Raw genomic sequence first — 114817 nt, 5'->3', positions numbered from 1 at the left:
ATCTTTGGTGGTGGCGGTTCCCGTGATCCGCAACCGGCCCAAAGCGCGCCGGCGTCTTCCGGTGGCGGCTGGCGCGAACCGGCGCGGCCAGGGTTCAGCCAGCCTGCGCCGCAGCAGAACTATCAACAACCTGCTCCAGCCGCTCCGGTGGGCAGCGGTTTTCTTGGCGGCGCGATGAAGACCGCCGCCGGCGTGGCCGGTGGTGTGTTGCTGGCCGAAGGCATCAGCAGCCTGTTCCATCACAACCAGCAACCGCAGGTGGTGGAGGAAATCATCGAGCAACCGGCACCGGCCAGTGATCAAGGCGGCTGGGGCAATGACGACCAGAAATACGCCGGCAATGACAGCTGGGGTGGCAACAATTCGGACAGCTTTGCCGACAGCGATTATTCCGACGACTCTTCCTCCTTTGGCGACGATGATTCCTTCGTCTGACTCACCTTGGCCCGGGGCGAGTGTCGCCCCGGTCTGATTTTTCCCGGAAACCTTCTCGCGGCTGGCATACTGGCACCCTTTCCGGGCCCTGGCGCCTGGCTGTCATGAGGAAGTACGGTGAAAAAAATTGCAGTGTTCGCCGATGTGCAAAACCTCTATTACACCGTCCGCCAGGCCTATGGTTGTCACTTCAACTACGCCGCGCTGTGGGCTGACATCAGCTCGCGCGGGCAGATCGTCGAGGCATACGCTTATGCCATCGACCGTGGTGACAGCAAACAGCAACAGTTCCAGCAGATCCTGCGCAACCTGGGTTTCACGGTGAAACTCAAACCCTACATCCAGCGCAGCGACGGCTCGGCCAAGGGCGACTGGGACGTGGGCATCACCCTCGACATCATGGACGCCGCCGACCACGTCGACGAAATCGTCCTGGCCTCCGGTGACGGTGATTTCGACATGCTGCTTGACCGGGTTATCCACAAGCATGGCGTCGAAGCCGTGGCCTACGGCGTGCCGGGGCTGACGGCCAACTCACTGATCCGCGCCGCCAGCCGTTATGTGCCGATCGAAGGCGCGTTGCTGCTTAAATAGATTCTTTCACGGAGTTGGAACAGGTTTGGAACGTATAGCGGTCATCGACTTTGAAACCACCGGCATCACCCCGAGCAGCCACTGCCGGGCCACGGAAATCGCGGTGGTCATCCTTGAGCGTGGCCAGATCGTGGACCGCTATCAGAGCCTGATGAAAACCGGCGTGCATGTGCCCGCTTTCATCGAACAACTCACCGGCATCAGCAACGCCATGCTGCGCAGCGCGCCGCCGGCCGAGCGGGTAATGAACGAGGTCAACGAGTTCGTCGGCACCACGCCGCTGATGGCGCACAACGCCGCGTTCGACCAGAAGTTCTGGGACTACGAGCTGAGCCTGATCCGCCGCACCCGCCTGCAGAAATTCGCCTGCTCCCTGCTGCTTGCCCGCCGCCTCATGCCGGCTGCGCCCAACCACAAGCTCGGCACCCTCAACGCCTACGCCCAACTGCCCCACACCGGCCAGGCTCACCGAGCGCTGGCGGATGCGGAAATGGCGGCCAACCTCACGGCCCACCTGGCCCAGGAACTGCGGCGTACCCACGGCTTGCGTGAACTGTCCCACGACCTGCTGTGCACCTTGCAGAAAGTGCCAGCGGCGAAGATCAATGAGCATCTGAAGAAACATCGCGGGTTCTAAACCCGCCGCAGTCCCAAAACAACCGAAGATCCAATGGTGGGAGCGGGCTTGCTCGCGAAAGCGGAGTGTCAGTCAGCACCTGTATTGACTGATCCACCGCTTTCGCGAGCAAGCCCGCTCCCTCATTAGCTAGGCGGCGGTCATCGAGGGGCAGTCTTTGCGCAGATCAGCGAAAAGGTCATTCAGCTATTCGTCGACATCATCGGCTTCATCGACCGCAGCCAAGTGACAGAGCAAACGGATTTCATCCATGACTTCAAGATCATTGATGACGATTTGACCTGCTTCGTCATGCAGATCAAGTGGCAGTTCAAGCTGCAAGCCACTCAGGCAGATTGGGATGACATCACCACGATCAGGCAGATTATCGATTGGATTGTTGAACGCTCAAATGTGCATTGATGCAACTTACGTCATCGCAGGCAAGCCTGCTCCCACAGTTGGAATGCATTTCAAAGGGGGGAGCCGGGCTTGCCCGCGATGGCGGTGGGTCAGCCACCACTCTTCCCGATCCCCTCCAACTGCCCCAACGGCACCCGCCGCTCTATCGCGCTCGACAAAATGATCGAGGTCTTGCTGAAGCCGAATTTCGCTACGCGATTGATCAAGTTCTCCAACTCCGGCATAGACCCCACTGCCGCCTGCATGATCACGCACGGATCACCCGTCACCCGATGGCACTCGGTCAACTCAGGGATCTGCGCCAGGGCGTCGTAGGTCTTTTGGCTGCCATGGTTAGTCAGCCGCAGTTCCATCACGCATTGAATCGGCAAACCGACTTTGGACAGGTCCACCTTGGCCTGATACCCGGTGATCACGCCACTGGCCTCCAGCTTCGCCACGCGTTCGGCCACGGCAGGGGCAGAGAGGTTCACCGTGCGGGCCAATTGCGCGTAGGAAGCGCGGCCGTCTTCGAGCAGGGCGCTGAGGAGCAGGCGGTCGTATTTGTCCATGATAAGGCTCCGGTTGCGCGTGACTTTCGAAAGCACGGTTTATAGCCTTCACAACCATGCTTTGAAAAGTGTATTGGCGTTTTAAACAGGTTTTGTAACTTATGTTTAGCGACCTGCCTTTTTAGAATAAGCCTCCCATCTCCTGCCATAGAGCCGCCCAATGCCTGGCCCACGTCGCTTTCCCTTACCGTTGATCGCCGCCTTTTTTGCGTTGTATGTGATTTGGGGGTCTACCTACCTGGTGATTCGCATCGGTGTGGAGTACTGGCCGCCGTTGTTGCTGGCGGGGATTCGGTTCTGCACGGCGGGGGCATTGATGTACGGCTTCCTGCGCTGGCGCGGGGTGCCGGCACCGACTTGGCCGCAGTGGAAGGCGGCCGGGATGATCGGTCTTTTGTTGCTCACCGTGGGCAATGGTGGGGTCAGTGTGGCGGAACACATGGGTGTATCGTCCGGCGTGGCGGCGTTGGCCGTGGCGACCGTGCCGTTGTTCACCTTGCTATGTGGGTATTTCTGGGGCGCGCGTAACACCCGTCTGGAATGGGCTGGGGTGATCCTGGGGATCATCGGCATTGCCATGCTCAACATGGGCAGTACGTTGCAATCGAGCCCGATGGGGGCTGTGTTGCTGTTGGTGGCGGCGGCATCCTGGGCGTTTGGTTCGGTGTGGAGCCGACAGTTGCCGTTGCCCCAAGGCGCCATGGCCAGTGCTGCGGAAATGCTGGTCGCCGGTGTGGCGTTGCTGATGGTTAGCGCGCTGTCCGGTGAACGCCTGCAGGCTGTGCCACCGCTGGAAGGCTGGCTGGCCCTGGCGTATCTGACCGTGTTCGGCTCGATCATTGCCTTCAATGCCTACATGTACCTGCTCAAGCATGTCCGCCCGGCGGCCGCGACCAGCTATGCCTATGTGAACCCGGCGGTGGCGGTGTTGCTGGGGATTGTGTTCGTGGGCGAGACCATTGGTCTGGAAGAAGCCCTGGCCATGTTGGTGATTATCAGCGCCGTGCTGTTGATCAGCCTGCCCCAGTGGCGCAAGCCGAAGCCGGAAATAAGGTAAACTGCCGCGCATTACGCCCTTGCGCTGAATTTTTCCTACGGTATCTACATGACTTTCGCCACCCTTGGCCTGATCGAACCCTTGCTGCGCGCCCTTGAGACGCTTGGCTACCAGACCCCGACGCCGGTGCAGGCGCAAGCCATTCCGGCGGTGCTGGCCGGTCGCGACCTGATGGCCGCGGCCCAGACCGGCACCGGCAAGACCGCCGGTTTCGCCGTGCCGTTGTTGCAACTGTTGACGATGGAAGGGCCGAAAGTCGCCGCGAACTCGGCCCGTGCGCTGATCCTGTGCCCGACCCGCGAGCTCGCCGAACAGGTGCACGCCAGCGTCGCCGAATACGCGCAAAACCTGCCGCTGACCACTTACGCGGTGTACGGCGGCGTGAGCATCAACCCGCAGATGATGAAGTTGCGCAAAGGTGTCGACATCCTGGTCGCCACCCCTGGCCGCCTGATTGACCTGTTCCGCCAGAACGCGCTGAAACTCAACCAGCTGCAAACCCTGGTGCTGGACGAAGCCGACCGCATGCTCGACCTGGGCTTCTCCGAAGAGCTGGCGAACATCTACCGCATGCTGCCGAAAAAGCGCCAGACGCTGCTGTTCTCCGCGACCTTCTCCGATGACATCCGCCTGCTGGCCGGGCAGATGCTCAACGATCCGCTGAGCATCGAAGTCAGCCCGCGCAACGTCGCTGCCAACACGGTCAAGCAGTGGGTCGTGCCGGTGGACAAGAAGCGCAAGCCGGAGCTGTTTGTGCACCTGATGCGCAAAGGTCGCTGGAAGCAGGTGCTGGTGTTCGCCAAGACCCGTAACGGTGTGGATGCGCTGGTGGATAAGTTGCAGGGCCTGGGCATCAATGCCGACGGCATCCATGGCGACAAGCCTCAGGCTACCCGCCAACGCGCACTGGACCGCTTCAAGTCCAGTGAAGTGCAGATCCTGGTAGCCACCGATGTGGCGGCCCGTGGCCTGGATATCGAAGACCTGCCGCTGGTGGTCAACTTCGACCTGCCGATCGTGGCCGAGGACTACATCCACCGTATCGGCCGTACCGGCCGTGCGGGCAACACCGGTGAGGCGATTTCCCTGGTGTGTGCCGATGAAGTGAACATGCTGTCGGCCATCGAGATGCTGACCCGTCAGACCCTGACCCGTCACATGGAACAGGATTTCGAACCGGAGCACCGCGTGCCGGACACCGATGCCAGCGGGCAGGTGGTGAAGAAGCCGAAAAAACCGAAGAAACCTAAAAGCTCTGGTGGCGGCGGTAAGCGCAACCTGGGCAAGTGGGTGGACAGCGGGGAAGTGGCGCCGGCAGAGCCGTCGATCAAACCGGTGCGCAAGGTGCCTGTTTTTAACACTGGGCCGCGCAAGAAGAAGTGATTTTTCGGCGTTGCTGATGGCCCCATCGCGAGCAAGCCCGCTCCCACATTTTGAATGTATTCACAGATCAAAAATGTGGGAGCGGGCTTGCTTGCGAAAGCGACTTTGAATTCACCACCAGTCTCAGCGCTTAAGCCACTCCAACATGCCGCGCCCAGCCGCCCGTCCGCTGGCAAAGCATCCTGTGAGTAGATAGCCCCCCGTCGGCGCTTCCCAGTCGAGCATCTCCCCTGCACAAAACACCCCCGGCAACGGTTTGAGCATCAACCGCTCATCCAACGCCTCAAACGGCACGCCGCCGGCTGTGCTGATCGCCTCATCCATTGGCCGGGTCTTCACCAGGGTCAACGGCAGCGCCTTGATATCCACCGCCAATTGCGCCGGATCGTTGAAGTGGTCAGCCGGTGCCAACTCGCGCAGCAGTGCCGCTTTCACCCCGTCCAGCCCCAACTGACTGTGCAAATGCTTGCTCATCGAGCGTGAGCCACGTGGTTTGGCCAGCGCGGCCTGAACCTTGTCCAGCGGCTTGCTCGGCAACAGGTCGATATGCACGGTGGCCGAGCCGTCGCGGTTGATCACTTCCCGGATCGGCGCCGACAACGCGTAGATCAAGCTGCCTTCGATACCCATTGCCGTGACCACACATTCGCCCAGGCGAGGCTTGTCATCTCCCAGCCCGATGGCGACGTTTTTCAACGGCGCGCCAGCGAATTTACTGACCATCAGTTCGCTCCAGGCCGACACCTCGAAACCGCAATTGCTGGGTTGCAGCGGGGCGTAGGGTACGCCTTTGTCCTCCAGCAACTTGAGCCAGGCACCGTCAGAGCCCAGCCGCGACCAGCTGCCGCCGCCAAGGGCCAGCAGCACGGCGTCGCTGTGGACAGTTTTTTCGCCGTCAGGGCTGTGGATAAGTAAGTCGCCCTCGGCATTCCAGCCCACCCAGCGATGGCGGGTGTGGATAACCACGCCCTGGTCGCGCAGGCGCTTGAGCCAGGCACGCAGCAGCGGTGCAGCTTTCATGTCGGTAGGAAACACCCGGCCCGAGGTGCCGACAAAGGTCTCGATCCCCAAGCCGTGGATCCATTCGCACAACGCCTCGGCCCCAAATGCGCGCAGCAAGGGCGCCATGTGTGGCGCACGTTCGGCGTAGCGCGACAGAAACGCCGGGTACGCCTCGGAATGCGTGATGTTCATGCCGCCCACGCCGGCCAGCAGGAACTTGCGCCCCACGGACGGCATGCCGTCGTACAGGTCCACCCGCACGCCCGCCTGGCTCAGGACTTCGGCGGCCATCAGCCCGGCAGGGCCGCCGCCGATAATGGCAACATGAGGAGGAGGGGTCTGAGGCATGGGTCGGGCTACGGTCGCTGAATAGGCCGAGCATTCTACCCGAGGACGGCACAACTGCCTGATCAAAAAATGTACAACTTCCTACAGGCCAGACTGCTTCTGGCTTTCAGGTGCTTACGCTCAAGTTATCCACAGGTGGTTCCACAGGCATTGTGGGTAACGCCCACGGTTCAATGACAACCTGATGACGTCCACACCCGTTGCGCACTGTGGTGCAGGATGCCGTGGCGGCGGGCGAGGGCCGGGCGGTCCTTGCTGTAGCCGCCACCGATCACGCCCATGACCGGAATGTCGCGGCCCAGGCAGTGGCGCATCACGCTTTCATCGCGGGCGGCGACGCCTTCGTCTGTCAGCTTGAGGTAACCGAGGGCGTCGTCCTTGTGTACATCAACGCCGGCGTCGTATAGCACCAGATCGGGTTGGTAGAGCGGCAGCAGGTAGTTGAGGGCGTCATCCACCACCTTGAGGTAGTCGGCGTCGCCCATGCCCATGGGCAGTGGAATGTCCCAGTCACTCTGGGCTTTGCGCGCCGGGAAGTTCTTTTCACAGTGCAGCGACACGGTGATGGCGTCCGGCGTGTCGTGGAGGATGCGCGCGGTGCCGTCGCCCTGGTGCACGTCGCAATCGAAGATCAGCACACGATTGACCCGGCCGCTGGCCAGCAGGTAATGGCTGATCACCGCCAGGTCATTGAAGATGCAGAAACCTGCCGGGTAATCGTAGTGGGCATGGTGGGTGCCGCCGGCCAGGTGGCAGGCCAGGCCGTGCTCAAGGGCTTGCTCCGCCGCGAGAATCGAGCCGCGGACTGCACGTACGGTACGGCGGGCGAGGGCTTCGTTCCAAGGCAAGCCGAGGCGGCGCTGGTCTTCGCGTGACAGCTCGCCGCCCATGTAGCGTTCGATATACCCAGCGTCATGGGCCAGGGCCAGAATATCCGGTGGGCACAACTGCGGGCGCAGCAGTTGGCTGTCCTCGGTCAGGCCGCTGTCCACCAGGTGGTCGCGCAGCAGGCGGAACTTGTCCATGGGGAACCGGTGGTCCGCCGGGAACTCGGGACTGTAGTCATCGTGGTAGATCAATGGCAAAGGCATGGGATTTTCTGACGGGAACCTGCGACGGATCTTAACAGCGCTGTACACTCACGCACATGGCAAGGGAGGGGACCCATGGAGCCGATACTGGAATTGGAAAGTGCACGCCTGGTGCTGCGCCAATGGCGCGACGCTGACTTGCCGGAGTTTGCGCGCATGTGCGCCGACCCGCAGGTGATGCGTTATTTCCCGGCCACACTGAGCCATCTAGAAAGCGCCGCGTTGATCGGCCGCATTCGTGGGCACTTCGCCGAATACGGCTTTGGCCTGTGGGCGTTGCAGCGCAAGGACACCGGTGAGTTCATCGGCCTCACCGGGTTGCTGAATGTCAGCTTTGAGGCGGACTTTGCCCCGGCGGTGGAGATCGGATGGCGCCTGGCTCGCGAACACTGGGGCCTGGGTTATGCCAGCGAGGCCGCGTGGACCGCGTTGCGCTGTGGATTTGATCGCTTGAGCCTGGACGAGATTGTCGCCTTCACCACGCAAGCCAATCTGCCATCACAAAAAGTCATGCAGGCCATCGGTATGCATTACGATCCGCAGGCAGATTTTGAACACCCCAAGGTCGCAGCCGATGACCCGCTGCGCCATCATGTTTTGTATCGCATCACCCGCGCCCAATGGTTGGACACGCTGCATGGATAGGCAGCCCGGAATGCCCCATAGATTTTAGGAGTTGCTCTATGAGCCAAGTATTGGAAGATCTGGTGGACTTGCTGACCCTGGAACCGATCGAGGAAAACCTCTTTCGCGGCCGCAGCCAGGACCTGGGTTTTCGCCAACTGTTCGGCGGCCAGGTGCTCGGCCAGTCGCTGTCGGCCGCCAGCCAGACCGTAGAAGAAGCGCGGCACGTGCATTCCCTGCATGGTTATTTCCTGCGTCCCGGCGATGCAGCGTTGCCGGTGGTGTATTCGGTGGACCGTGTGCGTGATGGCGGCAGTTTCAGCACGCGCCGCGTGACCGCGATCCAGAAGGGCCACCCGATCTTCACCTGCACCACCTCGTTCCAGTACGACGAACAAGGCTTCGATCACCAGACCACCATGCCGGTGGTGGTGGGGCCGGAAAACCTGCCGTCGGAGCTGGAACTGACCCAGCAACGTGCGCACCTGATCCCCGAGCACATGCGCGACAAGCTGCTGTGCCCCAAGCCGATCGAAGTGCGCCCGGTCACCGAAAAAGACCCGTTCAACCCGCAGCCGTCCGACCCGGTCAAATACGTGTGGTTCCGTGCCGACGGCGCCCTGGCTGATGCGCCGGCGCTGCACAAATACCTGCTGGCCTATGCCTCGGACTTTGGCCTGCTGACCACCTCCTTGCTGCCCCATGGCAAGACGGTGTGGCAGAAAGATATGCAGGTCGCCAGCCTCGACCACGCGCTGTGGTTCCACGCCGACCTGCGCGCCGACGACTGGTTGCTGTACGCCATGGACAGCCCATGGGCCGGCAATTCCCGTGGGTTCTCCCGTGGCAGCGTGTACAACCGCGCAGGGCAACTGGTGGCCTCGGTGACCCAGGAAGGCCTGATCCGCCATCGCAAGGATTGGGCATGAGCCTGTCGGACGTAAAGCACTGGGTGTTCGATATGGACGGCACCCTCACGGTGGCCGTGCATGACTTTGCGGCCATTCGCGTGGCCCTGGAGATCCCACCCGAGGACGACATCCTCACACACTTGGCGGCATTGCCCGCGGATGTCGCGGCGGCCAAGCATGCCTGGTTGCTGGCGCATGAGCGTGAGTTGGCATTGGGTTCAGTCGCGGCCGAAGGCGCGGTTGAGTTGGTGCGCGAGCTGGCTGGACGCGGTTACCGTTTGGGCATCCTGACCCGTAATGCGCGGGAGTTGGCGCATGTCACGCTGGAGGCGATTGGCCTGGCGGACTGCTTTGCCATTGAGGACGTGCTGGGGCGTGACGATGCGCAACCGAAGCCCGATCCGGATGGCTTGCTGAAACTGGCAGCTGCTTGGGAGGTGGCGCCGAGCAAAATGGTGATGGTCGGTGATTACCGCTTCGACCTGGATTGTGGCCGGGCGGCGGGAACGCGGACGGTGTTGGTTAACCTGCCGGAAAACCCCTGGCCGGAGTTGGCGGATTGGCATGCCGAGGATTGCGCGGTGCTGCGCGGGATGATCTAGCCCAGACAATAGCGCTCCCACATGTTGATTGGGCTTCTTCAGGGGGATTATTGGAAGAGTACTTTCTGGCCCTCCGGTGACGTAAACATCCCATCGCCGTTATGCCCCACCCCCGGCACTTCCACCAACGTGTGGCTCAACTGCGGATGCCGTTGCTTGAGGTAGTCAAAATAGTTGTGCCCACGAATCAGGCGATACGCGCCCTGGGTTTCAGCGGCGCAGCTTTTGTCCAGTGCCGGGTGGTTCGGGTCGGTGTCTTGCTGGCCCAGCAGGTAGGTGATGTTGCGTGACACATAGGCGTGCTCAAGCTGCTCGGCGCTATGGCCCTTGGCGTAGGCCGGCAGGTGTTGCAGGCCATATTTCCAGTCGTTGAAGCCTGGGCAACTGGCCGTGTCGAACTGCACCGGGCGCTGTGCGGTGAAGTAGGCGTAGGACGACGGGTTGGCCACCACATAACGCAGGCGGATGCCTTCGGTTCGCAAGGTTGGGTGATCGTGGCCGGTGAGGGCGAAACGCTGCACCACCTGGCCGCCGCCGGAGTGACCGGCCACCACGATTTCCTTGAGCGCCGGGAATAGCGTGCGGTTGCCCAGGTGCTTGATGATCTGATCGAGGGCACCGTAGGCGCTGATTTGCCCTGGCGCGGTGGAGGGGGCGCCGGCCATCCAGTCATTGCCCTTCCAACGCAGCACCTGGTTGTCCAGGTGGTTGCGCTTTACGTCGGACGCATTGAGAAACTGCGGCGCAATCACCAGTGTGTTGGCGGCTTGGCCCGCATGCGCAGCGGCGTCTTCAGCGCTTTGCAGGTAAGTCTGCGCATTGCGCAGGCGGCCATGCACGATGACCAAGGCGCGGGTGACCTGGGGCAGCGGTTTGCGCCAGTCCTGGCTTAATCCGAGACTGAGGTCGCCGGCCTCCAGGTGAAAACGATCGGGACTGACTTCTTTTACGCCATGTTCGGCGGCCAAGGCGGAACAGGTGACTAACAAACCCAGCAGCAACCCCAATCGTTTATTCATCTAGAGACTCTTGGCGGTAAACGTGTCGCATTGAGTGATCTGGCCCTGGGCGAAGCCGGTCTTGAACCAGCGAACCCGCTGTGCCGAGGTGCCATGGGTAAACGAGTCCGGCACGACGCGCCCTTGACCCTGTTGCTGCAAACGGTCATCGCCGATGGCGTTGGCTGCATTCAGTGCTTCTTCAATATCGCCAGGCTCCAGCCAGTTCAGACGCTTTTGCGCACGGTTGGCCCACACGCCGGCGAAGCAATCGGCTTGCAGTTCCTGGCGGACCAGCAACCCGCCGTCGCCCTGCATCTGCCGGCCCTGCTGGCGCGCCGCCTGGATCTTCGACGAGATACCCAGCAGCGTCTGCACGTGGTGCCCGACTTCGTGGGCGATCACGTAGGCTTGGGCAAAGTCGCCGGCGGCCTGGAAGCGCTGCGACATTTCCCGGAAGAAATCCAGGTCCAGGTACACCTGCTGGTCAGCCGGGCAATAAAACGGACCGCTGGCCGAGGTGGCGCCACCGCAGGCGGAATTCACCCGGCCGCGGAACAGAATCAGTTTCGGGTTCTTATAGGCCAACCCGTTTTCCTTGAACACCTGGCCCCAGGTGTCTTCGGTATCGCCCAGTACCGCACGGACAAAATCCGCTTGCTCATCGTTGGCCGGCGGCGCCTGGCGTGACTGCGTGCTTACCGACGGCGCCTGTTCCATCTGGCCAGTCAGTTGGCCGAGGATCTGCAACGGGTCCTGGCCGGTCATCCAGCCGATGCCGACGATCAGCACAATGGCCGTGAGGCTCAGGCCTTTGCCGCCACCAAAGCGCATGCCACCACCACCGCCGCCACTGTCATCGCGGGCATCCACCACGTTGTCACTGCGTCGGCCTTTTTTCCATAGCATTGGGGCAATCCTCTCGATGAACCCTGTGTAGGCGCGAGCAAGCTCGCGCCTACAGTAATAGTGATAGTGACTGAGTATGGACCTTAATTTCGGCAGTAACCTTCGCCGGTATCCACCACCAGGCAATCCTTTTTATCCGCCAGCCATTTCATCCCGGTGGCAGCACCGTCGCCGGCGCGCAGCAGTTGCGGGCCATCCGGACGGGTGAAGGCGATGCCGCCTTCGGCCGCTTCCCCCTTGAACGTGCCCGAGTCATCGGCGTCGAGGCCGTATTGCATGGTCAGGATGTAATGACCGCGACCGATACTCTCGTCCTTGGCGATGGTCAGGTGGAGGCCTTCGACGCCGATCCATTTGCCGACCCATTTATCGGTGGGTGGGGTTTGCGGTACCAGGGTGGCTTGCACGGAAGCGGGCGCAGGTTTGGGCGCTTCCTGGGTTTCCTGCTTGCAGGCGGTGAGCAGGGCAAGGGCGGAAAGAGCAAAGAGGATTTTCTTCATAGCAGCAAGGCCTTGGTTAAAAAATGTGCAACTGGAAGGACGATGTGCAGCGTTGGACTCGAAACCCGTGATTTAGTGCGCTGTTCGCACGGTGTTTGGTTATGCTCTTGGGGCAGGCTCCAGCCCGGCTGCTAGATTACTGGGTTGAGCCCGATCGCGCGCCACACAAGAGAATCCGATGACCGTCAGTACCCCTTTATCCGGCGTCAACCATCCCTTCAAGGGCATTTTGCTGATCGTCCTGGCGACGTTTCTGTTTTCCAGCCACGACGCCCTGTCCAAATACCTGGCCGGGTTCTACCCGATCGTGATGGTGGTGTGGGCGCGTTACCTGGTGCACACCTTGTTGATGGCCGGGATTTTCCTGCCGCAATCGGGCTTGCGCGTGCTGCGCAGCAAGCGTCCGGGGATGCAGGTAGTACGGGCGCTCTGCCTGTTGGGCACCAGCCTGTTTTTCACGACGGCGCTGCACTACATCCCACTGGCGGAAGCCACGGCGGTGAACTTTCTCGCGCCGATCCTGGTGACGGCGCTCTCGGTGCCGTTGCTTGGTGAACACGTGACCCGAGGGCAATGGCTGGCGGTGATCTGTGGGTTTGTCGGCGTGCTGATCATCATCCACCCCGGCGGTGAATTGTTCACCCCCGCGGTGTTGCTGCCGCTGTGTTCGGCGCTGTTCTTCTGCTTCTACCAACTGCTCACGCGCATCCTCAGCCAGTACGACACACCCACCACCAGCAACTTCTTTGCCGGCCTGTGCAATACCCTGGTGATGAGTGCAATGGTGCCGTTTTTCTGGCAGGTTCCGACGCTGTGGCATGGCGCGTTGATGCTGGCGCTGGGCACTTGCGGCATGACCGCGCACTTGATGCTGACCCAGGCGTTCCGCTTTGCGGCGCCGGCCTTGCTGGCGCCGTTCGGCTATTGCCAGATCGTGTTCGCGGGGTTGTTGGGCTGGCTGGTGTTCAACCATACCCCCGATGTGACCACAGTGGTCGGCATCGGGGTGATCTGCATGAGCGGGCTGGCCGCTGCCTGGCAGCAGCGGCGCCGATAGCTCAGACGTTAGCTCAGACGTCGACGGTAGGAATCTTGCGCGGCGCCATGAAGTACATCCAGGTCAGCGCAATGAAGTACATCGCCGGGATCAACGTGAACAACACCGTGTAGTTGTTGTTGGTCACGGTGAGGATATGGCCGACGATCTGGGTCATGAACATGCCGCCGATGGCCGCGCACATGCCGCCGAAACCGAACACCGTGCTCATCATGTGCTTGGGCGTGTAGTCCATCACCAGGCTCCAGATGTTCGCGGTCCAGGCCTGATGCGCGCCGATCGCCAGGGAGATGGCAAACACCGCGACCCACAGTTGGCTGGAACCGGCCGCCATGATCACGCCGACGATGCAGCACGCAAACAGCAGCATCGACAGCAGCCGCGCCTTGATCGAGTTCATGCCGCGACCGATCAGGAACGACGACAGAATCCCTCCGCCCACGCTGCCGAAGTCCGCTGTCAGGTAGATGATGATCAGCGGGATACCCATTTGGGTCACGTTGATGCCCAGGTTGTATTGCTGATTCAGGAACGGCGGCAGCCAGTACAGGTAGAACCAGAACACTGGGGCGGTCATCGAGTAGGCGAGGGCGAAGGCCCAGGTGCCGCGCATGCGCAGGATGCGGGTGAACGGCACGCGCGGTTGTTCCGGTTCGGCTTCCTGCAGCACGTAGTCCAATTCGGATTGTTTGACGCTGGGATGGTCTTCCGGGTTGAAGTACTTCAGGCCCCAGAACACCAACCAGATCCCGCCGAGTGCCGACATGCACAGGAACGCTGCCTGCCAGCCCCATACATGCAGGATCAACGGCAGCAGCATTGGCGTCATCATCGCGCCGACGTTGGTGCCGGCGTTGAAGATACCGGTGGCCACCGCACGCTCACCGGCCGGGAACCACAAGCGCGTGGTCTTGACGCACGCCGGGTAGTTGGCGGCCTCGGTCAACCCGAGGATAAAGCGGCACACCATGAAGCCAACGGCTGAGGTGGCCAGGCCGTGGGCGCCGGTGGCCAGGCTCCACAGCAACACGGCGCAGAAGAACACACGTTTGACACCCACCCGGTCGATCAGGCGGCCCTGCAGCACAAAACCGATGGCGTAGCCGACCTGGAACCAGAAGTTGATGTTGGCGTAATCCATCGCCGTCCAGCTCATCTCTTTGGCGAGGATCGGCTGCATGACGCCCAGCGCGGCGCGGTCGATGTAGTTGAGGGTGGTGGCGAAAAACACCAGGGCCAACATGCCCCAGCGCGTTTTACCCACGGCCAGGGCGCCGCGGATCTTGTCGCCGATGCCGGCGTGCGGGGTGCCGTGGCGCGCGGCCAGGGCGGAGTTTTGCAGAGGCATGAGGTCGTACCCGTTTTTTTGAAATTTTTATGGTGTGTTCTGGGTCTTGTTACTGAATCGATGGTGCGCAGCGGCTAAAAAATCGTCAATTCGCCAAAGGGGCATAGTGTTCGATAATCGCACCAAAAACTAACCGGTTCGTACATTTTAATTGCTGTGAACAGTTTAGCGGCCAATAATTTGCCGTAAATAAGACCAGCCTCAAACGCCGGGAGTCGCCCATGCAACGCTCTATTGCCACCGTTTCCTTGAGCGGAACCCTGCCGGAAAAACTCGAAGCCATCGCGGCCGCCGGGTTCGACGGTGTAGAAATCTTCGAAAACGATCTGTTGTATTACGACGGCAGCCCCCGCGAAGTTAGGCAGATGTGCGCCGATCTGGGCATCGCCATCACCTTGTTCCAGCCGTTCCGCGACTTTGAAGGCTGCCGCCGTGACCGCCTGGCACGCAACCTGGAACGCGCCGAACGCAAATTCGACTTGATGCAGGAACTGGGCACCGACCTGGTGCTGGTGTGCAGCAATGCCTCGGCCGACTGCGTGGGTGACGAGCGTATCTTGCTCGATGACCTGAGCCTGCTCGCCGAACACGCTGGCCGTCGTGGCCTGCGCATTGGCTATGAAGCGTTGGCCTGGGGCAAGCATGTGAATACCTGGCAACAGGTGTGGAACCTGGTGCGTCAGGTTGATCACCCCAACCTCGGCGTATTGCTCGACAGCTTCCACACCCTCTCCCTTAAAGGCGACCCAAGTGCTATCGCCGAGATTCCCGGCGACAAGATTTTCTTCGTGCAAATGGCCGACGCGCCAATCCTGGCCATGGACGTGCTGGAGTGGAGCCGACATTTCCGCTGCTTCCCCGGCCAAGGTGAGTTCGACCTGGCAGGGTTCCTCGCGCCGATCATCAAGAGCGGTTACACCGGGCCGCTGTCCCTGGAAATTTTCAACGACGGCTTCCGCGCCGCGCCGACCCGTGCGAATGCGGCGGATGGCTTGCGCTCCTTGCTGTACCTGGAAGAGAAAACCCGCGAACGCCTGCAGCAGGAGGCTCCTGCACAACCGCTCGATATCCTGTTCGACACCCCGGCGGCCAGTGAATACGACGGCATCGAGTTCCTCGAATTTGCCGTGGACGAAAGCCTCGGCGCCAAGCTCACCTACTGGCTGGAACGCCTGGGTTTCGTCAAGGCCGGGCAGCATCGCTCCAAGAGCGTGAGCCTGTTGCGCCAGGGCGATATCAACCTGATCCTCAATTGCGAGCCCTATTCGTTTGCCCACAACTTTTTTGAGGCCCACGGGCCGTCGTTGTGCGCCACCGCGATTCGGGTCAAGGACAGCGCCAAGGCCCTGGAGCGCGCGATGGCTTACAAAGGCCAGCCGTATCGCGGCCTGGTCGGGCCTAACGAGCTGGAACTGGCGGCGGTGCGCGCGCCGGATGGCAGCCTGATTTACCTGGTGGATCCGAGCGAAGGCGGGTTGTACGACACCGACTTCAACCTGCAGCCCGCCGCATCATCCAGCGGCGGCTTGCTGCGCATCGACCACATGGCCATGGCTTTGCCGGCCGACAGCCTCGACAGTTGGGTGCTGTTCTACAAGAGCCTGCTGGACTTTGAAGCCGACGACGAAGTGGTGCTGCCCGACCCGTATGGTTTGGTGAAAAGCCGTGCGCTGCGTAGCCGTTGCAGCTCGATCCGCCTGCCGCTGAACATCTCCGAAAACCGCAACACTGCGATTTCCCATGCGCTGTCGAGCTATCGCGGCTCGGGCGTGCACCACATTGCCTTCGACTGCGCGGATATTTTCGCCGAAGTGCGCCGCGCCAAAGAGGCGGGTGTGCCGCTGCTGGATATCCCGCTCAACTACTATGACGACCTGGCGGCGCGTTTCGATTTCGACGACGAGTTCCTCAGCGAGTTGGCGTACTACAACGTGTTGTACGACCGCGACGCTCAGGGGGGCGAGTTGTTTCATGTGTACACCGAACCCTTTGAAGGGCGGTTTTTCTTCGAGATCATCCAGCGCAAGAACGGCTATGCCGGCTATGGCGCGGCCAATGTGGCGGTGCGCCTGGCCGCGATGGCCAAATCCCGCAGCGGCGCGGTACGCCAGGCGCGTTTATAACGCTGGGTCAGGTGCTTTCTTTCAGGCAGCATCGCGGCCCATAATCACGGCCTGCATAACACTGGCCGTGAGCGCACCATGACCACCGAGGCACCCCGCAAGAGTCGTAAGAACAATCCGGAAAAGACCCGCGAAAACATACTCCAGGAAGCCATCGTCGAGTTTGTCCAGCAGGGCCTTTCCGGCGCTCGGGTGGACGCGATCGCCGAGCGCATCCACACCTCCAAGCGCATGATCTATTACTACTTCGGCAGCAAGGAGCAGCTGTACGTCGAGGTGCTGGAGAAGCTCTACGGCGACATTCGCACGACCGAAACCCGCATGAACCTCACCGCGCTGGAACCCCGTGAGGCGATCCGGCGGCTGGTGGAATTCACCTTTGATCACCACGACCAGAACGTGGATTTCGTGCGCATTGTCAGCATCGAAAATATCCACAATGCCGAGTACGTGAAGCGTTCGGATTCGATCAAGGCGATGAACAGCAACATCCTGGAAGCGCTGGGTGCGACGTTGCGCCGTGGGGCTGAGCTGGGGTTGTTTCGCGAGGGACTGGAGCCGCTGGACGTGCACCTGCTGATCAACTCGTTCAGCTTTTACCGCGTGTCCAACCGCCATACGTTCAGTGAGATCTTTCAGATCGAGCTGTCGGATGAGGCGGTTAAACAGCGGCATCGGGACATGATTTGTGATTCAGTGATGCGTTACTTGCAGGCCTGAGTACGCACGGCGGAGTGCAGTCCCTGTGGGAGCGGGCTTGCTCGCGAATACGGTGGGTCAGTCAACTGATTCGTGACTGAAACACCGCATTCGCGAGCAAGCCCGCTCCCACCTTTGGGTTCGGTTTCTCCTGTCAGGTATTCATGCTTTGGAAGTGCGCCAGCATCCGCTGCGCATCCGGCACTTCCCCACTGAATAACTCAAACGCCTTCACCGCCTGAAACACCGCCATGTTGCCGCCATCCAGCGTACGGCAACCCAAGGCACGGGCATCACGCAGCAGTTCGGTTTCCAATGGGAAATACACGATTTCCGCCACCCACAATTCTGTGCGTAGCAAGGTGGCCGGAACCGGTGTGCCCGGCAACTTGGCCATGCCCATCGGTGTGGTGTTCACCAGGCCATCGGCCTCGGCCATGGCATTTTCCAGTTGGCTGCCCACTTGAGCGCGACCCGTGCCGAAACGCTGCGCGAGGTTATCCACAAGGTCGCGGGCGCGGCTGATGTCCACGTCGAAAATACTCAACTGCTGCACACCTTCGGCCAGCAGCGCATGCGCCACCGCCGCGCCCGCACCGCCGGCGCCCATCTGCACCACGCGCTGGCGTGCCACATCCTTCAAGTTGCGCCGAAAGCCTTCGGCAAACCCCAGGCAGTCGGTGTTGTGACCGATGCGCTTGCCGTCCTTGAACACCACGGTGTTGACCGCGCCAATGCCGCGAGCCTCGTCAGACAGTTCATCGAGCAACGGCAGGATGGCCTGCTTGCACGGGTAGGTAATGTTCAGGCCGGTGAAGTGCATCAACTCGGCCGCGTCCAGCAGGTGGGGCAGGGCGTTGGTGTCCAGGTGCAGCGGCTCAAGGTCTATCAGGCGATACAGGTAGCGCAGGCCCCGGGCATCACCTTCCTGTTCGTGCAGGGCGGGTGTGCGGGAGGCCTGGATGCCGGCGCCGATCAGGCCGGCGAGAATGCGCGGTTTCATCGGGCCGACCCTTTTAACAGCTGGCTGAAGTGTTCAAGTGCCAGGTGGTAGCCATGGCTACCGAAGCCTGCGAGGACGGCCTTGGCGATGGGCGACACAAACGAGTGATGCCGGAACGCTTCGCGGGCATGCACGTTGGACAGATGCACTTCGATCACCGGCACTTCGCTGGCGACCAGCGCGTCACGAATCGCCACCGAGGTGTGGGTCCAGGCGGCCGGGTTGATCACGATACCGGCGCAGCGGGCGCGGGCGCCGTGGATCCAGTCGAGCAGTTCGCCTTCGTGGTTGGTCTGGCGAAATTCGATTTTCAGCCCGAGCTGTTCGGCACTGCGGCCACACAGCGCGGCGACATCGGCCAGGGTTTCATGGCCGTAGGTGGCGGGCTCGCGGGTACCGAGCAGGTTGAGGTTGGGGCCGTTGAGCACCAGCACGATAGGCGGCATTAGGGGGTCTCCACAGTTATTGTTCGTTGTGGAGGTAAAATGTACCGGATGGTTAATTTGGTCAATCGGTGGCGGTGGATGTGTTCGATTATCGAACTGTTAATCAGGCCTTTCATACGGGCGGATCAGATTAGATATCAATTGAAAATCATTCTCGACAACGCTTAAGATGCCCGCCTGTTTCCTTAACATTCCAGGGAGTCGGTTTGTCGGACGTGGATCTCAAAGGCCTGTTTCTCAAGCATGCCGATACCCTGCGCGGGTATCTGGCGCGCAAGGTACGGGACCCGCAGTTGGCCGCAGACCTGGTACAGGAGAGTTTCCTGCGCCTGGCGGAAAAGCCGGCCGGCGAGCGCATCGACAACTCCCAGGGCTATCTCTATCGGACGGCGAGCAATCTGCTGATCGACCATATTCGTCAGGAAGCGCGGCGCAAGACAGACGCCGTGCCCCATGAGGCGCTGGCCGAGATTGAAGATGAAGTGGCCGGGTTGGAGGCTCAGGCAATGGCGCAGCAACAGCGACAGGCATTGAAGCAGGCACTGGCGGAGTTGCCGGAACGCACCCAGCAGATTTTCCGCCTCAACCGTATCGAAGGCATGACCCACGCCCAGGTCGCCCGGCACTTGGACATCTCTGACAGCTCCGTACAAAAGCACCTGGCCAAGGCGTTGGCTTACGTGATGCAGCGCTTGCAGGACGGCGAGGTGGCGCCATCCGACGAATGAATTACCGAAAAACGCCAGGTCAGTCGTCACAGCGTTACATAATGAAAAATTCGAGATTCACACGTGAATAGCCAGGGTCCGCAACAGCACAGCATTACCGAGGCGGCCGCCGAGTGGGCGGTGCGCTTGCACGCCGGTGCCCTGACCGACCAGGAACAGGCCGAGCTGCAGCATTGGATCGCCTGCGACAGCCGCCATGAAGCGGCATTGCGCTTTGCCGAACAAACGTGGGCGGCGTTGGGCGACGTGTACAAGGAAGAACCGGTGCACCGTCAACGTCCGTCGGCGGCGGCCCTGCCTGCGCGGCGCTCCAAACGGCGAAGGCCGTGGCAACGTGTGGCGGCCATTGCATTGGTCGTGGTGGTGGCCGGCGTCGGCTGGGTGCGTGGGCCGGACGTGTTGCTGCGTATGCAAGCCGACTACATGACCGAAAAAGGCGAGGTGCGCACCGTCCACCTGGCCGATGGCAGCAAGGTGGAATTGGACTCCGGCAGTGCCATCCGCCTGGACTACGACGGTGTGCAGCGCCGTATCAGCCTGCTCCAGGGCTCGGCGATCTTTGATGTGGCGCCGATGGTGGGCGAGGAAACCCGGCCGTTCGTGGTGCAGAGCGCCGGGGGCAGACCCGGGCGCTGGGCACGCGGTTTGTGGTGGAACGCGAAGGCGATAGCCAGGCGTGGGTCGGCGTGCTCGAACACAGTGTCGAGGTTTCCCTGCAGGCCATCCCGAAAAAGGGCCCGGCCGACCGGGTGCTCAAGGACGGCCTGGCCGCGCGCTACAACCTCCAGGAAGGCATCGTGCCCCTGGAACAGCTCGATGTAGAACGCGCCACCAGTTGGCGACGCGGTGTGCTGATCTTTGATCGCCAGCCCTTGACCAAAGTCATCGAGCAACTCAACCGTTACCGCCCCGGACGCGTGGTGCTCACCGATTCGGCACTGGGCGATCGCGAAGTCAGTGGCGTGTTTCGACTCGACATGCTCGACACCGCCCTCGGTACCCTCACCCAGGAACTGCAAGTGCAACGCTTGGACCTGGCAGGCCTCAGCCTGATCTATTGACCCTCCTACAGGTTTGTTTGCCTGCAGAAAAAAACTTTCGAAAAAGTCTTACTGACTTCCTGCGCGTCGCACGTCTTGCTAGGTGAGAAGCATTCGCATAAACAAAAAACGCTTAGCGCAGGGAACCTCAGAAATGTCAGCACTCAACAAGGGGTGTATCACCGTTAGCCGGTTAGCCCTGGCCATCCACGTGGGGCTGTTCGCTGCGGCGGCCCCGGTGTACGCCGCGCAACCTGCGGTGAAGGCTGCGCAACCTGCCGTGCTGATGCTTGATATCCCTGCGCAGTCCCTGGGCAGCGCCGTACTGGCGTTTGCCGATCAGGCCGGCCTGCAAGTGTTGTTCGACAGCCAGCGGCTCGCAGGTTTGCAGAGTACGACGGTGAACGGTCAGTACAGCGTGCAGGAAGGGTTGGCGCGGTTGCTGGGCAATGCACCGGTGGAGTATCGCTTCAACGGCGAGCGTCAAGTCACCCTGACCCGCGTCGAGCAGAGTGGCGCTGCGCTGGCGTTGGCCACCACCACGATCACCGGCCTGCACCCCAACGACTGGGTGTATTCAACGCCACGTTCGGTGAGTGTGGTCGGGCGCGAGCAACTGGATCGCAACCCACCGCGGCATGCCGCTGAAATGCTGGAGGAGGCGCCGGGCGTCTACTCGGCGGTCAGCCAGCAAGACCCTGGCTTGTCGGTGAATATTCGCGGCATCCAGGACTACGGCCGGGTCAACATGTCAGTGGACGGCATGCGTCAGAACTATCAACAAAGCGGCCACCAGCAACGCAATGGCACGTTGTATGTCGACTCGGAGTTGCTGTCTGAGGTGGTGATAGAGAAGGGCGCCACCTCCACGATGGGCGGCGCTGGGGTGATCGGCGGGGTGGCGAATTTTCGCACCGTGGAAGCTGCCGATCTGCTCAAGGACGGCAAGGAAATCGGCGGACGCATCCGCGTGACCACTGGGCTGGGCGGGCGCAGCAACGGTACGCACTTTATCGGCAGCTCGGCGTTTGCCGTGGGCACCGACGTTTGGGACATGCTGCTGGCCGCCAGTGAGCGTCACCTCGGCGATTACAACCCTGGCACCAAAGGCAGTATCGGCGATCTGCGCACCGGCACGTCCTTCCTGCCGAACAGTCAGGAACGGATCAAGAACACCACCGTCGCCTATTCGGGTTCGGTGATGCGCTCCCGCCTGCTCAAGCTCGGTATCAACTTGCCCGTGGACCAGCGTTTGCAACTGAGCTACCTGACGACCGCAGTCGGCTACGACGACGTGAACATGATGAGCGCCGAAAAAGCCCAGTTATGGGAGAAGCTCGGCAGCAGCGATGTCACGGCGCAGAACGTCGCATTGGACTACAGCTACACGCCGGACAATCCGCTGATCGATTTCAAGGCCAAGCTCTATTACGTCGATACCCGCAACGATCAATCCACGCTGACCCGTGGCAGCAGCAAGGGTTACGAGGTCACGTACCAGACCAACACCTATGGTTTCCAGGCACAGAACATGTCGACCTTTGCCTTGAGTGAACTGTCCGTGATCAAGGCCAACTATGGCCTGGAGTTTTTCTACGACAAGGTCCGCCCGGACTCGAACCAGATGGTCGCCAGCGATTCAGCGGTGACGGCCTCGGCGGCAGAGAGCGTCACGCCCAAAGGTGATCGGGCGATGGGCAGCCTGTTCACGCGCCTGGATTACGACTATGACAATTGGCTGAACCTCAACGCTGGGTTGCGCTACGACCGCTATCGGCTGCGGGGCGAGACGGGCTTGAACACCCGGACGTTTATTATTGGCACTACCCGTCAAGTCGGCTTGCCCATGACTTATGACGTGGATCGGGAAGAGGGGCATTTCTCGCCGACCTTCGGCCTGTCGATCAAGCCAGGCGTGGATTGGTTGCAACTCTTCGCCACCTACGGCAAGGGCTGGCGCCCGCCGGCCGTCACCGAAACCCTGGTGAGCGGCAGGCCCCATGGCGGGGGCTCGGAGTCGATTTTCCCCAACCCGTTTTTGAAGCCGGAGACGTCCACCGCCTGGGAGGTGGGCTTCAATGTGCTGAAGGAAGACCTGTTGTTCGCCGATGATCGCGCGGGCATGAAGGTGTCGTATTTCAACACCCGCGTGGATGACTTCTCCTATATGGCGCTGGGCGTGCAGCCGCCCGGTTATGGCATCGCCAATATCGGCAATGCGGCGTATGTGAACAACCTGGAGACCACGCGTTTTCGCGGCCTCGAGTACCAACTGGATTACGACGCCGGCTTTGCCTATGGCCAGTTCAATTACACGCGGATGCTCGGCAGCAACAGGTTCTGCAGCAAGACCGCGTGGCTGGGGGGTGTCACCAAGATCCAGAAAGGGCCGGGTAGCCGGGCGCCAGTCACGGCGATGGTGCCGGACGACGTGGCCAATGCGGGGCAGGGCTGCAGTGCAATCCTGGGCTCCTCCGAGCACATGCCGATGGACCGTGGCACCGCGACGCTGGGGGCACGCTTCTTCGAGCGAAAACTGGACGTAGGCGTTCGCGCCCGCTACAGCGGCGGTTACTACGTAAAAGGTGGCGTCGGCGTGACCACTTCGCAGACCGGCGTTTATCCGGCCGACTGGAAGCCCTACACGGTCTATGACCTTTACAGCAGCTACCGCGCCACTGACCAGCTGACCCTGCGCCTGGCCATGGAAAACGTCACCGACCGTGCCTATCTGGTGCCGCTGGGCGACGTGTTGGCCTTTACCCTGGGGCGTGGGCGCACGTTGCAGGGCACTGTCGAATATCAATTCTGACCGATTTTGCCCAGTGACGGGCAAAACCACAGCAGGCACTGGCCTGCTGTGGAGTTACCACCCCATGACTTGGAGTTTTGCATGAGCATTTCTATTTCATACAGCACGACCTACGCCGCTAGCACCGTTGCCGAGTACCTGAGCGACTGGTCGGCTTACTTTGGTGACCTGAACCACCGTGAAGGTTCGGTCAAAGAGGGTTCGAACACCGGTGGTTTCAATCCTGGCCCGTTCGACGGCACCCAATACGGTGTGTCGAGCACTGTCAGCAACGCAGCAGTGGTCGCTAACGGTGACCTGCATTACACCTTGTTCAATCCGCCGTCGCACACCTTGTGGGGTTCGATCGACTCCCTGGACCTGGGCACTGTCCTGACGGGCGGCGCTGCCGGCGGTAGCTACGCCCTCGGCGAGCAGGAAGTCAGCTTCGCCAACCTGGGCCTGTCGAGCCTGCAGTCCGAAGGCCGTGACGGCCAGGTACACAAAATCGTGTACGGCCTGATGAGCGGCGACAGCTCGGCACTGGCTTCGGCGATCGACTCCCTGCTCAAGGACATCGATCCAAACCTGTCGATCAACTCGACGTTCGACCAACTGGCTGCCGCCGGTGTGGCCCATGTGGACTCGGCTTCGGTCGCGGCTTCCGACGTGGCGCTCGTGGGCGTGCAAGACGTGCCTCAGGACTTCGCCCTGGCCGCCTGACGCGAAGAAAAAAGCGAATGGAAGATCGCTCTCCCATTCGCCGCATTACACCGCCGTCGCCCAAGCCTTCTACTTCTTCAGCGACGGCGGTGCCGAATTCTGCGCAGCGCCGTTTTACCTGTCAACGCGGCGCTGCCCGCTCAACCCCATGAGAATCCCCAGATGCGCCACGCCGGCAACGAAACCCTGGCCGCCCTCAAGGCCTATAAAAGTGGCTTCTTCAACATCGGCCTGTTCTCGGCGGTGATTAACCTGCTGATGCTCGCGCCGGCGCTGTACATGCTGCAGGTGTACGACCGGGTGCTGGCCTCGGGCAACCAGATGACCCTGTTGATGCTGACGCTGATGATCCTCGGCCTGTTCGGCCTGATGGGCGCGTTGGAATGGGTGCGCAGCCAGGTGGTGATTCGACTCGGTACGCAGATGGACATGCGCTTGAACCAGCGGGTGTACGACGCCGCGTTCGAAGCGCAACTCAAGGGCGGCACCCAGGCGGCGGGCCAGGCGCTGCATGACCTGACCACGCTGCGCCAGTTCGCCACCGGCCAGGCGTTGTTCGCGTTCTTCGATGCGCCGTGGTTTCCGGTGTACCTGCTGGTGATTTTCCTGTTCCATCCCTGGCTGGGTCTGCTGGCCCTGGTCGGGGCGGTGTTGTTGATCGTGCTGGCGTGGGTCAACCATCACGTCAGCCAGGCGCCCATGGCCCTGGCCAGCCAACTGTCCATCAACGCCAGCCAGCAAGCCACGGCCAACCTGCGCAATGCCGACACCATCGAAGCCATGGGCATGCTTGCCACCTTGCGTGCCCGATGGTTCGGTCAGCATCAGGCGTTTTTGGCGCAGCAGAACCTGGCCAGTGAAAAGACGGCGACCGTCACCGCTTGGTCCAAGGGTGTGCGCTTGGCGTTGCAATCCCTGGTACTGGGCCTGGGCGCCTTGCTGGCAGTGCAGGGCGATATCACGCCCGGGATGATGATTGCCGGTTCGATCCTGATGGGCCGTGTGCTGAGCCCTATCGACCAATTGATCGGCGTGTGGAAACAATGGGGCTCGGCACGCCTGGCCTTCGATCGGTTGTCGCAGATGCTGGAGGCTAATCCCGCGCGCCCTGAGCGCATGACGCTGCCGGTGCCCAAAGGCCAACTGAGCGTCGAACAGATCAGCGCCTGTGCCCCTGGCAGCCGTCGGCCGGCGTTGGCTAATCTGGGCTTCAACCTGGCAGCAGGCGAAGTCCTGGGCGTGATCGGGCCGTCTGGCTGCGGCAAGTCCACCCTGGCTCGGATACTGGTGGGCGCCTGGGGCCCCCTGGCCGGCAAGGTGCGGCTGGACGGTGCCGACTTGGCGCTGTGGGACAAACAGCAGTTGGGCCCGCACATCGGTTACCTGCCGCAAGACATCCAGTTGTTCGCCGGCAGCATCGCGCAGAACATCGCGCGCTTTGCTGAAGTCGACGCCGACAAAGTCTTTGCTGCCGCGCAACTGGCCGGCGTACATGAGCTGATCCTGCAACTGCCCCAGGGCTACGACACGCACTTGGGGGAGGGCGGCGCCGGGCTGTCCGGCGGCCAGAAACAACGCGTCGCCCTGGCCCGTGCGCTGTACGGCTTGCCTGCGCTGATCGTGCTGGATGAGCCCAATGCCAATCTTGATGAAGTTGGTGAACACGCCCTGCTCCGGGCCATCGCCCAGCTCAAGCAGCAGCGTCGTACGATCATCCTGATCACCCACAAACCCAACGTGCTAAGCCTGACGGACCAGCTGCTGATCCTCAAGGACGGCCAGATGCAAGCCTTCGGGCCGACGGCGCGCGTGCTGGAGGCACGGCAGAAACCGGCAGCGGCCAAGCCGGTATCGACCATGAGCATGAGCTACCGCCTCGGTGAAGGAAAACAGGCATGAACCAGAGCAAACCCGTGTTGGTCAGCGAAGCGCCTAACAACGTCCTGGCGCTGGATGACAAACAGTACTCACGCCTGGGCTGGTTGTTGGTGCTCGGTGGTTTTGCCGGGTTCCTTGGTTGGGCCGCGCTGGCGCCGTTGGACAAGGGCGTGGCGGTGCCGGGTAAGGTCATGGTCTCGGGTCATCGCAAGACCGTGCAGCATCCTGCCGGTGGCATCGTCGAGCGTATCGACGTGCGCGACGGTGACGTGGTCAGCGCCGGCCAGGTGTTACTGCGCTTGAAGGAAACCCCGTTGCGCGCGCAGATGCAGTCCCTGCGCAGCCAGTACCTGGCGTCCCTGGCCAGCGAAGCGCGCTTGAGTGCGGAAAGTGAAGGGTTGTCGGCGATCCGTTTCGGCCCTGAGTTGCTCAACGACCCGGAGGCAGCGGGCACGCTGAGCCTGCAACGGCAGCTGTTCAATAGCCGCGCCCAGGCATTGGCCACCGAGCAACAAGGCCTGCGCGAAACCATCGCCGGGGCCGAGGCGCAACTGCGGGGCACGCGGGATTCGCAAGCGAGCAAAGTCCAGCAACGCGCCGCGTTGAATGAGCAGTTGCAGGGCCTGCGCGAGCTGGCGCGTGAGGGCTACATCCCACGCAATCGCCTGCTCGACAGCGAACGGTTGTACTCACAAATAGACGGCGCCATCGCCGAGGACTACGGCCGCATCGGCCAACTGCAACGCCAGGTGATGGAACTGCGTCTGCGCATCCGACAGCTCGGCGAAGACTTTCAGAAGGACCTGCGTGGCCAGTTGGCCGAGACCCGCACCCGCAGCGACGACCTGCGTAATCGCCTGGCGTCGGCCGAGTTCGAACTGGCTAACAGCCTGGTGCGCGCCCCCGCATCTGGCGTGGTGGTGGGATTGGATGTGTACACCGAAGGCGGCGTGATCAAGCCCGGCCAGGCGTTGATGGACATCGTGCCCCAGGGCGAACCCTTGCTGGTGGAGGCGCGGGTGCCGGTGCAGATGGTCGACAAGGTGCATCCCGGCCTGCCGGTGGAACTGATGTTTTCGGCGTTCAACCAATCCACCACACCACGGGTGGCCGGCGAGGTGACGTTGGTGTCGGCGGACCGCCAGGTCGATGAACGCTCCGACGAGCCGTATTACACGCTGCGTGCCCAAGTCAGCGCGGCCGGCATGCAGCAACTGGACGGTGTGCAGATCCGTCCGGGCATGCCAGTGGAAACCTTCGTCAAGACTGGCGAGCGCTCGATGCTCAACTACCTGTTTAAACCTTTGATGGATCGCACCCATATGGCCCTGGTGGAAGAATGAAGGCGCTGTTGTTTACCGTGTGTTTTGGTTGTTCCTCGGCGGTGCAGGCCTTGGGTTTGCTGGATGCCTACGACTTGGCCCTACGCAATGATCCGACATTTCAGGCCGCTATCCAGGAGCGTGAAGGCGGTGAAGAAAACCGCGCGATCGGCCGTGCGGCGTTACTACCGAATTTGTCGTGGAGCTATAACAACTCGCGCAACGCATCCGAAGTGACGGCGGGTGATGTGACCAGTGAGCGTGATTACCGCAGCTATGCGTCGACCCTGACCTTGCAGCAACCGCTGCTGGATTACGAAGCCTACGCGCGTTTTCGCCAGGGCACCGCCCAGGCGCTCATGGCCGACGAGCGCTTTCGCGGCAAGAGCCAGGAGCTGGCGGTGCGGGTGCTCAACGCTTACAGCCAGGCGTTGCTGGCCCAGGAACGCATCGAGCTGAGCCGCGCTCAGAAGCGCGCGTATGCCGAGCGCTTGCAACTCAATGATCGCCTCTTAAAAGGTGGTGAAGGCACACGCACCGATGTGCTGGAAACCCAGGCGCGCTTGAGCTTGGCCCTGGCTGAAGAACTCGAATCCCAGGACGCTCAGGACAGCGCATTGCGTGAGCTGGAATCCATCATTGGCCAACCGCTGCAGATCGAAGAGCTGGCGCCGCTGACGCGTCAATTCGAGATACCGCCCTTGGAGCCCAATCGTTTCGAAACCTGGCGCGAGATGGCCATGGCCAACAACCCGGAACTTAAATCCCAGCACCATGCCCTGGATGTGGCGTCCTATGAAGTGGAGCGCAAACGCGCTGGACACCTGCCCAAGGTCAGCCTGTATGCCACCAGCCGCCAGACCAACTCCGACTCGGAAAGCAGCTACAACCAGAAGTACGACACCAATACCGTCGGCATTCAGGTCAGCCTGCCGCTGTTTGCCGGCGGCGGCGTATCGGCGTCCACCCGCCAGGCGGCGAACCAGCTGTCCCAGGCCCAATACGAGCTTGACGCGCAAACCTCGGCCACCCTGGTGGAGTTGCGCAAACAGTTCAACCTCAACACCAGCGGCGCGGCGAAAGTGCGTGCCTATGAGATGGCGGTCAGCTCCGCCACAGCGTTGGTCGCTGCGACGAAAAAGAGTGTGGCCGGCGGTGAACGAGTCAACCTCGACGTGCTCGACGCCGAGCAACAACTCTTCACCGCCCGTCGCGATTTGGCGAACGCGCGGCATGCCTATTTGTTGGCGAGGATTCAGTTGAAGTATTACGCGGGGTTGCTGAGCGAGCAGGACTTGCGGGCATTGGCGGGGTATTTCCAGCCCTCGGCGTAAGTGGTTATAACCCGGCATTCGCCGGGCTTTAGCCGCCGCCCGCGCCAATGGCAAGAAGGGCGGACGGCCGAGCAAGAAGGCACCGGAGGCGTTTGAGTTACCGCCGAGTCAATAACACCCCGGACTCCATATGGTGCGTCCACGGGAACTGGTCAAACATCGCGCATTGGGTAATCTTGTGCGTGTCATGCAGTTGCGCAATGTTCGCCGCCAGCGTCTCCGGGTTGCAGGAGATGTACAGGATGTTATCGAAGCGCCGGGTCAGCTCGCAGGTGTCCGGGTCCATACCTGCGCGAGGCGGGTCGACGAAGACGCTGCCGAATTCGTAGCTTTTCAGGTCGATGCCGTGCAAGCGGCGGAACGGGCGCACTTCATTCAGTGCCTCGGTGAGTTCTTCGGCGGAGAGGCGCACCAGGGTGACGTTATCCACCGCGTTTTCATCGAGGTTGCTCAGGGCCGCATTCACCGAGGTCTTGCTGATTTCGGTGGCCAGCACTTTGCGTACACGCGTAGCCAGGGGCAGGGTGAAGTTGCCGTTGCCGCAATACAGCTCCAGCAAGTCATCCGGACGATCACCCAAGGCTTCATAGGCCCAGTTGAGCATCTTCTGGTTCACCGTGCCGTTGGGCTGAGTGAAGGCGCCTTCGGGTTGGCGGTAGCTGAACGTGCGGCCGCCGACGTCGAGTTTCTCCACCACGTAGTCGTGGCCGATCACATCGCGCTTGCCCTTGGAGCGGCCGATGATGCTGACATTCAAGTCGGCCGCCAGTTGGCGTGCGGCGGTGTGCCAGTGCTCATCCAGCGGGCGGTGATAACACAGGGTGATCATCGCGTCGCCGGCCAGGGTGGTCAGGAACTCCACCTGGAACAGCTTGTGGCTCAGGGCGGCGCTGGCTTGCCAGGCGGCCTTGAGTTGCGGCATCAACTGGTTGATGCGTGTGCTTGCGATGGGGAACGCTTCGATCAGGATCGGCGTGCGCTTGTCGTCCTGGGAGAACATCGCGTAGTGGCGCTCACCGCCCTCGCGCCACAGGCGGAACTCGGCGCGCAGGCGGAAGTTCTGCAGCGGCGAGTCGAAGACCTGCGGTTCTGGCGCGTCGAACGGAGCCAGCAGGTCACGTAAGCGCGTGACCTTGTCTTGCAGTTGAGCGGTGTAGCGTGCGGCGTCAAAAGTCATGCGTTGAACCAGCCCAGCTTGATCACAAACAGAATCGACAGAATCACCAGCGCGGGGTTCAGCTCACGGTAGCGGCCCGAAAGCAGCTTGATGGCGGTCCAGGCGATGAAACCGAAGGCGATGCCGTTGGCAATGGAGTAGGTGAAAGGCATCGCCAGGGCAGTGATGACCACCGGCGCTGCAACTGTGATGTCGTCCCAGTCGATTTCGGCCAGGCCCTGGGTCATCAGCACCGCCACAAACAGCAGTGCCGGCGCAGTGGCGAAGGCCGGTACGCTGGCGGCCAGTGGCGAGAAGAACAACGCCAGCAGGAACAAAATCGCGACCACGATGGCGGTCAAACCGGTACGGCCACCGGCGCTCACGCCAGCCGCTGATTCAATGTAGCTGGTGGTGGTCGATGTGCCCAGCAGCGAGCCGGCCATGGCGGCAGTACTGTCGGCAATCAACGCACGACCCATTTTCGGCATGTGGCCGTCCTTGCCCATCAGGCCGGCACGCTTGGCCACGCCGATCAGGGTGCCGGAGTTGTCGAACAGGTCGACGAACAGGAAGGCGAAGATCACGCTGACCAGGCCGATATCCAGCGCGCCTTTGATGTCCAGCTGCAGAAAGGTCGGAGCCAGGGACGGTGGCATCGAGGTCACGCCGCCGAAGGCGGTGACGCCAAGCAGGATCGACACGATGGTCACCGCCAGGATACCGATCAGCACCGCGCCGCGCACGGCCAGGGCTTCCAGTGCAACGATCAGCACGAAACCGAGGGTGGCGAGGATCGGCGCGGGTTGTTTCAAGTCGCCCATGCCGACCATGGTGGCCGGGTTGCTGACCACGATGCCGGCGTTATGCAGGGCGATCAACGCCAGGAACAGACCGATACCGGCGGCAATCGCCGAGCGCAGCGGCAGGGGGATGGCGTTGATGATCCATTCACGAATACGGAAGATCGACAGCAGAAAGAACAGCACCGCCGAGATAAACACCGCACCCAGCGCAACCTGCCAGGTATGGCCCATGTGCAGGACGACGGTGTAGGTAAAGAAGGCGTTGAGGCCCATGCCCGGCGCGAGGGCGATCGGGTAGTTGGCGATCAGGCCCATCACGGTCGAACCGATGGCCGCCGCCAGGCAGGTCGCGACAAACACCGCGCCCTTGTCCATGCCGGTCTCGCCGAGGATGCTCGGGTTCACGAACAGGATGTAGGCCATGGCCAGGAATGTCGTGATGCCCGCGAGAATCTCGGTGCGCACGTTGGTGTTGTGTGCCTTGAGTTGAAACAGCTTTTCCAGCATGCCTGCTCCCTGTGACGCTCTGTGGCGTCGTGATTTGTTGACCTCTAAGTCAAAGCACAAACTGCGCCAAGCGCCTGTGGTTTCAGAGAGGATCGGAAAAAGCGGCGCATCATACCAGCAGCCGAGGCCTTGAGGCATACTGCGCCGACGTTTAAACGAAGGTCACTTGCAGCATGAAAATCGCCAGCCCGTGGAGTCTAGCCCTGATCCCCTGTCTCAGCCTGTTGCTCGGCGCAGCACCGGCGTGGGGCGCGGCTGCACCGCCCTTGAGCGAGGTGCGCGTGTTCAAGGTCGAATCGGCGGCTTGCACCGAAACCATTCCCGAGCGCGCGCAGAGTACGCAGATGTGCACGCACCGCGGTCCCACCAAGGTTTCTGTGATGGAAGTCGGCTTGGGCAATAACCCCATGGGCCGCTTCGATGGTGCCGAATTGAATGGGCAGCGCACGCCGGTCTGCCAGGTCGGCAACATCAGCGAAGTGTGCAACGGCGCAGGCACGCTGATGGGCTACATCTATGTGTTTGACCTGAATGTCGAGGCCCAGGGCTGGTTCCAGTACAGCAATTCCTCGATCAACCCCCCGCAAAACACCCTGACCACGCAACTCAATATCCGCTGATCAATCAGCTTGAACGCTCAATACCCCGGGAAGTCGTACCCCTGAGACGGCGATTTTCCTGAACGCCGCGGATGTAGACCAACCCGTGAGGTGTTTATGAGCGCGACCCCTAATGGCGCGGCGGCCCAACCGTTCGTCAGCCACTCCATACGCCTGAGCCTCAACGGCCAGGAACGCCAGCTGGATGTGTTGCCCTGGACCACGCTGCTCGACCTGTTGCGCGAGCAACTCGATCTGGTCGGCAGTAAAAAAGGCTGCGACCACGGCCAATGCGGTGCCTGCACAGTGTTGCGCGACGGCAAGCGAATCAATGCCTGCCTGACCCTGGCGGTGATGTGCGATGGCGCCGAGCTGACCACCATCGAAGGTCTGGCCAACGGCGACCAGTTGCACCCGATGCAGCAGGCGTTCATCAAGCACGACGCCTTCCAGTGCGGTTACTGCACCCCCGGCCAGATCTGTTCCGCCGTGGGCCTGGCCAATGAAGGCCGTGCCCACGACACCGCGCAAATCCAAGAACTGATGAGCGGCAACCTGTGCCGCTGCGGTGCCTACAACAATATTCGCGATGCCATCGTGGACGTTGTGGGAGGTGAGCAGTGAACCCCTTCCATTACAGCAAACCCGTCGATGTACAGGAGGCCGTGCACCTGAGCACGGGCGCCTCGCGCTTTATCGCCGGTGGCACCAACCTGCTGGACCTGATGAAAGAAAACATCAGCCGCCCCGAGCACCTCATCGATATCACCGGCCTGCCGTTGCGTGACATTCAGGAGACGAGCGACGGAGGGCTGTTGATCGGCGCCCTGGTGAGCAATGCCGACCTGGCCTGGCACCCGCTGATCGAACAGCGCTACCCACTGCTGTCGCAGGCCATCCTTGCCGGCGCCTCGCCGCAATTGCGCAACATGGCCAGTACCGGCGGCAACCTGTTGCAGCGCACCCGTTGCTACTACTTCTATGACGCCACCGTGCCCTGCAACAAGCGCGAGCCTGGCACCGGCTGCCCGGCGCGAACGGGCTTGAACCGCATCCACGCGATCCTCGGCGCCAGTGAGCAGTGCGTCGCCACCCATCCTTCCGATATGTGCGTCGCCTTGGCGGCGCTGGAGGCGCGGGTGCATGTCGAAGGGCGCGGCGGTGCGCGGATCATCGAGTTTGCCGATTTCCATCGCCTGCCCGGTGATGCGCCGCAACGGGACAACCAGCTGGCCGACGATGAGCTGATCACCGCCATCGAGCTGCCCGCCGACAACCTGGCGCGCCATAGCAACTATTTGAAAATCCGCGACCGTGCGTCTTATGCCTTTGCCCTGGTGTCGGTTGCCGCAGCGCTTGAACTGGACGGTGACACTATCGTCGATGCGCGTCTGGCCCTTGGCGGCGTGGCCCACAAACCCTGGCGTGATCGCGCCGTGGAAGCCGCGCTGATCGGCCAGGTCGTCAGCCGCGAAACCTTCAGCCACGCCGCCGACGCTCTGCTGCAAGACGCAGAACCGCTGGAACACAACGGCTTCAAGATCAAGCTGGCACGCCGGGGGATTATTCGCGCCCTGAGTGATGCAGCAGTCGCAGGAGAACGCCCATGACCGCTATCGGCAAACCCTTGGACCGGGTTGACGGTCTGCTCAAGGTCACTGGCCAGGCGCGCTACGCCGGTGAGTTTCCCGAGGACGGCTTGCTGCATGGCAGCGTGGTGTCCAGTACCGTCGCCAAGGGCCGTGTGCTGCGCATCGATGCTTCCAAAGCGCTGGCCCTGCCGGGCGTGGTGGACGTGATCCATCACCTCAATCGCCCCAAAATCGCCAGCTACGACGATGCTTTCCAGGACGCCGACGCCGCCGACGGCTCGCCGTTTCGGCCGCTCTACAACGACCGCGTGCTGTACAGCGGCCAGCCCCTGGCCCTGGTTATCGCCGACAACCTTGAGCTGGCGCGGCATGCCGGTTCATTGGTGCAGGTCGAGTACGAGACCGAAGCCTTCGAAACCGACTTGCTGGCCATGCAGGACCAGGCCCACGCCTCGCCGCAGACCCCGCCCACGCCGCGTGGCAACTTCCAGGCCGAATGGACCGGCGCCGCCGTCAGCCTGGACGTGCACTACAGCACGCCTATCGAACACCATAATCCGATGGAGCCCCACGCCAGCACCGTGCTGTATCAGCCGGACGGCACCCTGCATATCCATGACAAGACCCAAGGCCCGCAGAACTGCCAGGCCTATGTGCAAGAAGTCTTCGGCCTGGATAAAAGCCAGGTGCGTATCTTCGCCGCGTTTGTCGGCGGTGCGTTTGGTTCCGGCCTGCGTCCGCAGTACCAATTGCCGCTTGCAGTGATGGCCTCTTTGGCACTCAAGCGTTCGGTGCGGGTCACGCTGACGCGTCAGCAGATGTTCACGTTCGGTTACCGCCCGCGCACCTTGCAGCGCCTGCAACTGGGCGCCGCCGCCAATGGGCGCCTGCTGGCGCTGGGGCACACCGCAATCGGCCAGACCTCGCGCTTCGAAGACTTCAGCGAACACGTCGTGGAATGGAGCGGCATGCTCTACCACTGCGACAACGTGCAACTGACCTACAAACTGGTGCCCCTGGACGTGTTCACGCCGCTGGACATGCGCGCACCTGGCGCCGCCCTCGGCGTGATCGGCCTGGAATGCGCCATGGATGAACTGGCCAGCGCCTTAGGGTTGGACCCGGTGCAACTGCGGCTGATCAATTACGCCGAGCGTAACCAGAACGAAGACAAACCCTGGTCCAGCAAAGCCCTGCGCGAATGTTACAGCGAAGGCGCCGAGCGTTTTGGCTGGAACCAGCGCAACCCGGAGCCGCGCAGCATGCGCGACGGTCGCCAGTTGATCGGCTGGGGCATGGCCGGCGGGGTATGGGAAGCCATGCAGATGAAGGCCAGTGCCAAGGCGCGAATCGACGCGCAGGGCAAGCTGACCGTCAGCAGCGCCACCACTGATATCGGCACCGGGACTTACACGGTGATGACCCAGATCGCGGCGCAGGCCAGCGGTGTGGCGGTCGAAGACGTGACGTTTGTGTTGGGGGATTCATCATTGCCCACCGCGCCGTTGCAGGGCGGGTCGTTTACCGTGTCCTCCGTCGGCACCGCTGTGCAGCAAGCCTGCGAAGCGTTGACCGGCAAACTGTTGAGCATTGCCCGGCAGACGTATCCGGTGTTCAAGGATGCCGAGTCCGTGCGCTTCGAAGATGGCCATCTGCATACCGGGGACGTGAGTGTGTCGCTGGCACAGTTGGTCAAGGACAGCGGCGAAGACGCGCTGCAAGTGCAGGTCGACAGTGAGCCCGACAAGAAACGCGAGGGCTACAGCACCGCCACCCACTCGGCGGTCTTCGTCGAGGTGCAGGTGGATGAAGACCTGGGCACCATCAAGGTGCGTCGGGTGGTGAGCGCGATTGCTGCCGGGCGGGTGGTCAACCCTAAGATGGCCCGCAGTCAGATCCTGGGGGGGGTGGTGTGGGGCATTGGCATGGCGCTGCATGAAGAAACCCAGATCGACCATCAGCTGGGGCGCTACATGAACCACAGTCTGGCGGAGTACCACATTCCGGTAAACGCCGATATCGGCGACATTGACGTGGTGTTTGTCGAAGAGCACGACGAGATCGTCAATGCCCTGGGGTCCAAGGGCGTCGGGGAAATCGGTATCGTCGGGGTGGCGGCGGCGGTGGCCAATGCGATTTATCACGCCACCGGCAAGCGGGTGCGGGAGTTCCCCATTACCCTGGACAAGGTGCTCTAGCCCCAATCTTCAACCCACCGAAGATCCAAAATGTGGGAGCGGGCTTGCTCGCGAATACGGCGGGGCAGTCACCTGATGGGCTGGCTGATTCACCGCATTCGCGAGCAAGCCCGCGCCCACACTTAGTGCATTCCAGCATCAGGGGAGGTGGCGGGGCTTAAACCTTGGCGTCTTCCACTGGCACATGCATCCGATCCCGGTTGGCCAACGTCGGGAACAACTTGATCCAGACCCCGGTCACGACCAGCGTACCGATCCCGCCCATGACCACGGCGGGCACGGTGCCGAACCAGTGGGCGGTAATGCCGGACTCAAACTCGCCCAACTGATTGGACGCACCGATAAACAGGCCGTTGACGGCACTGACCCGCCCGCGCATTTCATCCGGCGTTTCCAACTGCACGAAGGAGGCGCGGATCACCATGCTGATCATGTCCGCCGCGCCCAGCACCACCAGCACCGCCAGGGAGAACCAGAACGAGGTGGACAGCCCGAACGCAATGGTCGCCACACCGAACACGCCGACGGCGGTAAACATCACACGGCCCACGTGGCGGTCCACCGAAAACCGCGCCAGCCACAGCGACATCAACAACGCCCCCACTGCCGGCGCCGAACGCAGCAGGCCCAGGCCCCAGGCACCCGTCAGCAGGATGTCTTTGGCGAATACCGGCAGCAACGCGGTGGCACCCCCCAGCAGCACGGCGAACAGGTCGAGGGAGATGGCACCGAGAATGTCCGGGCGGCTGCGGATGAAGCGGATGCCGGCGAGCAGAGAATCCAGGGTGGCCTTGCCTTTGTTGAGTGGCGTCTGGCGCGCGGGCAGGTTGAGGGTCAGCACGCAGGCGATAAGGTACAGCGCCACCGTTGGACCATAGACCCAGACGCTGCCAAACGCGTAAAGCAAACCGCCGAGGGCTGGGGCGACGATGGTTGCCAACTGCTGGGCCGACTGCGACGAGGCCACGGCTCGCGGAAACAAGGTGCTGGGGACGATGCTCGGCAGCATCGCCTGAGTGGTCGGCATTTCAAACGAACGTGCGGCGCCAAGCAGGAAGGCGAGGATAAAAATCATCTCGCGGGTCACGTTGCCGGTCAGCCCGCCGATGGCCAGGCTCAGGGCAATCAGCGCCTGCACGGTCTGGCAGATGGCGGCGACCTTGCGCCGTTCATAACGATCGGCCACATGCCCGGTGTGCAACATGAAGAGTACGCGCGGCACAAACTCCACCAGGCCGACCAACCCCAGGTCCAGCACATTGCCGGTCAGTTGGTAGAGGTTCCAGCCGATGGCCACGGTGAGCATCTGGAAACCGCTGGCGGTAAAGATGCGCGCCAGCCAGAAGGCAATGAAAGGGCGGTGATGACGCAACAGCAACGCGGGTTCACTAGGCATCGGGAGTTCAGGTCAGAGCCGGAGGGAGCGCCGAGATTATCACTAAGTTGTAACAGATAGTTGCAACAACTGAGCTGAGGCAGTCTGTCACGCGGCAAAAGACCACGCCGTCCTACATCGAAAATGGGACTACTCTTTTAGCAATGCTTGATCCAGATCAATGTCCGCCCGGGCATCGACCTGGCGGCCGCAAGGCCAGATTCCCGACGGGGTGGGTTAAAAAAAGAAACGAATTGAAATTCGCCAGACTCCATATCCGTGGGGGCAGTGGGTGCAGGCTCCCGCCAGCAGCCGGTATTACCTGACAGAGGAAGACTTATGTTCGGTTTGGAGGCGCTAGATCTCGCCCGAATTCAATTTGCGTTCACCATCTCTTTCCACATCCTGTTCCCGGCGATCACCATCGGCCTGGCCAGTTACCTTGCGGTGCTGGAAGGCTTGTGGCTCAAGACCCACAACGACACCTACCGTGACCTCTATCATTTCTGGTCGAAGATCTTTGCCGTCAACTTCGGTATGGGTGTGGTCTCCGGTTTGGTCATGGCCTACCAGTTCGGCACCAACTGGAGCCGCTTCTCGGACTTCGCGGGCGCCGTCACCGGGCCGCTCCTGACCTACGAAGTGCTCACGGCCTTCTTCCTCGAAGCCGGTTTCCTTGGCGTGATGCTGTTCGGCTGGAACAAGGTCGGGCGCAACCTGCACTTCTTCTCCACCGTAATGGTGGCCGTCGGCACGTTGATTTCCACGTTCTGGATCCTCTCGTCCAATAGCTGGATGCAGACGCCTCAGGGCTTTGAAATCATTGATGGCCGCGTGATCCCGACCGATTGGTTCGCCGTGGTCTTCAACCCGTCTTTCCCGTATCGCCTGGCGCACATGGCCACGGCAGCCTTCGTGGCCACCGCGTTCTTCGTCGGTTCCTCGGCGGCCTGGCACCTGCTGCGCGGCAAGGACAACCCGGCGATCCGCAAAATGCTCTCGATGGCCATGTGGATGGCCCTGATCGTCGCGCCTATTCAGGCGGTGATCGGCGACTTCCATGGTCTCAACACCTTGAAGCACCAGCCGGCAAAAATTGCCGCGATCGAAGGCCACTGGGAAAACATCGGCAACGAGCCGACGCCGCTGATCCTGTTTGGCTGGCCCGACATGAAGGCCGAGAAAACCAAGTACGCGGTGGAAATCCCGTACCTGGGCAGCTTGATCCTGACTCACTCACTGGATAAGCAGGTTCCGGCGCTCAAGGAATTCCCGCCCGAGGACCGCCCTAACTCGACCATCGTGTTCTGGTCGTTCCGGGTCATGGTCGGCCTGGGCTTCCTGATGATCTTCACCGGTTTGTTCAGCCTCTGGCTGCGCCGGGGCGACAAGATGTACACGTCCAAACCGTTCCTGTACCTGGCGTTGTGGATGGGCCCGTCCGGCCTGATCGCGATTCTCGCCGGCTGGTTCACCACCGAGATCGGTCGTCAGCCGTGGGTGGTCTACGGCTTGATGCGCACGGCGGATGCTTCCTCCGGGCATAGCCTGGCGCAGATGACGATCACCCTGGTGTTGTTCGTGGTGGTGTACTTCGCGCTGTTCGGCGCGGGCCTGGGCTACATGATGCGCCTGGTACGCAAAGGACCTCAGACCCACGAGGGCAGTGAACCTACCCACGGTGGCCCTGGCCAGAAACGCACACCGGCCCGTCCGTTGTCGGCTGCCGATGATGGCAGCGACGACGACCACGTCGACATCCAGCACAAGGGGAATTGAGATGGGTATTGATCTTCCGCTGATCTGGGCCGTGATCATCATCTTCGGCATCATGATGTATGTGGTCATGGACGGTTTCGACCTGGGCATCGGCATCCTGTTTCCGTTTATCCCGGGCAAGACCGACCGTGACGTCATGATGAACACCGTGGCCCCGGTCTGGGACGGCAATGAAACCTGGTTAGTCCTGGGCGGCGCAGCGTTGTTCGGCGCGTTCCCGCTGGCCTATTCGGTGGTGTTGTCGGCGCTGTACCTGCCGCTGATCCTGATGCTGATCGGGCTGATCTTCCGTGGCGTGGCGTTCGAGTTCCGCTTCAAGGCCAAGGACCACAAGCGTCACCTGTGGGACAAAGCGTTTATCGGTGGCTCATTGGCGGCGACGTTCTTCCAGGGCGTGGCGCTGGGGGCGTTTATCGACGGCATTCCAGTAGTGGATCGCCAGTTCGCCGGCGGCTCACTGGACTGGGCCACACCGTTCACGATGTTCTGCGGCGTCGCGTTGATCGTGGCCTATGCGTTGCTCGGCTGCACTTGGCTGATCATGAAGACCGAAGGCCCGCTGCAGGAAAAGATGCACAACCTGGCACGGCCATTGGCCTTTGTGGTGCTGGCGGTGATCGGCATTGTGAGCATCTGGACGCCATTGACGCACCCGGAAATCGCCTCGCGCTGGTTCACCCTGCCGAACCTGTTCTGGTTCCTGCCGGTGCCGATCCTGGTGTTGGTGACCATGTACGGACTGTTCCGCGCGGTGGCACGTCATGCGCACTACACGCCGTTCCTGCTGACCTTGGTGCTGATTTTCCTGGGCTACAGTGGTTTGGGCATCAGCCTGTGGCCGAATATCATTCCGCCCTCCGTGTCGATCTGGGATGCCGCGGCGCCGCCGCAAAGCCAGGGCTTCATGCTGGTGGGCACCTTGTTCATCATCCCGTTCATCCTGGGCTACACCTTCTGGAGCTACTACGTATTCCGCGGCAAGGTCACCCACGAAGACGGTTATCACTAGGAGGGTCGTTCCATGTCCGGCAAACCTTCGTTGCACGAGATCGAACAGGCCGAGAAACAGCCGTTGTGGCGGCGCCTGGGGTGGCTGGCGATGATCTGGACCGGCAGCGTGCTGGCCTTGTTTGTCGTGGCGAGCCTGATGCGCATGTTCATGAATGCGGCGGGCCTGACCACCCACTGACATCCCGATCCGGGCTTTGCAGCCCGGCTTTTCAACCCTGCCCCTCGCGAGATCGGCAGGGTTTTTTTATTTGCGCGCTTTGAGGATCACGAATTTTGGCGTGGTGGCGACTTGCTCGACACCTCGGAACAAGCGAGCCAGTTTGGTGTGATAACCCAGGTGGCGGTTGCCGACTATATAGAGGGCGCCACCGACCACCAGCGCTTCCCGCGCCTGTTGGAACATGCGCCAGGCGAGGAAGTCGCCCACCACCTGCTGCTGGTGAAACGGCGGATTGCACAGCACCACGTCCAGCGATTGCGGCTCTTGCCCGGCCAGGCCGTCGGCGGCGCGCACGACGACATCGCGTTCGCCAAGTGCGGCGTGCCAGTTCTCGGCTGCCGACTGCACGGCCATGTAGGACTCATCTACCAAGGTGTAGTGCGCTTCGGGATTTTGCAGGGCGCTGGCAATCGCCAGCACACCGTTGCCGCAACCCAGGTCTGCCACGCAGGCACTGCCCAGGTTTTTCGGCAAGTGGGGCAGGAACGCGCGGGTGCCGATGTCCAGGCTTTCGCGGCAGAACACGTTGGCGTGGTTCAGCAGTTCGATGGCCGGCGTGTCCAGGGTGTAGCGGGTCGGGTAGGGCGAGACTGCAGCAGGACGGTCTTCGGGAGTGGCGATCAGCAAACGCGCCTTTTTCACTGCCAGCGACGCCTGCATCGGGCCGATGTAACGCTCCAGCAACTCGCCTGCCGCCCGTGGCAGATGCTTGATCATTGCCCCGGCGATGACTTGAGCTCCCGGCGCGAGTTGGCCTTGCAAGCGGATCAGTTGTTCTTCCAGCAAGGCCAGGGTTTTCGGTACGCGGATCAACACACAGTCGTACGGCCCTGTCGGAACCTGGCTGGCGGGGATGAATGCCACCGCATCAAAAGCCTTGCCGTTGCGCACCAGGTTTTTTTCCAGGCCCTGGGCGGCCAGGAACGAATCACCACTGGAGGTTACCTGCACCTGGCCTTGAAGGCTGGCCGCCAGGGCGCCGAAGCTGTCATTGAGCACCAGCACGCGCGTCGTCACCGTCGGCTGTTGCTCGGCCAGGTGATTGAGCAGGTACTCGTCGGCGGCATCGAAGGCTTGCAGCGGATCGTTATGTTGCTCTGGCTGGCGGATCAGATCGAGCTGGGCGAAGGGGCTTTCGAGCAGGGGCATGGCGGGGGAGGCTCTGGGTAAACGATGGGTGTTCGGCAGTCGCCGACCAAACCGTCTGAGTGAACAACAGGCGGCCCAGGGGGCTGCTCAACACTCAGAATTGGCCGTAAATGTTACGTTTTTTTCAGCGGGAATACATGCGGTGTTTCTTTGCCGGTCAAATAATCCCGCTGCGGGCGGCGCAGAGCACGGCGGCAATCTTGTTATTGACCCCCAGTTTTTTGAAACAGCTGCAAATATGATAGCCAATCGTTCGTTCGGACAAGCACAGGATGGCGGCTATGTCCGCTGCGGTCTTGCCCATGGCGGACCACTTGAGGACCTCCCTTTCTCGCGCGGTGAGTGTGCTGGCAGCTATGACGTCGGGGGAGGCCGCATACTTCTGCGCCACGACGGCGTGCATTGCGTGACACAGCCACAATACCTGGCCGGCCTTTTCGTACAGCTCTTCCGGGCTGACTTCGTGTCTGCTACGCGCCAGGGTCAGCATGCTGAACACGCCCCGGAAGTCATGCACGGCTTGCGTCCATCCCACGTTCACACCCAGTGTCTGCGCCAGGGACCACAGGTTGGGCGAGTCCCGAAAGGTCTTCTCCTCCCAGACAACCGGCAGCACTGAGGTCTTGCAGTGTTGGACGACGGGGTCTATGTCGAAAAAGTGTGCTTGGTCATACAGCGTGGACCACTCGCTTGGATAGTTGTTGATATCGATCGGTTTTGCTTTGTTTTTGGGTATTTGAGAACTCATCTTGAAGGAACAGTATTGAAAGCCGAGCTCATACGTTTTGTTGGTAAGCATTTCAAACACACTGGTGATCTCGTCCTCGCCTTCCAGTTTGGGGAGTTTTGTATTGCGCCAGTTGATCATCGGTAAATCTCCATGGATTAAGCTATTTGGGTACGTCCTGAACCCCAAAGCTGCAGAAAAGAAGTGTAGGGCAGGGACTACGCGGCGGTAGGAAAAATTTGATCTTGTAAGCACGTGTTTAATAATTTTCTGCAAGGCTGCTCATGAACTTTGCAAGGGGCACATGAGAAAATTGCGGTTTATTAGAGGGTTGTAATGATCAACTAACAGCGCGTTGTTGAATCCACTGGAAAGGCTAATAGCGAATTGATTGGCGGTGATATTACGTAGCCACTGCTCCATGAGCTCAAGAAGCCATTACCAACCGTAGGTGTTCCCACGCGCGACTTTGAGGGACACTAGGGCACCTGTAGAACGGAGCCCCCCATGACGGCCAGTGCTGAGAAATTTACCCGCCAGACCTTGCTCGATGTGCAATCGCTGACCCCCAGCCTGTTTACCCTGCGCACCACCCGCGATCCGGGCTTTCGTTTCACGGCGGGGCAGTTCGTGCGCGTGGGGGTGACCAAGGCGGACGGCAGCACCGTGTGGCGCGCCTATTCCCTGGTGTCCTCACCGTTTGACGAGCATCTGGACTTCTTCTCGATCGTTGTCCCAGGGGGGAGTTCACCAGTGAGCTGAGCCGCCTGCGTGTGGGCGATACCTTGATGGTGGAGCGCCAGGCCACGGGCTTCCTGACCTTGAACCGTTTCGTCGATGGCCGCGACTTGTGGATGCTGGGGACGGGCACCGGGGTAGCACCTTTCCTGTCGATCCTGCAGGATTTTGAAGTCTGGGAGAAGTTCGAACGCATCATCCTCGTGTACAGCGCACGGGAAGCCAAAGAACTGGCCTATCAGGCACTGATCAAGGAACTGGGCGAGCGTGAGTATCTCGCCGAATACGCGCACAAGCTTATCTACATTCCCACAGTCACCCGTGAGCAACACCCTGGCGCGTTGAATGGACGCATCACCACACTGATCGAAAATGGCGAGCTTGAGCGCGCAGCCGGCGTTGAGTTGACACCGGAACATTCCCGCGTGCTGATCTGCGGCAACCCGCAGATGGTCGATGACACGCGGCAGTTGCTCAAGCAGCGTGACATGAACCTGAGCTTGAGCCGCCGCCCAGGCCAAGTGGCGGTGGAAAACTATTGGTAATAAAAAAGGCGCCTCAAGCAGGCGCCTTTTTTCTCAAACCGTTCGTTACAGGCGCGGCTTGTCGTTCTGTGCCTTGAGCAGATCCCGGATCTCACCCAGCAACACTTCTTCCTTGGTCGGCGTCGGCGGCAGGCTTGGCGCCACGGCCTCTTCCCGCTTCAGGCGGTTGATCGCCTTCACACCCATGAAGATCGCAAACGCGACGATCACAAAGTCGATGACGCTCTGGATGAACTTGCCATAGGCCAGCACCACCGCAGGCACATCGCCCTGTGCCGCCTTGAGCGTAATCGCCAAGTCTCCGAAGTCCACACCACCGATCAACAGACCGATTGGGGGCATCACCACGTCGCCTACAAACGAGGAAACAATCTTGCCGAAGGCGGCGCCGATGATAATACCAACGGCCATGTCGACCACATTACCTTTGACCGCGAAGGCCTTGAACTCACTGATCACGCCCATAGGTTATTCCTTGTTACAGATGAGAAGGGTGGGACTCAGTGTAATTCAGTCATAGCGGGCTTGCCCGACACAACCGTTTACACTGTTAATTTTTATCGACACATTAAAACGCAAATAGTTTGCAAAGTGCCACCAGTCGCGCGCGAAATACGCCTGATATCAGTGACTTAACAGATTATTTTATTAATCGGGTCGTTGTGGCTTTTCTATTTATCTTCTGACGCTTGGGTCACTAGCCTCTGGCAAGCGCAACTGAATGTGCACTAAAAAAACCAGAGGAAACCTCGATGAAGACCCCAATGAGCCGCGGGCCGGTTTCAGCGCGATACGCGCTGGTACTGGCGACCGCCAGCCTGCTTTCCCTGTCCGTACACGCCGCCAACCTGACCCGCGACAACGGTGCTGCGGTTGGCGACAACCAGAACTCGCAGACCGCCGGCGCCAATGGTCCGGTGCTGCTGCAAGACGTGCAGTTGATCCAGAAACTGCAGCGCTTCGATCGCGAGCGCATCCCCGAGCGCGTGGTACACGCCCGCGGTACCGGCGCCCACGGCATCTTCACCGTCACGGACAACCTCAGCGACCTGACCAAGGCCAAGGTGTTCGCGGCCGGTGAAGCCACGCCGGTGTTCGTTCGCTTCTCCGCCGTTGTCCACGGTAACCACTCCCCGGAAACCCTGCGCGACCCGCGTGGTTTCGCCACCAAGTTCTACACCGCCGACGGTAACTGGGACCTGGTGGGCAACAACTTCCCGACGTTCTTCATCCGCGATGCGATCAAGTTCCCGGACATGGTCCACGCCTTCAAGCCAGACCCGCGCACCAACCTGGATGACGATTCCCGTCGCTTCGACTTCTTCTCCCACGTGCCCGAGTCCACGCGCACGCTGACCGAGCTGTACTCCGATTCCGGCACCCCGGCCAGCTACCGGGAAATGGACGGCAATGGCGTGCACGCCTACAAACTGATCAACGCCAAGGGCGAAGTGCACTACGTCAAGTTCCACTGGAAGAGCCTGCAAGGCATCAAGAACCTCGATCCCAAGCAGGTCACCGAAGTGCAGGGCCGCGACTACAGCCACATGACCAACGACCTGGTCACCCATATCAACAAGGGCGATTTCCCCAAGTGGGACCTGTACGTGCAGGTGCTCAAGCCTGAAGACCTGGCCAAGTTCGACTTCGACCCGCTGGATGCCACCAAGATCTGGCCGAATGTACCCGAACGCAAAGTCGGGCAGATGGTGCTGAACCGCAACCCCGCCAATGTGTTCCAGGAAACCGAGCAAGTGGCCATGGCCCCGGCCAACCTGGTGCCAGGCATCGAGCCGTCCGAGGACCGCCTGCTGCAAGGTCGGGTGTTCTCCTATGCCGACACCCAGATGTACCGCCTGGGCGCCAATGCCCTGCAACTGCCGATCAACGCTCCACGGGTGACTGTCAACAACGGTAACCAGGACGGCGCGATGAACGTCGGCAAGACCACCACCGGCGTGAACTACCAGCCAAGCCGCCTGCTGCCACGGGACGAGCCGCAAACCGCGCGCTACAGCCAGTCGAACCTGGTGGGCAGCACCCAGCAGGCGAAGATCCAGCGTGAGCAGAACTTCAAGCAGGCCGGTGATCTGTACCGCTCTTTCACCAAGAAAGAGCGCCAGGACTTGATCGAAAACTTTGGCGGCTCGCTGGCGACCACCGATGACGAGAGCAAGCACATCATCCTGTCGTTCCTCTACAAGGCCGACCCGGAATATGGCACCGGCGTGGCCAAGGTTGCCAAGGGGGACCTGGCGCGCGTGAAGGCGCTGGCGGAAAAACTGACTGACTGATCCGTTGGTTCTGGTCGGCGCCCAATGACGGGCGTCGACCCTTGGCAGGAGAACACCCATGCGAGTTTCTATCGGATTGCTGATGGCCATGCTGGCCTTTGTCGCCCATGCCGAGTCTCCCGAGCCGGTCGCGCTCAAGGCCCAGCTGCAGGACTACTATTTCGACGCCGCCCGCCGTGGCGACCTCGACATGCTCAACACCTTCATCGACTCCGGCTACAGCCTCAACACCCAGGACGACAAGGGTTACACCGCGCTGATCCTCGCCGCTTACCACGGTCAGGGCCCGTTCGTGGAGCGCTTGCTCGATGCCGGTGCCGACGCCTGTGTGCAGGACAGGCGCGGTAACACCGCGCTGATGGGCGCGATCTTCAAGGGTGAGCTGAAAATCGCCCAACGCCTGCTGGCGACTGACTGCAACCCCGACCAACGCAACGGCGCCGGGCAGACAGCGGCCATGTACGCCGGGCTGTTCAAGCGTGTCGAGTTGCTGGAAGCGTTGAAGGCCAAGGGCGCGGACCTCAACGCCGAAGACCCGATCGGCAACAGTGCTTCACGATTGGCCAGTGGTGAAATCCGGACCCCGGCGCCGCGCTGAGCTATCATCGCGGTTTTTCGGTTGGAGGTTCTCAAATGGCAAAGGCCAAGCGCATGTACGGCTGCACGGAGTGCGGCGCGACCTTTCCCAAGTGGGCCGGCCAATGTACCGAATGCGGTGCGTGGAACACCCTGACTGAAACCATGATCGAGAGCGGTGGCGCTGCGGCCCCCACTGGCCGTGCCGGCTGGACCGGGCAACAGGCGCAGATCAAGACGTTGGCCGAAGTCAGTGTCGAAGAGATCCCGCGTTTCTCCACGGCCTCCGGTGAATTGGACCGAGTGCTGGGTGGCGGCCTGGTGGACGGTTCGGTGGTGCTGATTGGTGGCGATCCGGGCATCGGCAAATCGACGATCCTGCTACAAACCTTGTGCAGCATCGCCAGCCGCATGCCGGCGCTGTATGTCACCGGCGAAGAGTCCCAGCAGCAAGTGGCCATGCGCGCCCGTCGCCTGGGCTTGCCCCAGGATCAGTTGCGAGTGATGACCGAGACCTGCATTGAAAGCATCATTGCCACGGCGCGTATCGAAAAGCCCAAGGTCATGGTGATCGACTCGATCCAGACGATTTTCACCGAACAACTGCAGTCGGCGCCGGGGGGGTGTCCCAGGTGCGTGAGAGTGCCGCGCTGCTGGTGCGCTATGCCAAGCAGAGCGGTACAGCGATCTTCCTGGTGGGGCATGTGACCAAAGAGGGCGCACTGGCCGGGCCACGGGTGTTGGAGCACATGGTAGACACCGTGCTGTATTTCGAAGGTGAGTCCGACGGCCGTCTGCGCTTGCTGCGGGCGGTGAAGAACCGTTTCGGCGCGGTCAACGAATTGGGCGTGTTCGCCATGACTGACCGGGGACTGAAAGAAGTCTCCAACCCTTCAGCGATTTTTCTCACGCGCGCCCAAGAAGAAGTCCCAGGCAGTGTGGTGATGGCAACCTGGGAAGGCACCCGTCCGATGCTGGTGGAAGTGCAGGCCCTGGTGGATGACAGTCACTTGGCCAACCCCCGCCGCGTGACGTTGGGCCTGGATCAGAACCGCCTCGCGATGCTGTTGGCGGTATTGCATCGCCACGGTGGCATCCCGACCCACGATCAGGACGTGTTCCTCAACGTGGTCGGCGGGGTCAAGGTGCTGGAAACGGCATCCGACCTGGCGTTGATGGCGGCGGTGATGTCCAGCCTGCGTAACCGGCCGTTGCCCCATGACTTGCTGGTGTTTGGTGAAGTCGGTTTGTCCGGTGAAGTGCGCCCGGTGCCCAGCGGCCAGGAGCGCCTCAAGGAAGCGGCCAAGCACGGCTTCAAGCGCGCCATCGTGCCCAAGGGCAATGCGCCGAAGGAATCACCGCCGGGGATCACGATTATTGGCGTGACGCGGTTGGAACAGGCGTTGGATGCGTTGTTCGAGTAACCGGCAACACCGCAAACCCATGTGGGCTGTTAAACCTCTAGTAAGGCGCCCAACTCGCGCTCCAACTCTTCCTCGTCACCCAGGTTCAACTCGATCAGCCGCCGCAAATGGCTGATCGATTCCAGGTCGATGTGCTGGCACACAAAGCCCAATTGCCCATGATCCTCATGAGCCAGCCGCACTTGCATCTTTATATGGGCCTTTGGGTCCAGGCGTATGTCCACGTCGAACGGCAGCGCCTTGTTGCCCTTCCAGTCTTCGGGCTTTTGTATCAACAAGCCTTTTAACGACAAATCCACTAGTTGCGCCGGCCATTCGCGGCCGTTTTGCCGAAATTCAGTCTTGGCGTCAAAAGCGATACGACGGAAACGGCGGCGGTCAGACGGTTGTTCGGTCATGGTGAAACCCTCTGGAGATACGGGGATTGTAGCCCTGCGCCATCATTGGCCCGGTATTTCTGCTTTTTTTGCGCGCAGAAGGCTCTAGACCAACGTAGGGGGTGGCCTTTAAGGCCAACAGCGCTAAACTCGGCATGGCTGTCCTTTCTGTCCACCCTGGCTGGAATATAAAAATGAAAAATAATAATAGCCTGCTACGCCACCTACCCTGGCTGGTGCTGGCAATCGTAGGAGCGTGCGCCCTGGGCGTAGTGGCCTTGCGCCGCGGCGAGGCAATCAACGCCTTGTGGATTGTGGTCGCTGCTGTGGCCATCTATCTGGTTGCGTACCGTTACTACAGTCTGTTCATCGCTAACAACGTGATGCAACTCGATCCACGGCGGGCCACCCCCGCAGTGCTCAATAATGACGGTCTGGACTATGTGCCGACCAACAAACACATCCTTTTCGGTCACCACTTTGCGGCGATTGCCGGTGCAGGCCCGTTGGTCGGCCCGGTGCTGGCGGCGCAAATGGGCTACCTGCCTGGAACGCTCTGGCTGATTGCCGGCGTGGTGCTGGCCGGTGCGGTTCAGGACTTCATGATCCTGTTCCTGTCCACCCGTCGTAACGGCCGTTCCCTGGGGGACATGGTGCGCGAAGAGATGGGCCGTATCCCAGGCACCATCGCGCTGTTCGGCTGCTTCCTGATCATGATCATCATCCTCGCGGTGCTGGCGCTGATCGTGGTCAAAGCGTTGGCCGAGAGCCCGTGGGGCATCTTCACGGTGATGGCGACCATCCCGATCGCGATGTTCATGGGCATCTACATGCGCTACATCCGCCCGGGCCGCATTGGCGAAATCTCGATCATCGGGGTGCTGTTGCTGCTGGGTTCGATCTGGCTGGGCGGGCAGATCGCTGCTGACCCGGTCTGGGCCAAGGCTTTCACCTTCACCGGGATCCAGATCACCTGGATGCTGATCGGCTACGGCTTCGTGGCCGCGGTACTGCCGGTGTGGCTGATCCTGGCGCCGCGTGACTACCTCTCCACTTTCCTGAAAATCGGCACCATCATTGCGCTGGCAATCGGCATTCTGGTGACCATGCCCGACCTTAAAATGCCGGCACTGACCCAATTCATCGACGGCACCGGCCCAGTGTGGAAGGGCGGCCTGTTCCCGTTCCTGTTCATCACCATCGCCTGTGGCGCGGTCTCGGGGTTCCACGCGCTGATTTCTTCCGGCACCACGCCAAAGTTGCTGGCTAATGAAAGCCATGCCCGCTACATCGGTTATGGCGGCATGTTGATGGAGTCCTTCGTGGCCATCATGGCGATGGTTGCCGCGTCGGTGATCGAGCCGGGTGTGTACTTCGCCATGAACAGCCCGGCCGCGATTGTCGGCACCGACGTGGTCACCGTGGCGCAGACCGTCAGCAGCTGGGGCTTTGCGATCACGCCTGAGGCGCTGTCCGCGGTGGCCCATGACATCGGTGAAACCACTATCCTGGCCCGTGCCGGTGGCGCACCGACGTTGGCAGTGGGTATCGCGCAGATCCTGCACAGTGTGCTGCCAGGTGAAAACACCATGGCGTTCTGGTACCACTTTGCGATCCTGTTCGAAGCGCTGTTCATCCTGACGGCAGTGGATGCGGGCACCCGTGCCGGTCGCTTCATGTTGCAGGATTTGCTCGGCTCTTTCGTACCGGCGCTCAAACGCACCGAGTCGTGGACCGCCAACCTGATCGCGACCGCCGGTTGTGTGGCCATGTGGGGTTACCTGCTGTACCAAGGCGTGATCGACCCACTGGGCGGCATCAACACCTTGTGGCCGCTGTTCGGTATCTCCAACCAGATGCTGGCAGGTATTGCGCTGATGCTGGCCACCGTTGTGCTGATCAAAATGAAACGCCAGCGCTATATCTGGGTGACCATGCTGCCGGCCGTCTGGCTGCTGATCTGCACCACCACCGCAGGCTTCATCAAGCTGTTCGACGCCAACCCGGCGATTGGCTTCCTGTCGCTGGCGAAGAAGTACAGTGATGCATTGGCCAATGGCCAGATCCTCGCCCCGGCGAAGAACATCGACCAGATGCAACACGTGATCTGGAACGCCTACACCAACGCAACGCTGACGGCGCTGTTCCTGTTCGTGGTCTTCAGCATCCTGTTCTATGCGCTCAAGGTTGGCGTCGCCGCCTGGGGCAACAAAGAACGTACGGATAAAGAAGCGCCGTTCCAGGCAGTACCGGACGCATAACCGAGGATTGCAACCATGTTCAATGACATCAGTCGCCTCGGTAAATACCTCGGTCAGGCCGCGCGCCTGATGGTCGGCATGCCCGACTACGATACGTACGTCGAGCATATGCAAACCAAACACCCGGACAAGCCGGTGATGGACTACAAGGCGTTCTTCCGGGAACGCCAGGAAGCCCGTTACGGCGGCAAGGGTGGGCCTAAGTGCTGCTAACCCGGCACTCGGGCTTGCGGTGATCCACTGTGGGAGCGGGCTTGCTCGCGAATGCGGTCTGTCAGTTGATGTATGTGCTGACTGATACACCGCATTCGCGAGCAAGCCCGCTCCCACATTTGTTTTGTGTTCCTTCAGTTATAAGGAGAACTGCTTTTGTCCTCTCCCATTCCAGTGACCGTCCTCAGTGGCTTCCTAGGGGCCGGCAAGACCACCTTGCTGCGCCACCTGCTCAAAGCCGAGCACGGCCTGAAGATCGCCGTGATCGAAAACGAATTCAGTGACGCCGGTATCGACACCCAGCTGCTGGGCGCCGAGCCGGTGCAAGTCATGACCCTGTCCAACGGTTGCGTGTGCTGCACCATCCACACCGACCTGACCAAGGCCCTGTACCTGCTGCTCGAACGCCTGGACAGCGGCGAGATCGCCTTCGATCGTCTGGTGATCGAGTGCACCGGCCTGGCCGACCCGGCCCCCGTGGCCCAGACCTTTTTCATCGACGAGGAATTGCGCGAGCGCTACATCCTCGACGGCATCATCACCCTGGTGGATGCGGCCCACGCCGAGCACCACCTGACCCAAACCATCGCCCAGGCCCAGATCGGCTTTGCCGACCGCCTGCTGGTGAGCAAGCGCGACCTGGTGGATGACGCCACCTTCGACGCGCTAAGCGAGCGTCTCACCCGCATCAACCGCCGCGCGCCGATCCGCGTGGTGGACCATGGCAACATCGACCTGGCTGAATTGCTCGACGTACGTGGCTTCAATCTCAACGCCGGCATGACCCTGCGCCCGGTCAGCGCCGCGCCGTCCATTGACCGCATCTCAAGCCTGGTGCTGCGCACTGACCAGCCGCTGGATATCGACCGCCTCAGCGAGTTCATGAACGAACTGCTGGAGGACCACGGCAAGCAGCTGTTGCGCTACAAGGGCGTACTGAACATTGCCGGGGAGGACCGGCGCATGGTGTTTCAGGGCGTGCTGAAGCTCTACGGTTTCGATTGGGATACCGAGTGGGCCGAAGGCGAGGCGCGGGAGAGTGTGATTGTGTTTATTGCCGATGAATTGCCGGAAGACAAGATTCGCGAGGGCTTTGCGAAGGTCCACCAACGCTGATCAAAAATGTGGGAGGGGGCAACCCCCTCCCACATTTGATCGCACTTCAAGTTGGAACAGGCATAAAAAAGCCCGGCTCAAGAGCCGGGCTTCTTAGTCAAGCAACTGCTATCAAGCGCCGTACACCGGCAGCTTTTTGCAGATGGCCTTGACCTTCTCACGCACCGCGTCGATCACGGCTTCGTTGTTCAGGTCAGCCAGGATGTCGCAGATCCAGCCAGCCAGTTCCTTGCACTCAGCTTCCTTGAAGCCACGAGTGGTCACAGCCGGGGTGCCGAAACGCAGGCCCGAGGTGACGAACGGCGAACGTGGGTCGTTCGGCACGGAGTTTTTGTTCACGGTGATGAAGGCTTTGCCCAGGGCAGCATCAGCATCTTTACCGGAAATGTCCTGCTTGATCAGGGATAGCAGGAACAGGTGGTTCTCGGTACCGCCGGACACGACGTCAAAGCCGCGCTCGATGAACACGCTTGCCATGGTCTGGGCGTTCTTGACCACTTGTTGCTGGTAGGTCTTGAACTCAGGCTGCAGGGCTTCCTTGAAGCAGATCGCTTTGGCGGCGATCACGTGCTCCAGTGGGCCGCCCTGGGCGCCTGGGAATACGGCCGAGTTCAGCTTCTTCTCGATGTCGGCGTTGGCGCGCGCTAGGATCAGGCCGCCACGTGGACCGCGCAGGGTCTTGTGGGTGGTGGTGGTGACCACGTCAGCGAAAGGCACCGGGTTCGGGTAGACGCCAGCGGCGACCAGACCGGCCACGTGGGCCATGTCCACGAACAGGTAAGCACCGACTTTGTCGGCAATGGCGCGGAAACGTGGGAAGTCCAGGATCTGCGAGTAGGCAGAGAAACCGGCCACGATCATTTTTGGCTTGTGTTCAACCGCCAGGCGCTCGACTTCGTCGTAGTCGATCAGGCCGTTGGCATCGATGCCGTATTGAACGGCGTTGTACAGCTTGCCGGAAGAAGAGACGCTGGCGCCGTGGGTCAGGTGACCGCCGTGGGCCAGGCTCATGCCCAGGATGGTGTCGCCGCCTTGCAGCAGGGCCAGGTACACGGCGCTGTTGGCTTGGGAACCGGCGTGCGGCTGGACGTTGGCGTAATCGGCGCCGAACAGCTCTTTGGCACGGTCGATGGCCAGTTGCTCAACCACGTCGACGTACTCGCAACCACCGTAGTAGCGCTTGCCTGGGTAACCTTCGGCGTACTTGTTGGTCAAGACCGAACCTTGAGCCTCCATCACCGCTGGGCTGGTGTAGTTTTCCGAAGCGATCAGCTCAATGTGCTCTTCCTGGCGCACGGCTTCTTGCTCCATGGCGGCGAAGAGATCGGCGTCGTACTTGGCAATAGTCAAATCACGGCTGAACATGGCGGTCCTCAAGGATCGGGGGCAGAAAAGGAGGGCATTCTAACCCAATGGGTTTTAGATGGCATATGAAAGGACATCATGTCGCGGACAAGTGGGGCTCATCTGCGGATAGGCGGTGTCTGTGCTGCCGCCTTCGCGAGCAAGCCCGCTCCCACATTCAATCGAGTTCCCTCAGGGGAATGCGGTCGAAATGTGGGAGCGGGCTTGCTCGCGAAGAGGCCATTTGCCCCACCGCAGAACGTCAGTCGAACATGAACAGCGCATCATTGCTGAACTGCGCCTCGAACCTATTTGCCGGCATCGGCCGCCCGAATAGATAACCCTGCACTTCGTCGCAGCCATGCTCACGCAGGAAGTCCAGTTGCTCATGGGTTTCCACGCCCTCGGCGATCACCGCCAGGTTCAGGCTATGGGCCATGGCAATGATAGCGCGGGCGATCTGTGCGTCCTGCTCGCCGGATGGCAGGCCGTCGACGAACGTCCGGTCGATCTTCAGCACGTCGATCGGGAATTGCTTGAGGTAATTGAGCGAGGAATAACCAGTACCAAAGTCGTCAACCGCAATGCTCAAGCCCAGGTTTTTCAGGCTGTCGAGGATCTGCATGGCCTCGTTGACTTCACGCATCAGGATACTTTCGGTGAGTTCCAGCTCCAGGCACGCCGGCGGCAAGCCGGTGTCCTTGAGAATGGTGGCGATGCGAGTGCCCAACTGGCCGTCGGAGAACTGCCGCGCGGAGATATTCACCGAGACCTTTGGCACGCGCACCTTGTTCTGGTGCCAGGTCTTGAGCTGGCGACAGGCTTCGCTGATCACCCAGTCGCCCACGTCTACCACCAGGCCCAACTCTTCCAGCACCGGGATGAAGTCCCCCGGCGGCACCAGGCCACGTCGTGGATGACGCCAGCGCAGCAGGGCTTCGGCGCCGGTCAGGCGCTTGCCGTCGCCACTGAACTGCGGTTGGTAATAGAGCACGAATTCGTTCTGCTCCAAGGCGTGGCGCAGGTCGCTTTCCAGCTCCAGGCGCTCCAGGGCGCTGGCATTCATATCGGCCTGGTAGAACTGGAAGTTGTTCTTGCCACGCTCCTTGGCGTGATACATCGCCGTGTCGGCGTTTTTCATCAATTGGCTCAGCTCGTTGCCGTCCTGAGGGCTCAGGGCGATACCGATACTGGCTGTCACAAAGAACTCGCGGCCTTCCAGCACGAAGGGCTTCACCAGGCTGGCGAGGATCTGCTCGGCCACATGTATCGCGCGGTTCAGCGCCATTTCGCGATTGACCCGTGGCTGCAGGAGCAAGGTGAACTCGTCGCCCCCCATGCGTGCCACGGTATCGTCTTCGGCCACGCAACCCAGCAGGCGTGTGGCCATTTCCTTGAGCATACGGTCGCCGGCGGCGTGGCCCAGGGAGTCGTTGATGGGTTTGAAGCGGTCGAGGTCAAGGAACATCAGCACCACCCACGACTTTTGCCGTTCAGCGGCCTGCAGCGCGGTGTGCAGACGGTCCTGGAACAGTGTGCGGTTGGGCAGGTGGGTGAGGGCGTCGTAGTAGGCCAGGCGGTGGATGCGTTGTTCGCTGGCCTTGCGCTCACTGATGTCACTGAAGAAACACACATAGCTGGCCAGGTCGCCTTCATCGTCGAACACGGCGGTAATGCCGACCCATGCCGGGTAATGCTCGCCGTTGCGGCGCTTGAGCCACACTTCGCCTTCCCAGGTGCTGTGCTGATGCAGCTGCTTGAGCACGTAGCGCAGGTGGGCTTCCTGTTGTTCGTCGACGGTGAGCATGTTCGGCAACTGGTCGAGCACATCGCTGACCGCGTAGCCGCTGACCCGGCTGAACGCCTCGTTGGCCTGCACGATATAACCGGCGGGGTCAGTGATCAGGATCGCCGAGGTCGAATGTTCGAACACCGTGGCCGCCATGCGCAGGTCTTTCTCGGCGCGGCGTTGCTGGCTGATATCACGGCCTACGCCGAGGATGCCCTCAAAGGCGCCGTGTTCGTCCCACACCAGCACCATGCGCAGTTCGATCGGCACTTTGCGACCGTCTGCGCGCAGGCAGTCGAACAGGAACAGCTGGGTCTGGATCTCATCACGCAGCTTGTTCAGCGCCTCAGGATCGCCCAGCGCGCGGCTGACTTCTTCCATCAGGCTGTAAATGCCGGTCAATTGCTGCGGGTTGGCGATGATCGACTGCCAGCCGTTCTTGAACACCCAGTCCACGTCATAACCGAGCACAGCGTTGACCGAAGGGCTGATGTAGTTGAGGGCCAATTGGCTGTCGGTGGAGCAGATCACGTCGCTGATGCTTTCGGCCAGCATGCGATAGCGCTGTTCGCTGTCACGCAGGGATTCGCTGGCTTCGATCTGGTCGGTGATGTCCTTGGCCACGCCGATGATGCGGCTGATTTGTGTCGTCTTGTCGCGGGCCAAGGCTTGCTCGCGGATGTCAAAGCGCCGCCATTGGTTGTTGCGGTGACGAAAGCGCAGCTGGCATTGCAATTGGGTGGTGTAGCCGATCTGGCGCTGCTGCTGGCGCAAATCGTGGTAATGCTCGGCGTCTTCGGGGTGCAGCAGGATTTCCCAGAAATATTCGCCCATTTGCTGCAGTTCGGCCTTGTTGTAGCCGAGGGTGTGGCCCAAATGGTGGTTGCTGAAAATCATGCGCTGGCTGATCACGTCCTGCACATACAGATGGTCGGGCACGGTGCGTACCACGTCCGACCAGAAGCTCTCGCGCTCCACCAGCGACAGCTCGATCAGCTTGCGGCTGGTGATATCGCTGATGCTGAGGATCACTGCCTTGAAATCGTCCGGCTGCTCCGGCAGGCGCATCACCAGCCACAGGTACTGCTCGTTGCCGGCCACGTCCTTGAGCTGGATTTCCAGTTCCAGCTGGTGCTGTTGGGTCAGCACCGCCTCAACAATCTGGTGGCCGATAGACGTGACATTTCGCGGGCAGTCATCGATCAGACGTTCCCAGGCTTCTTCGCAGGAGCCCACGTTCAACAGACGCACCGCCACCTGGTTGACCTCGGTGATGCGCAGTTCCTTGAGCAGTTGCTGGCGCTCGTTGGGGTGGTCCTGCAGCCAGGCGTGCAGTTGCTCGCGGGTTTCCAGCCGGGTCTTGTCGAAGAATGCGTTCAGGCCCATCAGGTCGAGCACGCACAGGGCGACGCCGGTGCCTTCGAAAATATCTTGGTAGCGTCGGCGGCCTTCATGCACCTGGCGCTGGCGGCGGCGCATGTTCAGCAGCACGATCACCGGGATCAGCGAGAACGCCAGGCCCAACAGGCATTTGCCGATGAAAGCCGGCAGCAGTTGCTCCAGCACCGCAGTACGGTCGAACAGCCCGCGCAGTTGCCAGTCGCTTTTGCTCAGGGGCGTGACCAGCACGCTTTTATTCAGCTCGTCCGGGGTGAGCGCGGACGCCCACTGCGCCGGCATGCCGCTGTCCCGGCTGACAACACGGTGGTTGATGCGATTCTCGATGACCCACAGCGGTCGCTGGCCCTGGATGTCTTGGCGGGTGAGGTTGGCGAGGTAGTTGGGGGCCAGGCGCAGCGCCCAATACATCCGGGAGCCGCCGCTGGGCTGGTGCAGCAAGAGATAGATGATGGTGCCGTCGTTGCTGTTGCTCAGGTAATAGGACTGGGCACGGCTGCGTTGCACCAGCTCTGCCAGCCAGGCAGCGTCCTGGCTGTCGGCGGCGCTGTCACTGATCATCGCGCCGCTGGGGGCGAGCAGGGCGATGCTGCGCAACTCCGGCAGCGAGCGTTGCAAGGTGCGCATCAAGGCCTGTTGCTGTTCGCTGTCACGCGGCGGCTCGACCATCGGCAGCAGGTTCAGGGCGATTTTCGCGCTGAGGGCCATGTTCAAGCTGATCTGTTCAGCCAGGTCGGCGCTGTAGTCGATGGTGTACTGCTGCTGGTTCTTCTGGTTTTGCTGCAACTGGTCCAGCAACTGCCAGAACAATAACGCGAGCAGCATAAGGACAAGCGTCGCCAATGCGCCTTTGAGGGTGCCGTGCAGGGGCGCTCTCGGCGCTATATGAGCGGCGCGCAGGGGAGTTGGCGGCGTGACTTTGGACAAGCTGTGATCCTGCGGTTTGGCTGGACTGGCGCGCGACGTGCACTATAAGCCGGACGCCCGGAGGGCGGCTAGCATGCCTTGACTTGTGGCAAAGTGCCAGCCCCGCCTGGCGGGCATTAAAGAGCGCCGCCGAGGTGGATCAGGCTGTCCGCCAGCCGTGTCAGGATCGCCAGGGTGAACAGGCTGATAACCACAGACGCCGTGCGGTTGATGGTGTGCGGCGTCAACCACGCGTATCCGCCTCGTTTGATGCGGGCACCCAGCAGCACCCAGGCGCAGCCCACAGGTATCACCACGGCAGTGAATTGTGCGACGAAAGGCAGGTACAGGGTCAAGTCGATAAACGTCTGCATCGGCACGATGAACGAGACGATCAGCAACCCCTTGGGATTGATCAGCGTCAGCAGGAAGAAATGCCGCTTGGACACCCGTGCCTCGGGCTCGGTGTGGAGTGTTTCGTCGGGATGGCGCCACAACAGGTAGCAAGTCCTGATCAAATAGCAGACCGAGGCGAACTGCACGAGCTTCAGGCCCCAGGGCGCGTTGTCGCCGATATGGCTGAGCAGGTAGCCCCAAAAGGAGATCTGCGTCAGATAGGCCAGGCATTCCAGCAGGCTCAGTGGCCAGGCGCGCCTGAATCCCGTGAGTAATCCCGAGCGCAGTAGCAGCGTGTTGGTAGGCCCCGGCATTAACAGCAGTAGCCCGAGTGCGGATAGGACGCCAAGCATGAAGGTTTCTCCTGGAGCCCCTGAGGGCTTTGGCCGGCTAATCTAACAGATAGGCTTCGATACGCTCGGTCACTTAGGTTAACCTTGAGGATTCGCAACACTATGTACAGCGCCATGACGCTACGTAGGCCTGTTCTTACTTTTATGAGGTCCACATTTTGGCTCAATACGTCTTCACCATGCATCGGCTGGGCAAAGTTGTCCCGCCGAAGCGGGAAATCCTGAAAAACATTTCGCTGTCCTTCTTCCCCGGCGCCAAGATCGGCGTGCTCGGCCTCAACGGTTCGGGTAAATCCACACTGTTGAAAATCATGGCTGGCGTCGACACCGAGTTCGAAGGCGAAGCCCGCCCGATGCCGGACCTGAATATCGGCTACCTGCCGCAAGAGCCGATCCTGGACCCGACCAAGACCGTGCGTGAAGTGGTTGAAGAAGCCGTCAGTGTGATCAAGAACGCCCAGGCGCGCCTGGACGAGGTCTACGCGGCTTACGCTGAAGAAGACGCCGATTTCGACAAACTGGCCGCCGAACAGGCCAAGCTCGAAGCCATCCTGCAAGCCGGCGACGGCCACAACCTGGAGCGCCAGCTGGAAGTCGCCGCCGACGCGCTGCGCCTTCCGGCGTGGGACGCCAAGGTCGAGCACCTGTCCGGTGGTGAGAAACGTCGTGTGGCCCTGTGCCGCCTGCTGCTGTCGGCTCCCGACATGCTGCTGCTCGACGAACCGACCAACCACTTGGACGCAGATTCCGTCGCTTGGCTGGAACACTTCCTGCACGATTTCCCGGGCACCGTGGTAGCGATCACGCACGACCGTTACTTCCTGGACAATGTGGCCGGCTGGATCCTTGAGCTCGACCGTGGCGCCGGTATCCCTTACGAGGGCAACTATTCCGGTTGGCTGGAAGCCAAGTCCGACCGACTGGCCGCCGAATCCAAGCAGCAATCGGCCCATGAAAAAGCCATGAAGGAAGAACTGGAGTGGGTGCGCAAAGGCGCCAAGGCCCGCCAGTCCAAATCCAAGGCCCGTCTGCAACGCTTTGAAGAAATGCAGTCCCAGGAATTCCAGAAGCGCAGCGAAACCAACGAGATCTACATCCCGGCCGGTCCGCGCCTGGGTGACAAGGTCATCGAGTTCAAGAACGTTTCCAAAGGCTATGGCGACCGCGTGCTGATCGACAACCTGTCGTTCTCCATGCCAAAAGGCGCGATCGTCGGCGTAATCGGTGGTAACGGCGCGGGTAAATCCACGCTGTTCCGCATGCTGATGGGTAAGGAAACACCGGATTCGGGCACCATCGAAGTCGGCGAAACCGTGCAACTGGCCTGTGTGGACCAGAGCCGTGAAGACTTGGATGGCAGCAAAACCGTGTTCCAGCAGATTTCCGACGGCTCCGACCAGATCCGTATCGGCAACTATGAGATCCCGTCGCGTACCTATGTAGGCCGTTTCAATTTCAAGGGCGGCGACCAACAGAAGTTCGTCAAGGACCTGTCCGGTGGTGAGCGCGGTCGCTTGCACCTGGCCCTGACCCTGAAAGAGGGCGGCAACGTCCTGCTGCTCGACGAACCGTCCAACGACCTTGACGTTGAAACCCTGCGTTCCCTGGAAGAAGCCCTGCTGGACTTCCCGGGCGCCGCCATTGTGATCTCTCACGATCGGTGGTTCCTTGACCGCGTCGCGACCCACATCCTGGCGTACGAAGACGACTCGCAAGCGGTGTTCTTCGAAGGTAACTACACCGAGTACGAAGCGGACCGTAAAAAGCGTCTGGGCGATGCAGCTGCCCAGCCGCACCGTGTACGGCACAAAAAACTGGCCTGATTCGGGTTGGTTTAAAAAAAGCGGAGCCTTCGGGCTCCGTTTTTTTTGGGCGCTATTCAGGTGGACCGAGGCGACTTCATCGCAGGCAAGCCAGCTCCCACATTGGACCGTGTCGTAGCAGAGGTACTCGATCTAATGTCGGAGCTGGCTTGCCTGCGATAGCGGTTTAACTATTGGTGCATAGCTCGGGTTGAAATCCCTGTTAAGGGGCAAAAAAACGGGGCAATTTATATCCAATGCACCATTTAAATTCACAAAGGCGACATTTTGCCCTGTCGCGGTGCGATATGAATTGCTAAAGTCCGGCTCAATCTCATTTAAAAACAATCAATTTGCCGAGACTTTTCATGATCGAATCCGTCGAATCCTTCCTTGCCCGCCTCAAGAAACGCGACCCCGACCAGCCAGAATTCCACCAGGCCGTAGAAGAAGTCCTACGCAGTCTATGGCCGTTTCTTGAAGCCAACCCCCACTACCTGACCTCAGGCATCCTGGAGCGCATCTGCGAGCCGGAACGCGCGATTACCTTCCGGGTATCGTGGGTGGATGATCACGGCAAGGTCCAGGTCAATCGCGGTTTCCGTATCCAGATGAATAGCGCGATTGGCCCCTACAAAGGCGGCCTGCGCTTCCACCCTTCGGTGAACCTGGGCGTGTTGAAGTTCCTCGCCTTCGAACAGACCTTCAAGAACTCCCTCACCTCGTTGCCCATGGGCGGCGGCAAGGGCGGCTCGGACTTCGATCCCAAGGGCAAGAGCGACGCCGAAGTCATGCGCTTCTGCCAGGCGTTCATGAGCGAGCTGTACCGCCACATTGGCGCGGACGTAGACGTGCCGGCCGGCGACATCGGCGTGGGCGCCCGTGAGATCGGCTTTTTGTTCGGTCAGTACAAGCGCCTGAGCAACCAGTTCACGTCGGTGCTGACCGGCAAGGGCATGACCTATGGCGGCAGCCTGATCCGTCCTGAAGCCACCGGTTTCGGCTGCGTGTACTTCGCCGAAGAAATGCTCAAGCGCAACAATCAGCGGGTTGAAGGCAAGCGCGTGGCGGTGTCTGGCTCCGGTAACGTGGCGCAATACGCTGCGCGCAAGGTCATGGACCTGGGCGGCAAGGTGATCTCCCTGTCCGATTCCGAAGGCACCCTATACGCCGAAAGCGGTTTGACCGAAGAACAATGGTCGGCCCTGCTGGAGCTGAAAAACGTACAACGCGGCCGCATCAGCGAACTGGCCGAACGTTTTGGCCTGGAATTCCGCAAAGGCCAGGCCCCATGGGAACTGGCCTGCGACATCGCGCTGCCCTGCGCGACCCAGAACGAACTGGATGCCGACGCCGCCCGCACGTTGCTGCGCAATGGCTGTATCTGCGTCGCCGAAGGCGCCAATATGCCGACCACGCTGGAGGCTGTGGATATCTTTATCGAGGCGGGCATCCTGTTCGCACCGGGCAAAGCGTCCAATGCCGGTGGCGTGGCCGTGAGTGGCCTGGAAATGTCGCAGAACGCCATGCGCCTGCTGTGGACCGCTGGTGAAGTGGACAGCAAGCTGCACAACATCATGCAGTCCATCCACCATGCCTGCGTGCATTACGGCGAAGAAAACGGTCGGATCAACTACGTGAAAGGCGCGAACATCGCCGGCTTCGTCAAGGTCGCCGACGCGATGCTGGCCCAAGGCATCGTCTAAGCCTCGGGTTCGATCCGCAGCACTTCGATCAACTGATCGCCGACGGGGCGCTGCCACACCACCTCGTCACCCACCTGGGCGCCCAGCAAGGCGCGGCCCAGGGGCGAGCCCCAGTTGATCAGGCCTGCGCTCGCATCGGCCTGGTCTTCACCGACCAACTGGATACGCTGCTGTTCGTCCTGCTCATTGGCGAAGGTCACCCAACTGCCGATCTGCACCTTGTCGGTGGAGGTGGCCGGCGCCACGACCTGGGCGCTTTGCACTCGCTGGTTGAAGTAACGCAAATCCCGTTCAAGGTCGGCCTGGCGCTGTTTATCGGCGTGCTCGCCCTTTAGCGATTCGGCGCTGTATGCCTGCTGCAACTGCGCAACCTTGGCCTGCAACTGCGCCAAACCCTGCGCGGTGAGGCGGTTGGGCTGCTCGCTGACCTGGCGCTCCACCGGCTGGTCGGCCTGGGCAGCAGCGTTGTCTTCGTTAACAAAAGCTCGGCTCATGACATTCTCCCTCTATGGAGTTTGGGCCATGGTCGCCGCACTTTAGTTTCGATGGATGTCTGAAAGCGACCTAGTGCGAGCGATAGGTCCGGGCTGCGTCGCGGTCTTTCTCCTGTTGCCATTCGCGATCCCGGTCGTCCCAGTGCCGCTCCTTGTAATCGCGCAACTCATCGTTTTCGCGCATGGCCTTGCACTGGCGAAAGCCATCCTCCCAACCCTCGGCGTATTGCCGGTCCTTCAGATACCGAGGCACGTTCTTGCGAAACGCCCCGGTAATCACCCCCGCCGCCTGGCGGCCACTGCTGCAGCCATCGTCAAAACCGTCGGCAAACGCCGGTGGATAACCCTTGGCCAGCAACTCCTGATGGGTCGACTGGCAACCCACCAACCCCAGCACCGCACACAGCATTACCGCAGACCGCCACATGGCGTACTCCCTGGCCGTTTCACGGCTGATAGGGCGAGTCTAGAAGGGGATTTGTCGGGGCGGTGTGAAAGGAGGGTCAGATATGTGTTGAGTTAAAGGGCTATCAACGACGATTCCCTTTAATTTGCAGGACGTTTCCTAGAGAATCTCTTGCCTATTGTGCCTTAGGGTTCAGGTGCCTAGTCTCCTGGCTTCGCTGCGAAAGCCGCGACCGGGTTTAGCGACCCGAATCACTAAGACTCATCCTCTTTACACACATGGCAGGCAGTTTTTGCGCCTGTCGATATCGTGTTATGGCGGCTGTGCGCGGGAGATCTTCGGATCTGCCGGGTGTCTAGGTGACCGGTTCGCTAACCCGCGTACAGCTGCCACCCCTTTATGTTTAGCGACGTACCGTGGTGGTCCTTTATCTCACTTAGTAGATACACCATGTCTAAAGTCGTCCCCGACCCATCCCTATCCTCAATCACCACCCTCGGTGTCGTCACATTTGGTGACTACGGGGAAAACGAGAAGCCACTGTTCCGCGTCAATTCCGGCATGCCGCTTGATCAAGCGCTGCAGCACGCGTCCACCCTGCTTTTTTACTCCAAGAAACTAGCCATGGACGCCGCCATGGATGTGCGTGGCGAGCAATACGCCTGGGCTGCGCACTATCTGTGCGAGATGGGCAAGGCAGTCGTGGATGACCTGACCCAAGCGATGACGTCAGCAACCTAATATACCAGCACTGCTTTTGTGGTGAGCAGGCTTGCCCTGCGCAGCGCAAGCTTGTTCACCACAAGGTTTCTCGATGATTCCGGCCATCCAGACGCGCTGTCAGTCGTAATAACCCACAGTCTTTTTCAATTGATCCGCGTATTCGTAAATCTCATCTATAGACGAAATCGCATGCCGGGTTTCGTTTTTTTCCTCGTCGAATATCCCGAGGTACTTCTGACTGCGATTGAAGTGAAGCCGACAGATGGGCTTGCGGTTGTTGTCGTCCAGCAGTATTCCAAAATAGCTTTGGGTATCTCGCTGGACGATCCGCTTTGCATCCACGACGGATCGGACGAGGGCGCGAACGATGTGATAACCCTCTAGCTCTTCTAACGTTGTCAGGATCTTGTCTTCTGACTCGTCTCTATCCTGTACATCCGCATTCGCGCTGCTAGCGACGGGGATTGATGCCATCGTCGGTTGGATGACGCCGCTCATGGCAGACTTGAGCCGATCATTGATCTGGTCGTTCAGAAACTGTGCTAAAGCTTTCCGGGTCAGTTCGAAAAACTGCTCACGCACTTTTTGCGTGATCACGCCCTCGTAAACACGTGATGCAAAGAATTTCACGAAGTCATCTTCTGGCTTACTGACCTGAGCACCGATGAGTTTTTTGAGTTGGCTGACGTATTTCAGCTCTCCGGCCGCATTGATGATGGAGTCAACATCGAAAGCCGATTTGGTGAGTTTGATCAACTCAGGTACGGCGTATTCATCAATGTCCAGCAGGTCCAACTCTAGAAATGGTTTTTCGTCCATTTTATTAGGAGCGTCCAAATCGGTAAAAAAACGGTAGACCTGGCCGTTGGTAAGAATTGAAATCCTTGCGCTCGTAACGTGAAAATATCGAAAAAGCTGCGAAGCATGGTTGATGCTCAATGACTCACCAATTTTTTTGCATTCGATGAGTATTTGGACTTCACCCTCTTTCATGATTGCGTAGTCGATTTTTTCACCTTTCTTCGTCCCTACGTCACAGACAAATTCTGGCGTTACTTCCTGTGGGTCAAATACGTCGTAGCCCAATACGGTGTTGATGAAAGGCATTACGAAAGCATTTTTTGTCGCTTCTTCTGTTTGAATGGCGGGGCCTTGTAACCGAACTTTTGCTGCCAGGCTGGTTAGCTTTTCGAAGAAATCCATAATGAGCCTCGTACCTATTCAGATCCGTGTATAGATGGGATGGCAATTTGATTGCTATCCGATACTAGTTCAAAACCCCATAAAGCGAATGAAGTAGGAGGCACTTTGGCTTGACTGAAAAAAGCTAAAAAAATGTCAGAAATTTCCTGCTTATTTTTCAATAGGTTAGAAGCAGTCTACGAGTTTTTGCTTGCAGGTGTTGGTTTTTCAGAGGCTGTTAGAACGGCATGTTCAACCAATTCCTGCTGGATAAACGCCGCAATCATCGCGCGATACACCTGCTCCGTGACGTCGGGGTTGGCGCCCGCCGCGTCGGACAACCCCCGCACTTTGGCAATCACCTGTTCAACTCGTTGTGGCGCCTTGACGCCATCAGCATCTTTCTTGAAGCGCGCCGCCTGTGACACGTAATGGCCGCGCTCTGCCAGCAGGGTGACGATTTGTTGGTCGAGGCGGTCGATGTTTTCTCGGACGTGTTCAAGGGTGGTGCAGTTAACGACCATGTTGGTTGAGCTCCTGGTTGGATAGGCAATGCGATGTAGTTGAATACAGGGTGATCCATGTGGGAGCGGGCTTGCTCGCGATTGCGGAGTGTCAGTCACTGAAAACTTGGGCTGATACACCGCATTCGCGAGCAAGCCCGCTCCCACATGTTGATCGTCGCCAGGTTTCGATCAGTAGTGATACCACTTCACTTCCAGCATCACTTCATTCACGGGCGTCGACAAATGGCTGTACTCGCGCTGTGCGCTCAGGCGCAGGCCAAGGTTGCGCGACAATTCCCACTGCTGGTTGAGGCTGATGCTGCGGCGTACTTCGCCGTTGGTGAAAAAGTCACCCTTGGCTTCCAGGCTCAGGTTGCCCAGCGGGTTTTTCCACAGCACGCCTGTATTGAAGCCGGCGGCAGGGGAGATGGCTTCGTTGAAGTCGTTGTTGTGCTCCACGCGCACGGTGCCGAGGGCGAAGCCGAGCATGTCGTCGCTCAACTGCCAGGTGCCGCCGGCGCCGCCGTTGACGTGGGCGACCAGGGTTTCGTCGTCGTGTTTACCCGGTACACGTTCAAGGCCGCCGGTGACTTGCCATGACCACGGTTGCAACAGGGCGTTGCGCGGGGTCAGGGAGCGAATGGTGGCCAGATCCAGTTGCTGCAGTTGCCAGTGGTTGCCTTCGTACTGGCGCAGTTTCATCTGCAGGATTTCGATCTGCGCGCCCAGGGGGAAACCTTCGGCGTTGTCATTGAGGTCGTGGTAGGCCATGCGCAGGCCGTATTCACCGAAAGCCTTATCGCCACGGGTGCCGATGCCGGCTTGCCAGGTGCGGGATTCATGGCCGTTTTCCGGTAGGCCGGGCGGTGTGATTTTCAAGTCGGGCGCCGGGTTCTGGTTGATCGCGCGCAGCAGCTCGAAGCTGCGCTGGGAGCGGGCGGTGTCACGTTCCAGGCCGTTGGCGCGGTAGCGGCCAAGGCGGTAGGCGGCGTCGATGATCAGGGCCTGACGCTCGCGGGGCAGGGCTTTGAAGGCGGGCTCCTGCAATTGCTTCTGGTCGTCGCTGATCTTTAATACCCAGCGCTGTTCGTCGCTATCGAGCGGCTTGGCGCGTTCCAGCAATTCGCGTTCACGGGAGGGGCGATAGTCGATTTTTTCTACCAGGCCTGCGTCTTTTACGGCCTTGACCGTGTCGGTCGGGATGGCGGTCAGCGGGAACTGTTCGGTCAGACGCAGCCCGGGGCGGGCCACTTGCAGCAGTTCCAGCAGGCGATACGAGCAGTTTTCGTCGAAGAAAAAGTAGTCGAACTGGATCTGCTTGAGCTCCCACACGTGCTCGACCATGCGCTCGGTCTCGACTTGCGTCAGGTTAAGCCGATATTCCCACAGGTCGCGGTTCTCAAGGCTACGGTACTCCGACAGCTTCTCCTGATAAGGCACCAGGGCGAACAGGCCGGGATAGCCGCCCATCAGGCCTTTCCAGGCGTAGAGAATGCTGTTGTCGGAGCCCTCGATATAGGCGCCGAAGTTGATCGCGTAGCTGAGCAGGGCGGTGTTGTTGCTTTGCACGTCGGCCTGGTCGATGCGCAGCAGGGTGTGGCCGAACATGGACGACGGGCTGTTGAGGTAGGCCGCCGGGAAGATCATCACCGCGCTATGGGGGGAGACGTCCTTGAACCATTGCTTGAATTCTGTGCAGTCCACGGCAGGCAGGTCAGTGAGGTGCAACTGATCCTTGAGCCAGCGGGTCCGTGCGGGGTAAACGCATTGGGCGTGTTTTTCACCCAGGCTGGCCGGCGCGTAGAGCGCGTCAACGGTGGCCTTGAGCTCGGCATCCGGGTGGTGGGCACCGTCGGCTGCGAGGAAGAACTTCTTGTCGCTGACATAGCTGCGCCAGCCACTGACCTTCCCGGCTTCGTAATGGCCGAGGGACAGCCAAAACGGATCATTGGCCAATTGCTGCAAACGTTGATCATCAAGGTGCGGGGCCGCGTACAGCGGGGCGCAGGCGAAGAGTGCCATCCAGGCAAAGCGTTTGAGCATAGGGGCAACTTAAGTCGGAAATAAAAGAGACCCAAAGGGGAGGCGGGTCCAAAATAAAACCCGCGCCTTGGTAGGCGCGGGCTGGTCGAGCTTAAGCCTGGGTCGCGTATTTCGCCAGACGGGCATCACTTTTCAGTACAGCAATGGTGTTGTTGTGCACGTCATCAGCGGTCACGTCAGCCTTGCTGAAGATCTGCTGGAAGTGCTCGTGGGTCACAGCCGCGAAGTGCTCGCGATCTTCCGGTGCAACGCCCAGTACCACGGCGTAGGTGGTCAGCGCCTCGCCGTTGCCTTTGGCCATGTCTTCGGACAGCTCGTTCATCATGCCATTCATGGCAATCCAGGACTTGCCGCCGTAGGACAGGGCGCTGTTGGTGCTGCAACCGTTGGTGCCTGAGGTCATGCCGAAGGTGGCGTTACCCGAAGTACCGTTAGTGGTGGAAGCCAGGAAGTGAGCTGGAGTGCCGCGCTGGCCTTCGAACAACATGTTGCCCCAACCGCAGTTCGGGCCGCCTGGTGCTTCTGCCATTGCATTGAGGGAGACGACGGTGAAGAGAGTACCGAGAAGGATCCGTTTCATAGCTTTGTTCTCTTTGTGTGCAAACCAATGGACAAGGGTTCAGGCGCGTCGCAGCGCCCTAGGGGCCAGTTATTAGTCCAACCCGCGCAATTTGGAGTTTAGGCACGTTCCAAGGGTTCCGTGCATTTTTATAAAACAATTGGCGATGTCGCGATATTTCTGCAGGTCGCATCCCACGTCTACGCTTTCCCGAAAGCGCGCCTTGCCAGAGCGCGCAACCGAGAGCCAGAATGCCGTCATCTGCCCCGCCTGATGTAAGGAAGCCCGATGCCTGATCCTGTTGCTGCCAGCTTGCGTCTAGCGCCCGAAGCGCTGACTCGCCCTTTCTCCGCTGAACAGTTCAGCTTCTCGACCACCAATGATTTGGAGCCCTTTCGCGGTGTGCTTGGCCAGGAACGTGCGGTTGAAGCCTTGCAGTTCGGTGTGGCCATGCCACGCCCCGGTTACAACGTGTTTGTCATGGGCGAGCCCGGTACCGGCCGCTTTTCGTTCGTCAAACGCTACCTGAAAGCCGAAGGCAAGCGCCTGCAGACCCCGGCGGATTGGGTCTATGTGAATAATTTCGATGAACCCCGCGAACCCCGTGCCCTGGAGTTGCCAGGCGGCGCTGCGGCGGCGTTCATCAATGACATCAACGGTTTGGTCGACAACCTCGTTGCCACCTTCCCGGCCGTCTTCGAACACCCGACGTATCAACAGCGCAAAAGCGCCATCGACCGTGCCTTCAACCAGCGTTACGACAAGGCCCTGGACGTTATCGAACGCCTGGCCCTGGAAAAAGACGTGGCGCTGTACCGCGACAGCACCAATATCGCCTTCACCCCGATGCTCGACGGCAAGGCGCTGGACGAGGCCGAGTTTTCGCAGTTGCCGGAAGCCGATCGCGAACGTTTCCACACGGACATTTCCGAGCTGGAAGAACGCCTCAACGAAGAATTGGCCAGCCTGCCGCAGTGGAAGCGTGAGTCGAACAATCAACTGCGCCAGTTCAACGAAGAAACCATCACCCTGGCCCTGCAACCATTGCTTGCACCGTTGTCGGAAAAGTATGCCGAAAACGCCGCGGTCTGCGGTTACCTGCAAGCCATGCAGGTGTACCTGCTCAAGACCGTGGTCGAGCAATTGGTGGACGACGCCAAGACCGACGCCCAGGCGCGCAAGCTGCTGGAAGAGCAGTACTGCCCGAGCCTGGTGGTGGGCCATCCGGTCAACGGTGGCGCCCCCGTGGTGTTTGAGCCGCACCCGACCTACGACAACCTGTTCGGGCGGATCGAATACAGCACCGACCAGGGCGCGCTCTACACCACTTATCGCCAGTTGCGTCCGGGCGCGTTGCACCGTGCCAACGGTGGTTTCCTGATCCTGGAAGCCGAGAAAATGCTCAGCGAGCCGTTTGTCTGGGACGCTCTTAAACGCTCCCTGCAATCGCGCAAGCTGAAAATGGAATCGCCCCTGGGCGAGCTGGGTCGCCTGGCCACCGTGACCCTCAACCCGCAGATGATTCCGTTGCAGGTCAAAGTGATCATCATCGGTTCGCGCCAGCTGTACTACGCGCTGCAGGACGCCGATCCGGATTTCCAGGAGATGTTCCGCGTACTGGTGGACTTCGACGAAGACATCCCGATGGTGGACGAAAGCCTGGAGCAGTTCGCCCAGTTGCTCAAAACCCGCACGTCGGAAGAAGGCATGGCGCCGCTGACGTCGGACGCGGTGGCGCGGCTGGCCACTTACAGCGCACGGTTGGCGGAGCATCAGGGGCGTTTGTCGGCGCGAATTGGCGACTTGTTCCAACTGGTCAGTGAGGCGGACTTCATTCGTCACCTGGCGGGCGACGAGATGACCGATGCGGGCCATATCGAGCGCGCCCTCAAGGCCAAGGCCACGCGCACCGGGCGGGTGTCGGCGCGGATCCTCGACGACATGCTCGCCGGAGTCATCCTCATCGACACCGCGGGTGCGGCGGTAGGCAAGTGCAACGGGCTGACGGTGCTGGAGGTCGGTGACTCGGCCTTCGGCGTGCCGGCGCGGATTTCCGCCACGGTGTACCCGGGCGGCAGCGGCATTGTCGACATCGAGCGCGAGGTCAACCTCGGCCAGCCGATCCACTCCAAGGGGGTGATGATCCTCACGGGTTACCTGGGCAGCCGCTATGCCCAGGAATTCCCGCTGGCGATCTCGGCGAGCATCGCGCTGGAGCAGTCTTACGGCTACGTGGACGGCGACAGTGCGTCCTTGGGCGAGGCGTGCACCTTGATCTCGGCGTTGTCGAAGACGCCGCTCAAGCAGTGCTTTGCCATCACCGGCTCCATCAACCAGTTTGGTGAAGTGCAGGCAGTGGGTGGGGTCAACGAGAAGATCGAAGGCTTCTTCCGGCTGTGTGAAGCACGCGGTTTGACCGGTGAGCAGGGCGCAATCATTCCCCAGGCCAACGTCGCCACGTTGATGCTCGATGAGAAGGTGCTGGCGGCCGTGCGCGCCGGGCAGTTTCACATCTATGCGGTGCGCCAGGCCGACGAGGCGCTGAGCCTGCTGGTGGGCGAGGATGCCGGTGAGCCGGACGCCGAGGGGCAGTTCCCGGAAGGCACGGTGAACGCGCGCGTGGTAGAGCGGTTGCGCGCGATTGCCGAGATGATCAGCGAGGAAGACCTCAAGGAAGCGGAGAAGGAGTTGGCACAGCAGGCGCTGGCCGAAGCCAAACCGACCTGATGGCTGACTCGTCATTAAATTGACTTGGGTTGGGGGCCAACGCCCGTTGGTCCCTACAACCTTGGTTTGTCGTGGTTTTCTTCTATTCTTTGCTCAAGGGATATCCACAGGAGTCGCGGGATAGAAACAGCCTCGCCCCAGGCGCAGGTTGAACACCGATCTACCGAGGGTCGCCGCCATGCCGCGCAACCTTTGCCTTACCCGCCAGTGCTTTGGCCTGGTCACCCGTATCGAATGTTCCATTCGCCCTCTCGCGGGGGATAACGGGATGTGGACCTTGTTGTTTGCCGCCGGAATGACCGGTGAACAGCCCTCCACCATCAAGTCCCAAGGCCCGTTCCCTGGGCCCTTCGTTGCGGAAAATATTCTGGAGTCCATCGTGGACAGCCTGACCCAGCACGGCTACGAGCAGGCGGGTGACCCGCAGATCTGGTGCCTGCACATGCAGGCCCATCTGCGACAGCTCAATGGTGAGACCCAGCACTGACCGCTATTTGATCTCGGGTTTGTCCAACTTGACCTCGAAGCCATATTGCACGGTGCTCAGGTCGGTGCGCTGGTAGCTTTCCAGGGTGGTTGGCTGGCCGTAGAAGTAATGCACGTCAAACATCGCCGTGCCGTATTCCTCGGCGCGGTGGCTGACGCCGAGGATTTCCTTGAGGTAGTTGCCACTGGCGTCTTTGGCGTAGAAACGCCAGCTGTCGGCGGGGAATGCCTTTTGGTCGACGATCAGCGCGTTGTCTTTGAGTTCAAGCCCTTTGGGCAGCGTGTTCGCGTCAATCTCGTGTTTATCGATGGTTGCCAGGAACAGCGGAATCGAGCCCACCACAAAGGCCGGGTTTTCCGGGAACAGGGTGAGATCATAGGTCAGGGTGCCGCGTGCCGGGTTCAGCTCAAAGGCCTCGGTCGGCAACTCGATCGGCTCGCCGCGCTCGCCTTTTTCGTCGGCGGTGAAGAAGGTCACCGGTGAATCGCTGCTGTTGCGCTCGCTGCCCACCAAATCGTCATTGAAGGTAAACGGGTGGTCGAACACGATGTGCGCTGCGCTGGCGTCTTCGACGGACTGGCTGATGGTGACGCTGTTTTTCAACTGGTCCTCGGTCATGCTTGCGTCTTTGAGCCAATTGGCGGCGCCGTCGTCGTACACGGTGACCGGCATCGGCAGGGCCTGCACGGTTTTCTGCAAGCTGTTCCTGTCGAAACGCAGCACCGGCAGATCGAGGTCTTTACGGGTGCGCGTGGCGGTGGAGAAATCCAGCACGTTGACTTGCAGGTTGTCGATCACGCCATTGAAGTACACCTTGGCGTAGTGGCCGCTTTGCTTGTGTTCGAAGGCTTTCTGCTCATCGATCAACTGCTTTTCGAACGCCTCGGACCAGGTCTTCTGTTTTTGCATCTCGGCCAGTTGTTTCTCGTAAAACGCAACTTGGACACTGCTTTCATTGATCGAGCCCGAGCGTGTGAGGAACTGCCCGGTGCTGTCGCGCGCCTGGACCAGCAGCGGGTTGGGCGATTCGTCGCCGACTTCCGGGGCCAGTGGCTGGCTGTTGGTCAGCTCGATCTCGGCGTAGTTTTTTTCCAGCAGGATCAGGTTGAGGGTGATGTTGCCTTCGGTGCGCTTGTGGCCGACGTCCTGTTTCGACAGGTCAAAGGTCAGCACCTTGCCTGGCGCGACCACTTCAACCGTGCCCTTGAGGCTGACGGGCTGTGGCTGGCTCTTGTTTTCCGTCTCGATGCCGTCGATGAACGGGTAGGTCACCGTCAAATCGTCAGGGTTGGTCAGGTTGGAGCTGCTGGGGCTCAGTTGGATGCCCGGATCGGTTTCCGACCACTCTGGCTGGAAGGGGATGACCTTGTTGTTGCTCAAGGTCACCGACTGCCATTCCAGCCCGTGGGGGAAGGGAAATTGGTCGGGGATGTTGAAGTTGAAGGGAAACACCGGCTGCAAGTCGGTCAGGTAGTCGGAATGGGAGTTCTTGCGCAGCACGAACAGGCCATTGATGTAGGTGTCCACCAGCGCCTGGGGGGTGGGGTAGTGCTTGAGCAGGGCCAGTGTGTCGTCACCGTATTCGGCTTCGATGGGCTTGGTGGCGAGTTTGACCCGCGCCCGTTCCAGTAACAGCAGCGAACCGCCCAGGTCGGCGACGGCGTCGCGCAGCTTGGGGTCCTGGATGCTGTCGAGGGATTGTTCGAATTTGGCGGTTTTCTCTTCGAGGGTGGTCTGCTTCTGCTCGTCGCTGGGTGAGCAGCCGCCAGCCAGCAGCAATGCCGCGCACAGGCCGATACTGGCCAAAGGGGATCGCACATCCATCATCTGAGTTTTTTCCTGTCCGACGTCATCGAGCCGAGTTGTTATTGGGCTCGACACTAGCAGAAAAATTCTCTTACAGATGCCGCACAGGTCAGTTTTCTCGTGATGACAGGTGTCTTGTAGCGGCTGGTATACTCGCCGCCATTTCTAGCCAAGCTGTGTGAGATCCAATGGAACGCTTTATCGAAAATGCTATGTACGCCTCGCGCTGGCTGCTGGCGCCGATTTATTTCGGCTTGTCCCTCGGGTTGCTGGCGCTGGCGCTGAAATTCTTCCAGGAAGTGATTCACTTGCTGCCGAGCGTGTTCTCGATGGCCGAGTCCGAGCTGATCCTGGTGCTGCTGTCGTTGATCGACATGGCCCTGGTCGGCGGCTTGCTGGTCATGGTGATGATCTCCGGCTACGAGAACTTCGTCTCGCAGCTGGATATCGATGACAACAAAGAGAAACTCAACTGGCTGGGCACCATGGACTCTTCGTCGCTGAAGATGAAAGTGGCGGCCTCCATCGTGGCGATTTCGTCGATCCACTTGCTGCGCATCTTCATGGACGCCAAGAACGTCGATCCACAGCACCTGATGTGGTACGTGATCATCCACATGACCTTCGTGGTCTCGGCATTTGCCATGGGCTACCTGGACAAAGTCACCAAGCACTGATGCCCCGCGCCGGCCTTACTGCTCCACGAAGTAGTAAGGCTGGCGATTGATCGACATCCGCTTGATCTCCTTCACCGGACGGGTCAAGTCATCGGTGTGGTCCAGCAGCGCAACGTTGCCGGGCTTGGCGCCGAGATAGCTGTGCAGCTCGGCCTCGGTTTGCAGGATCGGTAAATAGGCCTGCAGGTAAAACACGCTGGCTCCGGCGATGCGCTCGTTGGGCCGGTACAGTACCACCTCCCGGCCTTCGTCTTTCAACGCCTGAACCTGGCTGATCACCGGTACGAAGGACTGGCGCACATCCGCTTTGGGCGCGAACCAGAAGGCGGCGATCAGGTAGCAACTCACGGCCAGGGTGAACACGCCGCCCACTATGGTTCTGTGATGCTTGTACAGCGCGGGCTTGTGGGTTTTCAGCCAGTCCAGCAGCACCCTTGCATATTCCGCGGCCAGGACGGCGGCGGCCGGTGCGAGCGCCATCAGGTAAACGGTGCGTTTGCTCGACGCCAGGGTCAGCAGGGTGAACTGTGCCACCAGCCAGATGCTGAAGAACAGACGGTAGCGGTTGCGCACCAGGCTTTTGCGAAAGTGCCACAGGCCCAGGTACACCAGAATGTTCCAAGGCAGGAACGCCTCGGGCAGCTTGGCAATGTAGTAGTAGAACGGCTCGTAATGCCCGGCTTCGACAAACGAGCCGCTGAAGCGGCCGACGCTGTTGGTCAGCAAGACCTCGGCAACGGCCTGCATACCCCCGCGTTGGAACAGGAAGCCTAGCCAGATCACCAGTGGCACCAGCGCCAATAAGGTAAACAGTGCCGGCTTGAGCCAGTTGCCAATCTGCAGCCGTTTGTCCATCAGGCTGGTGCTGGCCAGGTACACAAAAATCACAATGCCCGGCATCGCCAGGCCCAGCACGCCTTTGCTGAGGGTGGCGATCACCATCCCGGCGGTAAACAGTGCCCATGCGCCCACGCTGGAGCCTTGGCGATCGGGCCGCACTGCCTGGTAGAACGCCAACAGCGCAGTGGTCACGCCGAGGGTGAGCAGCGAATCCTCACCGACGCCGCGCGCATTGCTCCAATAGCTGGCCATGGTCGCCAAGATCAAGGCCGCGCTGAACGCCAGCGTCTGCGGTCGCCCGAACCGGCGCAGCATGGTGTAAAGGAGCATCACGCTGAACAATCCAGCAAACGCCGAGGCCAGGCGCACGGCCCAGGTGGTGCCGCCGAACAGGCGAATCGCCCCGGCGTCGATCCACAGACTCAGGGGCGGTTTTTCCAGAAAGGGCTCACGAAACAACTGGGGCACTACCCAGTTATTGTCCAGGTGCATGGCCATGGCGATCCCGGCGACGCGGGCTTCGGTGGAGCCTTGCAGCTCATGGTTGCCCAGGGCAAAGAAGAACAACAGACCAGCAAGCAGGAGCAGCAGGGAAGCAGGACGCGTCATGGAGTGTGGCTACCAGGGCAGGAGGACCGTCCGGGGGAACGGTCATTGCAATGGGCTAGTATCCGTTGGCGTTTCTAAATATTTCGTGAACGAGTGATGGATTTTTGTAAGGCTGATTAGGCCGTTATGGCGCTTTCAAGCTGGGTATAGCTGCTTTGCCTTGGGCTGTCAGCACCGGCTCCAATTGCTCCCACGCAAAGCTCAGTTCGTTATCACAGCCATCGCCCTGAGCGGGTGTCGAAAGTTGCAGGCCCTGGGTGTTGAAGCTCAAGTCGAAGGTGGAATAGCTGGTCACGGCCGGGCAGCCTTCGTCGACGGTGGTTTGCTTGGAAAGCCATGCGCTGAACGCTGCGGGCAGTTTGACCTGGCCGGAATAGGGGCCGTCCCATTGCTCCTCGCCTCCCAGCCACGTCCAGGGATCGACCTTTTTACCGGTTTGCAGGTTCCAACTGTGCAGGCCCCAACTGATGCCTCCGCGTCCGTAGCCTGCCGACCAGCGATAGAAACGCACGGTGATCCACTGTGATGACCAGTAGACCGGTTCCACCGTGATCTCGCTGGTCGTGGTGCTGCCGCCCTGGTCCAGTGAGTTGCGCCGCTCTCTATAGAAATCGGTCTGTCCGTCCGGGTTGATGGCCATCCGTGCGAGATCCCGGTTGATCTTATCGATGGCCTCCGTGTCGCCTTCAAGTTTGAGGATGACCTGCCCGCCTTGGGTTTTCACCTGGTAGGCATGTTCGGCGAACGTCTTCCTCTCAACCTTCACCGCCGGTGGCGTGGCCTCAAGCGGGTTGTTGTAAGTGTCGCTGGCGCACCCGTCCGTGTCCGTGCGTTTCAGCATCAGCGCCAGGCTTTTGCCGCCCAAGGCTTTGCTCCAGGTGCCGGTCAATAGGTCGTCCTGTGGGTCGTCCAACTGCCAGAAACCGGTTTGCCCTTCTTCCACCCAAGGCTCGCTGGCGTTGGCTTGGGTCAGCTGAATGGGGGTGAGGATCCGTTGGTAGTAATAACTGCCATTGGCGCCGTGGGGCCCGTTGAAACAGACAGTAATCGCGGATTTCCCCAGAGTGCCTGTCCAGACACCGGCCAGGTCGGCGGCGGTTGCAAGCAGAGGGGTGCAGGCGAGAGCGAGAGCGGCGAGTGGCTTGAACACGGGTATCGGACTTCCGGTTGTCTGATAGAGGGCATCAGGGTAATGGGAAGTGCAGTGGGATTCCAGAGAGGGACTCCCACCCGAAGCATTACCTGCCGGAACGCGTGGATTTCGTCCTCAATACGTTGGCAAGGAAATCGTGCCGCTCGGCGTGTATTTGGCCAAGTTCACATGATGATCCTCGCCAGCATATCTTCGCCGTCTGCATCCATGCCAACCTCGATAAAACCAAAACTGGAATAAAACCCTTTGGCGACGACGTTGTTGGGGTTGTAGCAAATCTCAATTTCTTTCAACTCTTCGATCTGTCTTATTTCATGCAGGGCGAGACTCAGCGCTGCTCTACCGATGGATTTCTGCTGATGTTTCTTATCCACCATAAAGCGCCAGATAGAGACTTTTCCTTTTGATTCCTGCACCCACATTAAAAAGCCTACGGCCTCTTCATCCGCAATGATGGCGCGTGTGAAGTAGCCCGGGTTGTACGCGGCCTCAACGAGCGACCAAGTATTACTAGCCACGTAGTCCTCTTGTTCTTCAGTGACCTCCAGTTCACAAATGGCCTCATAGTTTTGTTGCGTTATTTGGGTGAGTGAGATTTCCATCGCGTCGCCTGAATGAGGGTGATGATCGAGCTGAATCAATGTTTTATGGGTGTGTACCGCACCTGAATGGTAACGGTGTATCAAGGGAGGCCAGTTCCTCGTACAACCCCAGGTAAGGTTCTAGTCCCTCTTCGGTTTGTGCTCTTACACTTTCGAATATTCCAGCCATTCCTGGTAGGTGATCCGGCTAATGTGCTCTGTGCGATAGTCTTGGAGGAACTGGTTGTATTTGTTTTCTTCCGTGTGATGAAAGCGAAAGCCACACTTCGATTGGGCAGCATGGGATTGGATGTTGTCGGCGAAGTAACCACACCACAGTGCTTTGAGGTTCAGGTTTTCAAAAGCGTGTCGCATCACTTCACGCACGGCTTCCGGAATTAGACCTTTGCCCCAGTACGGCACGCCGATCCAGTAGGCTATTTCCCCTTCCTGCTCACTGATTTCAAAATTGCTGTTGCTGCCTATGAGAATGCCCACACAACCAACAGCACGGCGATTTTCCTTCAATTCGACCGCGTACACCTCTGGGTGATTGAAGACTGTGCGGATGATGTCGGCACTGTTCTCCACACTGGTGTGCGGGGGCCAGCCAGCGATGGGACCGACTCGGGCGTCTTTGGCATATTCGTATAGATCGGCGGCGTCTGTGTCCTGCCAGGGGCGCAGCAAGAGTCGTTCTGTTTTAAGTGTCATATCCCGTACTCGGAGTGGATGGGTGCGTTCGGGATAGAGTATTGGCAGACAGGCCATCGGTACACGCCAGTACCTCGGCTTCTTCGGTACTTTTCGCAACAGCCGCGCCAAGCGCTGATACGATGATGGCTATTGTTTGTTATAGCGCTGGGGCACTATGCATCACATTCCGAAACTTTCCGGTCCTGACGATTCGATGCGGATGGGAGAAACCACGCTAGCGCAAGGGCAAGGTTTACCGCTCTCTTTCGGTCATGCTTACTTGACGTTGCTGGTATGCCTCTCCGGTAGTGCCCACTTCACTCTAAACTTCAAAGAGCATGCGGTCAGGCGCGGAGGAGTGATGTTGCTGGCCGAGGACACCATTGCCTTGCTCAAACGTCGCTCGCGCCGCTTCAAGGTTTTTTTCTGCCTTATGCCGAAAGATTTTGCAGCGGAGGTTGCCTACCCGCTGCCAAATAGTTTGTTCGTCTTTCTGCATGACCATCCCCATTGCGTTCCATCCAAGGACGACATGCCACTGATAGAAGGGTGGGTGACGCAGATGCGGAATATTGCGCAGACCTGTCCCTCTTACCAACGCATCATGTTGCGCAATCAGCTGCAGAACCTCTTTTTGAAAATAGCCGAGCAACTTCCAGCCAACCAAATAGAAAACCGTGGATTCAGCCGGAAGGAAATGCTCAGTTGGCGCTTCTGGGAATTGATAGGTAAACACTGCATCCGCAACCGAGATGTGAAGTTCTACGCTGACGCACTGAATATCACGCCGTTCTACCTGTCGCAGTTGACCAAAGCGTTTTTCAATGACACTCCCAAGGGCCTGATCGATCGGCAGGTAACCTTGGAAATCAAGGCGCTCCTTTCATACAGTGACTTGGCTATTGGCCGTGTGGCCGACGAACTGAACTTCGCCGACGCCTCTTACTTGTGTCGCTACTTCAAGCGCCAAACGGGGATTTCACTTTCCCATTATCGCAAGCACAAGAGGGAGAAGGAGAGCCATGACTGACCTGCGGTGGTGAATCGGGCGCTGGATCGGTTGGACCGCCGGCGTATCCCTACACCGGGCGGCGAGGGCGTGAGTGGCCTTGCCACTGGGTTCATGAGATATCGATCTGGTACCTGAACCCCTCGGCCGCCGCGCGGGAAATTCGGTATTCGAGCGGGGGAGATCAGGTTAAGCAAAGGCTCGGCGCGCCGGATCAAAAATATGAGGACGACCTTGTTTCTCAGCGCCGATGGCAAGCCAATGTCTGCTGCGCAGTTTCTAGAAAGCCTGTTCGGCATCCTTCCAGATTTCTTCAAAGACTAAGACGAGCTGCGCTCCATTTGGGGTGGGCTAGACACGGAGCGGAGCGTCTTCGTTTATCGCGTCGGGCATCAGTTGCTAAAAGGCAAAGAAGCCTATGAGCTTACTGAATTACAGGTATAAAAAAGACGTCTGTGGACGTCTTTTTATGATTATTTGGGCCGGGGTAATCTGAAACGGTAATTTATCTTATTGATTATTATAGTTAATATTATTTGTGTATTTTGATTGGAATACCAAATGGAATACCTCATGGGATAGCACTCCGTTGACCCCCGCCTGTATTCGATCTGAAAAAAACCTTGCTTCGCATCCATAATAAGTAGTGATCTTCTCGCAGCAGGCGGGACAACGGGCAGCACTCGATCCGAGTCGGAAGGTGGCAACAGGCAGAAACCGGCCAAAAGCGGTCATTCATCCAAGTACCGTTTTCGGCCAAAAGCTGACGTCACCCAAGCCGCTTCCGCTAACGTCGGACGGTCAGCCTGGGTGGCCGCGCTAACAAATGGTTATATGATCTGCCTACTAAATGAGAGCCGATTCAGGCCTATGCTTCTTCAACAACCACCTGTATGAAAAGAGCACGGCACGATGATAAATGATTCAGATTTGGCCGAAATGATTCCTTCCGCGCTAACAGGTGTAACTGTCGGGATCGGTTCGCAGATCCTGCTTTTTGGCGATATGGCTAGCGTGTTAATTCAGTGCCCATTCGCTTGTGATATCAATAGGGTATGCAAGTGGGGGCATGGTGAAGATGCTGCCACAAGCCCTTTACTTTTCGACTTTCTAAACCACGATGTAGAAGCTTTTTCAATTGATAGTTTTGGGGTTTTCACCATCACCTTCAGTACGCAAATGATCTTGCAAATCCATCCTGAGAAAAATGGATTGGAGTCTTATGTCGTGAGTACGCGGCACGATATATTTCCCATCTTGGTGTGGTAGCCAGGAACGCGATGGCTATACGACGCGAGCCCCGGCCTCCGCTCTGACTCTGGTTGCTGACACCTGTGGGTCGTCAGCTGCCGGTAGAGATAGGCTGCAACCGACCCTGTGCTGTCGCTTGTACCCCATGCACCACTTGAGCAGTAAAGGAGTCCCTATATGAAAAAGCCCCCCTTGTACCTCTTTGCCAAGGTGCGGTGCATTTGTGAGTATCGCCCCAGTGTTACGGCTATCGTGCTGTTTGGTCTCGAGGTTGAGGGTGAGGACGAACCACCGGTTTATATGGAGATTCGCTTCATTGATTACACCAGCCAGCAGATTGAAGGGGACCATCTGATGCTTTCGCTGGAGGAGGCACTTGAGTACGCTCAAGCTGATTACGGTATCCACCAGACTGATTGGCGTGCGATGAACCAAGAGGAAATTGATCGGATTACATGGTAGCTAGAGCAGCTACCGGGCCTGTTCCTGACTCGGCGTTAAAAGACGAGTGAGAACCGCAACTGATCAAGAGGAGCCCCTTCCGATGATCGCTCGCAAGACGTTGCAGCCCTCAAGGCCTCAGAAGGAATCCGTTTCGGACATTGTAGAGTTCGGTAATTTGACTGCTCGCCTGCCGCTATGAGTCGAATGCCAGATCGCAGCTCGACGTTGCACTTAAAGCTGTCAAGGTTGCCTAATGCCCTAGGCAGCGTCCGATCCGAAACTGCCATTGCGTCTTTTACACGCCGAGACCAGAACGGCTTGGGCTTGGATTCGTTCGAACCTTTCGTGGATGGTTCAGTGCAGAATTTGCGCGATGGTTTGCGCGACAAAAGCCGACCATGCAAAGAGATTCTCCGACGCTTGTTCGCTCTCGCTGAGCCAGTACGTCCTGGCACCCATAAAATATCCCCTGACATTGATCCGTAAGTGGCAGCCATCGGCTAGGCGTGAATCACACGCCCTTCAGTTAACATCGATGCCAGGATAAAGATCCGCAGGTGGGTGGTAATCGGGATCTTCAAAACGACTATTGTTGTAATGCATTTTGGCAGTAGGCCCCTCGCCTTCGTACGTCACCTCAGAATTGGGAGTCAGATGCCATCCGGTCCCATCTTTGTCGCGTTCGATCAGCGACGGATACAACGTACATGTCCCGCCCGAACCGGATGTCAGCATGAATTGGTAATAGCCTCCGGCTTGGAGCGTGAACTTCGCCGAGACATAGCAGTAACGAGTGCGTGTCCCGTGGATACGCCAGCGGCTAAATCTGTGTCTCGTGCCCAAGAAGCCTCGCAATAACCGTACATATTTCTGGAAACTGTACAAATCCCTCGCGGTCGAGAAAATGTCCCCCACCACTAACGACTTCTTGCTCGGCTTTGAGGTTGCGGGACAGTTCGATAGATGCTGCCGGCTCAACAATTGAATCGTTGTCGGAAAACAGCGAGATGATTTTCTGTGTACGACGGCAAACTTCCGCGTGGTCCAGCGGTGCATCTGTGAAGGCGTGTAGCTCTGGCAACGTAGACACCGTTCTATCGAAGCCGGAGACCAGCAAGACTCCGCCAGTTAGGGTGTGTGCGGGTAAGGACAACAAGTGCCGTAGAGCAGCGATGCATCCAAGACTATGCCCTATGAGGATCGTGTTTGTGTCAGCTGCTGGCAGTGATTGCTGCAACGCCAATGCCCATTTTATTGGATCAGGATTGAACGAATCAGGCATAGCTGGAATGCTAACTTGCGCGCCTTGCTCCCGTAGCACCTCCGCCAACCAAGGAAACCAGTTCACATTGGGCGAGGCAGTATAACCATGCACAATTACAACGTGTTTACCGTCATAGCGGTTCGATGTTCTGTTGGCTGCATGCATATTGGGTATCAGAGATCAGCGGATTGATCGGTCGCTGATACTACACTTTCTGCTTTCGGCCGGCGAGGATGTCACAGCTGATAAATTGAGCGATCTGGATGATTCCCTGCAACGCGTGTCGTGATATGCGTCCAATCGCGGCCATCGGCAATGCGGTTGTAATCTAGGGCTGATGGCAATTCGTGGCCGTCAATGACCACGACTCGTGCTGGTCACTCCGTTGAAAATGGCTGGTCAAATGCGATGCAAACGAGTGGTCAAGTGAGGGCCAATTTCGCATGAGTGACACAAGGCCTGATTTCGGCAAACTCGCCCTGCCGCAAGAAGCGATGCAGTCGTGTTTTTTGCGGCACAGGCGGCAATGGCAATGGATCACTGATTTGGATGTGGCGGATGGCTCCTAGGTGACGTCTGCGCATAAGCAGCTTCCTTGGTATACCGTTGTCGTACGCTTTTCCGATCATGCGAAAATGTCAGCGTAACCGTCCACTTAAGTCAGTCGACCTACCTGTAAAGATCCTAACAAACCAAACCGTCGAGGGCGTGGGTGGCTCACAATCACACTGCGATTTATCGGGCTGGCGAGTTGGAGGGCTGATGGGGTTTTCGCGAGCAAGCTCGCGCCTACAGGCGTGAGATGTCGGGGGGACGTATGCATAGCGCCAGGTCAGCGCCTTTCCAGCCAGGCAAGCCTGAGCATTTCATGTGCCCCGGTCGGTTACGAGGCACATGGTAGCTCCCTTCAGCCACCGATATCCTGAGGCAACGCCAAGTAGAACGATAAGGCACCAAAATATACTGGCGAGCGTCTGCTTCTAGCCGAAGCACCGCCTCCGATCAGGCTTGTTTGACGCCGTTGGGTAACATCAGCAGGCAAGCATCAGCAACGGCATGGGCAAACGGGGCGAAGTCCTCGGTATTAGCGGCGATGATGTTATCAGTCGCGCCATGGACGCCCGCATAAATGAGCAATGCCACAACGTTCGGATGTTCTGGCGCCCAATTGCCGGCCAGCTTGCCCCCTTCAATAATCGCAAGCAATTGCTCGAGAATAGCGTTCTTCGAGCCGTTGGCACGATCATTATGGTGGTGGTTCACGTAGACGATATCGTGGATACGATATGTCTTGACGTAGGTTTCGATGTTGGCGTGAATCCAGGCGCGAAGACGCTCTTCCCAGTCATCGGCAGCGCAGCGCGCCATTGCATTGTCCAGGCTGAGCATGAAGCGCTCGGTATAGCGCACGGCCAGAGCGTCAAGCATTTCGTTCTTGGAAGAAAAGTAGTGATAAAACGTGCCCTTGGCCACTTGAGCTGACTCAACGATCTCGTTGATCGTGGTGGCCTCGACCCCCTGAGCTAGAAAAAGCTTCTCGGCTGCCGCCATCAGTTCATCCAGACGTACTTCGGCGGGTTTGGTCCGGGGCTTGGGAGCACGTTCTGTCGCCGGAGCTTTTACGGGGGCTTTGGTTTTCATCGTCTCGTTTCAAACAATTCGTCAAAGGAAATCAGTGTAAAGGAGGGAACCAATCGAGGTGGGAAAAAGTTGGAATGATCCATTGACCGACGGTCAGTCGGCAAATATCATGAGGCATGAACATTGATCGCTCCGCCTCAGATAACCCGGTCACCCGCCGCTTTCCCCGCATAGCGGCGCTATGTGCAGCCTACCTCGGCACGTTTCTCGCTACGCTGGATATCAGCGTCGTGAACGTGGCACTACCGACACTGCAAGACGCGTTGCAAACGGATATTTCCGGTCTTCAATGGGTCGTCAATGCATACACGATCTGTTTGTCAGCCTTCATGCTGTCTTCGGGGCCAATCGCCGATCGTTATGGGCATAAGCGGGCCTGGCTGGCAGGTGTAGGGGTGTTTACTGTCGGCTCAGCAGTTTGCGCTATGGCATCCAACCTGGATTTACTGCTGTTCGGGAGGGCGGTGCAGGGAGTCGCCGGTGCGCTTCTGATCCCGGGTGCCCTGCCAATTCTCAGCCATGCATTTCCAGACGCTGAAGAGCGTGCTCACGTCATTGGTGGCTGGTCGGCGTTCAGCGCATTGGCGCTTATCCTGGGGCCATTGCTGGGTGGCTTGTTGCTCCATGGCATAGGTTGGCAGAGTATTTTTGTTATCAACCTGCCTCTTGGGATGATTGCCATAGGCCTGGGCATCTGGGGGATCAGGGAGCACAAACAGCAAGCGCGCACAGCGCTGGATCCGGCAGGGCAAGTGCTCAGCGTCGTGTGTCTTGCCAGCCTGACTTATGGGCTCATCAGTATCGGCCAGCCGGGCTTGAACTCTTTGATACCCATAGCGGCGCTGGCAGTTGCCCTGGTGGTGTTTATTTTGTTTATGTTTGTAGAGCGGTGTGTAGATCGACCGTTATTGCCACTTTCGCTGTTTCGCAGGCGTTCGTTTGCCGTGGTCAACCTGGCCTCTTTTACCCTGGGTTTTTCGTACTACAGCTGCCTGTTCTTCTTCTCGATCTATTTACAGACGATTCAAGGCTTGTCAGTGGTTGAAACGGGTTGGCGAATGATGCCGCAGTTTCTGGTCACCGGCTGCGTGTCGATTTTGTACGGGCGCTTGAGCGCAGTGATGACATCGCGAAGACTTCTGGTGGCCGGTTATGGCGTGACGGCGCTGGCGATGTCTACCATGGTGACCTTCACAGCACATACCCCTTATTGGATTGTGGGCACCCTGTTCGGGCTTCTGGGGCTCGGAGCCGGTCTCGCAGTACCTGCCACCAGCATGGCGGTTATGACCGCCGCACCGATTGATCGTATGGGGGGGGCCTCTACCACGATGAACGCGTTGCGTCAGATGGGCATGACAATCGGCGTCGCCTTTTTGGGCACGCTCATGAGCAGCGAGGCGTCACGAGTGCTAGCTGCCGCGCTGCGTGATCAAGGGGTAGCCAAAGCGCCTGAGATTGCGCGGTATGTGATTGCTCATGGTGTGGCATCAAGTGACTCGCTGATTGTTTCTACACTTTTTGTTCCCGCGATGGAGCACGGGTTTCATGTGGCAATGATGGTTTCCGGGCTCGCCTGTGCACTGGTGGCCCTGATGCTGTTAATCACCTCTTTTGAGGCCGACACCTTGCCATCGCCCCCACCGAAACACACAGATGGCGGCTGACTTTGCTTCAGAGTGGAGCCAGCCTTGAAATTCACCTGCAGTTCTGTGGTCTGTACAACAATCCCGTAAAGGACTGTTTTATGTCTATTCGCCGTACCCTCTGTTTCCTGACGCTGCCGTTGTTCGCAGGTTGCCAGTATTTGCCCCACACCAACTACTTCACCGCGCCCAAAAACGAGCCCAATCCTGCCTGGGTACGTATCGTCGACTACACGCAACATGCCGAAGTTTACCAATACGAAAACGGTAAACGTTCGGGCGGCGCTGTTCGCACCGGCCTCCTGCCGTTCACCCATACACAAGACGTGGGCATGCCCAAGGCAGGGCAAGACCTCACATGGGACTATTACGAAACGCGGATCCGACCCGGTATCGAAACGCAGGTGGATCTTTTCTGGGAGGGGTCACGCACTCGCTCCTGCCACATCTCGACGAAGTTTACTCCCCAAGCCGGACTCTATTACCAGTTCAGGCTGACATCCGGCTCATCAGGCAGCTGTAGGGTGTACGCATCGCTGATTGAGCGCGACACAGAAGGAAACGGTTGGCATCTCACGCCGAATCCGCAGGTGACCTACAACGGTGATGGACCGACGGCCCAAACCTATTACCAGAACAGTAGGTTTGAGGACCCCGATTATCATCCACCTGAAGCTCTGTATCCGGGGATGGACATTTACTAGACAGGTGCACGACTACAAGGAATCGTTAATTGGCTAGCGCGAAATACTTCCGAACGCTCGGCGAACGAGCCTCAGAAGATGTGTTCGCATGGGCGGCATTTGTCGCGCAAACAGAATTCCAGTGGAAAGACACAGCGTCAGTCCAGGACGCCGTCGCCTGGCAGCGTATTTGGTTCGAGCTTGAAATACTCAACGGGCTTGCGTTGGCGCATTGGGAGGATGAGGGAAAGCCTATTAACTGGTCGAGCCGCTGGAATACCGACTATCGACAAGAAGCGGCGGCCCTGGCGAATGACTTGCTGGAGCTTTTGTGCGATGCAGAATCATCTGGAGGCTGAACCATCACGCTGGTCTCACGCAAAGTGCCCAGAAGTCGGATTGCGGCGAACAACGACCCGACGGTCAGCTCAATAGGCATCTAAACCGCTCTTCAGGGAGTTTCTCTGCAAAAATCGCGTCGGCTTTCAGCAGCACACCCTCAAATATGCCAGCTTATCCATCCCCATCCGCGCGCTTGTGCAATAGAGCATTTTATAAACCGCTCACACCGTATTGTTCCTCACTGCGTTGATGCTCTTTTGGCTGATACTGCGCGTAGAGGTTGTAGAGTGATCACGGGATGACTGCTTCTGGCCGTCAGCCGCCGTTGATGAACGACGGCGACCGGCCAAAAGAGGATGCGCCCCCTGTTGTATGGTGGTTCGGCTATTTTTCAGAATTATCCTCTCACCGAACTACGACCCTAGCGCGAAGGATAGTCGGCAATGTAGCAGGCGGTGGCAGAAGTGATACCTTAATGGCGTTCGTACCCTGCGTTCAACACCTAAGGAAAGCCCGGATGCAAGAGCTGGAAGCACATTACATGGACGGTTCGCTGGCAACGGATACCAGGCTATCGCTTAGCGAAAACGACCTTCCACCTGGTACCGAACCGATGCTGCAGCAGGTCCGCCAAGGCACCCTGCGTGAAATCGTGCAAGGCGAGCATCGTACGCCCGATGTCGATGAGATCGTCAGTTGGGTGCGTAACTGTTATCGCAAGAATCCCTTAATCGGCGATATAGCCCGTGCGATGTTCGTGATCAACGAAGATTTGGTGGTGGCCGATTCGGAGTTGCCTACCCCCGACGAAGTACTGCGCGATCTTCATCGCCTAGAAAAGTTAAAGCTGGATCGCGAGTTCTTTGTCTCCTCCACCTTCGAGGGCCGGCCCTGTGGCGTCCTATTTAGGCGCTCGGAAATGGTGGATGGCGGAGTTCTGTTCGAAATTACGGTTTTTGGGCGCGAAGGGTTGTCTGGCAAGGTGGGGCAATTGAACCTGCAGCTATCGAGCACTCGACCGGAGCCATTCATTTCCATGTGCACGGAAGAAGGCTGGGTCCGGTTCGAGCGGGAGTACGCCGTGCAGGTGGCGCACATCGTGTTCCTTCTGCAATGCTTGTATCAATACAAGAAATACCTTTATCCGGTACTGCCGCTGAATTCGATCGTCGATAACCGCAAGGACCGCCCCCGCGACAACCCGTACCTGGTGCAGCTCATCACCCGTGCTTACCATGGTCAGGTGGCGTGTACGCGGGTCAGGGTAGACCTTGCCATTGTGCAGCCTCGGGACATTGACTATGCACTGCGTATCCCGGACGAGGACATTAGCCGGTTCATCACTCATGCTAGAACCACCGATATCCTTTTGTACGAAGAGAACGGCGCGCTGGTCATGGACGACGACTATATCGTCTATATGGCATGCAGGGCGCTTGGTCTGACGCGGGTGAAAGCAGTGATTGTAGGTGCCTTCGACCAGCCGCTTGCCGAGGTAATGGAGGTAGGGGGGCGCGAGCTGATACCGCCCATAGGCGTCACTCGCCGGGACAATCGCTCGCGCCGGGGCAGCGTCGACAAGCAACATTTGCTGCAACGCAAGGTAACAGCGCTGGGGCCAAAGGTCTCTCAATCGGCAAGGTTTGAGCGCAACTTCATTGAGTTGTGCCAGCTATTGGGCCGGGTCGGCACGCGTGAAAAAGACCTGCACCGTTTCCTCAAGCAGCACACCCAAGTACTGGATTCCCATGTGGCAGCGGTCTACAGCGAAGTTCGCATCGGCAAATACCGTGCAGACCTAGTGCTGCAATACCGCCAATCGGACAAGCGTGTTGTGCTGGTGGAGCTCGAACCCCACAGCGCGCAGATATTCACCAAGCGCAATAGCCAGCGGCACAAGGTGACCCACGCAGTGCAGCAGGTGCAGGACTGGATCAGGGAGATCCATAATAACGCGAGTAACCTGCCACAGTGGCTGGCGGGCAACTATGCCGCAGAAGGTATGGTGGTGATCGGGCGCTCTAAGGATTTGACGCAGGAGCAGAAAGACACCTTGATGATCCATAACGCAAAGTCAGATATCAAGATTCTCACTTACGATGACCTTCTGGAGCGCTTCCAGCGCTTGATCGAGGTGCTCGACAAGCGATGATCAAAGCCTAGGTGTGGTACAGATTGGTCTTCAAAGCGCCATCCCACCGCTTGAGCGCGAACTTCCGATTTGGGTGGTGTAGCGCTCTGTTAACTTGATGAATTGCGGCAACTTTATACCAGTTTTTATCTTGAACAGTCGCCCAGTGGTTCGTTGCGTAGTGCAGTTCATCGCGACGGTCTGCTGTCGGCCAAAAGCGGCTACTCGCACTAACTCGATTCCCAGCTTGTAACTGCTGGAAGTGCTCGCCCCCCACAATTTTCAGGACGAGCAACGGGCCAATAGTGCTGTACCGAGTCCCTCCACTAAGTTTGCAAACTCAAGCGCAGCATTTTCTTTGATTACTAGCCGTTGTCCAACGTTGTAGGTTGTATCCCCGCTGCGGGTCACATAGTCGTTATCGACAATACCCTGCTGATGCGCGAGGAGATGGCGCTGCTGATAGTAGACACGCAATTTCTTAAGGGCTGAGGCTTCCAGAAGCTGAGAGTACGGAAGTCCAATTTCTGTCTCCCACAATGTAGAGCCCGCATCAATATTCTGGAATACGTTACGCCGCGGCTCATTGCCTGTTCGAGTTTCAAACAGCTGCTCCGCAAGCCGCTGAAAAGAAGTTACTGTGTCTAAGATTGCTTTTTCCAGAAGCGTCCGTGTCATCACTTCAGCCTCATCGGGCCCAAGTACCCCACGCAGCGTTCCACCCAGTGAAGCTGACGTTCGGATAGTCGCTAACGTTTGTAGAAAGGTGTGGCTAGCCGAATTTTTTCCGCAACTCGGACAGAAGTAGGCAGCTCCAACATAGGAATACCTGCACGCGCAGTCATCGCATCTGGTTCGCAGACGCATGGGTTCCGCTGCGGCTACCGGTAAAAGAACTGCATCCTTCCCTCCTTTGACGTCTAATGTAATGCTGAGAAAAGCACCTGGCTTCTGACGTCGTTTAGATGCTTGAGCGTCTGCTCGCATAGCGCCGTTCAGACCGTTGACCACGGAGCCCAAAACGTACTCCTTCGCGGCTTCAATCTGCGCGGTTGTGTACCATGATTTCGCTGGAGCAGCGTGCCTACACGATGGGCAAAAAACCTCTTCATCCCTAACGATATTTGTCCAATCATCGCCGTAGATTTTGAACTGGAAAAGGCATGCTGCCGAGGGGCATTCTTTATCGATGTAACCCTCCGCATCACATTCAATGGGCACAGACACCTGCTGAGTGGCAGCCAGTCGGCGGAGTTCTTTTTGCAAATTATCAAACATGCGGCACCGTCCTGTTCATTCTCGGCGATAACGCGTAGATACCACGCGGCAAGTGATACCGCTATCTCTCCGAAACCGAGCGACATACCTTAACCGATTGCTGCCCGCTTCGATGGCAGCTTTTGGTCGAAAGCGGTCAGCCAGGACCGGCTGCTTCCGACCCATCGCAGCCTTTCATGTAGGGCGGCAGCCGGCCAGAGATAGTCAATCGCGACCCGCATCTGGCCGGCGAACGCCAGCAATTTGATATTGCTATCAGGTTATGCTTGTTGCGTAAAGAACAAAGCTTTCCTGATGTTGCACATTCAAAGACTCGGGGGCAGAAGATAATAGCTTTTAGGTATAAAACCACCGGACGTTAATGTATCACAAAAGAAATGATGGTCAGCCACGGCGCTAAACCATGAGATGGTGCGGATTTCACCATTATTTAACGCAATTTTGCAAAATACCGCCCTTGCCCTATCATCGTTAGAGGCAATGATCTTGTCGCTTTCCAAAGCCGCATCCAAAAGATGACAGTCTTTGAGAGCGACTTCTTTTTCTTTGCTATCTTCGACATTTTCTTCAATGTGAATTTTCATCGTATTTGTTGGTGTAACAAATATAATTCGTTTCTTTGCTACCATAGAGGCCATCCATCTGGTTGCAAATTTAGATCTGTGATCTCTCCATTCTTTTCGTAGCGTTGGACACATTGCCGCCTTGTGTCCTCCAGCAGCTACGGCTTCTAGGAGCTTTCTAGATCCACTAGACACCGGGTGCTCAGTCAAGCCGGAAGAACGGGCAATATCAGCATCGATAACAAATGCGAAGGAAACAGTCATAGTAAAGAGTCCTCAACTGCGTCCAGGTACATTTGCTCTACCTCAAGGCTCGTGTCGTCGAAATCTTCCGGCCATTCTCCGAATGCGCCTTGATCATCTAGGCCCGCTTGGTCAACTTTTGTTTCACCGGTATCTAGGTTTTGAGTAAACCAATTCAGCGAAACCTTTTTACTATCTAGCTGTTTTGTTACTACGGCCAGCTGAATTCCTCGTATAAGGATTGAGCTATGCGTTTCAATGATTACGCGAACGCCTTTTTTGATCGCTTGGGCGATAATTGATGCTAGCTTAAATTGGGCTTTAGGATGGAGATGCAGCTCTGGCTGTTCAATGTAAACCGACTGGCCTTTTCTAGCCCCTATAAGTGCAACCAAAATAGGTAGCGTCTGTGACACGCCGAATCCCACATCGGCAATATTTACGAGATCTGTAGTTTTGCCGGATTTACTTCTTGAAACTTGAATCTCGACGCTTGTATCATCCACCTTAGATGCTTTAATATTGCTGGCAAGTCCAAGTTCCAATAACTGATTTTTCAGTATTTTATACCTAGCGCTGTGTTTCGTACCCTTCGACCAGTCGCTAACTATACTTGCAACATACTTTTCGAAAGATCCAGGATATACATCTTCAGAGGCTGCGATTTTGTAAGATCTTTCAGGATTGCCCCGCAGCCCAGGGACGTGTATCAATCTAGTAATAAACTGTTCAAGCATCTGAGCTGGGTCGATACCGGCCTTTAATGGCACAAAATCTTTTCCATCAGCGGATAGCTCTGCTCGAATGAAGCATTTATCCCGTATTGCTTTCCAAGAGACTGATTTTTTTCTTTCTTTATAGAAGTCTTTGATGAACTTGAATTCATCATCCGGTAATAGTCCCTCGATTTCAGCACCCAGCATTCCAGTTCTGAGAGCAAGCCCGCTTGGCATGCTGGGACTAGTCATGTGTACACAGTCAACCTGAAGTCCAACGCCTCTTTTGTATTTATAAGATGCGGTGCAACCATTTGAGTCTGTGGACATTGATACGCTGAACGATTTTTTGTCGTAGCCTGGGACCTTTGATATAAGCTGACTTGAGTCAGTTAGCTTTGCGTTTTCACCATAAAGAACAAGCGAGCCAGCGTCGTAATGATTCTCTATTGTCTGCTTTAGTACAAGGAAAGGCTGCATAAAACTAGACTTGCCAGAGCTGTTAGCGCCGGAGAGAATCGTTAGGCCATCGAATCGTAACTCTTGCCTCGATGCTATAGATTTGTAGCCCTCAACAGATAGCTTCATTTTTAATCCCATTATTTGTTGACATGCTTGCAGTCCTTTAAGTATTTCGAAGCGTTGAGAGTATGTATGTCGCTAAATAATAAATTTGATTCCGGCGCGTAGCAATGGTTTGGGTAATGTTTTGATGGTTCACCACGTTGCGTAGCCTCGGCGAGATCAGCGAGATGCTGTGAAGATTCGCAGAAAAGTCCGATATCTGTCCAGTCAGACCTATCAAATGATTAAAAAATGATCACTAGCGCGCCTTCAGAAAAACCAAAATCTATATTCTGTTATGACAAATCTCTACGAGTTTCCCGGCAGCCGCAACTACACTGCATTGCCTCACTCCTCGGATCGAGCTTTTCACGAGAGTCGACCGCCCTTCGCCGGATGGTGCAGCTCTACCCTGTGTCACACATGCCCCATCATTGCGAGATCGAGATCCATGCGAAATTGGTGGTGCTGATAAGTCTTTCCGATACTAGGCCTCGGAGCTACTCAATCAGTTTCCCTCGCTCGGAGTGGCCGCTTCTGGCCGTTTTCAGCCGGTCGCCACAGGCAGAAAACGGCCAAAAGCGGTCTCTCAGTTTCTTTGCGAATCAGGGGTAATTTAGTCACCGGTAGAGTTGAAAGAATTGTCCGCAGCGAGCCTGGAGGATACTTAAGAAAACCCGGTTATTTTAACTCTCGGGTTATGCAGCAATGATGATATTCGATATTTTTTATAGCGCTCATAGAGCGGGTCATGATCGTCAGCCAAGGCGAAATTACAGGCTATGCATTCATCTCCTACAAGCTCCAATGACAAAAGCTACCATTAAAGTAGCTTCTGCCAGCGACAACCTATTTTTTTGAGGACTTGCTAGGTTTTAAGTCGGGTTTGTTTCCCGGTGTGTCTTTGTTATCACGGCGACGCTGATCAAGTTCACCGGTTGACTTAGCAATTGGCTTTGGGCCTGGTTTAAGAGCCATAACATTTCTCCTTGATGTTAATATTTATTTTGGTTGTTGCAGAATCAGCTTATTGGTTCTGATGAATACTTTCAATAGGCATAAGACGCTTAATTTTAGCTATGTGAAAAATTGAGTTAGCTTTGGCAGCATATACTTATTAACTAAAGATAGACCAGTTTGTTGATTTACGCCCATTGGTGCGACGTTGCAGGTAGCACAGCACGCCCAGAGTCATTACATGAGGCATACAGCGGCATTGCGCAGGCGGTAGTCAGCTGGGGGGTGGTTAGTCCGTGGCGCCGGCGGGTCAGCGACAATAGGCGCCGATCTAAGGAGACGCTGTAAGCCACGACCATTCACCCCGCGGCGATAGCCGCATATTGCTCAGCCACCTCTGGCCCGGTCAATGCGGAGGCCATCATGTCGTCGGTGATACCTATGAGTCCATGTGAAATCGTGCACGGTCTGAGACAACCAGACCAAGGCCTCCTGACATGGGTATCGGCAGGCCCACCTGATGTTCACGGAAAGTCATATTAGTTAAAAGGACTATAGTGGTGTGAGGGAAAATGGGGTCAGGTATGTACTCGTCCACTGCGAAATTTCGCTGTCAAGCCGCTAGCACCCCGAGATTTAAGGACTGCTTCTGGCGAAAGAAGACTGCTGTGTTGGGCGGGCAGGAGATATCTTGGTTCGAAGGTGCAATTTGAGTGGCCGATTAAGTACCTGCTGTCCCCAACAGTCCTAGCCGCTTTGCTTCCAGATGTGACATGTATTTCATGGGCTGAAATTCAACCGAGAAGTTAGACTTGCTACGAGAACCTTGCCAGAGCTGGACGTGTTCATTTTGTCCTGCGAGAACTAACGCGATTATCTCAATCGCAGTGAGGGGCATGTCTGGGCCGAAGTAGATGCCGGTAAGTGCTTCGGAAGGATACCGATAGGCCGTGCCGGCTTGGCTATGAATAGCACGCCACTCGTGCTCGTAAGCCCAATCAATCGCTTTGGTACAATATAGATCGGACACGGGATCGGAGTCTTCACCGCACAGGATCGGAACGATGTCGAGAATAGGCATGTCTTGTGTGTAGCGGACCTTCTTAATCTTGTGAAATGGATCGGCCAAGGTTGAAAACTGCAGGCAGAACCCTTTGCAATGATCCCCGTAGTGGGACCACATCAACAAGTTGTCTTTCTTCTCTGAAAAGCAGCTGACCCCACGTTGTGACAGAAACCTTTTGATCATGTCATCTAAGGTTTTTTGACCTGTGCGAAGGAGCATATTCCGAAGCACAGCAGGAGATGCCTTCTCGAACTCTCGCCGAATCCCATTTTCGATTTCGGGCTTCGCTAAGTATTGGCTTCGCAATTTCTCAATATCTGCGTCAGTTGGCTCCTTGATGCGCGGTGAAAGCGCGCAGTCGTAAGGGTCATTGAAAGCGAGCGGGGAACCGAAATAGATTATTTGGTCCTTCAGGTTCTGAAGCGACTGTGCGGTAAAACGCTCGTATTTGTAGAGGTGCAGCGGCAATGACATGGGTTTCACTTCCTGGATAAAAACCTGACGCTACTATTTCGCCATCAGTCTGTCCACTGTCCGTTGCTGGCCGGTTTCTGCCCGGTTTCTGCCCGTCGCTACCCTCGGCTGCGGGGAGCTGGCGGTCAGTTAAGTATCGAGACTTTGGATGGAGCGTCAGTGTTAAATCCAGCCTGCGATATGATTAGCGTAACTGAGGTTTAAGGCCTCAATCGACACGAACTGGTCGGTCGGGTTACCCGCGGTAACAGAAAGCGATTTAGTGCCAAATTAGAGGGGCCGCTTACATCGACTTGACCGATACAACTTCCACAAACCTGAATTTTTTCTGGCCGTCTTTGTAGCTTCTTGCTCCGCAACTATTGAGCTCAGCGTATCGGCCTCATGCACCATCTCGTGCATTTTGCCTTCAAATTCATTTCCCACTCGCAGCGTGACTCTCAGCCTGGGCGTGAAGCCTTTTGAGACTTTCTTTTTCTTCGCTGCGTTTACCGGTTGTACCATCACGACATCCGAGACGGTGTCTTGCACGTGTGTGTTAAATGCTGGCGCAGGGGACTGAGAATAACCGAATAGCGCCCGGCGCATCTCTTCTTCCGTCAATTCTGTATTCATAACATTTCTCAGAAGGGCGTTATGTACAACCATGCCGATTTTATCAGCGTGGTCGGACTCTGCATTATTCGTCGCTAGGTCAGACCTGAAGCGGTGGAGGGCCACCAGTCACCGTCGAGCGTCATCATCTGGCTGGCAGCTTCATTCGATGTATAGCTTATTGATACTGCATGCTTGTGTTGTCACTGCTTCACATTTACGCTTTGTCCCGTCACGGTCAATCCCGTGGCCGGGTGTCAGAACCTGAATTGTTCGAGGCGCATAGCGCCATAGCCAGCTATTAAGTGCTTACATAGGCTTAGCTGCTGCTTTTCTATGGCGGTCCGTGCGGGGCAGGCTTCGGCCTGGCCGGTTCCCTCGGACGCCGGTTTCTGACCCCCGTACGGTCCGCCACCCATTTCGTGTCAGAACGGCTGGGTGGACGGCTCCTTAACTGTCCGAGGAGATAAGGAAAATGATCTGTCCCCCTTTTAAGCTCGTGCGCCACCCTGGCCAAATGATTCAAGCTGCACAATATCTCGGAGGATTCCGCGATGTTTGATCTTTCGCTTCTCATTGGCCTACCCAAACCCAACAGCATCGATACTTCATCGCTTACCCCTGAAGATGCAGCGATTAAACTACGGCAGGCTGCAATACTTCGGCTTAATGGAGCACAGAGCGTCCTGCTTCATTTTCCACAGGATGTTGAGCTGGCGGTAGAACTGTTGGATGACGCGGCTGTATTGTTCGACAAGGCGTTTCGATGTTTGTCCGGTATCCCAGCTCAGCGCGTTCATCAACAGGTTGGTGAGTACGTTTCTGTCCCTTCAGCTGAAGGCCGTCCTGGTCTTCGAACACCATGGGGCAATGAATTCCGCCCGATGATTGAGGACGGCGTTCGGTGCGCTGAGTCCTGGCTCGATGGCTCATCATTGCCGCTGTGGTGGGCACTGGCGCAAAACCGAAAGCATCATCGTCCAGGTGATCCCCAAGAAGCATTTGAAGCAGGTTTTCTGCTGCGATTGCAGCAAACGCTGATCATGCGACGTGATGCAGTCACTTCCCAGTCAACCAGCATCGATGCCTGAGTTTGTAATTGACGTTTGAGACTTTGCTTTTCCCGCCAAACCCTCCGATCGGCGCGATCTTTGATCGCGCCGATCGGAGGGTTCACTCGCTTTTCCTTGCAGCCACCGCGTTCCCCTCTTTCATTTCAAATTTGATCAGCGCCAGCCTTCTTTTACCCGTCAGTAATTGCTCGTGATCTGTATCGGGCGCAGGGCCATTTCAGTGTCAAAGCGGATCCTTTCGTTGGGCATGGATCTAGGTATGGCGACAGCGGCGACAGTGGCGACAACTCGCGTATAACGTGGTCTGGAGCATGGCGACAGAAGTGGCGACAGTCGCCACTTTCTCAGCGCATTGGCGGTGCCGCTTGACCGCCTTTTCGAGTGGGTATAACAATTGGCGCACGGATCGCTGTCGTTGACAGCACCTGCCCAGGTAGCCAGAACCTTTAAGGCTACGCCACTCGCGTGGTGGTTCTTCCCCAAGTGCGATTAGCGTCCGGCGGCTCGCACGGTCACTCCCAAGAGTGATGGATGCCTACTCGACCAATCTGCCTACTGCGGCAGACGATGGACCTTCCTCGCTGCACTGCAGCAACCTCACCTCTCGGCACACTTCGCTGCGCCAATCTGCGCCCGTCTCTTTCTTCTGGAAAGAGACGGGCGCTCGTACCACTGCTGCAAGCCATGTCGTACAGGGCATTGCCGCAACTCTCCTCGTGACAATCGACCTGACAAATCCGATTCGTCGCCATCCGCAACGACACAGGCACCGGTGCCGCAGCCAATGGAAAGGCTGCATCTGACTGACAGTCAGGCATGCCCCAGGTGTCCATGTCGTTGCCTTCTCCTACTCCAGATCTCGAGGTGCCGAACTCGTCAGTCGGCACAGCCTCTACCCGCCCGCATCTTCGGATGCGACTAAGGAGGCCAGATTCATGGGTTACGCCCTCGCTCCCGGTTGTAAGGAGCCGTTCGTTCCGCGTCAGTGAACACCTCACAGGCCGCAGGGGCCTTGATCCCTGATAACACTCAACAGTCGTGGCGGGACTACGTGAGGACAACTAGCAATGATTGAGGAGAGGGCCCATGCAGCAGTTAGATCCGAAGCTTGAACTACCACGACCACCTCGACCGTTGATTGAGTCGAACCCCGTGCCCCAGCCTTATCCCGTGCAGGCACTGGGTGGGATTCTCGGGCTTGCGGTGGAGCGCATGGCCGAGGTCATCGGCGTGCCCCAAGCACTGGCAGCGCAATCGGTGTTGGCCGCCTCGGCCCTGGCTACCCAAGGTCATGCCGGCTTACAGCTCGACGGGAGAAATTATCCCCTGTCGCTGTACCTGATCACGGTGGCAGCTTCGGGGGATCGTAAAACGGCGGCAGACCGATCTGCATTACTGCCAGCACGGCAATGGGAGCGAGAGCAGTGGCAGCGCTACTGTGAACAACTCGCCCGGTACCGTGCCGCGCAGCGACAGGCGCAGCGTATCAACCCTGGCGATCCTAACCCCACAAACGGCGTACCGCTTGAAGCGGAGCCCTCTGCACCCAGGCTGATCACCACGGATCCGACTATCGAGGCCCTGATCAAGGGACTCTGCCATGACTTGCCGAGCATGGGCCTGTTCTGTGACGAGGGGGGACAATTCCTCGGTAGCAGCACCATGAGTCGGGATAACCGTTTGAAAGCGGTCACGACCTTGTCGTCACTCTGGGACGGCAGTCCGATAGATCGCGCGCGGTCTATGGTGGGTGAAAGCTTGCGAGCTTACGATCGACGCTTAAGCCTGCACCTGATGCTGCAACCGTATCTAGCCATGCAGTTACTCAGTGACCCATTGCTGCAGGGGCAAGGCATTCTCGGTCGCTGCCTCATGACCTGGCCCACCAGCCTGGCCGGACAACGCAGTTACCAGGCTGTCGACTTGTCCAAAGACCCCGCCCTAAAGCGATATCACCACCGTCTTTCGGCCCTGTTTCATCAGCCTTGGTCACTTTCCGCTGACGGTGCCTTGCGGCTATCACCGCTGACGCTCAGCCCGTTAGCCCGCCGTCGCTGGATTGATTTGCATGATGCCATCGAAGCTCAACTGGGTGAGTTTGGTGAGCTGGCCAGCGTGCGGCCCAGCGGATCGAAGGCCGCCGACAACCTGCTGCGCGTCGCCGGCATCCTGGCAGTGGTGGAGGAGAGCAGTGTCGTGGACGTCGACCATATCCAACGGGCCTCCACCTTGGTGGGCTACTACCTCACCGAGATCCAGCGCCTGACCGAACAGGAACCGGTGTGCCGGGTAAAAGAAGAGGCAGACCGGCTGCTGCGCTGGCTGCAGGTCAAAGATTGGAAGCGCTTCAGTATTCGGGAGCTGAACCGCAACGGTCCCCGTTTTGCCCGTAAGAGCAGTCGTCATACCGCCAAGCTGTTGGTCGAGTTGATTGATCATCAGTGGCTCATCACCGACGGCCACACCTTCGAGGTGCGCCATGTTCAATCTTGATGAAGCGCTGCGCAACCATCTGGCTCAGCGCCAAAAGGAGCCGAAAGCGCGGTTTGTCGCCGCGACTGTCGCCACTTTGTCGCCACGCTCAAAGCCAGACAAGGCAAGGGTTGTCGCCGGTGTCGCCGATGTCGCCATCACCCGTAAAGCTAGCACTACGACGACAGCCATCATCCAATGGTTGAAAACGGAGGGCGCGCATCTATACGTCGCCGGCAACACGCTGTGTTTTCGCCCGACTGATTGGGCCCAGTTCGCTATTGTGAATGCACACTGGCGAGCCCTTTTTTATGAGCTCGCAGCAGTCGATCAGGAGCAGGAAAATGGCTCGGGTCGATAAGCGAGCGGGTCGTAATTTTGGCTTTGGTCGCCAGCTCAGCTATGCCGGACCGCAAGCACTGAAAGATCTATTTGGCGATGGCCATTTTGCTACCGTCAAAGCCCATAGCGATCGGTGGCAGGCCTTCGTGAATTGGTGTCGATCCGATGAAGGTCCGGGACTCAATGACGCGCGACAGATCGACCGTGAGATCCTCATGCGGTACGCCACGTATGTGCGTGAGCAGGTTGATCGGGGCAACATCAGCATTGCCACCGCGCAGAACCGACTGTCCAGCGTGAACCGAACGATGGCTGCGCTGCGCGGTGATCAGTACGTCAAAATCTCCAGTCCGAGCAAGGCGCTGGGTTTGCAGCGCTCAAGCCTACGCGGGGAGGCACCGCAAGGCCAAGATCGTGCTCAGATCGAATTGATCGCACGCGCGCTGTCAGAGCGAAGTCAGCAACGAGTGGCCGCAATTGTGCATCTGGCCCGGGAGATTGGTATGCGTCTGCGTGAAGCGATCTTGGCGGACCTGCCCCGACTGCAACGTGAGGCGCGGCAACTGGGCAAGATCAACATCCAAGACGGCACCAAAGGCGGCCGATCAGGCGCGTCAGCACCACGTTGGATTCCGGTCACTGATCAAATCCGTAGCGCCTTGGAGAAGGCCTGTGAGGCTTCGCCCAGTCGCAGTCGGAACCTGTTGGCTCCCAACGAGAGCTACAAAGAGTTTATGCAATCAGTTGTGCAACCGGCACGGGACCTCCTGCACGACCATGGATTGAAAGGCTTTCATGAGCTGCGGGCGGCTTTCGCCTGTGAGCGCTATGAGCAACTGACTGGCTTGAATGCACCTGTCAACGGCGGTCGTGTTCATCGAGAAGATCGAGAGCTTGATCAGCGTGCACGACAGCAGATCAGCCACGAACTGGGACATAACCGCATCGATGTGGTGAGTGCCTACATCGGAGGCTGGCGATGACGGCCGAGTTCGACATAGCGTTATTCCTGTGCCCCGTGCTCAAAGGTGCACATGCCACGCGGCAGCGGCACATTAGGCAAGCAGAAAGGATGCACGAGGTGATTCGTGAGCGCTGGGGTTGCGCGACTCCCTGGTCCTGGAGAGAAAAGCACGTGAGATGGTTTCTGAAGCACTACCTGCGATGCTCAGCTCCAGCTACCGTCTACTACTACGAGTTAACAGCAGGGTTGATCCGCCTTAGAAAGGCAAAAGTCGTGGTTGTCTGATAGGCCTTTAAGCGTGAGCCCCTGAGTATGGGAATGCGGAGCCTTCCCATACTCAGGGGCTTGGCCGAAGAAGCGCTGGCAAGCTCCACTACACGGATGGCATGAACTGTCGCCGTGATGTCAGCGTATCGGCACCACCTTGCGGTCCCTGGTTTGATTGATGGCCGACGCTGAGAGGCTGCCGGTAGCCGCTTTCTGGATATGTTCACTCCACCAGGTCATCATCGGGCGCCGACGTTCGATGTAATCCGCCCGGTTGTAGGCGCTCCTAACTTCGTCCTTGTCGACATGCGCCAGCGCGACTTCGATCAGTTCCGGATCCCATCCATGCTCGTTCAGGATTGTGCTGGCCATGGAACGCATGCCGTGGCTGACCAAGCGGTCCTGGAAGCCCATCCGTTTCAAAGCCATGTTGGCTGTTTGGCTATTCGCGTGGGTGCGCGGGTTTCTATCTGACGGGAACACATATTCCCTGTGGCCGCTATGGTGCTTGAGCATCTCCAATAACGAGAGTGCATGTTCGGTCAGCGGAATTGTATGCGGACGACGCTTTTTCATTCGCTCCGCAGGGATGGTCCAAATGCGTTTGTCGAAGTCGATATCTGCCCATCGAGTGGTGGCCGCCTCAGCAGGGCGTGTCATGGTATGAAGTTGCCATTCGATCAGGCAGCGGGTCGTCCGCTTGATGCTGGCGTTCGCGACTTCCATCATGAGCTCCGGAAGCTCGTCAGGTGGTAGCGCGGCCATATTTTCTTTCTTGGGTTTCTTGAACACCGCTCGAATGCCGCTGAGAGGGTTGGCAAAGATCATTCCGGAGTTGACCCCGTAGGTCATGATCTCGTTAAGGCGCTGGCTCACTCGCTTAACTGTCTCGAGGCTGCCTTTAGCTTCAATCGGACGAAGCAGCTTGATGACCATCGGCGCGTTCACTTCCGATAACGGCGTTGATTTCATGCTTGGAAAAACATGCAGTGTGAGCGAGCGCCAGATGTCTTCGGCATACGCCGGGGTGACGGAGTCCTTCTTCAATTCGAACCACGCGGTGGCTACGTTCTCGAACGTATGTTCCGTTTCCGCTCGTTTGGCTTCCTGCAGCTCATTGCGCTGAGCTTTTGGGTCGATGCCCTGTGCAAGCAGCTCTCTGGCCTCAACGGTTTTCTTCCTCGCTTGCGCAAGAGAAACCTCGGGATAAGAGCCGAGTGCCATGTTGATTCGATTCTTGGTGACGGGATGCCGGTAGTTGAAATTCCACTGCATCGAGCGATTGACCCTGACTCGCAGCTGGAGCCCGTCGCCATCGGTGAGGACGTAATCTTTGTCTTTCGGTTTGACCGCCTTGAGCTGACGGTCGGAGAGGCGAGTGGTTTGAGCGCACATGAGAAGTACTCCATGACACCTTTTGGTATTCCCAAGATTAGCGCCGGGTAGCCGGGAATACCATTGGGAATACCAAATTGCCTGGAACTCTAAAAACCTCGAAAGCCCGCAATAGCCCTGAAGCCCCCGTATTTACTGGATTCCAGGCACAAAAAAAGACGTCCGTGGACGTCTTTGGATGATGAAGTGGTGGAGCCGGGGGGATTTGAACCCCCGTCCGCCAGTACTCCGCTGTCGGTACTACATGCGTAGCCGTTTCTATTAAGTTAACCCTCAGCGACCCGAAGGGCAGGGTGCTTTGGGCGAGTTGTGTAAGTTTTAGCCGCTTCGTCCACAACGTACTGCACGGCGATTCTGTTCTATATGACAATCACTTTGGGTTTACAGACATCCCCTGGTGATTGCTGGACCCGAAGGTACCAGAAGCTCAGGGCTAAGGCTGCTTACGCAGCGAGAGCGAATTCCTGGCCGTAGTTTTCGTCATTGGCAACTATAAGAAGTTGCAACAGTGGATTTACGAGTTCTGTTACCAACTCGGCATGCACCTAAAGTTTCGCAACCGGCGTCGAATCCTAAACGGCCCCGTGCTTGTAACTCGTTGTTTCATAGTGAGTGACAAGCCTGTGCAGTGTACGCCAAACCGTCACGGAAGGCCAACCCGAAGGTTTGCCTTCCGTGACTGAGCGGCCTATTGGCCGCCTTTTTCGCTGTTCTGCAGGTCTTGCAGCGCCTTCGAGGTGATCTCGATGCACTTTTTGTCATCGCCGGCGGCATGGGCCGCTTTGGCTTGGGAGACGGCAGTGTCTATTTCGCCGCTTTTGCCGCTGGTGTCAGTGGCGAGCAGCGCTTTACCGTTGTTGATTTTGTCCAGATTGATTTTGCACAGATCGGGCTCGCCCGCAGCGAACACAGGGGAAGCCAGCATCGCAGCGGTAATGAACAAGCCAGCAAGAGCGGAACGCTTCATAGGGTATCTCCTTGCGCAAAAGGGCTCGACGCTGCTGGCGTTCAGGGGCTGCCAGCGACATCACTGATGAGCCTCGTTTGTCGAGGCCTATGCAGATGACTACGCCGGCACGCAGGGGTTCTGTTTTTTTGCAGGATCATTTTTTCAGGATCAGTGGGCGCGGGCCTGGGTGACGCGGTCCACCAAGTAGACCAGCCCGTGATAATCGATGCCGCCATGCTGGCTCAGGCCGATCTCGCAAGTACGGCTGGTGGAGATGCCTTCGCTGCAATATTGCACCGCGTCCTTGAGGGTGCGCAGTGAGTGGGCGTTGAGTTCCGGCGTGGTGAAGCCTTTGTCACCGGCAAACCCGCAGCAATGAATGCCTTCGGGGATGACCACGGTGTTGGAGCAGCGCCGTGCCAGGTCGATCAGGGCCTGGCTTTCGCCCAGGTGCTGCGTGCTGCAGGTGACGTGAACGGCGATGGGGGCTTCCTGGGGCGTGAAGTCGAGGCGGTCCATCAGGTGCGTGCGGATGAAACGCACGGGGTCATACAGGTCTAGGCGCGTATCGCCCAGGTCCTGCACCAGGCGCAGGGTGCAAGGGCTGGTGTCGCAGTAGATCGGGTCGAGCCCGCCACGGCTGGCGTGGAGCAGGGCGCCAATCAGCTCCTGGCGCTTGTGTTCGGCTTGTTCGGCGTAGCCTTTGGAGGCGAAGGGCTGGCCACAGCACAGGCTGTCCTGATTGTCGGGGAACACGACTTGGTAACCGGCTTTTTCCAACAGGCTGCGGGTTTTGTCGTACAGCGACATCTGTTCCTTATCCCCCGCTGCCGGCCCCATGGCGCGTGAGACGCAGGCGGCCAGGTAGACCACTCGCGGCCGCTCGTCCGTTACCGCCGGGCTGAAACGAATGGCTTTTTCTGGCTGTGGCATGGCGGCGGTCCACTGCGGGATTTGCCCCTTGGACAGCTTGGTCATGCTGGCCGACAGCTTCGCCAGGCGTGGTGCGCCCAGCAGCATGCGTGCGCCGTTGGCCACGTGCAGGGTGAAGCGCGCGCCTTGGAGTGCGGTGGAGAAATGGGTGGCGAGCCATTCGGCGGTTTTCGTACGGTCAGCGTCGCGGCTGCGTAGTTTTTTCACCAGATCGCCGGTATTGATTCCTACCGGGCAGCGCTGAGCGCAGAGGCCGGTGGCAGCGCAGGTGTCGATGCCTTGATAGTGATAAGCCGCCTCCAACTCAGTGGTGTCGACACCGGCACGTTTTTTCGCCTGGATGTCGCGCCAGATCACGATGCGTTGGCGCGGGCTCAAAGTCAGGCCTTTCGACGGGCACACCGGTTCACAGAAGCCGCACTCGATGCACTTATCCACAAGCTCATCAGCGGCGGGTAGCGGCTTGAGGTGCTTGAGGTGGATTTGCGGGTCCTGGCTGAGCACCACGTCCGGGTTGAGAATGCCGTTGGGGTCAAGCAGGCGCTTGAGTTGCCACATCAATTGATAGGCGTCGCTGCCCCATTCCAGCTCCACGAACGGCGCCATATTGCGTCCGGTGCCGTGTTCGGCTTTCAGCGAGCCACCAAACTCCACGGCCACCAATTGCGCCACGTCGTCCATGAACGCCTGATAGCGTGTGACTTCTTCCGCACTGTTGAAGCCTTGGGTGAAGACGAAGTGCAGATTGCCTTCCAGCGCGTGTCCGAAAAGTATCGCTTCGTCGTAGTGATGTTTGTCGAACAATTCGATCAAGCGATTGACGCCGATTGCCAGTTGCTCCACCGGGAAGGTCACGTCTTCGATGATTACGGTGGTACCGGTTTTGCGCACGGCGCCGACAGCAGGGAAGGTGTCCTTGCGGATTGCCCACAGGCGGGCGTTCTCTGTGGGGTCTTCGGTGAAGTCGACCTGTTTTTCCACCGGGAATTGGGCCAGGGAGGCCATGATGAGCGCCAACTGCTCATGCAGTAAGGACGACGACGCTGCACGGGATTCGATCAACAGGGCGCAGGCATTTTCCGAGAGTTGCTGTACGAAAGCGGGCATGCCTGGCTTGTTCTGTACCGAGCGCATGCTGCGTCGGTCCAACAGCTCGACGGCCGAGACCGGCTGGGTTTTGAGGACGGTGACTGCGTTGCAGCAGGTTTCGACATCTGGAAACACAATCAACGCCGACGCTTTATTCGGGTGCTCTACCACCGTGTCGTAGGTGACCGCGCTGATAAAGCCCAGGGTGCCCTCGGAACCCACCAGCAGATGGCTGAGGATATCCAGCGGCTCATCGAAGTCCACCAGGGCATTCAGCGACAGTCCGGTGGTGTTTTTCAGACGGTATTTGTGACGAATTTTCGCGGCTAATTCGGCATTTGCCCGTGTCTCGCGACCCAATGTTGCCAGCCGCTCAAGCAGCGCACCGTGTTGTTCACGGAACGCCTTAACGCTGGTGGCGTCTTCGGTATCCAGGCGGCTGCCGTCAGCCAATACCAAGCGTATGCCGGCCAGGGTGTGGTAAGTGTTCTGCGCCGTGCCGCAGCACATGCCGCTGGCATTGTTGGCGACGATGCCGCCGATCTTGCAGGCGTTTATCGACGCTGGGTCCGGCCCGATCTTGCGCCCGAACGGCGCCAGCCACGCATTGGCCTGGGCGCCGATCACGCCGGGCTGCAGGCGGATTTGCGTGCCTTGCCCGCGAATCTCGCGGCCATTCCAGTTGTCCCCCAGCACGATCAGCACCGAGTCGCTGATGGCCTGCCCGGACAGGCTGGTGCCGGCGGCGCGGAAGGTCACGGCTACGTGGTCGCGCTGAGCCCATTGCAACAAGGCAACGACTTCGTCTTCTGACTCCACGCGGATCACCAGCTGTGGGATCAATCGGTAAAAGCTGGCGTCAGTGCCGAAAGCGAGGGTGGAAAGTGGGTCGTCGAAACGTCGATCTTTAGGGATCAGTTGTGCGACGTCGCTCAGGAAAGCAGCAGGCAGGCTCATCGGTCCTCCAGAAATAGCTGACGCCGGAATCGTGTCCGGCGTCGATTCTTACCCTATTACGTGCAGGTTTTAGTGCACCAGCATACCGGTGAACCAGTAAGCCTGGGCCAGGGTGATCAGCCCGACGATGGTGGCAAAGAACAGGCTGTGCTTGAGAGTAAAGCGGAACAGGTCGGATTCTTTGCCCACCAGGCCGGTAGCGGCGCACGCCACCGCGATGGATTGCGGCGAGATCATCTTGCCGGTAACGCCGCCGCTGGTGTTGGCAGCGACCAGCAAGGTGTCGTTGACGCCGATCTGATGCGCGGTGGTGGCTTGCAGGGAGCTGAACAAGGCGTTGGACGAGGTGTCGGAGCCTGTCAGGAAAACACCCAGCCAGCCAAGGAAAGGCGAGAAGAACGGGAAGGCTGCGCCCGTGCCGGCCAGTACCAGCGCCATGGTCGAAGACATGCCGGAGTAGTTGGTAACGAATGCGAATGCCAACACCATCCCAATCGACAGGATCGGCCAGCGCAGTTCGTAGAAGGTCTCTTTTAAAGTGGTAAGACCAGTCTTGATGTCAATTTTCAGTACCAGCATCGAGATCAACGCCGAGAAGAAAATCGCAGTGCCGGTCGCTGAAATCGGGTCCAGTTTGAACACGGCCGGGATCGCAGTGGGGTTGGTTACGATCGGCGCGACTTTGATCACCAGTTGGTCCAGGTGCGGGATAGCGAAGTTGAACACCCAGCTGTACATCGAGCCCCCGGCAGCAAACATCGCTTTGAACGGCTTGAGGGTCCAGATAGTGACCAGCACGGTAAGAATCAGGAACGGCGACCAGGCCTTGAAAATCTGGCCGAGGCTGTAGGGCGAAACGATTGTGTTGCGCGGCAGACCGAAACCGCCGGCGCTGGCGGTGACTGCGGCGCTGGAGGTGGCGCCGGCAATCTGGGCACCTGCGGTGCGTTTGGGTTGCCAGACTTTCAGGAACAGCGTCAGGGAAATCAGGCTGGCCAGGGCCGAGGTGATGTCCGGCAGTTCCGGGCCGATGAAGTTGGAGGTGAAGTACTGGGTGATGGCAAAGCTCAAGCCGGCGACCAGTGCCGCTGGCCAGGTTTCACGCACGCCGCGCACGCCGTCCATCATGAACACCAACCAGAACGGTACGAACAACGACAGCAGCGGCAGTTGGCGACCAGTCATGGCGCCGATCTTGAATGCGTCAATGCCGGTCACCTGACCTGCAACGATGATCGGGATGCCCAGCGCCCCAAAGGCCACGGGGGCGGTGTTTGCAATCAGGCACAGGCCGGCGGCGTACAGCGGGTTGAAGCCCAGGCCGACCAGCAGTGCAGCGGTAATTGCCACGGGGGCGCCGAAACCGGCCGCACCTTCCAGGAAGGCGCCGAAGCAGAAGCCGATCAATAGCACTTGCAGGCGCTGGTCGTCAGTGATCGACAGGACCGAGCTGCGGATGATTTCGAACTGGCCGCTTTTGACCGTGAGTTTGTAGAGGAACACCGCCGCGACGATGATCCACGCGATGGGCCACAGACCGTAGGCAAAGCCATAACCGGCGGCGGCCAATGCCATGTCTACCGGCATCTGGAAGGCGAAGATCGCGACCAGGATCGACAGCGCCAAGGTAATGCTGCCCGCCACGTGGCCTTTGAGGCGAAACACGGCCAGGGCCAGGAAGAAGAATACGATCGGAATAACGGCCGCCATTGCGGACAGGCCGAGGCTGCCGAGCGGGCTGTAGAGCTGTTGCCAGGTTTGCATGATGGGGTGGCCCCTGATTGTTGTTGTTTGGTCAGCTTGGGTAATTGGTAATACCAATTTACAGTCGCTGTTGGCTAGAGTAAAAGCCTTGGTTGGGGCGTGTCAATTTGCCGCTTACGAAACTTTGGTCGTAGGTGGGTGGCAAGGGTGCGCTGATCAGTGGAAATGAGGGCGCTCTGATAGGTGCTGCATTCGTTGTGATCGGCGAGAATAGAGGGCCCGGCGAGTGGTCGGGATGGTGGAGAGTGAGTGATGGGGTTTGATCAGGTGCGTCAGCGCCGTTTGTCTGATGACATCGTCGAGCAGCTTGAGGGCATGATCCTTGAGGGCACGCTGAAGTCGGGCGAGCGCTTGCCGGCCGAACGCGCGTTGGCTGAACAATTCGGGGTGTCGCGACCTTCTTTGCGAGAGGCGATCCAGAAGCTGGCAGCCAAAGGTTTGCTCGTCAGCCGCCAGGGTGGTGGTAACTACGTGGCTGAATCTTTGGGTTCCACGTTCAGTGACCCGCTGTTGCTCCTGTTGGAGAACAACCCCGAGGCTCAGCGGGATCTGCTGGAGTTTCGTCAGACCCTTGAGGCCTCGTGTGCTTATTACGCCGCGTTGCGCGCGACAGAGGTGGATCGCGAGCGTCTCACGGCTGCGTTCGAAGCGCTTCAGGATTGCTACACCCGTTCCGATGAGGTGAGTCGCGTCGAAGAGGGGGCGGCGGATGCGCGGTTTCACTTGGCTATCGCCGAGGCGAGCCACAACGCTGTGTTGCTGCACACGATTCGCGGCCTGTTCGACCTGCTCAAGCGTAACGTGGTGACCAACATTGGCGGCATGTATCAACAGCGTACGGAAACCCGCGACATGCTGATCAGTCAGCACCGGGATCTGTACCTGGCGATTATCGAGGGGCGTGCCGAGCAGGCGCGGGAAGTTTCAACACGTCACCTGCTGTATGTGCAGGAAGTGTTGGAAGAAGTGCGTCAGGAAGTTCAGCGTGTGGCGCGTGCGGAGCGGCGCAAGGGGACGTAGCCGAGGGAAGCTCCCGCGGCTGCATCACTGCAAGGATCAGTCTTCCTTGCCCTTGTTGCGTACGGCACGATGAAGCTCGCGATTGGAATCGCGTTCGCGCTCGGTATCGCGCTTGTCGTATTCCTTCTTGCCCTTGCCCAAGGCGATCTCGCACTTGACCAGGTGCTTGCTCCAGTACCAGGACAGGCAGACGCAGGCATAGCCCTTCTGCTGTACGGCAGCAGCGAGCTTTTCCAGTTCGCGGGCATTGAGCAGCAGCTTGCGCGTGCGTACCGGATCGGCAATCACGTGGGTGCTCGCAGTGGTCAGCGGGGTGATATGACTGCCGAGCAGCCATGCCTCGCCATCCTTGAGCAGCACATAACTGTCGACCAGCTGCAGCTTGCTGGCACGCAGACTCTTTACTTCCCAGCCGGCCAGGACCAGACCAGCCTCGAACCGATGTTCGATGAAGTAATCGTGTCGCGCCTTTTTATTTTGCGCGATGGTCCCTGTGGGGTGTTTCTTTTGTTTAGCCATAGGGGCGGCATTATAGGGAGTTGCGAGCCTGTCGGCTACGGTCAACCTGCGTGCTTGAGCGTGTTGGACGAATCCCGGACAATGCAGGCAGTTCTCTGGTTTTTTTCTTTCGCGGATCGGGCTGTTCTTCCGCGATGTTTGCCGCTCAGCTGTGGAAATAACGCACACATGACGACGCATATTCAACGTTCAGCGCTGCTGCCCTATCCGGCACAGGCGCTCTATGACCTGGTCAACGACGTGGCGCGTTACCCGGAATTCCTGCCGTGGTGCTCAACCGCCGAGGTGCTGGAAAACAGTGATGAGCACATGGTCGCCAGTGTCGGGGTCGCGAAGGGCGGTCTTAGCCAGCACTTTGTGACGCGTAATGTGCTGGTGCCTGGGAAATCCATCGAAATGAATTTGCAGGAAGGGCCGTTTACTCAGTTGCATGGGGTGTGGGTATTCAAGGCGCTGACGGACAAGGCCTGCAAAATCAGCCTGGATCTTTCCTTTGATTACGCTGGGCCTGTCGTGCGCGCGACCTTGGGGCCTTTGTTCAATCAGGCGGCAAATACCCTGGTGGACGCATTTTGCCAGCGGGCCAAGCAACTGCATGGTTGAGATTGAAGTGGTGTATGCCGCAGTGGATCACCAGGTGCTGCTGGCGGTGACGGTGCCGGCCGGCACCAGCCTGCGCGCGGCGGTGCAGGCGTCAGGCATTGCAGCGCAATTCCCCGGGCTGGATCTGGCTGATTGCCCTTTGGGTATTTTCGGCAAGGTAGTCGCGGACGCTGAGGTGCGCAGTGTGCAGGCGGGTGATTGTATCGAGATTTACCGTCCATTGCTGGCAGACCCTAAAGAAGTGCGCAGGTTGCGCGCAGCCAAAGCGGCGCTGGCCAAGCAACAGAACTCATAGGTCAGCCAAATGGCGAGCAGCAAAAAGCCCGGCATGCCGGGCTTTTTGTTGAGCGACGCACATTTACTGCGGACTGGTATCCAGAGGTTGTGGCGTCGGCACAGGCACCGTTTCCACGCCGTCGACGTCTTTCTGGATCTTGTCGAGCAGCGAGCCTGGCTTGGCCGGTACTTCGGACTTCGGCTTCTCGCCTTCCTGCGCAGGCGCAGTGACATTGGTGCCGTTGTCCTTGCCGAGCAAGGCTTCATCACGACTCACACCGGGCATGAAGTCGCCGGACAGGCTGACAAGCTGGTCATTGCCATTGAAGATGACACTGACGCGCTCCTGCTGGCGTTCACCGCCGCCTGGCTGAAGGCTGTAGAGATAATCCCAGCGATCGGCATGGAAAGTGTCGGTCAGCAGGGGGTTACCCATGATAAACCGTACTTGCCGTCGGGTCATTCCGGGGCGTAACTGGTCTATCATGTCCTGCGTGACGACATTGCCCTGCTGGATGTCGATTTTGTAAACCCCGGGGAATGAACAACCGGCGAGTGCGAGCAGTCCCACAAAGGTGAAACTGGTTAGCAAGAGCTTGGTGTTTTGCATCGGTGGGCGACTTCCACTATCTTGGCTGGGACAACGTAAACGCCGATCATACCCGTATTAAGAGAAGCTGCGAAGCAGCATCCGCGAGAAAGCTAACCATGGTTGAAAATAGCGAACTACGCAAAGCCGGTCTCAAAGTGACTCTGCCACGAGTCAAGATTCTACAAATGCTCGATTCTGCTGAGCAGCGCCACATGAGTGCCGAGGATGTTTACAAGGCACTGATGGAGTCTAACGAGGACGTCGGCCTGGCCACGGTTTACCGTGTGCTGACCCAGTTTGAAGCCGCAGGGCTGGTGGTTCGTCATAATTTCGACGGCGGTCATGCGGTGTTCGAACTGGCTGACGGTGGTCATCACGATCACATGGTTGACCTGGATACCAATGAGGTTATCGAGTTCACCAGTCCGGAAATCGAAGCGCTGCAGCACAAGATTGCTGAGGAGCATGGCTTCGATCTGGTTGACCACAATCTGGTCCTGTACATCCGTAAGAAAAAGTAACAAGCGTTGCAGATTCTCTCTGCAAAACGATCGAAGGCGACCTTAGGGTCGCCTTCGTGCTTTCTATAAGAGAGAAAATAGTTCGGTTAGGCCTTTGCCGCTACGACCATTTTCTTCGCGTGCGCCAAAGACTCCTTGGTTAGATCGATGCCGCCAAGCATGCGTGCGACTTCTTCCACACGTTCCGACTTGTTCAGCTTGGACACGGCTGTGTGTGTTGCATCGCTGCCGCGTACCTTGTGCACAAAGAGGTGTTGATGTCCCTGGGCCGCGACTTGTGGCAAGTGAGTTACCGTCAGTACCTGGCCTCTATCTCCAAGGCGTCGCAACAGCTGGCCAACAATTTCTGCTGTCGGCCCGCCAATTCCCACATCGACTTCATCGAACACCAGTGTCGGCACCCGAGAGGTTTGCGCAGTAATCACCTGGATTGCCAGGCTGATCCGCGACAGCTCGCCGCCGGAGGCTACTTTCGCCAGCGCTTTGAGCGGTTGTCCGGGGTTGGCGCTGACCAGTAGCTCGACCTGCTCCAGCCCGTGGGGTTGTAGTTCGTTGCTGGCGCTGGTGCGCAATTCGATGGTGAAACGACCGCCAGGCATGCCCAGACGCTGGATCTCCAGCTCCACTGCGCTGGCCAGGCCCGTCGCTGCTTGCTGGCGCAGGTCGCTGAGCTCGCGCGCTTTCTCTTGGTAATGACGAGCGAAAGAGGCGAGCTCACCGCTCAGGCGCTCGATAGATTCATCGTTGGCGTTCAGGGTCTCGATTTCATCCAGCAGCTTTTGCTGCATCGTCGCCACTTCAGTGGGCTGGATGCGATGTTTGCGTGCCAGCGTGTAGATGGTATCCAGGCGTTCTTCTATTTCCTGCAGGCGTGCTGGGTCGGCATCGAAGTGATCCAGGAACCGATTCAGTTCGCCGACGGCTTCCTCTACCTGGATCTGTGCGCTGGTAAGCAGGGTCGTCGCCTCGCTCAACGAGCCGGAGCCGCTGTTCACGCTCGATAGGCGATTGAGGCTGGCAGTCAGTGCATTGAGCACGTTCCCGGAGTCGCTCTCACTGCACTGCTCCACCACCTGGCGGCAAATGCCCAGCAGGGTTTCCGCGTTGGTGAGGTTCTTGTGTTCCTGCTCAAGCTGCTCCAGTTCGGTCTCGCCCAGGCCCAGGCTTTCCAGTTCTTCGAGTTGATAGCTGAGCAATTGATGGCGAGCACGTTGCTCATCGCCGGAGTTGGAGAGTCGCTCCAGTTCCTGGCGAGTCTGGCGCCAGCGCTGGGCGGCAAGCTGCACCTGGCGGGCAAGGTCTGTGGCACCAGCGTACTCATCGAGCAGGCGACGATGGGTGTCGGTTTTCAGCAGGGACTGGTGTTCATGCTGGCTGTGGATGTCGATCAGCAACTCGCCCAAGGCTTTAAGGTCGCCAAGCGGGCAGGGTGTGCCGTTGATGTAGCCACGGGAGCGACCTTCCGCCGTGATGACCCGTCGCAGGATGCACGGACCTTCATTATTAAGGTCGCGCTCGGACAGCCAGGCTTCTGCCTCGGGAATGTCTGCCAGGTCGAAGGTGGCCAGGATGTCGGCCTTGTCTGCCCCAGGTCGCACCACGCCGCTGTCGGCGCGATCACCCAGGGTCAGGCCCAAGGCGTCGAGCATGATCGACTTGCCGGCGCCGGTTTCGCCTGTGATTACGCTCATACCGCGATCCAGTTCGAGATCCAGGTGTTCAACGATGGCGTAGTTATGTACGGACAAGTGCACGAGCATGACGGCCGCTCCCAGGCTTTAGGTCTGGTTATTTATACAGTGTTTTGTTCGAGGCTGACAATCCTGGCGCTTAGCTCGATTTGCTTGAATGAGCGAATTTTTTAGCGCAACGAGGAATGGAAGCGCAGGAATTGATCCACATCACTGGAAAGACTTTTGGTAACGCCTGCACCCTTGAACCTGGAAATTGTGGCCCCATATACCGGAACAGAAGCGCGAGTTGAGTTCGCGCATGATTTTGAAAGGAGAAAACTATGGCTGACGAACAGACGCAGGATACGCAAACTCCAGACGCCAATTCGGCTGTCGGCGATGAGCTGGCGACTCGTGTGCAAGTGCTCGAAGAGCAACTGGCCGCTGCGCAGGACCAGTCTTTGCGTGTTGCCGCTGATCTGCAGAACGTCCGCCGCCGTGCCGAGCAGGATGTAGAAAAGGCTCACAAGTTCGCACTGGAAAAATTTGCCGGTGACTTGCTGCCGATCATCGACAGCCTGGAGCGTGGTCTTGAGTTGTCCAACCCGGACGACGAAAACATCCGCCCAATGCGCGAAGGGATCGAGCTGACCCTGAAAATGTTTCAGGACACCCTGAAGCGTTATCAGTTGGAAGCCATCGATCCAGCAGGCGGTGAGCCGTTCAACGCTGAGCACCACCAAGCCATGGCCATGCAGGAAAGCCATGACCTGGAGCCTAACAGCGTGTTGAAAGTGTTCCAGAAAGGTTACCAGCTCAATGGTCGCCTGCTGCGCCCGGCGATGGTTGTGGTGAGCAAGGCCCCTGCACCGGTTTCACCTTCTATTGATGAGCAGGCTTGAAATACGCTGAAAAGCCCTCATCTATAAGTCAAGCGTTTAAGTGCTACCGCAGTTAGCCACCACTGCTGCGGCAACCAAATTCAAGTTTCGGGAGAGTAAATAATGGGCAAAATTATCGGTATCGACCTGGGGACCACCAACTCCTGTGTCTCCGTCATGGAAAACGGCAAAGCCAAAGTCATCGAAAACGCCGAAGGTGCGCGTACCACGCCGTCGATCATTGCATACGCAAATGATGGCGAGATCCTGGTAGGTCAGTCGGCCAAGCGCCAGGCTGTCACCAACCCGCACAACACCCTGTACGCGGTAAAGCGTCTGATCGGTCGTAAGTTCGACGAAGAAGTCGTACAGAAAGACATCAAGATGGTGCCTTACAAAATCGCCAAAGCTGACAACGGTGACGCCTGGGTTGAAGTAAATGGCAACAAGATGTCTGCCCCGCAGATCTCGGCTGAAGTCTTGAAAAAGATGAAGAAGACTGCCGAAGACTACCTGGGTGAAACCGTGACCGAAGCGGTGATCACTGTTCCGGCCTACTTCAACGACAGTCAGCGTCAGGCGACCAAAGACGCCGGCCGCATCGCGGGTCTGGACGTAAAACGTATCATCAACGAACCAACCGCAGCCGCTCTGGCTTACGGTATGGACAAGGCCAAAGGCGACCACACCGTGATCGTTTATGACTTGGGCGGTGGTACTTTCGACGTCTCCGTCATCGAGATCGCTGAAGTTGACGGCGAGCACCAGTTCGAAGTGTTGGCCACCAACGGTGACACCTTCCTCGGCGGTGAAGACTTTGATATTCGTCTGATCGACTACCTCGTTGACGAATTCAAGAAAGAAAGCGGCATGAACCTTAAGGGCGACCCGCTGGCCATGCAGCGCCTGAAAGAAGCTGCCGAAAAAGCCAAGATCGAGCTGTCCTCGAGCATGTCGACCGACGTGAACCTGCCGTACATCACTGCAGACGCCACTGGTCCTAAGCACTTGAACGTGAAGATTTCTCGCGCCAAGTTGGAAGCGCTGGTTGAAGACCTGGTTCAGCGCACCATCGAACCTTGCCGCATCGCGCTGAAAGACGCCGGTATCGACGTTGGTTCCATCAACGACGTGATCCTGGTGGGCGGTCAGACCCGTATGCCACTGGTTCAGCAGAAGGTCACCGAGTTCTTCGGTAAAGAAGCCCGTAAAGACGTGAACCCGGACGAAGCGGTTGCCATGGGTGCTGCCATCCAGGGCGCGGTATTGGCCGGCGACGTGAAAGACGTGCTGCTGCTGGACGTCAGCCCGCTGACCCTGGGTATCGAAACCATGGGCGGCGTGATGACTGCGCTGATCGAGAAAAACACCACGATTCCTACCAAGAAATCCCAAGTGTTCTCGACTGCCGATGACAACCAGGGCGCTGTGACCATTCACGTGCTGCAAGGTGAGCGTAAGCAGGCTGCTCAGAACAAGTCCCTGGGCAAGTTCGACCTGTCCGAGATTCCACCAGCACCACGTGGCGTGCCACAAATCGAAGTGACCTTCGACATCGACGCCAACGGCATCCTGCACGTCGGCGCGAAAGACAAGGCTACCGGCAAAGAGCAGAAGATCACGATCAAGGCCAACTCCGGTCTGTCTGATGAAGAAATTCAACAGATGATTCGTGATGCTGAAGCCAACGCTGATGCGGATGCCAAGTTTGCTGAACTGGCTGGCGCCCGTAACCAGGGTGATGCACTGGTTCACTCGACGCGCAAAATGGTCGCTGATGCTGGCGATAAAGTGACTGCTGAAGAGAAGACTGCAATCGAAGCTGCTGTGGTTGCCCTGGAAGCCGCCGTCAAAGGCGACGACAAGGCTGCTATCGAAGCCAAGATCGAAGAGCTGTCGAAAGTCTCTGCGCCGGTTGCTCAGAAAATGTACGCCGAACAAGGTCAGCCAGCTGACGGTGCTGCGCAACAGGCAGAGCCTGAAGCCAAGCACGACGACGTTGTCGATGCCGAGTTCGAAGAAGTCAAAGAAGACCAGAAGAAGTAACTTGGTCGCCCGGTTGACCGCTATCAAGCGGTGACTGGTAGGATGTCGCCGCGCGGGAGCTTGCTCCCGCGTTGGCGTGTCTGGGGTATGCGAATTTTTACAGTATGCGACAGCGTTCGGATGCTGGCGGTGTGATCGGGAATGCTCCTGCTTTCCGAATGGCATTCACCGCGTTTTTGGCCGGGTCCCTGGCTGAAAGCAGTTATGACCAGGATCGTTGAATTGACGTGAGTTGGGTCCGGGCCTGTATTGGGGCTCAACGAGTTTAGTCAGGCTCAGGAGGGTCTGGCTGAACGTCCTTAAGAGTGCAAAGACTTATGGCAAAGCGTGACTATTACGAAGTATTGGGTGTGGAGCGCGGCTCCAGCGAGGCGGACCTGAAGAAGGCCTACCGTCGCCTGGCGATGAAGCATCACCCGGACCGTAATCCGGATAACAAAGAATCCGAAGAGATGTTCAAAGAGGCCAATGAGGCCTACGAATGCCTGTGTGATCCCAATAAGCGTGCGGCCTACGACCAGTATGGCCATGCCGGTGTCGACCCAAGCATGGGTGGCGGCGGTGCCGGGTTTGGCGGTCAGAACTTCTCCGATATTTTCGGCGACGTATTCAGCGACTTCTTCGGCGGTGGTCGAGGTGGTCAGCGTGGTGGCGCCCAGCGTGGTAGTGATTTGCGCTACACCCTGGAATTGAACCTGGAAGAAGCCGTGCGCGGCACCAGCGTCAACATCCGTGTGCCGACGCTGGTCAACTGCAAGCCGTGCGATGGTTCGGGTGCCAAGAAAGGCTCTTCGCCGATCACCTGCCCAACGTGTGGCGGTATTGGTCAAGTTCGCATGCAGCAGGGCTTCTTCTCTGTGCAGCAGACCTGCCCGCGCTGCCATGGCCAGGGCAAGATCATTTCCGATCCGTGCGATTCCTGCCACGGCGAAGGTCGTGTCGAAGAGTACAAAACCCTGGCGGTGAAAGTGCCGGCGGGCGTGGACACCGGAGACCGTATTCGCCTGTCGGGTGAGGGCGAGGCTGGTACTCAGGGTGGTCCGACGGGCGACCTGTACGTAGTGATCAACGTGCGCGAGCACTCGATCTTCCAGCGCGACGGCAAGCACCTGTTCTGTGAAGTGCCGATCAGCTTTGTCGATGCAGCCTTGGGCGGCGAGCTCGAAATTCCTACCCTTGATGGTCGGGTCAAGCTCAAGATTCCTGAAGGCACTCAGACCGGCAAGCAGTTCC

98 protein-coding genes, 1 other RNA gene and 4 pseudogenes (2 of these 103 running past the window's edge) are annotated in these 114817 nt (G+C 58.7%); 58 read left to right on the top strand and 45 right to left on the bottom strand.

The window, feature by feature from the left end; translation table 11 throughout:
* The 4 genes from AB4N92_RS08460 to AB4N92_RS08445 form a co-directional block, all read left to right on the top strand.
* Positions 1–435 carry the 3' portion of a DUF2076 domain-containing protein gene (locus tag AB4N92_RS08460; protein WP_010206744.1) on the top strand. The gene continues 297 nt to the left of window position 1, outside the view, so 435 of the gene's 732 nt are visible here — the last part of the coding sequence; its start codon lies off the left edge, out of view; it ends in the stop codon at positions 433–435.
* Positions 436–552: 117 nt separating this feature from the next.
* The gene (locus AB4N92_RS08455) at positions 553–1029 is read left to right on the top strand and encodes a LabA-like NYN domain-containing protein (protein WP_010206743.1); all 477 of its coding nucleotides are present in this window, start codon (positions 553–555) and stop codon (positions 1027–1029) included.
* A gap of 25 nt (positions 1030–1054) precedes the next feature.
* Positions 1055–1666, top strand: a complete 612-nt coding sequence (locus AB4N92_RS08450) for a 3'-5' exonuclease (RefSeq protein ID WP_042571613.1) — start codon at positions 1055–1057, stop codon at positions 1664–1666.
* 165 nt (positions 1667–1831) lie between these two features.
* Positions 1832–2068: an acyl carrier protein gene (locus tag AB4N92_RS08445; protein ID WP_029529010.1), complete on the top strand. Its 237-nt coding sequence runs from the start codon at positions 1832–1834 to the stop codon at positions 2066–2068.
* An 89-nt stretch (positions 2069–2157) separates the two neighbouring features.
* On the opposite strand, the gene AB4N92_RS08440 is transcribed toward AB4N92_RS08445, so the two are convergent.
* Positions 2158–2619 (bottom strand): Lrp/AsnC family transcriptional regulator, encoded by a 462-nt coding sequence (locus AB4N92_RS08440; protein WP_042570861.1) that lies wholly within the window; start codon positions 2617–2619, stop codon positions 2158–2160.
* Positions 2620–2779: 160 nt separating this feature from the next.
* Here AB4N92_RS08440 and yedA point away from each other — a divergent pair, with 160 nt between their 5' ends.
* Both yedA and AB4N92_RS08430 read left to right on the top strand, forming a co-directional pair.
* Complete coding sequence (gene yedA, locus AB4N92_RS08435; protein WP_010206736.1) at positions 2780–3676, top strand: drug/metabolite exporter YedA; 897 nt, start codon at positions 2780–2782, stop codon at positions 3674–3676.
* Positions 3677–3724: 48 nt separating this feature from the next.
* Positions 3725–5059, top strand: coding sequence for a DEAD/DEAH box helicase (locus tag AB4N92_RS08430; protein WP_010206735.1), 1335 nt, complete (start codon positions 3725–3727; stop codon positions 5057–5059).
* A gap of 123 nt (positions 5060–5182) precedes the next feature.
* On the opposite strand, the gene AB4N92_RS08425 is transcribed toward AB4N92_RS08430, so the two are convergent.
* Entirely contained in the window at positions 5183–6409 is a 1227-nt protein-coding gene (locus AB4N92_RS08425) for a TIGR03862 family flavoprotein (protein ID WP_010206734.1), read from the bottom strand.
* A gap of 170 nt (positions 6410–6579) precedes the next feature.
* On the bottom strand, positions 6580–7500 hold the full coding sequence (locus AB4N92_RS08420) for a histone deacetylase family protein (protein ID WP_236266956.1): 921 nt from the start codon (positions 7498–7500) through the stop codon (positions 6580–6582).
* 75 nt (positions 7501–7575) lie between these two features.
* Here AB4N92_RS08420 and AB4N92_RS08415 point away from each other — a divergent pair, with 75 nt between their 5' ends.
* Genes AB4N92_RS08415 through AB4N92_RS08405 form a run of 3 tightly spaced genes read left to right on the top strand, consistent with a single transcriptional unit; the run spans position 7576 to position 9637 of the window.
* Complete coding sequence (locus AB4N92_RS08415; RefSeq protein ID WP_010206731.1) at positions 7576–8145, top strand: GNAT family N-acetyltransferase; 570 nt, start codon at positions 7576–7578, stop codon at positions 8143–8145.
* A 38-nt stretch (positions 8146–8183) separates the two neighbouring features.
* Positions 8184–9053 (top strand): acyl-CoA thioesterase II, encoded by an 870-nt coding sequence (gene tesB / locus AB4N92_RS08410; protein WP_010206730.1) that lies wholly within the window; start codon positions 8184–8186, stop codon positions 9051–9053.
* A complete protein-coding gene (locus tag AB4N92_RS08405; RefSeq protein ID WP_236266957.1) occupies positions 9050–9637 on the top strand; it encodes an HAD family hydrolase in 588 nt (195 codons plus the stop codon). The genes tesB and AB4N92_RS08405 overlap by 4 nt, the downstream gene beginning before the upstream one ends.
* 47 nt (positions 9638–9684) lie before the next feature.
* Here the strand turns inward: AB4N92_RS08405 and AB4N92_RS08400 are convergent, their stop codons facing one another.
* The 3 genes from AB4N92_RS08400 to AB4N92_RS08390 all read right to left on the bottom strand — a co-directional run bounded on the left by AB4N92_RS08400 (position 9685) and on the right by AB4N92_RS08390 (position 12044).
* Entirely contained in the window at positions 9685–10656 is a 972-nt protein-coding gene (locus AB4N92_RS08400) for an alpha/beta hydrolase (RefSeq protein ID WP_236266958.1), read from the bottom strand.
* Entirely contained in the window at positions 10657–11544 is an 888-nt protein-coding gene (ypfJ, locus tag AB4N92_RS08395; protein WP_010206727.1) for a KPN_02809 family neutral zinc metallopeptidase, read from the bottom strand. It lies immediately after the preceding gene.
* An 83-nt stretch (positions 11545–11627) separates the two neighbouring features.
* A complete protein-coding gene (locus AB4N92_RS08390) occupies positions 11628–12044 on the bottom strand; it encodes a lipoprotein (RefSeq protein ID WP_010206726.1) in 417 nt (138 codons plus the stop codon).
* A 178-nt stretch (positions 12045–12222) separates the two neighbouring features.
* On the opposite strand from AB4N92_RS08390, the gene AB4N92_RS08385 reads away from it, so the two are divergent.
* The gene (locus tag AB4N92_RS08385) at positions 12223–13101 is read left to right on the top strand and encodes a DMT family transporter (protein WP_010206725.1); all 879 of its coding nucleotides are present in this window, start codon (positions 12223–12225) and stop codon (positions 13099–13101) included.
* Between the two features lie 13 nt (positions 13102–13114).
* On the opposite strand, the gene AB4N92_RS08380 is transcribed toward AB4N92_RS08385, so the two are convergent.
* A complete protein-coding gene (locus AB4N92_RS08380) occupies positions 13115–14449 on the bottom strand; it encodes an MFS transporter (protein WP_010206724.1) in 1335 nt (444 codons plus the stop codon).
* 221 nt (positions 14450–14670) lie between these two features.
* On the opposite strand from AB4N92_RS08380, the gene quiC reads away from it, so the two are divergent.
* Both quiC and AB4N92_RS08370 read left to right on the top strand, forming a co-directional pair.
* Positions 14671–16572: a 3-dehydroshikimate dehydratase QuiC gene (gene quiC, locus AB4N92_RS08375; RefSeq protein WP_010206721.1), complete on the top strand. Its 1902-nt coding sequence runs from the start codon at positions 14671–14673 to the stop codon at positions 16570–16572.
* Positions 16573–16650: 78 nt separating this feature from the next.
* Positions 16651–17292 (top strand): TetR/AcrR family transcriptional regulator, encoded by a 642-nt coding sequence (locus AB4N92_RS08370; RefSeq protein WP_010206720.1) that lies wholly within the window; start codon positions 16651–16653, stop codon positions 17290–17292.
* A gap of 133 nt (positions 17293–17425) precedes the next feature.
* Here the strand turns inward: AB4N92_RS08370 and AB4N92_RS08365 are convergent, their stop codons facing one another.
* The gene (locus AB4N92_RS08365; RefSeq protein ID WP_010206718.1) at positions 17426–18274 is read right to left on the bottom strand and encodes a shikimate dehydrogenase; all 849 of its coding nucleotides are present in this window, start codon (positions 18272–18274) and stop codon (positions 17426–17428) included.
* On the bottom strand, positions 18271–18720 hold the full coding sequence (gene aroQ, locus AB4N92_RS08360; RefSeq protein ID WP_010206717.1) for a type II 3-dehydroquinate dehydratase: 450 nt from the start codon (positions 18718–18720) through the stop codon (positions 18271–18273). The genes AB4N92_RS08365 and aroQ overlap by 4 nt, the downstream gene beginning before the upstream one ends.
* A 206-nt stretch (positions 18721–18926) precedes the next feature.
* Between aroQ and AB4N92_RS08355 the strand changes: the two genes are divergently transcribed.
* From AB4N92_RS08355 to AB4N92_RS08325, 7 genes and pseudogenes are all read left to right on the top strand, one after another.
* The gene (locus tag AB4N92_RS08355; protein WP_010206716.1) at positions 18927–19448 is read left to right on the top strand and encodes an RNA polymerase sigma factor; all 522 of its coding nucleotides are present in this window, start codon (positions 18927–18929) and stop codon (positions 19446–19448) included.
* Positions 19449–19511: 63 nt separating this feature from the next.
* Positions 19512–20509 (top strand): annotated as a pseudogene (locus tag AB4N92_RS08350) (FecR family protein).
* Positions 20510–20642: 133 nt separating this feature from the next.
* Positions 20643–23300 (top strand): TonB-dependent receptor, encoded by a 2658-nt coding sequence (locus tag AB4N92_RS08345; RefSeq protein ID WP_236266959.1) that lies wholly within the window; start codon positions 20643–20645, stop codon positions 23298–23300.
* Between the two features lie 81 nt (positions 23301–23381).
* Positions 23382–24002, top strand: a complete 621-nt coding sequence (locus tag AB4N92_RS08340) for a heme acquisition protein HasA (RefSeq protein WP_021492947.1) — start codon at positions 23382–23384, stop codon at positions 24000–24002.
* 162 nt (positions 24003–24164) lie between these two features.
* Positions 24165–25901, top strand: a complete 1737-nt coding sequence (locus tag AB4N92_RS08335; protein WP_042570858.1) for a type I secretion system permease/ATPase — start codon at positions 24165–24167, stop codon at positions 25899–25901.
* Positions 25898–27223, top strand: coding sequence for an HlyD family type I secretion periplasmic adaptor subunit (locus AB4N92_RS08330; RefSeq protein WP_042570857.1), 1326 nt, complete (start codon positions 25898–25900; stop codon positions 27221–27223). The genes AB4N92_RS08335 and AB4N92_RS08330 overlap by 4 nt, the downstream gene beginning before the upstream one ends.
* Positions 27220–28536, top strand: coding sequence for a TolC family outer membrane protein (locus tag AB4N92_RS08325; protein WP_236266960.1), 1317 nt, complete (start codon positions 27220–27222; stop codon positions 28534–28536). The genes AB4N92_RS08330 and AB4N92_RS08325 overlap by 4 nt, the downstream gene beginning before the upstream one ends.
* A gap of 97 nt (positions 28537–28633) precedes the next feature.
* On the opposite strand, the gene trmA is transcribed toward AB4N92_RS08325, so the two are convergent.
* Positions 28634–29713 (bottom strand): tRNA (uridine(54)-C5)-methyltransferase TrmA, encoded by a 1080-nt coding sequence (trmA, locus tag AB4N92_RS08320; protein ID WP_010206703.1) that lies wholly within the window; start codon positions 29711–29713, stop codon positions 28634–28636.
* Entirely contained in the window at positions 29710–31005 is a 1296-nt protein-coding gene (locus AB4N92_RS08315) for an NCS2 family permease (RefSeq protein ID WP_021492943.1), read from the bottom strand. Before AB4N92_RS08315 ends, trmA begins: the two co-directional genes overlap by 4 nt.
* Before the next feature lie 173 nt (positions 31006–31178).
* Here AB4N92_RS08315 and AB4N92_RS08310 point away from each other — a divergent pair, with 173 nt between their 5' ends.
* The 4 genes from AB4N92_RS08310 to AB4N92_RS08295 all read left to right on the top strand — a co-directional run bounded on the left by AB4N92_RS08310 (position 31179) and on the right by AB4N92_RS08295 (position 35394).
* Entirely contained in the window at positions 31179–31625 is a 447-nt protein-coding gene (locus AB4N92_RS08310; protein WP_010206701.1) for a DUF4879 domain-containing protein, read from the top strand.
* 96 nt (positions 31626–31721) lie between these two features.
* Positions 31722–32228 (top strand): (2Fe-2S)-binding protein, encoded by a 507-nt coding sequence (locus tag AB4N92_RS08305; protein WP_010206699.1) that lies wholly within the window; start codon positions 31722–31724, stop codon positions 32226–32228.
* The gene (locus AB4N92_RS08300; RefSeq protein ID WP_236266961.1) at positions 32225–33214 is read left to right on the top strand and encodes an FAD binding domain-containing protein; all 990 of its coding nucleotides are present in this window, start codon (positions 32225–32227) and stop codon (positions 33212–33214) included. The genes AB4N92_RS08305 and AB4N92_RS08300 overlap by 4 nt, the downstream gene beginning before the upstream one ends.
* Positions 33211–35394, top strand: coding sequence for a xanthine dehydrogenase family protein molybdopterin-binding subunit (locus AB4N92_RS08295; RefSeq protein WP_042570855.1), 2184 nt, complete (start codon positions 33211–33213; stop codon positions 35392–35394). The genes AB4N92_RS08300 and AB4N92_RS08295 overlap by 4 nt, the downstream gene beginning before the upstream one ends.
* A gap of 157 nt (positions 35395–35551) precedes the next feature.
* Here AB4N92_RS08295 and AB4N92_RS08290 read toward each other — a convergent pair whose 3' ends face one another.
* Positions 35552–36790: an MFS transporter gene (locus AB4N92_RS08290; RefSeq protein WP_021492938.1), complete on the bottom strand. Its 1239-nt coding sequence runs from the start codon at positions 36788–36790 to the stop codon at positions 35552–35554.
* A gap of 318 nt (positions 36791–37108) precedes the next feature.
* On the opposite strand from AB4N92_RS08290, the gene AB4N92_RS08285 reads away from it, so the two are divergent.
* Genes AB4N92_RS08285 through AB4N92_RS08275 form a run of 3 tightly spaced genes read left to right on the top strand, consistent with a single transcriptional unit; the run spans position 37109 to position 39737 of the window.
* Complete coding sequence (locus AB4N92_RS08285; RefSeq protein ID WP_010206693.1) at positions 37109–38548, top strand: cytochrome ubiquinol oxidase subunit I; 1440 nt, start codon at positions 37109–37111, stop codon at positions 38546–38548.
* Position 38549: 1 nt separating this feature from the next.
* Positions 38550–39557, top strand: a complete 1008-nt coding sequence (cydB, locus tag AB4N92_RS08280) for a cytochrome d ubiquinol oxidase subunit II (protein WP_010206692.1) — start codon at positions 38550–38552, stop codon at positions 39555–39557.
* A 12-nt stretch (positions 39558–39569) separates the two neighbouring features.
* The gene (locus AB4N92_RS08275) at positions 39570–39737 is read left to right on the top strand and encodes a DUF2474 domain-containing protein (RefSeq protein ID WP_010206690.1); all 168 of its coding nucleotides are present in this window, start codon (positions 39570–39572) and stop codon (positions 39735–39737) included.
* Between the two features lie 66 nt (positions 39738–39803).
* On the opposite strand, the gene AB4N92_RS08270 is transcribed toward AB4N92_RS08275, so the two are convergent.
* Both AB4N92_RS08270 and AB4N92_RS08265 read right to left on the bottom strand, forming a co-directional pair.
* Positions 39804–40928 carry a methyltransferase gene (locus AB4N92_RS08270; protein ID WP_044287920.1) on the bottom strand — a complete coding sequence of 375 codons (1125 nt, stop codon included), beginning with the start codon at positions 40926–40928 and terminating at the stop codon, positions 39804–39806.
* A 157-nt stretch (positions 40929–41085) separates the two neighbouring features.
* Positions 41086–41796 (bottom strand): helix-turn-helix transcriptional regulator, encoded by a 711-nt coding sequence (locus tag AB4N92_RS08265; RefSeq protein WP_021492936.1) that lies wholly within the window; start codon positions 41794–41796, stop codon positions 41086–41088.
* Positions 41797–42162: 366 nt separating this feature from the next.
* Here AB4N92_RS08265 and AB4N92_RS08260 point away from each other — a divergent pair.
* Positions 42163–42938 (top strand): annotated as a pseudogene (locus tag AB4N92_RS08260) (ferredoxin--NADP reductase).
* Positions 42939–42983: 45 nt separating this feature from the next.
* Here AB4N92_RS08260 and mscL read toward each other — a convergent pair.
* Complete coding sequence (gene mscL, locus AB4N92_RS08255) at positions 42984–43403, bottom strand: large-conductance mechanosensitive channel protein MscL (protein ID WP_010206685.1); 420 nt, start codon at positions 43401–43403, stop codon at positions 42984–42986.
* 287 nt (positions 43404–43690) lie between these two features.
* Here mscL and katB point away from each other — a divergent pair, with 287 nt between their 5' ends.
* The 3 genes and pseudogenes from katB to radA all read left to right on the top strand — a co-directional run bounded on the left by katB (position 43691) and on the right by radA (position 47232).
* A complete protein-coding gene (gene katB / locus AB4N92_RS08250) occupies positions 43691–45232 on the top strand; it encodes a catalase KatB (RefSeq protein ID WP_010206684.1) in 1542 nt (513 codons plus the stop codon).
* Positions 45233–45290: 58 nt separating this feature from the next.
* Positions 45291–45830, top strand: a complete 540-nt coding sequence (locus tag AB4N92_RS08245) for an ankyrin repeat domain-containing protein (RefSeq protein ID WP_010206683.1) — start codon at positions 45291–45293, stop codon at positions 45828–45830.
* A 35-nt stretch (positions 45831–45865) separates the two neighbouring features.
* A pseudogene (gene radA, locus AB4N92_RS08240) lies at positions 45866–47232 on the top strand (DNA repair protein RadA).
* Positions 47233–47261: 29 nt separating this feature from the next.
* Here the strand turns inward: radA and AB4N92_RS08235 are convergent.
* Positions 47262–47630, bottom strand: a complete 369-nt coding sequence (locus AB4N92_RS08235; protein ID WP_010206681.1) for a PilZ domain-containing protein — start codon at positions 47628–47630, stop codon at positions 47262–47264.
* A 173-nt stretch (positions 47631–47803) separates the two neighbouring features.
* Between AB4N92_RS08235 and AB4N92_RS08230 the strand changes: the two genes are divergently transcribed.
* The 3 genes from AB4N92_RS08230 to yjiA all read left to right on the top strand — a co-directional run bounded on the left by AB4N92_RS08230 (position 47804) and on the right by yjiA (position 51199).
* A complete protein-coding gene (locus tag AB4N92_RS08230) occupies positions 47804–49870 on the top strand; it encodes a carbon starvation CstA family protein (RefSeq protein WP_010206680.1) in 2067 nt (688 codons plus the stop codon).
* Positions 49871–49885: 15 nt separating this feature from the next.
* On the top strand, positions 49886–50083 hold the full coding sequence (locus AB4N92_RS08225) for a YbdD/YjiX family protein (protein WP_003194308.1): 198 nt from the start codon (positions 49886–49888) through the stop codon (positions 50081–50083).
* A 156-nt stretch (positions 50084–50239) separates the two neighbouring features.
* Complete coding sequence (gene yjiA, locus AB4N92_RS08220) at positions 50240–51199, top strand: GTPase (protein ID WP_010206678.1); 960 nt, start codon at positions 50240–50242, stop codon at positions 51197–51199.
* Between the two features lie 111 nt (positions 51200–51310).
* On the opposite strand, the gene glyA is transcribed toward yjiA, so the two are convergent.
* The 3 genes from glyA to AB4N92_RS08205 all read right to left on the bottom strand — a co-directional run bounded on the left by glyA (position 51311) and on the right by AB4N92_RS08205 (position 57385).
* A complete protein-coding gene (glyA, locus tag AB4N92_RS08215; protein ID WP_010206677.1) occupies positions 51311–52564 on the bottom strand; it encodes a serine hydroxymethyltransferase in 1254 nt (417 codons plus the stop codon).
* A 241-nt stretch (positions 52565–52805) separates the two neighbouring features.
* Positions 52806–56657, bottom strand: a complete 3852-nt coding sequence (locus tag AB4N92_RS08210) for a bifunctional diguanylate cyclase/phosphodiesterase (RefSeq protein ID WP_029529009.1) — start codon at positions 56655–56657, stop codon at positions 52806–52808.
* Positions 56658–56773: 116 nt separating this feature from the next.
* Positions 56774–57385 carry a LysE family translocator gene (locus AB4N92_RS08205; RefSeq protein WP_010206674.1) on the bottom strand — a complete coding sequence of 204 codons (612 nt, stop codon included), beginning with the start codon at positions 57383–57385 and terminating at the stop codon, positions 56774–56776.
* Positions 57386–57543: 158 nt separating this feature from the next.
* On the opposite strand from AB4N92_RS08205, the gene ettA reads away from it, so the two are divergent.
* Both ettA and gdhA read left to right on the top strand, forming a co-directional pair.
* Positions 57544–59208 (top strand): energy-dependent translational throttle protein EttA, encoded by a 1665-nt coding sequence (gene ettA, locus AB4N92_RS08200; RefSeq protein WP_010206673.1) that lies wholly within the window; start codon positions 57544–57546, stop codon positions 59206–59208.
* Positions 59209–59555: 347 nt separating this feature from the next.
* The gene (gdhA, locus tag AB4N92_RS08195) at positions 59556–60893 is read left to right on the top strand and encodes an NADP-specific glutamate dehydrogenase (RefSeq protein ID WP_021492931.1); all 1338 of its coding nucleotides are present in this window, start codon (positions 59556–59558) and stop codon (positions 60891–60893) included.
* Here the strand turns inward: gdhA and AB4N92_RS08190 are convergent.
* Positions 60890–61387: a GreA/GreB family elongation factor gene (locus AB4N92_RS08190; RefSeq protein WP_045791610.1), complete on the bottom strand. Its 498-nt coding sequence runs from the start codon at positions 61385–61387 to the stop codon at positions 60890–60892. The genes gdhA and AB4N92_RS08190 overlap by 4 nt on opposite strands.
* Positions 61388–61457: 70 nt before the next feature.
* Positions 61458–61814, bottom strand: coding sequence for a hypothetical protein (locus AB4N92_RS08185; protein ID WP_045791611.1), 357 nt, complete (start codon positions 61812–61814; stop codon positions 61458–61460).
* A gap of 429 nt (positions 61815–62243) precedes the next feature.
* Here AB4N92_RS08185 and AB4N92_RS08180 point away from each other — a divergent pair, with 429 nt between their 5' ends.
* Positions 62244–62534, top strand: coding sequence for a DUF3077 domain-containing protein (locus AB4N92_RS08180; RefSeq protein ID WP_045791612.1), 291 nt, complete (start codon positions 62244–62246; stop codon positions 62532–62534).
* A gap of 99 nt (positions 62535–62633) precedes the next feature.
* Here the strand turns inward: AB4N92_RS08180 and AB4N92_RS08175 are convergent, their stop codons facing one another.
* The 4 genes from AB4N92_RS08175 to AB4N92_RS08160 all read right to left on the bottom strand — a co-directional run bounded on the left by AB4N92_RS08175 (position 62634) and on the right by AB4N92_RS08160 (position 66827).
* Entirely contained in the window at positions 62634–63719 is a 1086-nt protein-coding gene (locus AB4N92_RS08175) for a type I restriction endonuclease (RefSeq protein ID WP_045791613.1), read from the bottom strand.
* Positions 63720–63895: 176 nt separating this feature from the next.
* On the bottom strand, positions 63896–64222 hold the full coding sequence (locus AB4N92_RS08170; protein ID WP_045791614.1) for a chorismate mutase: 327 nt from the start codon (positions 64220–64222) through the stop codon (positions 63896–63898).
* Positions 64223–64393: 171 nt separating this feature from the next.
* Complete coding sequence (locus tag AB4N92_RS08165; protein WP_154847188.1) at positions 64394–66247, bottom strand: Lnb N-terminal periplasmic domain-containing protein; 1854 nt, start codon at positions 66245–66247, stop codon at positions 64394–64396.
* 91 nt (positions 66248–66338) lie between these two features.
* The gene (locus AB4N92_RS08160) at positions 66339–66827 is read right to left on the bottom strand and encodes a DUF3015 domain-containing protein (protein ID WP_010206666.1); all 489 of its coding nucleotides are present in this window, start codon (positions 66825–66827) and stop codon (positions 66339–66341) included.
* Between the two features lie 267 nt (positions 66828–67094).
* On the opposite strand from AB4N92_RS08160, the gene AB4N92_RS08155 reads away from it, so the two are divergent.
* Positions 67095–69533: a Lon protease family protein gene (locus AB4N92_RS08155; RefSeq protein WP_042570846.1), complete on the top strand. Its 2439-nt coding sequence runs from the start codon at positions 67095–67097 to the stop codon at positions 69531–69533.
* 178 nt (positions 69534–69711) lie between these two features.
* Complete coding sequence (locus AB4N92_RS08150) at positions 69712–70020, top strand: PA4575 family protein (RefSeq protein WP_010206664.1); 309 nt, start codon at positions 69712–69714, stop codon at positions 70018–70020.
* A gap of 3 nt (positions 70021–70023) precedes the next feature.
* On the opposite strand, the gene AB4N92_RS08145 is transcribed toward AB4N92_RS08150, so the two are convergent.
* Positions 70024–71847, bottom strand: a complete 1824-nt coding sequence (locus AB4N92_RS08145) for a hypothetical protein (RefSeq protein ID WP_236267652.1) — start codon at positions 71845–71847, stop codon at positions 70024–70026.
* Positions 71848–72014: 167 nt separating this feature from the next.
* On the opposite strand from AB4N92_RS08145, the gene AB4N92_RS08140 reads away from it, so the two are divergent.
* Positions 72015–72503 (top strand): TIGR00645 family protein, encoded by a 489-nt coding sequence (locus AB4N92_RS08140; protein WP_010206662.1) that lies wholly within the window; start codon positions 72015–72017, stop codon positions 72501–72503.
* Between the two features lie 15 nt (positions 72504–72518).
* Here the strand turns inward: AB4N92_RS08140 and AB4N92_RS08135 are convergent, their stop codons facing one another.
* The 4 genes from AB4N92_RS08135 to AB4N92_RS08120 all read right to left on the bottom strand — a co-directional run bounded on the left by AB4N92_RS08135 (position 72519) and on the right by AB4N92_RS08120 (position 76400).
* Positions 72519–73952 carry an ArnT family glycosyltransferase gene (locus tag AB4N92_RS08135; RefSeq protein ID WP_236267653.1) on the bottom strand — a complete coding sequence of 478 codons (1434 nt, stop codon included), beginning with the start codon at positions 73950–73952 and terminating at the stop codon, positions 72519–72521.
* Positions 73953–74076: 124 nt separating this feature from the next.
* Positions 74077–75102: a hypothetical protein gene (locus AB4N92_RS08130; protein ID WP_042570845.1), complete on the bottom strand. Its 1026-nt coding sequence runs from the start codon at positions 75100–75102 to the stop codon at positions 74077–74079.
* A gap of 167 nt (positions 75103–75269) precedes the next feature.
* On the bottom strand, positions 75270–75707 hold the full coding sequence (locus tag AB4N92_RS08125) for a GNAT family N-acetyltransferase (protein WP_042570844.1): 438 nt from the start codon (positions 75705–75707) through the stop codon (positions 75270–75272).
* 144 nt (positions 75708–75851) lie between these two features.
* Positions 75852–76400 (bottom strand): GNAT family N-acetyltransferase, encoded by a 549-nt coding sequence (locus AB4N92_RS08120; RefSeq protein ID WP_021492923.1) that lies wholly within the window; start codon positions 76398–76400, stop codon positions 75852–75854.
* Positions 76401–76557: 157 nt separating this feature from the next.
* Here AB4N92_RS08120 and AB4N92_RS08115 point away from each other — a divergent pair, with 157 nt between their 5' ends.
* From AB4N92_RS08115 to AB4N92_RS08105, 3 genes are all read left to right on the top strand, one after another.
* Positions 76558–77412, top strand: coding sequence for a helix-turn-helix domain-containing protein (locus AB4N92_RS08115; RefSeq protein WP_183703480.1), 855 nt, complete (start codon positions 76558–76560; stop codon positions 77410–77412).
* A gap of 891 nt (positions 77413–78303) precedes the next feature.
* Positions 78304–78660 (top strand): hypothetical protein, encoded by a 357-nt coding sequence (locus AB4N92_RS08110; RefSeq protein WP_003192646.1) that lies wholly within the window; start codon positions 78304–78306, stop codon positions 78658–78660.
* 159 nt (positions 78661–78819) lie between these two features.
* The gene (locus AB4N92_RS08105; protein ID WP_032900782.1) at positions 78820–79104 is read left to right on the top strand and encodes a hypothetical protein; all 285 of its coding nucleotides are present in this window, start codon (positions 78820–78822) and stop codon (positions 79102–79104) included.
* A gap of 802 nt (positions 79105–79906) precedes the next feature.
* On the opposite strand, the gene AB4N92_RS08100 is transcribed toward AB4N92_RS08105, so the two are convergent.
* On the bottom strand, positions 79907–80515 hold the full coding sequence (locus tag AB4N92_RS08100) for an RBBP9/YdeN family alpha/beta hydrolase (RefSeq protein WP_003192641.1): 609 nt from the start codon (positions 80513–80515) through the stop codon (positions 79907–79909).
* A gap of 837 nt (positions 80516–81352) precedes the next feature.
* Positions 81353–81991, bottom strand: coding sequence for a TetR/AcrR family transcriptional regulator (locus tag AB4N92_RS08095; protein ID WP_460129781.1), 639 nt, complete (start codon positions 81989–81991; stop codon positions 81353–81355).
* A 116-nt stretch (positions 81992–82107) separates the two neighbouring features.
* Between AB4N92_RS08095 and AB4N92_RS08090 the strand changes: the two genes are divergently transcribed.
* From AB4N92_RS08090 to AB4N92_RS08075, 4 genes are all read left to right on the top strand, one after another.
* Positions 82108–83658 carry an MFS transporter gene (locus AB4N92_RS08090; protein WP_460129780.1) on the top strand — a complete coding sequence of 517 codons (1551 nt, stop codon included), beginning with the start codon at positions 82108–82110 and terminating at the stop codon, positions 83656–83658.
* Positions 83659–83738: 80 nt separating this feature from the next.
* Positions 83739–84341 carry a hypothetical protein gene (locus tag AB4N92_RS08085; protein WP_460129778.1) on the top strand — a complete coding sequence of 201 codons (603 nt, stop codon included), beginning with the start codon at positions 83739–83741 and terminating at the stop codon, positions 84339–84341.
* 29 nt (positions 84342–84370) lie between these two features.
* On the top strand, positions 84371–84679 hold the full coding sequence (locus AB4N92_RS08080) for a hypothetical protein (protein WP_015885952.1): 309 nt from the start codon (positions 84371–84373) through the stop codon (positions 84677–84679).
* Between the two features lie 500 nt (positions 84680–85179).
* A complete protein-coding gene (locus AB4N92_RS08075; RefSeq protein WP_460129775.1) occupies positions 85180–86814 on the top strand; it encodes a Shedu anti-phage system protein SduA domain-containing protein in 1635 nt (544 codons plus the stop codon).
* A 261-nt stretch (positions 86815–87075) separates the two neighbouring features.
* On the opposite strand, the gene AB4N92_RS08070 is transcribed toward AB4N92_RS08075, so the two are convergent.
* The 5 genes and pseudogenes from AB4N92_RS08070 to AB4N92_RS08050 all read right to left on the bottom strand — a co-directional run bounded on the left by AB4N92_RS08070 (position 87076) and on the right by AB4N92_RS08050 (position 93269).
* Positions 87076–88071 carry a hypothetical protein gene (locus AB4N92_RS08070; protein ID WP_460129773.1) on the bottom strand — a complete coding sequence of 332 codons (996 nt, stop codon included), beginning with the start codon at positions 88069–88071 and terminating at the stop codon, positions 87076–87078.
* A gap of 305 nt (positions 88072–88376) precedes the next feature.
* Positions 88377–88898: a hypothetical protein gene (locus tag AB4N92_RS08065; RefSeq protein WP_460129770.1), complete on the bottom strand. Its 522-nt coding sequence runs from the start codon at positions 88896–88898 to the stop codon at positions 88377–88379.
* Positions 88895–90181: an AAA family ATPase gene (locus tag AB4N92_RS08060; protein WP_460129767.1), complete on the bottom strand. Its 1287-nt coding sequence runs from the start codon at positions 90179–90181 to the stop codon at positions 88895–88897. Before AB4N92_RS08060 ends, AB4N92_RS08065 begins: the two co-directional genes overlap by 4 nt.
* Before the next feature lie 1654 nt (positions 90182–91835).
* Positions 91836–92654 (bottom strand): DUF2971 domain-containing protein, encoded by an 819-nt coding sequence (locus tag AB4N92_RS08055; protein WP_460129764.1) that lies wholly within the window; start codon positions 92652–92654, stop codon positions 91836–91838.
* A gap of 283 nt (positions 92655–92937) precedes the next feature.
* Positions 92938–93269 (bottom strand): annotated as a pseudogene (locus tag AB4N92_RS08050) (hypothetical protein).
* A 533-nt stretch (positions 93270–93802) separates the two neighbouring features.
* Between AB4N92_RS08050 and AB4N92_RS08045 the strand changes: the two are divergent.
* The 5 genes from AB4N92_RS08045 to AB4N92_RS08025 all read left to right on the top strand — a co-directional run bounded on the left by AB4N92_RS08045 (position 93803) and on the right by AB4N92_RS08025 (position 98384).
* Positions 93803–94339 (top strand): LasR-specific antiactivator QslA, encoded by a 537-nt coding sequence (locus AB4N92_RS08045; RefSeq protein WP_460129761.1) that lies wholly within the window; start codon positions 93803–93805, stop codon positions 94337–94339.
* 1068 nt (positions 94340–95407) lie between these two features.
* A complete protein-coding gene (locus tag AB4N92_RS08040) occupies positions 95408–96814 on the top strand; it encodes a YfjI family protein (protein ID WP_460129759.1) in 1407 nt (468 codons plus the stop codon).
* Positions 96801–97154, top strand: a complete 354-nt coding sequence (locus AB4N92_RS08035) for a hypothetical protein (RefSeq protein ID WP_460129757.1) — start codon at positions 96801–96803, stop codon at positions 97152–97154. Before AB4N92_RS08040 ends, AB4N92_RS08035 begins: the two co-directional genes overlap by 14 nt.
* The gene (locus tag AB4N92_RS08030) at positions 97138–98118 is read left to right on the top strand and encodes an integrase domain-containing protein (RefSeq protein WP_460129754.1); all 981 of its coding nucleotides are present in this window, start codon (positions 97138–97140) and stop codon (positions 98116–98118) included. The genes AB4N92_RS08035 and AB4N92_RS08030 overlap by 17 nt, the downstream gene beginning before the upstream one ends.
* The gene (locus AB4N92_RS08025; protein WP_081352615.1) at positions 98115–98384 is read left to right on the top strand and encodes a hypothetical protein; all 270 of its coding nucleotides are present in this window, start codon (positions 98115–98117) and stop codon (positions 98382–98384) included. The genes AB4N92_RS08030 and AB4N92_RS08025 overlap by 4 nt, the downstream gene beginning before the upstream one ends.
* Positions 98385–98504: 120 nt before the next feature.
* On the opposite strand, the gene AB4N92_RS08020 is transcribed toward AB4N92_RS08025, so the two are convergent.
* The 5 genes from AB4N92_RS08020 to AB4N92_RS08000 form a co-directional block, all read right to left on the bottom strand.
* A complete protein-coding gene (locus AB4N92_RS08020) occupies positions 98505–99761 on the bottom strand; it encodes an integrase domain-containing protein (RefSeq protein WP_460129751.1) in 1257 nt (418 codons plus the stop codon).
* Between the two features lie 187 nt (positions 99762–99948).
* Positions 99949–100345: a transfer-messenger RNA gene (ssrA, locus tag AB4N92_RS08015) on the bottom strand.
* Between the two features lie 104 nt (positions 100346–100449).
* The gene (locus AB4N92_RS08010) at positions 100450–100728 is read right to left on the bottom strand and encodes a hypothetical protein (protein ID WP_010206635.1); all 279 of its coding nucleotides are present in this window, start codon (positions 100726–100728) and stop codon (positions 100450–100452) included.
* Positions 100729–100878: 150 nt separating this feature from the next.
* Positions 100879–103689, bottom strand: coding sequence for an FAD-binding and (Fe-S)-binding domain-containing protein (locus AB4N92_RS08005; protein WP_183703507.1), 2811 nt, complete (start codon positions 103687–103689; stop codon positions 100879–100881).
* A gap of 69 nt (positions 103690–103758) precedes the next feature.
* A complete protein-coding gene (locus AB4N92_RS08000) occupies positions 103759–105453 on the bottom strand; it encodes a lactate permease LctP family transporter (protein WP_010206633.1) in 1695 nt (564 codons plus the stop codon).
* 252 nt (positions 105454–105705) lie between these two features.
* Here AB4N92_RS08000 and AB4N92_RS07995 point away from each other — a divergent pair, with 252 nt between their 5' ends.
* On the top strand, positions 105706–106473 hold the full coding sequence (locus tag AB4N92_RS07995; RefSeq protein ID WP_010206631.1) for an FCD domain-containing protein: 768 nt from the start codon (positions 105706–105708) through the stop codon (positions 106471–106473).
* Between the two features lie 36 nt (positions 106474–106509).
* Here AB4N92_RS07995 and smpB read toward each other — a convergent pair whose 3' ends face one another.
* Complete coding sequence (gene smpB / locus AB4N92_RS07990; RefSeq protein WP_005791513.1) at positions 106510–106992, bottom strand: SsrA-binding protein SmpB; 483 nt, start codon at positions 106990–106992, stop codon at positions 106510–106512.
* Positions 106993–107160: 168 nt separating this feature from the next.
* On the opposite strand from smpB, the gene AB4N92_RS07985 reads away from it, so the two are divergent.
* Together AB4N92_RS07985 and AB4N92_RS07980 are read left to right on the top strand one after the other, a co-directional pair.
* The gene (locus AB4N92_RS07985; protein WP_183703510.1) at positions 107161–107595 is read left to right on the top strand and encodes a type II toxin-antitoxin system RatA family toxin; all 435 of its coding nucleotides are present in this window, start codon (positions 107161–107163) and stop codon (positions 107593–107595) included.
* On the top strand, positions 107588–107890 hold the full coding sequence (locus AB4N92_RS07980) for an RnfH family protein (protein ID WP_460129745.1): 303 nt from the start codon (positions 107588–107590) through the stop codon (positions 107888–107890). The genes AB4N92_RS07985 and AB4N92_RS07980 overlap by 8 nt, the downstream gene beginning before the upstream one ends.
* Before the next feature lie 63 nt (positions 107891–107953).
* On the opposite strand, the gene AB4N92_RS07975 is transcribed toward AB4N92_RS07980, so the two are convergent.
* Positions 107954–108481: an outer membrane protein assembly factor BamE gene (locus AB4N92_RS07975; protein ID WP_016976810.1), complete on the bottom strand. Its 528-nt coding sequence runs from the start codon at positions 108479–108481 to the stop codon at positions 107954–107956.
* Between the two features lie 98 nt (positions 108482–108579).
* Between AB4N92_RS07975 and fur the strand changes: the two genes are divergently transcribed.
* Complete coding sequence (fur, locus tag AB4N92_RS07970) at positions 108580–108984, top strand: ferric iron uptake transcriptional regulator (protein WP_003194220.1); 405 nt, start codon at positions 108580–108582, stop codon at positions 108982–108984.
* Between the two features lie 86 nt (positions 108985–109070).
* Here the strand turns inward: fur and recN are convergent, their stop codons facing one another.
* Positions 109071–110744 (bottom strand): DNA repair protein RecN, encoded by a 1674-nt coding sequence (gene recN, locus AB4N92_RS07965; RefSeq protein WP_010206622.1) that lies wholly within the window; start codon positions 110742–110744, stop codon positions 109071–109073.
* 254 nt (positions 110745–110998) lie between these two features.
* Between recN and grpE the strand changes: the two genes are divergently transcribed.
* The 3 genes from grpE to dnaJ form a co-directional block, all read left to right on the top strand.
* Positions 110999–111559 carry a nucleotide exchange factor GrpE gene (gene grpE / locus AB4N92_RS07960; RefSeq protein ID WP_021492893.1) on the top strand — a complete coding sequence of 187 codons (561 nt, stop codon included), beginning with the start codon at positions 110999–111001 and terminating at the stop codon, positions 111557–111559.
* Positions 111560–111661: 102 nt separating this feature from the next.
* Positions 111662–113584 carry a molecular chaperone DnaK gene (gene dnaK / locus AB4N92_RS07955; RefSeq protein WP_010206617.1) on the top strand — a complete coding sequence of 641 codons (1923 nt, stop codon included), beginning with the start codon at positions 111662–111664 and terminating at the stop codon, positions 113582–113584.
* 317 nt (positions 113585–113901) lie between these two features.
* Positions 113902–114817, top strand: the 5' portion of a protein-coding gene (gene dnaJ, locus AB4N92_RS07950; protein ID WP_010206615.1) for a molecular chaperone DnaJ. Its footprint extends 209 nt past the window's final position; the window shows 916 of its 1125 coding nt (coding positions 1–916); its start codon is at positions 113902–113904; its stop codon lies beyond the right edge, outside the window.

Source organism: Pseudomonas sp. S3_A09, from assembly GCF_054668065.1.
The sequence above is the reverse complement of the archived record's forward strand: the minus strand, read 5'-3'. Positions and strand labels throughout refer to the sequence as shown.

Coding starts and splice junctions, on each gene's coding strand:
- AB4N92_RS08440 (WP_042570861.1), bottom strand. CDS start 2,619: ATGGACAAATACGACCGCCTGCTCCTCAGCGCCCTGCTCGAAGACGGC.
- yedA (WP_010206736.1), top strand. CDS start 2,780: ATGCCTGGCCCACGTCGCTTTCCCTTACCGTTGATCGCCGCCTTTTTT.
- AB4N92_RS08430 (WP_010206735.1), top strand. CDS start 3,725: ATGACTTTCGCCACCCTTGGCCTGATCGAACCCTTGCTGCGCGCCCTT.
- AB4N92_RS08425 (WP_010206734.1), bottom strand. CDS start 6,409: ATGCCTCAGACCCCTCCTCCTCATGTTGCCATTATCGGCGGCGGCCCT.
- AB4N92_RS08420 (WP_236266956.1), bottom strand. CDS start 7,500: ATGCCTTTGCCATTGATCTACCACGATGACTACAGTCCCGAGTTCCCG.
- AB4N92_RS08415 (WP_010206731.1), top strand. CDS start 7,576: ATGGAGCCGATACTGGAATTGGAAAGTGCACGCCTGGTGCTGCGCCAA.
- tesB (WP_010206730.1), top strand. CDS start 8,184: ATGAGCCAAGTATTGGAAGATCTGGTGGACTTGCTGACCCTGGAACCG.
- AB4N92_RS08405 (WP_236266957.1), top strand. CDS start 9,050: ATGAGCCTGTCGGACGTAAAGCACTGGGTGTTCGATATGGACGGCACC.
- AB4N92_RS08400 (WP_236266958.1), bottom strand. CDS start 10,656: ATGAATAAACGATTGGGGTTGCTGCTGGGTTTGTTAGTCACCTGTTCC.
- ypfJ (WP_010206727.1), bottom strand. CDS start 11,544: ATGCTATGGAAAAAAGGCCGACGCAGTGACAACGTGGTGGATGCCCGC.
- AB4N92_RS08390 (WP_010206726.1), bottom strand. CDS start 12,044: ATGAAGAAAATCCTCTTTGCTCTTTCCGCCCTTGCCCTGCTCACCGCC.
- AB4N92_RS08385 (WP_010206725.1), top strand. CDS start 12,223: ATGACCGTCAGTACCCCTTTATCCGGCGTCAACCATCCCTTCAAGGGC.
- AB4N92_RS08380 (WP_010206724.1), bottom strand. CDS start 14,449: ATGCCTCTGCAAAACTCCGCCCTGGCCGCGCGCCACGGCACCCCGCAC.
- quiC (WP_010206721.1), top strand. CDS start 14,671: ATGCAACGCTCTATTGCCACCGTTTCCTTGAGCGGAACCCTGCCGGAA.
- AB4N92_RS08370 (WP_010206720.1), top strand. CDS start 16,651: ATGACCACCGAGGCACCCCGCAAGAGTCGTAAGAACAATCCGGAAAAG.
- AB4N92_RS08365 (WP_010206718.1), bottom strand. CDS start 18,274: ATGAAACCGCGCATTCTCGCCGGCCTGATCGGCGCCGGCATCCAGGCC.
- aroQ (WP_010206717.1), bottom strand. CDS start 18,720: ATGCCGCCTATCGTGCTGGTGCTCAACGGCCCCAACCTCAACCTGCTC.
- AB4N92_RS08345 (WP_236266959.1), top strand. CDS start 20,643: ATGTCAGCACTCAACAAGGGGTGTATCACCGTTAGCCGGTTAGCCCTG.
- AB4N92_RS08340 (WP_021492947.1), top strand. CDS start 23,382: ATGAGCATTTCTATTTCATACAGCACGACCTACGCCGCTAGCACCGTT.
- AB4N92_RS08335 (WP_042570858.1), top strand. CDS start 24,165: ATGCGCCACGCCGGCAACGAAACCCTGGCCGCCCTCAAGGCCTATAAA.
- AB4N92_RS08330 (WP_042570857.1), top strand. CDS start 25,898: ATGAACCAGAGCAAACCCGTGTTGGTCAGCGAAGCGCCTAACAACGTC.
- AB4N92_RS08325 (WP_236266960.1), top strand. CDS start 27,220: ATGAAGGCGCTGTTGTTTACCGTGTGTTTTGGTTGTTCCTCGGCGGTG.
- trmA (WP_010206703.1), bottom strand. CDS start 29,713: ATGACTTTTGACGCCGCACGCTACACCGCTCAACTGCAAGACAAGGTC.
- AB4N92_RS08315 (WP_021492943.1), bottom strand. CDS start 31,005: ATGCTGGAAAAGCTGTTTCAACTCAAGGCACACAACACCAACGTGCGC.
- AB4N92_RS08310 (WP_010206701.1), top strand. CDS start 31,179: ATGAAAATCGCCAGCCCGTGGAGTCTAGCCCTGATCCCCTGTCTCAGC.
- AB4N92_RS08305 (WP_010206699.1), top strand. CDS start 31,722: ATGAGCGCGACCCCTAATGGCGCGGCGGCCCAACCGTTCGTCAGCCAC.
- AB4N92_RS08295 (WP_042570855.1), top strand. CDS start 33,211: ATGACCGCTATCGGCAAACCCTTGGACCGGGTTGACGGTCTGCTCAAG.
- AB4N92_RS08290 (WP_021492938.1), bottom strand. CDS start 36,790: ATGCCTAGTGAACCCGCGTTGCTGTTGCGTCATCACCGCCCTTTCATT.
- AB4N92_RS08285 (WP_010206693.1), top strand. CDS start 37,109: ATGTTCGGTTTGGAGGCGCTAGATCTCGCCCGAATTCAATTTGCGTTC.
- cydB (WP_010206692.1), top strand. CDS start 38,550: ATGGGTATTGATCTTCCGCTGATCTGGGCCGTGATCATCATCTTCGGC.
- AB4N92_RS08275 (WP_010206690.1), top strand. CDS start 39,570: ATGTCCGGCAAACCTTCGTTGCACGAGATCGAACAGGCCGAGAAACAG.
- AB4N92_RS08270 (WP_044287920.1), bottom strand. CDS start 40,928: ATGCCCCTGCTCGAAAGCCCCTTCGCCCAGCTCGATCTGATCCGCCAG.
- AB4N92_RS08265 (WP_021492936.1), bottom strand. CDS start 41,796: ATGATCAACTGGCGCAATACAAAACTCCCCAAACTGGAAGGCGAGGAC.
- mscL (WP_010206685.1), bottom strand. CDS start 43,403: ATGGGCGTGATCAGTGAGTTCAAGGCCTTCGCGGTCAAAGGTAATGTG.
- katB (WP_010206684.1), top strand. CDS start 43,691: ATGAAGACCCCAATGAGCCGCGGGCCGGTTTCAGCGCGATACGCGCTG.
- AB4N92_RS08245 (WP_010206683.1), top strand. CDS start 45,291: ATGCGAGTTTCTATCGGATTGCTGATGGCCATGCTGGCCTTTGTCGCC.
- AB4N92_RS08235 (WP_010206681.1), bottom strand. CDS start 47,630: ATGACCGAACAACCGTCTGACCGCCGCCGTTTCCGTCGTATCGCTTTT.
- AB4N92_RS08230 (WP_010206680.1), top strand. CDS start 47,804: ATGAAAAATAATAATAGCCTGCTACGCCACCTACCCTGGCTGGTGCTG.
- AB4N92_RS08225 (WP_003194308.1), top strand. CDS start 49,886: ATGTTCAATGACATCAGTCGCCTCGGTAAATACCTCGGTCAGGCCGCG.
- glyA (WP_010206677.1), bottom strand. CDS start 52,564: ATGTTCAGCCGTGATTTGACTATTGCCAAGTACGACGCCGATCTCTTC.
- AB4N92_RS08205 (WP_010206674.1), bottom strand. CDS start 57,385: ATGCTTGGCGTCCTATCCGCACTCGGGCTACTGCTGTTAATGCCGGGG.
- gdhA (WP_021492931.1), top strand. CDS start 59,556: ATGATCGAATCCGTCGAATCCTTCCTTGCCCGCCTCAAGAAACGCGAC.
- AB4N92_RS08190 (WP_045791610.1), bottom strand. CDS start 61,387: ATGAGCCGAGCTTTTGTTAACGAAGACAACGCTGCTGCCCAGGCCGAC.
- AB4N92_RS08185 (WP_045791611.1), bottom strand. CDS start 61,814: ATGTGGCGGTCTGCGGTAATGCTGTGTGCGGTGCTGGGGTTGGTGGGT.
- AB4N92_RS08180 (WP_045791612.1), top strand. CDS start 62,244: ATGTCTAAAGTCGTCCCCGACCCATCCCTATCCTCAATCACCACCCTC.
- AB4N92_RS08175 (WP_045791613.1), bottom strand. CDS start 63,719: ATGGATTTCTTCGAAAAGCTAACCAGCCTGGCAGCAAAAGTTCGGTTA.
- AB4N92_RS08170 (WP_045791614.1), bottom strand. CDS start 64,222: ATGGTCGTTAACTGCACCACCCTTGAACACGTCCGAGAAAACATCGAC.
- AB4N92_RS08165 (WP_154847188.1), bottom strand. CDS start 66,247: ATGCTCAAACGCTTTGCCTGGATGGCACTCTTCGCCTGCGCCCCGCTG.
- AB4N92_RS08160 (WP_010206666.1), bottom strand. CDS start 66,827: ATGAAACGGATCCTTCTCGGTACTCTCTTCACCGTCGTCTCCCTCAAT.
- AB4N92_RS08155 (WP_042570846.1), top strand. CDS start 67,095: ATGCCTGATCCTGTTGCTGCCAGCTTGCGTCTAGCGCCCGAAGCGCTG.
- AB4N92_RS08150 (WP_010206664.1), top strand. CDS start 69,712: ATGCCGCGCAACCTTTGCCTTACCCGCCAGTGCTTTGGCCTGGTCACC.
- AB4N92_RS08145 (WP_236267652.1), bottom strand. CDS start 71,847: ATGATGGATGTGCGATCCCCTTTGGCCAGTATCGGCCTGTGCGCGGCA.
- AB4N92_RS08140 (WP_010206662.1), top strand. CDS start 72,015: ATGGAACGCTTTATCGAAAATGCTATGTACGCCTCGCGCTGGCTGCTG.
- AB4N92_RS08135 (WP_236267653.1), bottom strand. CDS start 73,952: ATGACGCGTCCTGCTTCCCTGCTGCTCCTGCTTGCTGGTCTGTTGTTC.
- AB4N92_RS08125 (WP_042570844.1), bottom strand. CDS start 75,707: ATGGAAATCTCACTCACCCAAATAACGCAACAAAACTATGAGGCCATT.
- AB4N92_RS08120 (WP_021492923.1), bottom strand. CDS start 76,400: ATGACACTTAAAACAGAACGACTCTTGCTGCGCCCCTGGCAGGACACA.
- AB4N92_RS08115 (WP_183703480.1), top strand. CDS start 76,558: ATGCATCACATTCCGAAACTTTCCGGTCCTGACGATTCGATGCGGATG.
- AB4N92_RS08110 (WP_003192646.1), top strand. CDS start 78,304: ATGATAAATGATTCAGATTTGGCCGAAATGATTCCTTCCGCGCTAACA.
- AB4N92_RS08105 (WP_032900782.1), top strand. CDS start 78,820: ATGAAAAAGCCCCCCTTGTACCTCTTTGCCAAGGTGCGGTGCATTTGT.
- AB4N92_RS08100 (WP_003192641.1), bottom strand. CDS start 80,515: ATGCATGCAGCCAACAGAACATCGAACCGCTATGACGGTAAACACGTT.
- AB4N92_RS08095 (WP_460129781.1), bottom strand. CDS start 81,991: ATGAAAACCAAAGCCCCCGTAAAAGCTCCGGCGACAGAACGTGCTCCC.
- AB4N92_RS08090 (WP_460129780.1), top strand. CDS start 82,108: ATGAACATTGATCGCTCCGCCTCAGATAACCCGGTCACCCGCCGCTTT.
- AB4N92_RS08085 (WP_460129778.1), top strand. CDS start 83,739: ATGTCTATTCGCCGTACCCTCTGTTTCCTGACGCTGCCGTTGTTCGCA.
- AB4N92_RS08075 (WP_460129775.1), top strand. CDS start 85,180: ATGCAAGAGCTGGAAGCACATTACATGGACGGTTCGCTGGCAACGGAT.
- AB4N92_RS08070 (WP_460129773.1), bottom strand. CDS start 88,071: ATGTTTGATAATTTGCAAAAAGAACTCCGCCGACTGGCTGCCACTCAG.
- AB4N92_RS08065 (WP_460129770.1), bottom strand. CDS start 88,898: ATGACTGTTTCCTTCGCATTTGTTATCGATGCTGATATTGCCCGTTCT.
- AB4N92_RS08060 (WP_460129767.1), bottom strand. CDS start 90,181: ATGAAGCTATCTGTTGAGGGCTACAAATCTATAGCATCGAGGCAAGAG.
- AB4N92_RS08055 (WP_460129764.1), bottom strand. CDS start 92,654: ATGTCATTGCCGCTGCACCTCTACAAATACGAGCGTTTTACCGCACAG.
- AB4N92_RS08045 (WP_460129761.1), top strand. CDS start 93,803: ATGTTTGATCTTTCGCTTCTCATTGGCCTACCCAAACCCAACAGCATC.
- AB4N92_RS08040 (WP_460129759.1), top strand. CDS start 95,408: ATGCAGCAGTTAGATCCGAAGCTTGAACTACCACGACCACCTCGACCG.
- AB4N92_RS08035 (WP_460129757.1), top strand. CDS start 96,801: ATGTTCAATCTTGATGAAGCGCTGCGCAACCATCTGGCTCAGCGCCAA.
- AB4N92_RS08030 (WP_460129754.1), top strand. CDS start 97,138: ATGGCTCGGGTCGATAAGCGAGCGGGTCGTAATTTTGGCTTTGGTCGC.
- AB4N92_RS08025 (WP_081352615.1), top strand. CDS start 98,115: ATGACGGCCGAGTTCGACATAGCGTTATTCCTGTGCCCCGTGCTCAAA.
- AB4N92_RS08020 (WP_460129751.1), bottom strand. CDS start 99,761: ATGTGCGCTCAAACCACTCGCCTCTCCGACCGTCAGCTCAAGGCGGTC.
- AB4N92_RS08010 (WP_010206635.1), bottom strand. CDS start 100,728: ATGAAGCGTTCCGCTCTTGCTGGCTTGTTCATTACCGCTGCGATGCTG.
- AB4N92_RS08005 (WP_183703507.1), bottom strand. CDS start 103,689: ATGAGCCTGCCTGCTGCTTTCCTGAGCGACGTCGCACAACTGATCCCT.
- AB4N92_RS08000 (WP_010206633.1), bottom strand. CDS start 105,453: ATGCAAACCTGGCAACAGCTCTACAGCCCGCTCGGCAGCCTCGGCCTG.
- AB4N92_RS07995 (WP_010206631.1), top strand. CDS start 105,706: ATGGGGTTTGATCAGGTGCGTCAGCGCCGTTTGTCTGATGACATCGTC.
- smpB (WP_005791513.1), bottom strand. CDS start 106,992: ATGGCTAAACAAAAGAAACACCCCACAGGGACCATCGCGCAAAATAAA.
- AB4N92_RS07985 (WP_183703510.1), top strand. CDS start 107,161: ATGACGACGCATATTCAACGTTCAGCGCTGCTGCCCTATCCGGCACAG.
- AB4N92_RS07980 (WP_460129745.1), top strand. CDS start 107,588: ATGGTTGAGATTGAAGTGGTGTATGCCGCAGTGGATCACCAGGTGCTG.
- AB4N92_RS07975 (WP_016976810.1), bottom strand. CDS start 108,481: ATGCAAAACACCAAGCTCTTGCTAACCAGTTTCACCTTTGTGGGACTG.
- fur (WP_003194220.1), top strand. CDS start 108,580: ATGGTTGAAAATAGCGAACTACGCAAAGCCGGTCTCAAAGTGACTCTG.
- recN (WP_010206622.1), bottom strand. CDS start 110,744: ATGCTCGTGCACTTGTCCGTACATAACTACGCCATCGTTGAACACCTG.
- grpE (WP_021492893.1), top strand. CDS start 110,999: ATGGCTGACGAACAGACGCAGGATACGCAAACTCCAGACGCCAATTCG.
- dnaK (WP_010206617.1), top strand. CDS start 111,662: ATGGGCAAAATTATCGGTATCGACCTGGGGACCACCAACTCCTGTGTC.